General features: G+C 44.3%; 99 protein-coding genes and 1 tRNA gene (2 of these 100 only partly in view). 36 read left to right on the plus strand and 64 right to left on the minus strand.

The window, feature by feature from the left end:
- The 3 genes in view from F7R58_RS08325 to F7R58_RS08335 are tightly spaced (at most 9 nt apart) and all read right to left on the minus strand, a layout consistent with a single transcriptional unit that may run on beyond the window.
- Positions 1 to 2,735: the 5' portion of an efflux RND transporter permease subunit gene (locus tag F7R58_RS08325; protein WP_158064470.1), read on the minus strand. The gene continues 412 nt to the left of window position 1, outside the view; the window shows 2,735 of its 3,147 coding nt (coding positions 1-2,735); the start codon lies at positions 2,733 to 2,735; its stop codon lies off the left edge, out of view.
- 9 nt (positions 2,736 to 2,744) lie between these two features.
- The gene (locus F7R58_RS08330; protein ID WP_158064471.1) at positions 2,745 to 3,974 is read right to left on the minus strand and encodes an efflux RND transporter periplasmic adaptor subunit; all 1,230 of its coding nucleotides are present in this window, start codon (positions 3,972 to 3,974) and stop codon (positions 2,745 to 2,747) included.
- Between the two features lies 1 nt (position 3,975).
- The gene (locus F7R58_RS08335; RefSeq protein WP_158064472.1) at positions 3,976 to 4,419 is read right to left on the minus strand and encodes a transcriptional regulator; all 444 of its coding nucleotides are present in this window, start codon (positions 4,417 to 4,419) and stop codon (positions 3,976 to 3,978) included.
- Positions 4,420 to 4,845: 426 nt separating this feature from the next.
- Here F7R58_RS08335 and F7R58_RS08340 point away from each other — a divergent pair.
- From F7R58_RS08340 to F7R58_RS08365, 6 genes are all read left to right on the plus strand, one after another.
- Positions 4,846 to 4,930: transfer RNA gene (locus F7R58_RS08340), tRNA-Ser, on the plus strand.
- Between the two features lie 428 nt (positions 4,931 to 5,358).
- Positions 5,359 to 6,138, plus strand: coding sequence for an ADP-ribosylglycohydrolase family protein (locus tag F7R58_RS08345; protein ID WP_229723797.1), 780 nt, complete (start codon positions 5,359 to 5,361; stop codon positions 6,136 to 6,138).
- Between the two features lie 38 nt (positions 6,139 to 6,176).
- Entirely contained in the window at positions 6,177 to 7,316 is a 1,140-nt protein-coding gene (locus F7R58_RS08350; protein ID WP_158064473.1) for a hypothetical protein, read from the plus strand.
- 295 nt (positions 7,317 to 7,611) lie between these two features.
- On the plus strand, positions 7,612 to 8,124 hold the full coding sequence (locus tag F7R58_RS08355) for a hypothetical protein (protein ID WP_158064474.1): 513 nt from the start codon (positions 7,612 to 7,614) through the stop codon (positions 8,122 to 8,124).
- Positions 8,125 to 8,182: 58 nt separating this feature from the next.
- On the plus strand, positions 8,183 to 8,398 hold the full coding sequence (locus F7R58_RS08360; protein ID WP_158064475.1) for a hypothetical protein: 216 nt from the start codon (positions 8,183 to 8,185) through the stop codon (positions 8,396 to 8,398).
- Between the two features lie 58 nt (positions 8,399 to 8,456).
- Positions 8,457 to 8,969, plus strand: a complete 513-nt coding sequence (locus tag F7R58_RS08365; protein WP_158064476.1) for a GNAT family N-acetyltransferase — start codon at positions 8,457 to 8,459, stop codon at positions 8,967 to 8,969.
- Here the strand turns inward: F7R58_RS08365 and F7R58_RS08370 are convergent, their stop codons facing one another.
- The 6 genes from F7R58_RS08370 to F7R58_RS08395 all read right to left on the minus strand — a co-directional run bounded on the left by F7R58_RS08370 (position 8,970) and on the right by F7R58_RS08395 (position 16,559).
- Positions 8,970 to 9,557 carry a DUF2911 domain-containing protein gene (locus tag F7R58_RS08370; RefSeq protein WP_158064477.1) on the minus strand — a complete coding sequence of 196 codons (588 nt, stop codon included), beginning with the start codon at positions 9,555 to 9,557 and terminating at the stop codon, positions 8,970 to 8,972.
- 274 nt (positions 9,558 to 9,831) lie between these two features.
- Positions 9,832 to 10,431, minus strand: a complete 600-nt coding sequence (locus F7R58_RS08375) for a hypothetical protein (RefSeq protein WP_158064478.1) — start codon at positions 10,429 to 10,431, stop codon at positions 9,832 to 9,834.
- A 371-nt stretch (positions 10,432 to 10,802) separates the two neighbouring features.
- Complete coding sequence (gene carB, locus F7R58_RS08380) at positions 10,803 to 13,985, minus strand: carbamoyl-phosphate synthase large subunit (protein WP_158064479.1); 3,183 nt, start codon at positions 13,983 to 13,985, stop codon at positions 10,803 to 10,805.
- 82 nt (positions 13,986 to 14,067) lie between these two features.
- Positions 14,068 to 14,427 (minus strand): four helix bundle protein, encoded by a 360-nt coding sequence (locus F7R58_RS08385; RefSeq protein WP_158064480.1) that lies wholly within the window; start codon positions 14,425 to 14,427, stop codon positions 14,068 to 14,070.
- The gene (locus F7R58_RS08390; protein WP_158064481.1) at positions 14,420 to 15,526 is read right to left on the minus strand and encodes a carbamoyl phosphate synthase small subunit; all 1,107 of its coding nucleotides are present in this window, start codon (positions 15,524 to 15,526) and stop codon (positions 14,420 to 14,422) included. The genes F7R58_RS08385 and F7R58_RS08390 overlap by 8 nt, the downstream gene beginning before the upstream one ends.
- 142 nt (positions 15,527 to 15,668) lie before the next feature.
- A complete protein-coding gene (locus F7R58_RS08395; RefSeq protein ID WP_158064482.1) occupies positions 15,669 to 16,559 on the minus strand; it encodes an aspartate carbamoyltransferase catalytic subunit in 891 nt (296 codons plus the stop codon).
- Between the two features lie 444 nt (positions 16,560 to 17,003).
- Between F7R58_RS08395 and acs the strand changes: the two genes are divergently transcribed.
- The gene (acs, locus tag F7R58_RS08400) at positions 17,004 to 18,911 is read left to right on the plus strand and encodes an acetate--CoA ligase (RefSeq protein WP_158064483.1); all 1,908 of its coding nucleotides are present in this window, start codon (positions 17,004 to 17,006) and stop codon (positions 18,909 to 18,911) included.
- Between the two features lie 234 nt (positions 18,912 to 19,145).
- Entirely contained in the window at positions 19,146 to 20,327 is a 1,182-nt protein-coding gene (locus F7R58_RS08405) for a DUF4349 domain-containing protein (RefSeq protein WP_158064484.1), read from the plus strand.
- An 89-nt stretch (positions 20,328 to 20,416) separates the two neighbouring features.
- On the opposite strand, the gene F7R58_RS08410 is transcribed toward F7R58_RS08405, so the two are convergent.
- The 4 genes from F7R58_RS08410 to F7R58_RS08425 form a co-directional block, all read right to left on the minus strand.
- On the minus strand, positions 20,417 to 20,794 hold the full coding sequence (locus F7R58_RS08410; RefSeq protein ID WP_158064485.1) for a hypothetical protein: 378 nt from the start codon (positions 20,792 to 20,794) through the stop codon (positions 20,417 to 20,419).
- Positions 20,795 to 20,877: 83 nt separating this feature from the next.
- Positions 20,878 to 21,114, minus strand: coding sequence for a hypothetical protein (locus tag F7R58_RS08415; RefSeq protein ID WP_158064486.1), 237 nt, complete (start codon positions 21,112 to 21,114; stop codon positions 20,878 to 20,880).
- 46 nt (positions 21,115 to 21,160) lie between these two features.
- Positions 21,161 to 21,562: a hypothetical protein gene (locus F7R58_RS08420; protein WP_187695223.1), complete on the minus strand. Its 402-nt coding sequence runs from the start codon at positions 21,560 to 21,562 to the stop codon at positions 21,161 to 21,163.
- A gap of 43 nt (positions 21,563 to 21,605) precedes the next feature.
- On the minus strand, positions 21,606 to 22,748 hold the full coding sequence (locus F7R58_RS08425) for an acyl-CoA dehydrogenase (RefSeq protein WP_158064487.1): 1,143 nt from the start codon (positions 22,746 to 22,748) through the stop codon (positions 21,606 to 21,608).
- Between the two features lie 130 nt (positions 22,749 to 22,878).
- On the opposite strand from F7R58_RS08425, the gene F7R58_RS08430 reads away from it, so the two are divergent.
- A complete protein-coding gene (locus F7R58_RS08430; protein WP_158064488.1) occupies positions 22,879 to 24,663 on the plus strand; it encodes an AMP-dependent synthetase/ligase in 1,785 nt (594 codons plus the stop codon).
- 346 nt (positions 24,664 to 25,009) lie between these two features.
- Here F7R58_RS08430 and F7R58_RS08435 read toward each other — a convergent pair whose 3' ends face one another.
- Entirely contained in the window at positions 25,010 to 25,789 is a 780-nt protein-coding gene (locus tag F7R58_RS08435) for a zinc ribbon domain-containing protein (protein WP_158064489.1), read from the minus strand.
- Positions 25,790 to 25,792: 3 nt separating this feature from the next.
- The gene (locus F7R58_RS08440) at positions 25,793 to 26,890 is read right to left on the minus strand and encodes a Nif3-like dinuclear metal center hexameric protein (RefSeq protein ID WP_158064490.1); all 1,098 of its coding nucleotides are present in this window, start codon (positions 26,888 to 26,890) and stop codon (positions 25,793 to 25,795) included.
- A gap of 48 nt (positions 26,891 to 26,938) precedes the next feature.
- Here F7R58_RS08440 and F7R58_RS08445 point away from each other — a divergent pair, with 48 nt between their 5' ends.
- Positions 26,939 to 27,811 (plus strand): ion transporter, encoded by an 873-nt coding sequence (locus F7R58_RS08445; protein ID WP_158064491.1) that lies wholly within the window; start codon positions 26,939 to 26,941, stop codon positions 27,809 to 27,811.
- A gap of 666 nt (positions 27,812 to 28,477) precedes the next feature.
- Here the strand turns inward: F7R58_RS08445 and F7R58_RS08450 are convergent.
- The 8 genes from F7R58_RS08450 to F7R58_RS08485 all read right to left on the minus strand — a co-directional run bounded on the left by F7R58_RS08450 (position 28,478) and on the right by F7R58_RS08485 (position 47,348).
- The gene (locus F7R58_RS08450) at positions 28,478 to 31,192 is read right to left on the minus strand and encodes a GEVED domain-containing protein (protein ID WP_158064492.1); all 2,715 of its coding nucleotides are present in this window, start codon (positions 31,190 to 31,192) and stop codon (positions 28,478 to 28,480) included.
- A 363-nt stretch (positions 31,193 to 31,555) separates the two neighbouring features.
- Positions 31,556 to 34,216, minus strand: coding sequence for a T9SS type A sorting domain-containing protein (locus F7R58_RS08455; RefSeq protein ID WP_158064493.1), 2,661 nt, complete (start codon positions 34,214 to 34,216; stop codon positions 31,556 to 31,558).
- A 192-nt stretch (positions 34,217 to 34,408) separates the two neighbouring features.
- The gene (locus F7R58_RS08460) at positions 34,409 to 37,879 is read right to left on the minus strand and encodes a fibronectin type III domain-containing protein (RefSeq protein ID WP_158064494.1); all 3,471 of its coding nucleotides are present in this window, start codon (positions 37,877 to 37,879) and stop codon (positions 34,409 to 34,411) included.
- Between the two features lie 201 nt (positions 37,880 to 38,080).
- Positions 38,081 to 40,957: a fibronectin type III domain-containing protein gene (locus F7R58_RS08465; protein ID WP_158064495.1), complete on the minus strand. Its 2,877-nt coding sequence runs from the start codon at positions 40,955 to 40,957 to the stop codon at positions 38,081 to 38,083.
- Between the two features lie 214 nt (positions 40,958 to 41,171).
- Positions 41,172 to 44,327 carry an efflux RND transporter permease subunit gene (locus F7R58_RS08470; RefSeq protein WP_158064496.1) on the minus strand — a complete coding sequence of 1,052 codons (3,156 nt, stop codon included), beginning with the start codon at positions 44,325 to 44,327 and terminating at the stop codon, positions 41,172 to 41,174.
- 21 nt (positions 44,328 to 44,348) lie between these two features.
- Entirely contained in the window at positions 44,349 to 45,404 is a 1,056-nt protein-coding gene (locus F7R58_RS08475; protein ID WP_158064497.1) for an efflux RND transporter periplasmic adaptor subunit, read from the minus strand.
- A gap of 7 nt (positions 45,405 to 45,411) precedes the next feature.
- Complete coding sequence (locus F7R58_RS08480) at positions 45,412 to 46,749, minus strand: TolC family protein (RefSeq protein WP_158064498.1); 1,338 nt, start codon at positions 46,747 to 46,749, stop codon at positions 45,412 to 45,414.
- Positions 46,749 to 47,348: a TetR/AcrR family transcriptional regulator gene (locus F7R58_RS08485; protein WP_158064499.1), complete on the minus strand. Its 600-nt coding sequence runs from the start codon at positions 47,346 to 47,348 to the stop codon at positions 46,749 to 46,751. The genes F7R58_RS08480 and F7R58_RS08485 overlap by 1 nt, the downstream gene beginning before the upstream one ends.
- 403 nt (positions 47,349 to 47,751) lie before the next feature.
- Here F7R58_RS08485 and F7R58_RS08490 point away from each other — a divergent pair, with 403 nt between their 5' ends.
- The 6 genes from F7R58_RS08490 (at position 47,752) to F7R58_RS08515 (ending at position 53,415) form a co-directional block, all read left to right on the plus strand.
- On the plus strand, positions 47,752 to 48,411 hold the full coding sequence (locus F7R58_RS08490; protein ID WP_158064500.1) for a hypothetical protein: 660 nt from the start codon (positions 47,752 to 47,754) through the stop codon (positions 48,409 to 48,411).
- Positions 48,412 to 48,976: 565 nt separating this feature from the next.
- Positions 48,977 to 49,378, plus strand: a complete 402-nt coding sequence (locus tag F7R58_RS08495; protein ID WP_158064501.1) for a hypothetical protein — start codon at positions 48,977 to 48,979, stop codon at positions 49,376 to 49,378.
- Between the two features lie 10 nt (positions 49,379 to 49,388).
- Positions 49,389 to 50,105, plus strand: coding sequence for a curli-like amyloid fiber formation chaperone CsgH (gene csgH, locus F7R58_RS08500; RefSeq protein ID WP_158064502.1), 717 nt, complete (start codon positions 49,389 to 49,391; stop codon positions 50,103 to 50,105).
- A gap of 6 nt (positions 50,106 to 50,111) precedes the next feature.
- Entirely contained in the window at positions 50,112 to 50,522 is a 411-nt protein-coding gene (locus tag F7R58_RS08505) for a curli production assembly/transport component CsgF (protein ID WP_158064503.1), read from the plus strand.
- A gap of 17 nt (positions 50,523 to 50,539) precedes the next feature.
- Positions 50,540 to 51,910, plus strand: a complete 1,371-nt coding sequence (locus tag F7R58_RS08510; RefSeq protein WP_158064504.1) for a CsgG/HfaB family protein — start codon at positions 50,540 to 50,542, stop codon at positions 51,908 to 51,910.
- Between the two features lie 5 nt (positions 51,911 to 51,915).
- The gene (locus F7R58_RS08515; protein ID WP_158064505.1) at positions 51,916 to 53,415 is read left to right on the plus strand and encodes a carboxypeptidase regulatory-like domain-containing protein; all 1,500 of its coding nucleotides are present in this window, start codon (positions 51,916 to 51,918) and stop codon (positions 53,413 to 53,415) included.
- Positions 53,416 to 53,526: 111 nt separating this feature from the next.
- Here F7R58_RS08515 and F7R58_RS08520 read toward each other — a convergent pair whose 3' ends face one another.
- Together F7R58_RS08520 and dnaE are read right to left on the minus strand one after the other, a co-directional pair.
- On the minus strand, positions 53,527 to 54,183 hold the full coding sequence (locus F7R58_RS08520) for a response regulator transcription factor (protein ID WP_158064506.1): 657 nt from the start codon (positions 54,181 to 54,183) through the stop codon (positions 53,527 to 53,529).
- 132 nt (positions 54,184 to 54,315) lie between these two features.
- Entirely contained in the window at positions 54,316 to 58,947 is a 4,632-nt protein-coding gene (gene dnaE / locus F7R58_RS08525) for a DNA polymerase III subunit alpha (RefSeq protein WP_158064507.1), read from the minus strand.
- 440 nt (positions 58,948 to 59,387) lie between these two features.
- On the opposite strand from dnaE, the gene F7R58_RS08530 reads away from it, so the two are divergent.
- From F7R58_RS08530 to F7R58_RS08550, 5 genes are all read left to right on the plus strand, one after another.
- Positions 59,388 to 61,460: a S8 family peptidase gene (locus tag F7R58_RS08530; RefSeq protein WP_158064508.1), complete on the plus strand. Its 2,073-nt coding sequence runs from the start codon at positions 59,388 to 59,390 to the stop codon at positions 61,458 to 61,460.
- Between the two features lie 258 nt (positions 61,461 to 61,718).
- Positions 61,719 to 63,056 carry an Nramp family divalent metal transporter gene (locus F7R58_RS08535; RefSeq protein WP_158064509.1) on the plus strand — a complete coding sequence of 446 codons (1,338 nt, stop codon included), beginning with the start codon at positions 61,719 to 61,721 and terminating at the stop codon, positions 63,054 to 63,056.
- A 125-nt stretch (positions 63,057 to 63,181) separates the two neighbouring features.
- Positions 63,182 to 63,721: a nucleotide exchange factor GrpE gene (locus tag F7R58_RS08540; protein ID WP_158064510.1), complete on the plus strand. Its 540-nt coding sequence runs from the start codon at positions 63,182 to 63,184 to the stop codon at positions 63,719 to 63,721.
- 72 nt (positions 63,722 to 63,793) lie between these two features.
- Positions 63,794 to 64,915 (plus strand): molecular chaperone DnaJ, encoded by a 1,122-nt coding sequence (gene dnaJ / locus F7R58_RS08545; RefSeq protein WP_158064511.1) that lies wholly within the window; start codon positions 63,794 to 63,796, stop codon positions 64,913 to 64,915.
- An 81-nt stretch (positions 64,916 to 64,996) separates the two neighbouring features.
- Positions 64,997 to 65,860: an alpha/beta hydrolase gene (locus tag F7R58_RS08550; RefSeq protein ID WP_158064512.1), complete on the plus strand. Its 864-nt coding sequence runs from the start codon at positions 64,997 to 64,999 to the stop codon at positions 65,858 to 65,860.
- 27 nt (positions 65,861 to 65,887) lie between these two features.
- Here the strand turns inward: F7R58_RS08550 and F7R58_RS08555 are convergent, their stop codons facing one another.
- From F7R58_RS08555 to F7R58_RS08565, 3 genes are all read right to left on the minus strand, one after another.
- Positions 65,888 to 66,580, minus strand: coding sequence for a DedA family protein (locus tag F7R58_RS08555; RefSeq protein ID WP_158064513.1), 693 nt, complete (start codon positions 66,578 to 66,580; stop codon positions 65,888 to 65,890).
- A 64-nt stretch (positions 66,581 to 66,644) separates the two neighbouring features.
- Positions 66,645 to 67,757: a peptide chain release factor 2 gene (prfB, locus tag F7R58_RS08560; RefSeq protein ID WP_158064514.1), complete on the minus strand. Its 1,113-nt coding sequence runs from the start codon at positions 67,755 to 67,757 to the stop codon at positions 66,645 to 66,647.
- 118 nt (positions 67,758 to 67,875) lie between these two features.
- Entirely contained in the window at positions 67,876 to 69,231 is a 1,356-nt protein-coding gene (locus F7R58_RS08565) for an ATP-binding protein (RefSeq protein WP_158064515.1), read from the minus strand.
- Positions 69,232 to 69,569: 338 nt separating this feature from the next.
- Between F7R58_RS08565 and alaS the strand changes: the two genes are divergently transcribed.
- Positions 69,570 to 72,227: an alanine--tRNA ligase gene (gene alaS, locus F7R58_RS08570; RefSeq protein ID WP_158064516.1), complete on the plus strand. Its 2,658-nt coding sequence runs from the start codon at positions 69,570 to 69,572 to the stop codon at positions 72,225 to 72,227.
- 52 nt (positions 72,228 to 72,279) lie between these two features.
- On the opposite strand, the gene F7R58_RS08575 is transcribed toward alaS, so the two are convergent.
- Positions 72,280 to 72,879, minus strand: a complete 600-nt coding sequence (locus F7R58_RS08575; RefSeq protein WP_158064517.1) for a DUF5715 family protein — start codon at positions 72,877 to 72,879, stop codon at positions 72,280 to 72,282.
- A gap of 91 nt (positions 72,880 to 72,970) precedes the next feature.
- On the opposite strand from F7R58_RS08575, the gene F7R58_RS08580 reads away from it, so the two are divergent.
- Entirely contained in the window at positions 72,971 to 75,403 is a 2,433-nt protein-coding gene (locus F7R58_RS08580) for a DUF5686 family protein (protein WP_158064518.1), read from the plus strand.
- A gap of 43 nt (positions 75,404 to 75,446) precedes the next feature.
- Positions 75,447 to 75,683 carry a hypothetical protein gene (locus tag F7R58_RS08585; protein WP_158064519.1) on the plus strand — a complete coding sequence of 79 codons (237 nt, stop codon included), beginning with the start codon at positions 75,447 to 75,449 and terminating at the stop codon, positions 75,681 to 75,683.
- Here the strand turns inward: F7R58_RS08585 and folP are convergent.
- A complete protein-coding gene (gene folP / locus F7R58_RS08590) occupies positions 75,680 to 76,525 on the minus strand; it encodes a dihydropteroate synthase (RefSeq protein WP_229723798.1) in 846 nt (281 codons plus the stop codon). The two genes, F7R58_RS08585 and folP, sit on opposite strands and share 4 nt — an antisense overlap.
- Before the next feature lie 77 nt (positions 76,526 to 76,602).
- Between folP and F7R58_RS08595 the strand changes: the two genes are divergently transcribed.
- Genes F7R58_RS08595 through tpiA form a run of 4 tightly spaced genes read left to right on the plus strand, consistent with a single transcriptional unit; the run spans position 76,603 to position 79,438 of the window.
- The gene (locus F7R58_RS08595) at positions 76,603 to 77,169 is read left to right on the plus strand and encodes a DUF1599 domain-containing protein (protein WP_158064520.1); all 567 of its coding nucleotides are present in this window, start codon (positions 76,603 to 76,605) and stop codon (positions 77,167 to 77,169) included.
- An 11-nt stretch (positions 77,170 to 77,180) separates the two neighbouring features.
- Entirely contained in the window at positions 77,181 to 78,275 is a 1,095-nt protein-coding gene (locus tag F7R58_RS08600; RefSeq protein WP_158064521.1) for a BT_3928 family protein, read from the plus strand.
- A gap of 36 nt (positions 78,276 to 78,311) precedes the next feature.
- Positions 78,312 to 78,659, plus strand: a complete 348-nt coding sequence (locus F7R58_RS08605) for a TerB family tellurite resistance protein (RefSeq protein ID WP_158064522.1) — start codon at positions 78,312 to 78,314, stop codon at positions 78,657 to 78,659.
- Between the two features lie 17 nt (positions 78,660 to 78,676).
- A complete protein-coding gene (gene tpiA, locus F7R58_RS08610; RefSeq protein ID WP_158064523.1) occupies positions 78,677 to 79,438 on the plus strand; it encodes a triose-phosphate isomerase in 762 nt (253 codons plus the stop codon).
- A gap of 69 nt (positions 79,439 to 79,507) precedes the next feature.
- On the opposite strand, the gene clpP is transcribed toward tpiA, so the two are convergent.
- Together clpP and dnaG are read right to left on the minus strand one after the other, a co-directional pair.
- The gene (gene clpP / locus F7R58_RS08615) at positions 79,508 to 80,191 is read right to left on the minus strand and encodes an ATP-dependent Clp endopeptidase proteolytic subunit ClpP (RefSeq protein ID WP_158064524.1); all 684 of its coding nucleotides are present in this window, start codon (positions 80,189 to 80,191) and stop codon (positions 79,508 to 79,510) included.
- A gap of 92 nt (positions 80,192 to 80,283) precedes the next feature.
- Positions 80,284 to 82,200 carry a DNA primase gene (dnaG, locus tag F7R58_RS08620; RefSeq protein ID WP_158064525.1) on the minus strand — a complete coding sequence of 639 codons (1,917 nt, stop codon included), beginning with the start codon at positions 82,198 to 82,200 and terminating at the stop codon, positions 80,284 to 80,286.
- 91 nt (positions 82,201 to 82,291) lie between these two features.
- Here dnaG and tsaE point away from each other — a divergent pair, with 91 nt between their 5' ends.
- Genes tsaE through F7R58_RS08635 form a run of 3 tightly spaced genes read left to right on the plus strand, consistent with a single transcriptional unit; the run spans position 82,292 to position 84,324 of the window.
- On the plus strand, positions 82,292 to 82,699 hold the full coding sequence (tsaE, locus tag F7R58_RS08625) for a tRNA (adenosine(37)-N6)-threonylcarbamoyltransferase complex ATPase subunit type 1 TsaE (RefSeq protein ID WP_158064526.1): 408 nt from the start codon (positions 82,292 to 82,294) through the stop codon (positions 82,697 to 82,699).
- A 57-nt stretch (positions 82,700 to 82,756) separates the two neighbouring features.
- Entirely contained in the window at positions 82,757 to 83,950 is a 1,194-nt protein-coding gene (locus F7R58_RS08630) for an alanine dehydrogenase (protein ID WP_158064527.1), read from the plus strand.
- 2 nt (positions 83,951 to 83,952) lie between these two features.
- Entirely contained in the window at positions 83,953 to 84,324 is a 372-nt protein-coding gene (locus tag F7R58_RS08635) for a DUF4258 domain-containing protein (protein ID WP_158064528.1), read from the plus strand.
- Positions 84,325 to 84,393: 69 nt separating this feature from the next.
- Here F7R58_RS08635 and F7R58_RS08640 read toward each other — a convergent pair whose 3' ends face one another.
- The 9 genes from F7R58_RS08640 to F7R58_RS08675 all read right to left on the minus strand — a co-directional run bounded on the left by F7R58_RS08640 (position 84,394) and on the right by F7R58_RS08675 (position 92,734).
- On the minus strand, positions 84,394 to 85,812 hold the full coding sequence (locus tag F7R58_RS08640) for an L-serine ammonia-lyase (protein WP_158064529.1): 1,419 nt from the start codon (positions 85,810 to 85,812) through the stop codon (positions 84,394 to 84,396).
- A gap of 148 nt (positions 85,813 to 85,960) precedes the next feature.
- Positions 85,961 to 86,653 carry an alpha/beta hydrolase gene (locus F7R58_RS08645; protein ID WP_158064530.1) on the minus strand — a complete coding sequence of 231 codons (693 nt, stop codon included), beginning with the start codon at positions 86,651 to 86,653 and terminating at the stop codon, positions 85,961 to 85,963.
- A gap of 56 nt (positions 86,654 to 86,709) precedes the next feature.
- Entirely contained in the window at positions 86,710 to 87,303 is a 594-nt protein-coding gene (locus F7R58_RS08650; protein ID WP_158064531.1) for a YceI family protein, read from the minus strand.
- 148 nt (positions 87,304 to 87,451) lie between these two features.
- Positions 87,452 to 88,465, minus strand: a complete 1,014-nt coding sequence (locus tag F7R58_RS08655) for a glucokinase (protein WP_229723799.1) — start codon at positions 88,463 to 88,465, stop codon at positions 87,452 to 87,454.
- 134 nt (positions 88,466 to 88,599) lie between these two features.
- Positions 88,600 to 89,187: a hypothetical protein gene (locus F7R58_RS08660; RefSeq protein WP_158064533.1), complete on the minus strand. Its 588-nt coding sequence runs from the start codon at positions 89,185 to 89,187 to the stop codon at positions 88,600 to 88,602.
- A gap of 180 nt (positions 89,188 to 89,367) precedes the next feature.
- A complete protein-coding gene (locus tag F7R58_RS08665; RefSeq protein WP_158064534.1) occupies positions 89,368 to 91,044 on the minus strand; it encodes a formate--tetrahydrofolate ligase in 1,677 nt (558 codons plus the stop codon).
- A gap of 100 nt (positions 91,045 to 91,144) precedes the next feature.
- Entirely contained in the window at positions 91,145 to 92,062 is a 918-nt protein-coding gene (locus F7R58_RS08670; RefSeq protein ID WP_158064535.1) for a hypothetical protein, read from the minus strand.
- 154 nt (positions 92,063 to 92,216) lie between these two features.
- A complete protein-coding gene (locus F7R58_RS13085) occupies positions 92,217 to 92,339 on the minus strand; it encodes a hypothetical protein (protein ID WP_262714085.1) in 123 nt (40 codons plus the stop codon).
- 59 nt (positions 92,340 to 92,398) lie between these two features.
- A complete protein-coding gene (locus F7R58_RS08675; protein ID WP_158064536.1) occupies positions 92,399 to 92,734 on the minus strand; it encodes a HopJ type III effector protein in 336 nt (111 codons plus the stop codon).
- Between the two features lie 149 nt (positions 92,735 to 92,883).
- On the opposite strand from F7R58_RS08675, the gene F7R58_RS08680 reads away from it, so the two are divergent.
- On the plus strand, positions 92,884 to 93,774 hold the full coding sequence (locus tag F7R58_RS08680) for an SEFIR domain-containing protein (RefSeq protein WP_158064537.1): 891 nt from the start codon (positions 92,884 to 92,886) through the stop codon (positions 93,772 to 93,774).
- Between the two features lie 75 nt (positions 93,775 to 93,849).
- Here the strand turns inward: F7R58_RS08680 and F7R58_RS08685 are convergent, their stop codons facing one another.
- The 23 genes from F7R58_RS08685 to F7R58_RS08795 form a co-directional block, all read right to left on the minus strand.
- On the minus strand, positions 93,850 to 94,488 hold the full coding sequence (locus F7R58_RS08685) for a thymidylate synthase (protein ID WP_158064538.1): 639 nt from the start codon (positions 94,486 to 94,488) through the stop codon (positions 93,850 to 93,852).
- 161 nt (positions 94,489 to 94,649) lie between these two features.
- Positions 94,650 to 95,090 carry a M15 family metallopeptidase gene (locus F7R58_RS08690; protein WP_158064539.1) on the minus strand — a complete coding sequence of 147 codons (441 nt, stop codon included), beginning with the start codon at positions 95,088 to 95,090 and terminating at the stop codon, positions 94,650 to 94,652.
- Entirely contained in the window at positions 95,087 to 95,698 is a 612-nt protein-coding gene (locus F7R58_RS08695) for a hypothetical protein (RefSeq protein WP_158064540.1), read from the minus strand. Before F7R58_RS08695 ends, F7R58_RS08690 begins: the two co-directional genes overlap by 4 nt.
- A gap of 12 nt (positions 95,699 to 95,710) precedes the next feature.
- Entirely contained in the window at positions 95,711 to 97,894 is a 2,184-nt protein-coding gene (locus F7R58_RS08700; protein WP_158064541.1) for a hypothetical protein, read from the minus strand.
- A gap of 2 nt (positions 97,895 to 97,896) precedes the next feature.
- A complete protein-coding gene (locus F7R58_RS08705) occupies positions 97,897 to 98,916 on the minus strand; it encodes a hypothetical protein (RefSeq protein WP_158064542.1) in 1,020 nt (339 codons plus the stop codon).
- A gap of 1 nt (position 98,917) precedes the next feature.
- Positions 98,918 to 99,766: a hypothetical protein gene (locus F7R58_RS08710; RefSeq protein WP_158064543.1), complete on the minus strand. Its 849-nt coding sequence runs from the start codon at positions 99,764 to 99,766 to the stop codon at positions 98,918 to 98,920.
- A gap of 1 nt (position 99,767) precedes the next feature.
- The gene (locus F7R58_RS08715) at positions 99,768 to 100,592 is read right to left on the minus strand and encodes a hypothetical protein (protein WP_158064544.1); all 825 of its coding nucleotides are present in this window, start codon (positions 100,590 to 100,592) and stop codon (positions 99,768 to 99,770) included.
- A gap of 2 nt (positions 100,593 to 100,594) precedes the next feature.
- On the minus strand, positions 100,595 to 101,074 hold the full coding sequence (locus F7R58_RS08720) for a hypothetical protein (protein ID WP_158064545.1): 480 nt from the start codon (positions 101,072 to 101,074) through the stop codon (positions 100,595 to 100,597).
- On the minus strand, positions 101,074 to 101,985 hold the full coding sequence (locus F7R58_RS08725) for a hypothetical protein (RefSeq protein ID WP_158064546.1): 912 nt from the start codon (positions 101,983 to 101,985) through the stop codon (positions 101,074 to 101,076). Before F7R58_RS08725 ends, F7R58_RS08720 begins: the two co-directional genes overlap by 1 nt.
- Positions 101,986 to 102,249 carry a hypothetical protein gene (locus tag F7R58_RS08730; RefSeq protein WP_158064547.1) on the minus strand — a complete coding sequence of 88 codons (264 nt, stop codon included), beginning with the start codon at positions 102,247 to 102,249 and terminating at the stop codon, positions 101,986 to 101,988.
- A complete protein-coding gene (locus tag F7R58_RS08735; RefSeq protein ID WP_158064548.1) occupies positions 102,242 to 102,574 on the minus strand; it encodes a hypothetical protein in 333 nt (110 codons plus the stop codon). Before F7R58_RS08735 ends, F7R58_RS08730 begins: the two co-directional genes overlap by 8 nt.
- A complete protein-coding gene (locus F7R58_RS08740) occupies positions 102,574 to 102,789 on the minus strand; it encodes a hypothetical protein (protein WP_158064549.1) in 216 nt (71 codons plus the stop codon). Before F7R58_RS08740 ends, F7R58_RS08735 begins: the two co-directional genes overlap by 1 nt.
- Positions 102,786 to 103,289 carry a hypothetical protein gene (locus F7R58_RS08745; protein WP_158064550.1) on the minus strand — a complete coding sequence of 168 codons (504 nt, stop codon included), beginning with the start codon at positions 103,287 to 103,289 and terminating at the stop codon, positions 102,786 to 102,788. Before F7R58_RS08745 ends, F7R58_RS08740 begins: the two co-directional genes overlap by 4 nt.
- On the minus strand, positions 103,289 to 104,260 hold the full coding sequence (locus tag F7R58_RS08750) for a hypothetical protein (protein ID WP_158064551.1): 972 nt from the start codon (positions 104,258 to 104,260) through the stop codon (positions 103,289 to 103,291). The genes F7R58_RS08745 and F7R58_RS08750 overlap by 1 nt, the downstream gene beginning before the upstream one ends.
- A 4-nt stretch (positions 104,261 to 104,264) precedes the next feature.
- A complete protein-coding gene (locus tag F7R58_RS08755) occupies positions 104,265 to 104,978 on the minus strand; it encodes a DUF6046 domain-containing protein (protein WP_158064552.1) in 714 nt (237 codons plus the stop codon).
- Entirely contained in the window at positions 104,978 to 106,930 is a 1,953-nt protein-coding gene (locus F7R58_RS08760; RefSeq protein ID WP_158064553.1) for a phage tail tape measure protein, read from the minus strand. The genes F7R58_RS08755 and F7R58_RS08760 overlap by 1 nt, the downstream gene beginning before the upstream one ends.
- A gap of 164 nt (positions 106,931 to 107,094) precedes the next feature.
- Positions 107,095 to 107,391, minus strand: coding sequence for a hypothetical protein (locus F7R58_RS08765; protein ID WP_158064554.1), 297 nt, complete (start codon positions 107,389 to 107,391; stop codon positions 107,095 to 107,097).
- A 53-nt stretch (positions 107,392 to 107,444) separates the two neighbouring features.
- Complete coding sequence (locus F7R58_RS08770) at positions 107,445 to 107,861, minus strand: hypothetical protein (protein WP_158064555.1); 417 nt, start codon at positions 107,859 to 107,861, stop codon at positions 107,445 to 107,447.
- Positions 107,862 to 107,870: 9 nt separating this feature from the next.
- Complete coding sequence (locus tag F7R58_RS08775) at positions 107,871 to 109,073, minus strand: DUF2586 family protein (RefSeq protein WP_158064556.1); 1,203 nt, start codon at positions 109,071 to 109,073, stop codon at positions 107,871 to 107,873.
- The gene (locus F7R58_RS08780) at positions 109,073 to 109,435 is read right to left on the minus strand and encodes a hypothetical protein (protein ID WP_158064557.1); all 363 of its coding nucleotides are present in this window, start codon (positions 109,433 to 109,435) and stop codon (positions 109,073 to 109,075) included. Before F7R58_RS08780 ends, F7R58_RS08775 begins: the two co-directional genes overlap by 1 nt.
- Positions 109,428 to 109,769 carry a hypothetical protein gene (locus F7R58_RS08785; RefSeq protein WP_158064558.1) on the minus strand — a complete coding sequence of 114 codons (342 nt, stop codon included), beginning with the start codon at positions 109,767 to 109,769 and terminating at the stop codon, positions 109,428 to 109,430. The genes F7R58_RS08780 and F7R58_RS08785 overlap by 8 nt, the downstream gene beginning before the upstream one ends.
- Positions 109,770 to 109,778: 9 nt before the next feature.
- Positions 109,779 to 110,693 (minus strand): hypothetical protein, encoded by a 915-nt coding sequence (locus F7R58_RS08790; protein ID WP_158064559.1) that lies wholly within the window; start codon positions 110,691 to 110,693, stop codon positions 109,779 to 109,781.
- A gap of 92 nt (positions 110,694 to 110,785) precedes the next feature.
- The gene (locus tag F7R58_RS08795) at positions 110,786 to 111,736 is read right to left on the minus strand and encodes a hypothetical protein (protein WP_158064560.1); all 951 of its coding nucleotides are present in this window, start codon (positions 111,734 to 111,736) and stop codon (positions 110,786 to 110,788) included.
- Between the two features lie 48 nt (positions 111,737 to 111,784).
- On the opposite strand from F7R58_RS08795, the gene F7R58_RS08800 reads away from it, so the two are divergent.
- The 4 genes in view from F7R58_RS08800 to F7R58_RS08815 are tightly spaced (at most 16 nt apart) and all read left to right on the plus strand, a layout consistent with a single transcriptional unit that may run on beyond the window.
- Positions 111,785 to 112,444, plus strand: coding sequence for a hypothetical protein (locus tag F7R58_RS08800; protein WP_158064561.1), 660 nt, complete (start codon positions 111,785 to 111,787; stop codon positions 112,442 to 112,444).
- The gene (locus F7R58_RS08805; RefSeq protein WP_158064562.1) at positions 112,444 to 113,976 is read left to right on the plus strand and encodes a hypothetical protein; all 1,533 of its coding nucleotides are present in this window, start codon (positions 112,444 to 112,446) and stop codon (positions 113,974 to 113,976) included. The genes F7R58_RS08800 and F7R58_RS08805 overlap by 1 nt, the downstream gene beginning before the upstream one ends.
- 16 nt (positions 113,977 to 113,992) lie before the next feature.
- Positions 113,993 to 114,436: a phage protein Gp36 family protein gene (locus tag F7R58_RS08810; RefSeq protein ID WP_158064563.1), complete on the plus strand. Its 444-nt coding sequence runs from the start codon at positions 113,993 to 113,995 to the stop codon at positions 114,434 to 114,436.
- Positions 114,437 to 114,442: 6 nt separating this feature from the next.
- A protein-coding gene (locus tag F7R58_RS08815) for a DUF935 family protein (protein WP_158064564.1) crosses the window boundary here: on the plus strand, positions 114,443 to 115,343 show its 5' portion. 341 nt of this gene lie beyond the right edge of the window; the window shows 901 of its 1,242 coding nt (coding positions 1-901); it begins with the start codon at positions 114,443 to 114,445; its stop codon lies beyond the right edge, outside the window.

Here is a 115,343-nt window from a genome sequence, read left to right on the forward strand (position 1 = left end):
CCGATTACACCCAGCGGCAGCGAGAGAATCACCGCAAACGGAAGTATATAACTCTCGTACTGCGCCGCAAGGATGAAGTACACGAAGATAAAACTCAGCAGGAAGATAATATAGGTTTGCGATCCGGCGTTCATTTCCTCCTTGGTAAGACCGGTGAATTCCACATCATAATCACCCGGAAGGTTGGCAGCTGTTTCCTGTACAGCCTTAATGGCATCACCTGTCGAAAATCCGGGGTTGGTGGATCCGCTGATACTCACCGAGGTAAAAAGGTTATAGCGTTCAATGGACTGCGGCCCGAAAGAACGTTCCAGCGTCAGGAACTGGGAAATAGGCGCCATGGCTCCTGAATTGGTCTTCACATAGAGTCCATTCAGGCTTTCCGGAGATTTCCTGTTGTCCGGCAGGGCCTGTATCATTACCCGGAACTGTTTTCCGTATTTGGTAAAGTCGGAGGAATAGATCCCGCCAATATAACCCTGCATCGTACTCAAGATATTGTTTACCGAAACTCCACTTTCCTTGGCACGCGGTACGTTGATGACCATTTCGTACTGAGGATAATTCGTATTGAAACTAGTAGATGCAAACTGAATTTCAGGTCGCTGCATCAGCGAACCTATAAATTCCTGGGTTACACTGTTGAGCTCGGTAAGTTCACCGCCTGATTTATCCAGCAGAACTGCCGAGAAACCGTCACTCTGCCCGAAACCTGGAACACTTGGCGGCGAAAAGAATACAATTTTCGCGTCCGGGTACTTTCCCGTGAGACCAAACAGTTTTTTGGTGATGGTTTCCACATCCTGACCGTCTTCCTTTCCTCTTTCATCAAATGGTTTCAGTCTTACGAAAGCCTGACCCACATTGGAACCCTGACCCGACATAAATCCACGGCTGGCAGTAAAGGTGACATTCTGTACCCCCGGAATCTTACGGGCTTCTTCCTGAAGGTCTTTCAGCACATTATAGGTTCGTTCCATGGATGAGCCCGGCGGCAGCTGAACATCGGTAAAGATAATCCCACGGTCTTCCTTCGGAATAAATCCTGTAGGCATGGTGGAATTGGCCCACCAGAAGGTTAAGGCACCCGCCGCAAAAATCAGCAGGGTAATCCACTTGTGCCGTAGCAGGTAAACAAACGAACGACCGTATTTATTAGTGACCGCACGGAAACCGATATTGAATTTGGCGAAGAATTTCTGGCCGAAATTCATCTCTGAATACGCTTTATGATGATGAGCAGACGGTTTCAGGAAAAGAGAACAAAGGACGGGACTTAAGGTAAGGGCATTCACCGCAGAGATCAGGATCGCAATGATCAGCGTAATACCGAACTGCTGATAGAAAACCCCCGTGGGTCCCTGCAGGAAGGTCACCGGAATAAATACCGCCGCCATAACAAGGGTAATAGAGATAATGGCCCCTGTGATTTCGTCCATGGCAGAGACCGTCGCTTTCTTGGCATCCGTAAAGCCCTGTTCCAGCTTGGCATGTACAGCTTCTACCACCACAATGGCATCATCTACCACAATACCAATTGCCAGAACAAGCGCGAAAAGAGTAAGCAGGTTCAGGGAATAACCAAGCAAATTCAGAAAAAATAATGTACCGATAATGGATACTGGTACCGCAATGGCGGGAATCAGCGTGGAACGGAAATCCTGAAGGAACAGGAACACCACCAGGAACACCAGGACGAACGCTTCGATTAAAGTTACAATCACTTTACTGATGGAGGCTTCCAGGAAGTCATTGGTATCAAAGTTAATGCTGTAGCCTATTCCCTCAGGAAGGGTCTTTTCGGTTTCTTCCAGTAAAGCTTTAATATCTTTGATGATATTCTGCGCGTTGGAACCCGGTGTCTGGAAAATACCCATACTTACCGAACGGCGCCCGTTATTTTCACCGATACCCCCGTAGGACAAAGCATCGAGTTTAATATCGGCCACATCTTTCAGCCGCAGATATTCACCGTTGCCAAGCGCGCGTACCACAATATTTTCATATTCTTCCACCTCGTCATGCTTTCCCTTGTATGTAATTACATACTGAAAGGAACTTCCGCTGTTCTCACCCAACTGTCCGGCTGCCGCTTCGCGCGACTGTTCGCTGATGACTTCCGAAACTTCGGAAGGCTCCAGACCATAAGCCGCCATTTTCGCGGGATCCAGCCAGATCCTCATGGAATAGGTTTTTCCGCCAAAAGCGGAAGCATCACCAACTCCATTCACCCTTTTAATGGCCGGAATAATGTTGATGTTCATATAGTTCTGAAGCCAAACTTCATCAAGATCCGGATTCGACGTATAAAAGGAAAGGAACATCAGGGCACTCGTCTGCTGCTTATTTACCTGAACTCCGGACCGCGTCACCTCCGAGGGCAGCAAAGGAAGCGCACGCTGAACCTGGTTTTGCACGTTCACCGCGGCGATATCGGGGTTAATTCCCTGCTTAAAAAACACCTGGATAGAAGCTGAACCGTTATTACCGGCCGAGGACGAAATATAATCCATGCCTTCCACCCCGTTCACCTGCTCTTCTATCGGAATAATCACACTGTTCATCACCGTTTGCGCATTGGCACCCGTGTAATTGGCCGAAATCCGGACCGTAGGCGGCGCGATATCCGGATACTGAGTCACCGGCAGGGCCACCAGACCCAGGATACCCAGGATGACGATCAGAATCGATATAACCGTTGAAAGTACCGGTCTGTTTATAAATTTTTTAATCATACCAGTTGCTTAGAATATGGGCTTTATCGCATTTACAATATCATCAAACTTCACCGGCGTAGGCTTTACAGGTGTTCCCGATTTAAGACCGCCTGTGCCTTCTGCCACCACGGTCTCGCCTTTTTTGGCACCGCTTTTAATGATCACCATATTTCCGGCGCGGTCGGTCACATCGATGACAGCGGATTTCGCTGTATCCTTTTCCACCTTATAAACATACACCAGACCCTGCTGCTCATAAGTGGCGCTTTCAGGAACCACCAATACACCGTCATACATACGCGGAACACGTATGGTACCGCTGTTGCCATTGCTCAGCAGTTTATCCGGGTTAGGCAGCGATACACGGAACTGTATGCTTCCGGTGGACGGATCAATGGCTCCGGTTACGGCTTCAATGCGACCTTTTTCTTTATAGACGTCGCCATTGGCAAGTACCAGCTCCACCATGGGCATGTTTTTGAGTTTTTCCGCCAGCGTTGACCCATAGGAATTCTTAAGAAAATCAAGATATTCCCTTTCGTTCATGGAGAAATAAGCATAGAGGCCGCTTGTATCCGACACGGTGGAGATGGGCATGGGATCGGAAGGCCCCACCAGGCTTCCGTTCCTCATATTGATTTTCCCCAGTACACCCGAGATGGGTGAACGGATCACGGAATAGTTAATATTTTCCCTCACGCCCTGATAGGTAGCCTGCGCCTGCGAAACACCCGCGCCTGCCTGCTGTTTAGCAGCAACAGCCTGCTGAAGCTGGGCTTGTGCCCTGGCCAGATTGGCCTGCGCGGTCTGCAGCTGTACGGAACTGATAATATTCTTCTCCACCAGCGGACGAAGCTTGTCCACCTCTACTTTTGCGGCGTTTACACCTGCCTGTGCAGCTGTCACACTCGCCTCAGCGGCGGCAACATTGGAACGCGCCGCGCCGATTCCGGCATTAGCAGCCGCGGCAGTCTGACTTAAGGAATAGGTCTCGAGGCGGAAGAGGGGCTGACCCTTGGTCACATATTGACCTTCATCCACCAGAACCTGGGTGATGTATCCCTGGATCTTGGCCCTGACCTCATTGTTCACCCTACCCTGTATAGAGGCCGGATATTCCGAATAGGCGGTTACATTACGCGTCTCTACCTGCACGGTGTTAACGGCCTTGGGTCCCTGTGGCGGTTTGTCGTCGGTTTTCTTGCACGCAGTCACAGCCAGAGCGGCCAGACTGAAAAGTATAATCTTATTCTGCATCTTATAGTTTGCTTAGTGAATTCTTGATATTGTTGATGTTGGTAGTCATCAGTTCCTTGTACACCCTGTATTTTTCGTCGGTCTCGCCGCGGAACTCCTGAATACTGTCCAGGATTTCAAGCTCCTTACTCAGGCGCTCAATAATCTGGGTGTAGCGCATTTTCAGGAAGTTGTCGTTCACCACAAAATAGCGCTTTCTTTCGTTGATTTTATTGAAATCCTGAATAAGCTGCATCGTGAGGAGGATACTGATATTGGAGGACACCGAACTTTTGCTGGCACAGAAAATTTCAACGAACTCATCAAAACTGATTCCCTTCTTTTCGAAGTCGAAAAGCAGGTAGGCATAAATCTTGGCCGCAAGAGGCGGAAGATGAAAGGTTTCGCTGTAAAAGGTGACCAGATCCTGAAAAATATGCTGGTCAATCTTCAGTGTTTTAGGCATCAGCTCGGGCTTATCCCACAAAATTACTAAATGGTTCGGTAAAAAACGAACTAAATGAAGGGTATAGATGAAATCAGTTGCAAGGTGAGTTGTGAATGTTGAATTATGAATTTTAAGGTCTTGAGGGTTTGAGTATTTGAGTAATTGAGTATTTGAATAATTGAGTATTTGAGTATTTGAGTATTTGGTTGCTGGCTAATTTAATTATCTGTCGCAAGGAATAGTAAAGCACTCCTCCACTCCAAACCACCAACTTCCAGTCACCAATCACCAACCACCAATCACCAGCCACCAACCACCATCCTCGACCTTAGCCTTGGCCTTAGCCTCAACCTCACTCTTAGCCTCAAAAAAATACCGGAAATATTTTGCAGGTTATAGGAAGAAGTCTATATTTGCACCACTGAAAACAGAAGACCAAAAACTGGAGAAATGGCAGAGTGGTCGATTGCGGCAGTCTTGAAAACTGTTGACTGTAACAGGTCCGGGGGTTCGAATCCCTCTTTCTCCGCAAAGAAAAACCGAAACGCAAGTTTCGGTTTTTTTTATTTTTGGGCAATGTCAAAATTTGATCATAATGATATATTGAATTTTTTTATCATCCGTACAAAGCGACGCTTCCGCCGAACCATTCAATGCAAAGATCCAAAATTTCAGAATCCAGTTACGAGGAGTAAAAGGCAAGTCTTTCTTCATCTAAATACTCACCACGCTTTCTGCCTAATTCCCCCGTTTTGTTCCAGATCCTATAAAACCCTTTCTTGATCATTTTCTTAAGTCACAACTAACTGTATCTACTTCTCCCCCGTTGGTATGCCGATGTTAACCTGACGGGTGCAGAGTCAATATACGGCAACTAAGTACTGATCAGTTTCCTGCAACCTTGCAGAAAAACGCGCACAGAAAATTTGTAATTAAGTTTGTATTCACAAAACACAAATGATGAAAAACAGCATTTTAGGCGCTATCGCAGGAGACATTATCGGGTCGGTGTATGAGTTCAATAATCACCGCTCCAAAGATTTTCCGCTATTTAATGACAGAGCTAAATTTACGGATGACTCAGTGATGACTCTTGCGGTCGCCGATGCACTGACTAACGGCCGGGACATGGCTGCCACATTAAAGGACTACGGCCGCAAATACCCCAACCGCGGATATGGCGGCAGGTTCTACCATTGGCTCGTCTCCCCGAAAAATGAGGCTTACAACAGTTTCGGAAATGGTTCGGCTATGCGTGCCAGTGCAGCAGGATTTATGGCGGGTTCCGTAACGCAGGCAAGCCTCCTGGGACGTATGTCTGCTGAAGTGACCCACAATCATCCGGAAGGCATAAAGGGCGCGAAGGCAGTTTCAGTTGCTGTATTTATGGCTAAAGCCGGCCACTCCAAAGAGGAGATACGTAATGTGGTTACTGAACTTTATGATTATGACCTGAATTTCACCTGCGATCATATCCGTTACAGTTATAAGTTTAATGAGACGTGCCAGGAGACGGTTCCTCAGGCACTGGTAGCATTTCTGGACTCCGTCAGTTATGAAGACACCATACGGAACGCGATCTCAATTGGTGGGGACAGTGATACGATAGCCTGTATTGCCGGCGGCATCGCATCTGCATACTACGGTGGCGTACCTTCACAGATCCGGCATTATGCATTATCCAAACTCACTCCCGAACTTGTACATAAGGTGATTGAATTCGAAAATTTCAGATGATTGTATGGGGACGTTTAAGTATCTTTCGGGTACTAAACATGCCCGAAGTGAATATTCATCTTATATCTTCACCCGACGTACACCCCGATTTAATGCTTGCGCTAAAGGATTTGCTCCACGACAGCGGGTCCTTTTTCCAAATTCATCTGCCGCGCCTGCGTTGGCAGTATGGCGATTTAATGAGCATTAACCAACACCGGTTCCATGGCGGATTTCGGTTCCGGATCGAATCCGAATATCAACTTGAGCAGTACGATCCAGCGCGCGGATATCCGCTCAGCTGGCGGGAACTCTTTTATCTCTGCGAAAAGAGCCGTACCAATCTGAAACTTCCAAAGGACGATTTTATCATCGTTGTCACCAACCGACGCAACTCACTCAACTGGTTCAGTGCATTTTCTGCAGATGGAGAACGGAATGCCTTTGTGCAGGCCTCGGATTGGGATGTCTTCCTGGACAGTTCGCCGGAATATCCGGTTGCTTATGAGATTGTAGCTAATGTACTGCGAATTCTTATGAAGTTTGATCTTCACCTCCCGGTGGAGCAAAACTTCCACCTTACCGCTTTAGGATGCGTGAACGACTTCTGTGCAAACAAGAACGATATCCTCCTGAAACTGCGAACGGCCGACATTTGTCCGGAATGCATTGCACGGCTGACCGCAAATGGTGTTCCTGAGAAGTTGATTTCCGATGTGCTGAATTTCTTCGAAAAAATTAGGATGCAGATGAAGTTTTCACAGGGTTTTCTCGGTGCTGTTCAGCCTAAAGCAGTTCACATTTCTGGCAAAGGAAAAATCAGTATTGGAGGCGCAGATTTGAAACTGACTCCGCTGGAGGCTACCTTATTCATATTTTTCCTTCAGCATCCAGCTGGACTCAGAATTGCTGAACTTTCAGACCATGAGGAAGAACTTTTCTCCATTTATCAACGTCTGAAATCCAATGCCGATCCCAAGAACATCCGCGACCTCGTTACCAAAATTGACGGCACATACAGCTATAATAAGTCGCGATTGTCCAAAAAAATAAAACTTTTGCTGGGAGAGCCACTCGCGCAGCACTACCTTATAAGCGGTAATCCCGGTGAAACTTATAAAATTCCACTGAACAGAAACCTTGTTACCTCCGATTTTACGTCAAACAGCACCCCAAAGCCGGGATTTAAGTTTTGGTAAAAATGAAATAATAAGTTATAAGTACCTGTTGTGAGGGCTAATATTCACCAGGTTTAAAGATTTCTATTAAGATTATTTTGTCAAAATCCTGTATGGCCTTGCTTACAAAATGTCGCCAGCGTCAGCCGTAAAGTCTCATACCCAAAAACGTGCACACTGCGGTCCCATAGATTAAAATTCGTTTCCCAACTTTTTTAGCCTTATAATTAGCTACTGCCCTGAAGCACTTTTTCTGTTGTGATGAAGCAGCGAGGCTTTTATTCGGACGAAACAAAAATTAAATATTGAATATAAAATGTCTAAAAAAGATCTGATAAAAAGATTAAAATGGTATTATCCAATGGAAATGATTCACGCATTTATCACATTTCCAATTATGGTGGTCTGGCTGATTTTTAACAAACCGCTTCAGGAGATCGTGTTCATTCTCTATGGACTGGCGCTCTGCATTTTCATCCTGTATCAGGGCCAACATTACTGGAAGCTGAAACTTTATACGCTCACGGGTAGGTCATTTGACAGAACTAAGAATCTGACTTTCTTCCGAAAGTCAAAAAAGATTAATCTTGTGATGATTGCTCTGGTGCCGCTGGTATTGATGCTACAACTGTATCTTAATGACTGGTCATATAACGGTAATTTAATCTGGTGGGCTGTTCTCGCGAATGTATTCGGCATGCTGGAGCATATTAATTATTATCACACGCAACTGATGGTAGATAACACGTCAGATATTAATTACCTTATCAGAAACAGAAAGTTAAAAACGGCGAGTTTGGCCAAAGACCTGTTGGAGAACGAAATATAAGATATCGTTTTTCATCCTGCGGTTAATTTCCGTAATTTAGTCCTTAAAAATAGAACTTATGAAAAATCCGGTACCTGTTTTTGAAAGTGAATCAGAAAAAGAAATCATAACGGTGAAAGCGCTGCTGGAAGATGCCGGTATAGCCGTTACCGATTCAGGTGCAGATCATCCAAAGGAAGATAATGGCCTTGCTAGCCTTTTCGTAGATCTTCCTGACGAAGCCAGGGCGTTTAAAATCATCGATGCCTGGCTTCAGGAAAATGAAAGCGAATAAATAATCATCATCGCCTCTTTCCTTTTTTATTTGTTTCTTTTTACTTTTTACTTTTATATTGGCTCTTACTCCCACCCTCCGAAAAGCAAATCCAGACGATGTTCCAATAATCTGGGACATCCTGAGCGGCGCTATACAACTGCGAAAAGAACAGGGCTCGGCGCAGTGGCAGGACGGCTATCCTAACCTGCAAACCGTAGAAAACGATATTGCGCAGGACCAGGGTTATGTTTATGATTCCGGCGACGAACTCATTGGATATCTAGCCATTATTCTAAACACTGAACCGGCCTACGATGAAATTGAGGGCCAGTGGCATAGCGATGGTGATTTCTATGTAGTTCACCGCCTGGCGGTAGCCCGTGAGACGGCCGGAACCGGCGTGGCAACTTCCATTCTGAAAGAGGTTGAGCATCTTGCGCTTAAAAACAAAATTTTCAGCATACGCGCCGATACCAATTATGATAACGCAGCCATGCTGAAAATCTTTAATAATCTGGATTACGTGTACTGTGGCGAAGTGTACTTCCGCGGCAGCGCACGCAAAGCTTTTGAGAAATTATTGCGATAACTATTTCTCACGCTCAATCGTATTGATTTCGCGCAGTTTTTCCACTATCCGTGAAACCGCCTCAGGCTTGGCCACCTTCACCGGAACCGTCACCTTGGTCATGTCCCATTTTATCACCATATCCAGCGCATGATCATCAACAGGGTTAAGTTCAATCTCAAACCATTCCTGCTTTTCAGTCATTTTCTGAACCGGCACGGATACCTCCGATACATTCAGTTTTTCATCGTATTCATAGGCGCCCCACTGTTGGGCATCTTTATTTAAAATGATTTTCCATTCCTTGTCGGTTGGGTTTATAAACAGACCGTAGGTTCCGGCAGGTACGGTTTTTCCGCCAAAATTTACAGCCTGTGCGAAAGTTACCTTGGTAGCACCGTTGGCACCGGCTCGCCATACCTTTCCGTAAGGCACAAGTTCGCCTAAAACTTTACGTCCTCTAACGCCGGGCCTGCCATAATCCACTGTAATTTTTGATGTTGAAAACTGCTGCTCAACTGTCTGTCTCGGACTTTTTGCCGGTAGGCTGTACTGCGCCGCCGCCGAAAGGGAGACCACAAGAAATGCGCTTACTAATAGTTTCTTCATGATATATTTTTTTTAAAGATAGAAAATTTCGCAGGAAAGGAGAAGTACATTCAGCCGGAGCTTTTTTCTACAACTTTGCCAAAGTTCCAAACTTTGGCAAAGTTATTCACAGATCAGTCTATCAATCCACTTGGCAATTTTTCAACCCTATCCTCATCCGCACTAATTTTTACAGCCCGTTCAGAAGTATTGGCCACAACCGGTGGCTGAATTGGCCAGGAAGATAGATTCTGCGATGCACGCAACTTTGCCAAAGTTCCGAACTTTGGCAAAGCTATATTTCGTAATTATTTTCGAAACGATGGAGATATTTAAAATTGTCAACTGTTTCAAATAATGTCAGAACTTCATCTGTCTGCACTGCTGTCTTTGAGTCTGAGACGATTCTCCTGTAGGACGAAAATCGATACTCTTCAATGTTTTCACCAATATTGACAGGATTTCTGTGAATATATACTATAGCTTTTCGAAGGTAATCCTCAGAAGTGATACGCTTTCTTTTGAAAGGCCTTTCGAATATACTACCGTGCCGATTGTGGTACTTGTTAAAAGCCTGCGTGTAACTACTGATCAGCTTAGCAAGCTGTTTACTTGCCATTGACTTCTCTGCATGGAGACCCTGCTCAACTTTGCCAAAGTTTGGAACTTTGGCAAAGTTGTCTTCAAGCCCTTCCTTTATCCTTATCATCAAATGAAAATGGTTGGGCATGAGGCAATAAGCATAGAGCTCAGCTACGGGTAAAAGATATAATGACACTTTCCGGAGAAAGAAAAGCCTGTTATCATCATTTAAAAATACCTTTTCACCATTAATGCCGCGATTGAATATATGATAGAAGAATCCAGGTTCCAGATTGTCTGATCTAATGTCCATGTCTTCCTTTCAATTAGAGTCAACTTTGCCAAAGTTTGAAACTTTGGCAAAGTTATTTTGGTTAATAAGCTTGGTAACTGATATAGTGGTCAGCGACCTTAAAATTAACATTTACCCGGGAATTAAAGTTAAATACACTGACTTATGATTATCAGCTAATGTTTCAACTAAAAATTTGGTAACAAAAAGGTACGATAAATATTTAACCAATCTACAAACATTAAAAGCGTCAGGCAACACCTGAATTATAATTATACAAACAAGTATTGTAAGAGAATTTTAATCAGTTTTCTCTAGCTCATTATTTTGCCAACATTTCAACCAAAAAACGCGCCCTCCCGGACGCGTCTTCACTTATAAAAAATTGGATTTTACATCTTCTCCATCTTAAAACTCATGCTTTCAATAACCTTCAGAATAGCCTCAACGGTATCCATGGAGGTCAGACACGGCACACCGTTCTCCACCGAGGTGCGGCGGATCTGGAAGCCGTCGCGCTCCGACTGCTTGCCTTTAGTCATGGTGTTTACAATGTACTGAACCTTGCCGGTCTGGATCAGGTCAATAAGGTTAATCTCAGGATTTTCCTCGATCTTGTAACCGATCTTGGCACGGACGCCGCGCTCTTCAAAGTAGTTGGCTGTTCCTTCGGTGGCCCAGATCTTAAAGCCGATTTCCTGGAACCGTCGGGCCACTTCGCAGGCTTCTTCTTTATGCTTATCTGCAACGGTGAAAAGAATCGCGCCGTGCAGCGGCATCTTGCGGCCGGAACCGATAAGGCCTTTGTAAAGAGCTTTTTCCAGCGTGGTGTCCTTGCCCATCACTTCACCAGTGGATTTCATCTCAGGTCCCAGGGAAATGTCCACCTTGGTCAGTTTGGAGAAGGAGAATACCGGAACTTTTACATAAACACCGTCCTTCACCGGTGCCAGACCGGATTCAAATCCTAAATCCTTCAGTTTCTGACCCAGGATCACCTTGGTAGCCAGATTGGCCATTGGGATTTCTGTAATCTTTGAAAGGAAAGGTACCGTTCTACTCGACCTTGGGTTTACCTCAATCACGAACACTTCGCCATCGGCCAGAACAAACTGGATATTCATCAGACCTATGACGTTAAGACCGCGCGCCAGTCTTTCGGTATAATCCACCAGCGTGTCAATCTGCTGCTCGGTGATATTCTGCGGCGGGTACACCGCGATGGAGTCACCGGAGTGAACACCAGCCCTCTCAATATGTTCCATAATCCCCGGAATAACTACCGTTTCACCATCGGAAATGGCATCTACTTCAACTTCCTTACCGGTAAGGTAACGGTCGATGAGAATCGGATGCTCAGAGTTTTCTTTAACGGCGTTGGTCATGTAATAGTCCAGTTCCTTTTCATCGTATACGATTTCCATGGCGCGGCCACCCAGTACATAACTTGGTCTTACCAAAACCGGGAAACCTATTTCGTTGGCAATCACGAGTGCTTCCTCTTTTGTGAAGCAGGTCTTACCCATAGGTTGCGGAATGCCGAGTTCCTGCAGGGCCGCTTCAAATTTGTTACGGTTTTCGGCGCGGTCCAGGTCTTCAAGCGTAGTGCCGAGAATCTGAACACCGTGTGCCGCTAACTTATCGGCCAGGTTGATGGCGGTCTGTCCGCCAAACTGTACCACAACGCCTTCAGGTTTTTCCAGTTCGATGATGTTCATCACATCTTCTTCGGTAAGCGGTTCAAAGTAAAGTTTGTCGCTAATGGAGAAATCTGTGGATACGGTTTCCGGATTATTATTGATAATGATGGCCTCGTAACCCATTTCCTTGATTGCCCAAACGGAATGCACGGTCGCGTAATCAAACTCCACACCCTGCCCGATACGGATAGGACCAGAACCCAGGACAATTACTTTCTTCCGGTCGGAAGGAATGCTTTCATTCTCTTCTTCATAGGTACCGTAAAAGTAAGGGGTGGCACTTTCAAACTCAGCGGCACAGGTGTCCACCATTTTGTATACCGGCATTACGGCGTTGTCGCGTCTGAAATCGAAGACAGTTTTCTGGTGGGATTCCCAAAGGTGCGCAATGTGTAGGTCCGAGAAGCCTGATTTCTTGGCTTCAAGCAGCACATCTTTATTAAATTTATTCTCTGTGATGGTTTTTTCGAAGTCAATGAGTTTCTTGATCTTCCAGATAAAGAACTTGTCGATCTTGCTCCACTCCACAATCTGTTCCCAGTCGTAACCTCTTCTTAAGGCATCACCGATGATGAAAAGACGCTCGTCATCACAAACGCGGATCCTTCTTTCAATTTCCTCGTCAGTCAGCGCTTCTGCCTGCTTGGATTTGAGGCCAATATGTCTCAGACCTGTTTCCAGTGAACGGATGGCTTTCTGCAGGGATTCCTCAAAGTTCCTGCCGATGGCCATTACCTCACCCGTGGCTTTCATTTGAGTGGAGAGACGGCGGTCGGCCGTTTCAAATTTATCGAACGGAAATCTTGGGAACTTGGTTACTACATAATCTAAAGCCGGCTCGAAACAAGCGTAGGTTTTTCCTGTAACGGGATTCATGATCTCATCCAGGGTAAGTCCTACGGCAATCTTGGCTGCGATCTTGGCAATCGGATAACCGGTAGCCTTACTCGCCAGGGCTGATGAACGCGACACACGAGGGTTCACCTCAATGATATAATAGTCGAATGAATGCGGATCCAAAGCCAGCTGTACGTTACAGCCGCCTTCAATGCCCAGCGCACGGATGATCTTCAGGGAGGAATTCCGGAGCATCTGGTACTCACGGTCCGAAAGCGTCTGCGAAGGTGCTACAACAATGGAATCTCCGGTGTGAACACCTACCGGATCTATGTTCTCCATATTACAGACCACGATGGCGTTATCATTTTTGTCGCGCATCACTTCGTATTCAATTTCCTTGAAACCCGCGATAGATTTTTCAATCAGACACTGGGTTACAGGTGAATATTTAAGTCCAAAACCGGCGATTTCCTTAAGTTCATCGTCATTGTGTGCTATACCACCACCGGTTCCGCCCATGGTAAAGGCAGGCCTCACGATCACAGGATAACCGATATTATGCGCAAATTCCAGAGCACCGCGCACAGTATTTACAATGTCTGATTCCGGCACCGGCTCGTTCAGTTCTCGCATAAGCTCGCGGAAAAGGTCACGGTCTTCGGCCTGATTGATTGCTGAAAGTTTGGTACCCAGGACTTCCACTTTACATTCTTCCAGGATGCCGGATTTCTCCAGTTCCACCGCCATGTTCAGACCAGTCTGACCGCCCAGTGTAGGCAGCAGCGCGTCCGGTCTTTCCTTTCGGATAATGTGGCTCACAAAAGGCAGTGAGATAGGCTCAATATAGACTTTGTCGGCAATTTCAACATCCGTCATAATGGTTGCGGGGTTGGAATTGATCAGGATGACTTTATAGCCTTCTTCCCTGAGGGCCAGACAGGCCTGGGTTCCGGCATAATCAAACTCGGCCGCCTGCCCTATTATTATGGGGCCGGAGCCGATAACGAGGATCGTTTTAATATCGTTTCTTTTCATTTCTTTTTAGATTCAAGATTTCAGATGTTAGATGTCAGATGTCAGATTCAAGAGCTAAGAGCCAAGAACCAAGAGCCAAGATTCAAGACTTTAATTGAAGGTTATTTTTGAAGGAATAAATCATTTTTTGAATTGCTGATAAATCTTCCAAAAGTTCATTTGCTGTTTCTACGTTGAGTAATTCGAGTTCTTTGGCCAAAATGATTTGGGTCTGGAGCTCAAAGGCAGAGCCTAATGAAATTGAGAGGAAATGATTGAACTCCCTGTTGCTGTTTCTACCCGAGCCTTCCGCAATATTTGAAGGGATTGAGATGGCAGCACGTTTCATTTGAGAAATCAAACCAAATCTTTCATCTGATGAAATATTCTGGGAGATTAAATAAATCTTTTTTGCAAAGCCAATAGACTTTTGCCAAAAAACCAATTTCTCAAAATTATGCATAATCTTGATTCCTGGTTCTTGGCTCTTGGTTCTTAAAGACATGCATCAACTCAAGGAACTCATCAAACAGATAATTGGCATCTTCCGGGCCGGGGCTGGCTTCGGGGTGGTACTGTACCGAGAAGCAGGGGTGGATCTTGTGTTTCAAACCTTCGTTGGTTCTGTCATTCAGGGCGATGTGGGTTTCTTCCAAATCAGTATTTTTCAGGGATTCCTGATCTACAGCGTAGCCGTGGTTCTGGGAGGTAATGGCCACTTTGTTTTTCTGAAGGTCCAGTACAGGGTGGTTTCCGCCGCGGTGACCGAATTTCAGTTTGAAGGTTTTGGCACCACAGGCCAGCGCAATAAGCTGATGACCCAGACAAATCCCGAAAATCGGCACTTTACCCAGCAGTCCGTTGATCAGTTCTGAAGCACCTTTCACATCTTCCGGGTCGCCGGGACCGTTGGAAAGCATGACCCCGTCCGGGTTCATAAGCAGGATTTCTTCGGCAGTTACGTCCTGGGACACTACGGTTACATCGCAGTCACGCTGCGTAAGTTCGCGCAGGATGCCCAACTTTGAACCGAAGTCTACCAGTACCACTTTCAATCCGCGGCCGGGACTTGCGTAGGCGGTCTTGGTAGAAACGCTGGCCACCTGATCTGTTGGGAAAGTGGTGTTTTTAAGGCTTTCAATTACCGTCTGGTCATCGGCATCAGCGCTCACAATCTTACCTTTAAGCACCCCTTTGCTTCTTAGGATGCGGGTAAGACGTCGCGTATCGATACCACTGATTCCCGACAGGTTTTTCTTAGCAAAAAGCTCGTCCAGGGTAAGCTGGTTACGGAAGTTGGACGGAAGGTCACAAAGTTCCTTTACGATGAGACCTTTGATGGCTGGCTCTATACTTTCGTAGTCGTCGCGGTTGATACCGTAGTTTCCGATAAGCGGATAGGTCATACATACGATCTGGCCGCAGTAGGACGGATCGGAAATCAGTTCCTGATAGCCGGTCATTCCGGTGTTGAAGACTACCTCGCCGGCCGTTTCCAGGTCAGCCCCGAAACCGGTTCCGTGAAACACCTCCCCTGATTCTAATATCAATTTCTTTTTCATTTTTATTTAGATGTGAGATTTCAGACTTCAGATTTCAGACTGAAAAACTCTTATTACTGCTTATTTTAAACCTTCATATCAGACTGCTGACATCCGACATCTCAAAACTGACATCTGAAATCTGAGATCTGAAATCTGATTTCTATTTAAACTTAAACCCTTTCTCTTCCAACGCTTCCTTCAGGATGGCCATGCGCGCATACACGCCGTTTTCCATTTGTTTGAAAATCCGCGAACGCTCACTTTCCACAAGTTCATCGGCGATTTCAACTCCGCGGTTGATAGGCGCAGGATGCATGATGATGGCACCCTCGTTCATGGTTTTTACACGTTCAGTGGTAAGGCCGAATTTCCTGTGGTAGGATTCCAGGGAGATCTTCATCTTCTCGCCGTGTCTTTCGTGCTGTATGCGCAGCAGCATCAGGACATCCACTTCTTTTACAAGATCATCTATAGACAGGTAGGTTCCGTTGATGATGGTTCCCTCGTCAAACCACTTCTCGGGTCCGGAGAAATAAACTTTGGCACCGAGTTTACGCAGCGCCTCAGCATTTGAGTTGGCCACGCGGCTGTGTTTTACATCGCCCACGATACCTACTTTCAGACCTTTGAACTTTCCGAACTCCTGGTGGATGGTCATCAGGTCCAGGATGGTTTGCGTAGGATGATTCCCGCTTCCGTCGCCACCGTTTATAACCGTCAGCTTCACATTTTTCAGCTCTTCGTAATACTTGTCTTTCCCATGGCGGATCACAGCCAGGTTAACACCCAGACTTTCCAAAGTTCGTACCGTATCGTACAGGGATTCGCCTTTGTTCACGGAACTGGAGGTTACATCAAAAGGTACCACATGCAGTCCCAGCCTGCGCTGCGCGATATCAAAACTCGTTTTTGTACGGGTACTGTCTTCAAAAAATAGATTGGAGACATAAATCTCATCCACCGCCTTCAGTGTTTTGCCGGCAGCAAATTCTTCCGCGGTTTTCAGTAAAGAATTGATCTTTTCTACCGTTAAGTCTGTGGTTGTAAGCATGGTTTTGTAAGTTAAGGTCAAAAAAAAACGAAGCCCAAAGGACTTCGTTAAATAAAATAAATATGGTAGTTACCGGCATCGCTGCCTTTGTGTAAATCGTCTAATGGAAATATTCTTTTCATTAGCTGCAAAGATAGGAATATTTTTAGGAACTGCAAATTCATCAGGTAAAATGACCAATAATCGATTCGGCGGTTCAAACAGAATTTTCTGTGCCTGTATTAAATCCTTAAAAATGTAACCTGACTGTAATAAAGTTGAGAAGAAAACCGGCTCACTTTGATATTTATACTAAATTTAGGCTCCTGAATTTTCTAAGCATGCCACACCGTTACCAGCCCTGATTGCAGCGGAAATCCCGCAGTCCCGTCTGAAGGACGGGACGAGGAATTGCAGCGGAAAGCAGGAAAAAGCTCCTAAAAATTAATCAATATAAAGGCGAACATGAAAAATTATTTTATAGATGACCTACCGGACTACTTTAAACAGTATAAAAAATCAATTAAAAACCCAAAGAAATTCTGGGACAAAATAGCGGATGAGAACTTTGTGTGGTACCAGCGCTGGAATAAGGTGGTGGAATATGACATGAATGAAGCCAAAATAAAATGGTTTAAAAATGCCAAACTCAACATCACCAAAAACTGCATAGACCGGCACCTGAACAGCCGCGGCGACAAGACCGCCATTATTTGGGAGCCCAACGACCCCGCCGAGGCCGCACAGCATATCTCTTATGCCGAACTGAGGGAAAGGGTGTGCAAAATGGCCAATGTGCTGCGCGACCAGGGAATAGAAAAGGGCGACCGGGTATGTATCTATCTGCCTATGATTCCCGAACTGGCAGTTACGATGCTGGCCTGCGCCAGACTTGGAGCCGTGCATTCGGTGATTTTTGCAGGTTTTTCAGCGTCGGCGGTATCTTCGCGGGTGAATGACTGTGAAGCCAAAATGATTATCTGCTCAGACGGAAGCTACCGCGGCAGTAAAGCCATTGACCTGAAAGGTATCATAGATGAAGCCGCTGAAAGCTGCCCAACGGTTGAAAAAGTCCTTGTTGTAAAACGCACCGGCGGAGAAGTTAATATGAAGGAAGGCCGCGACCTTTGGCTGGAACCCCTCTATGAAAAGGCGCCGTCAGATTTTATTTCGGTAATTATGGATGCTGAAGACCCGCTGTTCATCCTATATACTTCTGGCTCAACCGGCAAACCGAAAGGCATGCTGCACACCACGGCGGGTTACATGGTTTATACGGCATATACCTTTAAAAATGTATTCAATTACCGGGAAAATGATGTGTACTGGTGTACTGCGGACATTGGCTGGATTACAGGACATTCCTACATCCTTTACGGTCCACTTGCAAACGGTGCTACGACGGTAATTTTTGAAGGCGTACCAACGTATCCGGAACCGGACCGTTTCTGGGAAGTAATTGAAAAACACAAAGTTACCCAGTTTTATACGGCTCCAACTGCGATACGTTCTTTGGCCAAGGAATCCTACGAATGGGTGGAGAAGCACGACCTTTCCAGCCTGCGCATTATCGGGTCCGTGGGCGAACCCATCAACGACGAAGCCTGGCACTGGTACAACGACCATGTGGGCAAGAAGAAGTGCCCTATTGTAGATACCTGGTGGCAAACAGAGACCGGTGGTATTATGATTTCGCCGATACCATTTGTAACGCCTACCAAACCCACTTACGCCACGCTTCCACTTCCGGGAATTCAGCCCGTCCTGATGGATGACAAACGCAATGAAATTACCGGAAATCAGGTGGACGGTAACCTTTGTATCCGTTTTCCGTGGCCGGGAATTGCCAGAACGATTTGGGGTGACCATCAGCGGTACAAAGAAACCTATTTTACCGCTTTTCCGGGGAAATACTTCACCGGAGACGGCGCCCTGCGGGATGAGGTAGGCTACTACAGGATTACGGGACGTGTAGACGATGTCATTATCGTGTCCGGACACAACCTTGGCACAGCACCCATTGAAGACAGCATTAACCAGCATCCGGCGGTGGCCGAATCGGCGATTGTGGGTTATCCGCACGATATTAAAGGCAGCGCGCTTTACGGCTATGTCATATTAAAAGATGTGGGCGAGAGCCGTGACCGCGACAACCTGAGAAAGGAAATCAATCAGGTTATCAGTGATACCGTAGGACCGATTGCGAAGCTGGACAAGATCCAGTTTGTAAGCGCTTTACCAAAAACACGTTCGGGCAAAATTATGCGGAGGATTTTAAGGAAAATTGCGGAGGGTGACTTTGCGAATTTTGGAGACACTTCTACCCTTCTGAACCCCGAGATTGTGGAGGAGATTAAGGAGGAGAGGATTTAGTGAATGGTGGTTGGTGGTTGGTGATTGATGGATGGTTTTGGTAATTTATCAATATGCTGATTTGTAGAAAGCAACTGACGTTGTTGTATTTGATATTTTAATACGTTTCAGTCTAAAAGACGCAGAACCTGAAAGTAAGCAAGATGGTCTAAGTTAAACTGTGTAAATATGATATTTACTTAGTACTTAACTTAGGAATACATTTTGATTGACCGCATCCGTTATCTGTTATAAATGAAAAACTTACTATATGCACTCGCTTTGGGAACAGCGGTGATTTCCTGCTCCAAATCGGAGATGCAGCAAACCAGTGATACAATAAAAAGTGCCGACAGCCTCTTTACGCGTGCCAATGACGGCGTGCGAACGCTGGATTCCATTTCGAAAATCGTGAGAGATACGGCAAAATTTAACAAAATTGTCGTTCCGGAAATAGAAAAAACCAAGGAAAGTGTGGGCAAAGTGATTCAGGAGAATGCGAAAAGCCTGGACTCGCTGAACGCCGTGCTTAAAAATGCCAGAAGGGATATCCAGAAGGGTTCGGAAGTTCTTAAGACTGTGGATTCTGCCGGCAGAGTTCTGAAAGAGACCTCAAGCCCTATTGATGTTCTTTCCACCATTTCCAAAACCATTGACAAGGTCTCAAAATCGGCAAGACAAAGTACACAACCTGAAAAGAATGAGGATAAGGCTGAGGGAAAATCTGTCATTCCGGACGATAATACGGCAGAGCCGCCGGTGGCTGCACCAGCACCCGTTATTTCAAATCCCGTAACCAAAAACGGTGTGATGGAGGTTACAGTGTACGACCTCAGCAATTCACGCGACGACCTGGCGCTGGCGTTAAGGAGGTTTGATGGCAATATTGTTTCGGAAAAATATGAAGATATCAACGGTGACCGGAAGCAGGTGATCCGCATTCAGATTCCGACTCAATATTTTGACGAAGCCGCCACCCACTTACCTGAAAGGCTGGGTACACTAACCACCCGAAGCGTAGAAAGCACCGGCACAGATTACGACCCGAACCGTATATCCAGCCTGGAGTTTATTCTTAGAGAAAAAAAGCAGGAGGGCATGAGTGATATCCTGACGGAAACCGGACCGGAGAGTTCCGCGGAGAAAAGTGAGGAAAGCGCGTCGGGTGCATTTATGAAAGGATTTGATGTATTAGGCAAAGTCCTGCTAGCACTGTTGCCTTTTTGGCCCGTGGCCGTAATCGGAGCCATAATCTGGTATTTTATGCGTGGCCGAAACCGGAATAAAAAATTCGAGGAAACCGCTTCACCTTACGTGGAAGAAGTCCCGCAGGAGGAATTTATTGAAACTCATCCGGAAAAGAAGGTTGAAGAAGTTAATCCACCGGCGGAAGATCAAAACGGTAAAGATCCTTATGAGAAGTACCGCCCCAAATAATATTTGTCAATATAATTAAAGTATACAACTCACTAACAAAAATCCCCTGAGCTATTGCTCAGGGGATTTCTGCAAAAAAAGAAGAAAAATTAATTTCCATAATGTGATTTTACTGCTTCCAGAAGCTGCTGCTCACCCATTTGCTGTGACGTCTGAAGTGTAATATCCAGGTCTTTAAATTCGGGTGTGGCCAGAAGATGGCTTTTAAGTTCTTCCTGAATTGTTCCGGGTCCTGTAATCAAAACTTTTTCTGTGTTTACAAGCAATTCCGCTATTTCCTTGAAATACTTGCGCTTATTGGTTTGCTCAGCGTTATTGCCGGTATGCTCATTTGAGTTTCCGTGCTGAATTTCATGCTTCACGGGATTGCAGAGAAAAAATTCAGACGCGGATTGCGCATCATGATTTTTGGCTACAATTGCTTTTTCGGTATCGATCCACAGACCGGCTAATCTTTGATTGTTCATCTTTTAATTGTTTATTTAAGAGGGATGAACAACAATAATGCAAAGCTTCTGTTAAGGTCTGTTAAAGTTAACCAATCTTATAATCAGATTGTGCCAATTGATTTTAAGTAATAAACGGATAATGTAGCTACGAAAAGGACACAGAAAATAATCAAAGTAACCTTTTGCTTACGGTACCAGGCCAGGGTGATCAGCCCGCCGATTCCAAGAACCAGTAAGCCAACTTTAAGCACCGGTTCATCCAGGAATACAGACACAGTAATGGCAATCAAAGACAGAAGCCGTATTACGCCTTCACGTTTTAAAAAGTATTCTTTCATCGTTATCATTTAAAAAAATCCCTCCGATATCTCGGAGGGACTGCTGTTATTTCATGTTGACAATCCTGTCCACCACGTATCTGGTATTACCACGCCATGGAATGGCTCCGTTGTACTCCTTATAATGAAGGTCGAAATGTTTTCCGCTGTTTTCCTCGAGTTGTTTAAAAACTTTGGGATCATCTACAGAAAATTCAAACTCATAACTGGTAAGCGCTCCGGTCCGGCCTTTACCAAAACCTTCCTGTATAATCTTACCCTCATAAGTTTTGAAGACATAACCTTTCTTCACCACATAGTTCAGGTAACCGGATTTCACTCCTTCTCCAAATACAAAATAGTATTTATACCAGATGAATACACCTCCGAAAAGGAACAGTACAAGCAGTACCCAGAAAAGGATCTTTCCGTAGCTGCCTTTTTTTTCTTCAAACTGATACTCGGCCATTTTTGTGGTTATAAATTTATTTTCAGGACTGACTTTTAATCAGTTATTTCTTTGCAATGCTTCTGGAGATCACGATACGCTGGATTTCAGAAGTTCCTTCGTAAATCTGAGTAATCTTGGCATCACGCATCATACGCTCTACATGATATTCTTTCACGTAACCGTATCCACCATGGATCTGCACGGCTTCAATGGTGGTATCCATTGCCACCTGAGAGGCATACAGCTTGGCCATTGCACCGCTTTCGCCGATATCCATTCCCTGGTCTTTTTCCGAGGCGGCTTTCAGGCACAGCATTCTGGCGGCAGTGATCTGCGTAGCCATATCAGCAAGTTTAAAGGCAATAGCCTGGTGGTTAATGATCTCTGTACCGAAGGCTTTTCTCTCCTTAGCATATTTCAGTGCCAGTTCATACGCACCGGAAGCAATTCCCAGAGCCTGGGAGGCAATACCGATACGGCCGCCGTTCAGTACACCCATTGCAAAGTTGAATCCAAATCCATCCTCACCGATTCTGTTTTCCTTTGGAACTTTAACATCGGTAAAAAGAAGGGAGTGCGTATCACTGCCGCGAATTCCGAGTTTATCTTCCTTAGGACCTATTTCGAAACCTTCCCAACCTTTTTCTACGATAAAGGCGTTAATTCCCTTATGCTTTTTCTCAGGATCGGTTTGTGCGATAACGATATAATAAGTGGCATTACCACCGTTTGTAATCCAGTTCTTGGTTCCGTTCAGGACATAATGATCACCCATATCTACCGCGGTAGTTTTCTGGGAAGTGGCATCCGACCCGGCTTCGGGCTCTGAAAGGGCAAAGGCACCGATCACTTCGCCACTGGCAAGCGGTTGCAGATACTTCATTTTCTGCTCCTCGTTGCAGTATTTTTCCAGACCGGCACATACCAGAGAGTTATTTACGGACATTACTACAGCTGCAGAAGCATCCACTTTTGCAATCTCCTCCATGGCCAAAACGTAGGAAATACTGTCCATCCCTGCTCCGCCGTATTTTGGGTCCACCATCATGCCAAGAAAACCGAGTTCCCCCATTTTCTTAACCTGTTCGTGCGGAAATTTCTGAGCATTATCCCTTTCGATAACACCAGGCAGCAGTTCAGCCTGTGCAAAATCTCTGGCTGCCTGCTGTATCATTAAATGCTCTTCTGATAAATTAAAGTTCATAATACATTTTTGTTTGCGTGCAAATTTACGGTTTTTTGCTGCAAAACGGAAATTTGTTTCGTGTTGTTAATTTCACGGAAAATAGCTACATTTACCCATAGGATTGAATTTTTAACAAAAAAAACACCGTATGTCTATAAGAAGATTATTTGATATTGCGCACCATGCCCTGAAGAATTTCCCGAAGGAGAATATGTTTGTCACTAAATATGATGGTGAATGGAAAAAGACCTCCTCTCAGGAATATATCAACCTGGGCAACCGCATTTCGCGCGGGTTACTTAAGCTCGGTATTAAACCCGGCGACAAGATTGCGCTTATCACCACAGCCTCACGTACGGAATGGGCCGTTATGGACCTCGGGATCTCTCAAATCGGCGCCATCAGCGTGCCTGTTTATCCTACTATTTCGGCGGAGGACTATGTATACATTTTTAACGATGCGGAAGTAAAATACTGCTTTGTATCAGACCGCGACCTGCTGACTAAGGTGAAGACAGCCAAGCCCGGTGTCCCGTCACTGCAGGGTATCTTCACCTTCGACAGTATTGAAGGTGCGGCTAACTGGCAGGAAGTGCTGGACCTGGGCAGCGACGAAGCAAACCAAAGTGAGGTAACTGACCTGTCCGCAACAATAAATCCCGAAGACCTGGCCACGATAATTTACACCTCCGGTACGACCGGAAAACCAAAAGGTGTAATGCTTACTCACCTGAATATTGTGTCCAATGTGCTGGCCTCCGACAAAAGGATTCCGCGCGACAGAAAACTGGATTACCATGATGCACGCGTGCTGAGTTTCCTGCCCATCTGCCATATTTTCGAAAGGATGCTTTTCTACCTTTTCCAGTACAATGGTTTCAGCATCTACTTCGCGGAGAGCATTGAAAAGATGGGCGACAATATCAAAGAGGTGAAACCTCATTATATGAGTGTGGTACCGCGACTTATTGAGAAGGTCTATGACAGGATTTATGACAAAGGAACCAGTGCAGGCGGACTTAAATCAAAAATATTCCTTTGGGCTCTGGGCGTTAACAAAAATAAGAAAGGCATCGGAAAACCCTCCGGTCTTAAGGAAATCATTGCGGACAAACTTGTATTTTCCAAATGGAGAGAAGGTTTGGGCGGTAACATCATTACACTGGTTTCGGGTTCGGCGGCACTTTCGGAAAGGCTCAACAAAATGTTCCAGAATGCCGGAATCCCTATTCTGGAAGGATACGGACTGACAGAAACTTCGCCTGTAATTTCGGTGAATTCATTTGAAAGAATGAAAATCGGAACCGTAGGATATGTGCTGGACAATCTGGAAGTAAAGATTCAGGAAGATGGTGAAATTACCGTAAAGGGACCTTCCGTTTTCAAAGGTTATTTTAAGAACGAAGAGATGACCCGTGAAGCTTTTACGGAAGACGGCTTTTTCCGTACCGGCGACATCGGACATATAGACAGTGAAGGTTTCCTGAAAATCACGGACCGTAAAAAGGAAATGTTCAAGACATCCGGCGGTAAGTATATCGCACCGCAGGTTATTGAAAACCAGGCCAAGGCTTCTAAATTCATAGAACAGATTATGGTGGTGGGCGATGGCGAAAAAATGCCCTGCGCTTTTGTTCAGCCGGATTTTAATTTTGCCAGACACTGGGCCGAGCGTCATAAGCTGGATATTGGCTCCACCCCGGAAGAGATTGCACAAAGCCGCGAACTTAAAGAACGGATCGGTAAGGAAATAGACTACCTGAACACCAAGTTGGGAAGCTGGGAGCAGATTAAGCGCTTTGAGCTTACTCCTGAAGTCTGGTCCATAGATGACGGCCTGCTTACACCCACTTTAAAACTTAAACGAAAAGCCATCAGGGAACGTTTCTTAACCTTGTACAACAGGATGTACGGACATGAGGGCGATAAATAACTGAACGGGAATAAAATGGAAAATCCGGCTCCACATTCATGGGGCCGGATTTTTTTACCTCTGATCCTATATGAACATCTCCTTGCGCAATGCAGAATATCTATATCTCATTAGATTTCGCATCGCCTCGATAACTCAACTGCTTGGTAGAACAATAAGAGCACAGATCCTTATAATACGAATGTTTACAGTCGCAGAGCCCCGGCGAAGCTTTTCGCTAAAATATGAAGGCGAAACGGGAAATGATGACATTGCTAATGCAGGCAAATCACCCTCCTAAAAAGCTATCGAACAAAAAAATCCGACTCAGTACTGAATCGGATTTTATATATTTCGTAAAGTAACCTTAAAACTTGATGATCTCCTTCATCTTTTCGTTTTCTTCATTTACCATTTCGTCGTCAATCAGGATTTTCCCGGAATGCTCGTCTATGATAATTTTCTTACGCTGTGCAATCTCCATCTGCTTCTGTGGCGGAACGGTGAAGAACGATCCCTTCGGAGCACCTCTTTCCAGACCTACTACCGCAAGACCAGTGGTCGAATTGGAACGGATCCTGTTATATGAAGCCAGCAGACGCTCATCAATCTTCTTGGAAAACTCGGCAGATTTTTCAACCAGGAAATCCTCCTCTTTCTGGGTTTCGGCTACTAGGTTCTCAAGCTCTTCCTTCTTGAATTTCAGGTGGTTCTTCAACTGCTCAATTTTAGCATTCAGCTCATCCAGAGTTTCATTTTTGTGGGAGATCTTGGCCTCAAACTCATTTATTCTTTTTTCCGCCAGCTGGATTTCCAATTCCTGAAATTCGATTTCCTTATCCAGAGATTCAAATTCCTTATTGTTGCGTACGTTGTCCTGCTGCGATTTGTATTTTTCTATCAGGGAATTGGCATGGTTAATCACTTCCCTCTTGGTATTGATCTCGTCGTTCTGCTCCTTAATCTCAGCCTGAAATTTCTCTGCTCTTTTTTCCAAGCCTTCAATCTCAATTTCCAGATCCTCCACTTCAATTGGAAGCTCGCCTCTGGTATTGCGAATATCGTCTAATCTGGAATCAATAATCTGCAGGTCATACAGCGCCCTTAATTTTTCTTCAACAGAAATTTCTACGTTTTTCTTAGCCATATATTATAAAAAGTAATTAACAGGATTGGTATTCCCGGTTGATTTTGAGACTGCAAATTTAGGAAATTTTTCCGACAAAATCTCAAATAATTGTTGAGTTACAAACTGTTCCGATTCATAATGGCCGATATCACAGATCATCATTTTATCCTCGGCCTTAAAGAAATCGTGGTACTTCACATCGCCGGTTAGGTAAGCGTCACACCCCGCGGCTATCGCAGCATCAATTCCTGAAGCACCACTGCCACCCAGCACTCCTACCCTTCTGATGGCTTGTGGAAGCTGAGCGCTGTGACGGATTACTTCCAGGCTGAATTTTTCTTTCACCAGTTTCAGGAAATCGGCCGGAGCCAAAGGTTCAGGAAGATCGCCGTAGCGCCCCAGTCCGGAATAGGGATTCTCATTATCCAGCCGGATAATATTATAGGCCACCTCTTCATAAGGATGCGCCTCTTTCATCGCCCTCAGGATCCGGTTCTGTTTATAAGCTTCAAAAACGACTGCAACTTTTTCCTCGTCTGCCTTACTGCGCTCGCCCTGCTTCCCTGAGTAAGGGTCCGAACCTGCTAAAGGCCGGAAGGTACCTGTACCGCCATGACTGAAACTGCACTGGTCATAGAAACCGATACCGCCGGCACCCGCTGAAAAAAGGGCCTCGCGAAGAGCCTCTGCATCGTCTGCCGGAACCATGACTTCCAGCGTTTTGAGGTTTTCTCTTTTGGGCATCAGTATCTTTTGATCCGAAAGTCCGAGTCGTTCGCAAATCCCGAAGTTCACCCCGTAATAATCATTGTCAAATGCAGTATGAATGGCATAGATGGCAATTTTACTTTCGACAGCCTTCAGAACTGCCCGCTCAACATAGTTTTTGCCGGTCAGAGATTTCAGTCCTGAAAAAATAATGGGGTGAAAGGTCACAATCAGGTTGGCAGAGCAGGCAACAGCTTCATCCACCACCTTTTCCAGCGCGTCATGACATACCAGAATGCCGGTAATTTCACGTTCCGGGTTACCGCAGAGCAGTCCCACATTATCAAAGTCTTCTGCCTGCTTCATTGAAAATGTATTTTCAATTTCAAAAACCACCTCCTTTAAGTTCATTTCATTAAGTTTGTAACGAAAATAAGGAATAATTGCAAACAGAACCCTATGGAGCCGCATCACGCCATTGAAAAGGAGCACGATTTCATCCCGGAAAGAAAAAAGTGGAAGCGGCAGCTGTTCAGGATCATCTATCGCGCAGATACGCCTTTGGGTAAGATGTTTGACATTTGCCTGCTGATCCTGATTTTCCTGAGCACCTTCATCGTTATGTTGGAGAGTGTGCCTTCCTTTGACCTTCAGTTTCATACGCTCTTCATTGTTCTGGAGTGGACCATCTCGCTTTTTTTCACCGCAGAGTACATTTTAAGGATCATTACCATCCGCAACAAACGTAAATACATCTTCAGTTTCTTCGGAATCATAGACCTGCTGGCCATTCTGCCTTTTTTCCTGAGTCTTTTACTGCCCGTAACCAAGTTTTTCCTGATTATCCGAATGCTGCGCATCCTGCGTATTTTCAGGATTCTTAACCTGCTCGATTTTATGAATGACGGCTATCTGATTGTACGTGCTTTAAAGAACAGCTCCCGTAAAATCTACATCTTCCTGCTCTTCCTGATGATATTTTCCGTAATTGTGGGTTCCATGATGTATATGGTGGAAGGTCATAAAGAAGGTTTTGAAAGTATTCCGCAGAGCATTTACTGGGCGGTAGTAACGGTGACCACTGTAGGTTACGGCGATGTTTCGCCCACTACCCCACTTGGAAAACTGTTTTCCATACTTCTTATGTTGGCCGGTTATTCCATCATTGCTGTACCTACGGGAATTGTAACTGCTGAAATGCGCAACAAGAGGCAGAATTTTGAAAAAGTGTGCAGCAGATGCATGAACGATGATATAGATGATGATGCCAACTACTGCAAGCGCTGCGGCGAAAAGACCACCATTCCTGAAAGGTATCTGGGCAATCAATAAAACCAAATACTGCCCTGCGCACTTTAGGACTATTTACCAATTATGCTTTTTAGCGTTCGTTCGCCCATTGAAATACACTATTAAAAGCAGATCCGTTTGTACCTGTATGAAACAGGAAACAGCCCCGTTAACGAGGCTGCTGTTTGTATATTTCATCTGAATTTTACTTCTTAATCACTTTTCGGGAATACTGGGTACCATCCTGTAGGGTAAGTACCGCCACATAATTTCCGTTAATCAGTCATCTGACATTAACTTCGGTCATTTTTCTCCCACCTTCAAACAGTATCACTCCAACCGTCATTGATTAGGATTCCACCATAATAACATCAGCTTTTGTGCTGATAGTGGCAAGATCTGCCTTTGGATCCGGACTGATTTGATTGCGTACATGCGCATTAGCAACATCGTTTACACCCATACTGCAGTTTGGATTAGCATCAAGTGTGGCGATCACTTCCCGCAGTGCTGATTCACATTTGGAGAATAACTGCCGGTTATAGAAATATAATAAAGGTCATTTCGAGTGGTGTTAGCAGATGCTGCGGTTAGGACACCTGTATTTATTGCTAAATGCCTGCAATACACAAAGGGAAAGCAAAAATAACTATCGGCTCATCCATTAAAAAAAAGCGGCCAGAATTGGCCGCTTACATTTATGAATTTCTACTTTTTAATTGCTTTCACTGACTTTGAAGAACCGTCTTTAAAGTCAAGCTTCAAAATATACAGTCCCGATTTCAGCTCAGACAAATTAACTTGTCTTCCCGGATTACTGATTGATTTTACCAATCTTCCGGACATATCAATAACAGAAACAGATTTCAGGTCCTTGGCATCGGCAATGTTAACAACATCGGTAAATGGGTTTGGATAAACCCTCACTTCACTGCTCTGAGCTGCGATTTCTGAAGTTGAAAGTGCACCGGTCGTTACCGCAAAATTATCAACATGGAAATCATAGTCTTCAGCATCATCCACTGTACCGTCGGTACCAAAAATAGCGAACTTCACCTGCGCGGTAGCCTGTGCTGCCGGAACGGTATAAGTAAAGGTATTGGAGGTGTTGCTGATATTGTCCATATAAGTAAACTCTTCAATAATGGACCAAGTAGCACCGTTATCAGTAGATATTAGGACATTCACCACATCATCGGAACCCATCGCAATCGGATCTGAACCGTAATATTCTGTAACGCCATAATTGAAGGTCATCGTATGCGTACCTGCACCAGACAAATCAAAAGTTGGGCTGATAAGCCATCCGGCACGGTCAAAATAATAAAGGTTTAATGCTGCACCACCTGTGCCTCCGTTACCCAACAGGAAGGCTTCAGATCTCCAGTTATAGCTTACAGTTGCACCAGGTGCAGGTCCCGAAGCCGGGGAACCACCGGCCGCAATTAACCAGCAGTTACCGGGTACTGTATTAAAGTTATTGGTATAGTTAGGCTGGATAGCAGCGCAAGCTGTAGTGAAAGTTCTCACTGTACAGGACTGCGAAAGTACAGTACCGTTAGTTGCATTCACCGTATAATAATATGTGGTGCTGTTTGCAAGTGCTGTAGGTAGTGTATAGGAAGTTACATTGCCAACATTAACGGCATTCAGGACATCGGTCCCGCCGGAAGTGGTTCCCATGGTGATAATATAGGAGGTTGCACCCGGCATTGCATTCCACGTGATTGTTGGCGTGATAGAGACTCCGCTGAGGGCGTTGGCCGGTGCAGTGACCACAGGACAGAAAGACACGGTGGTAAATGAAGGTCCCGCCGCCCAAAGACTCTGAGCACTGGACGAACATTTTGATCTCACCCAAACATAATACGTGGTTGACGGCAATAAACCGGTTAACTGGTATGCAGGTGTCGTAAGACCAGTGGCTGTTGGCACTGTAGCTGCTGTAGGAGCAGTGTTGGTTGCACTGTAATAAAAGTCATACCCGTTTGCCGGCACCGGAGTGGTTGCATTCCATACGAAATCAGCGGTGAAACTGGTAACGTTAGATACAGCTACACCCGTAGGTTGTACACAGGTTGGCGTTTCCATCACACGTACCTCGTCCAGGAGAAGGTCATCATAAAAATAACCGTTTCCTGCAGCATCTTTATCGACGGTGAATCTAATACGGATGGTAGCTCCCGAATATGCCGTTCCAAGTGGAATTCCCTCTAGTCTCCAGTTACTTGAATTGGTATCAGCTGTAAAAATCTGGTTCCAGGTGGTTCCGTCGCTGGTTACGTGTACCGTAAGCTTGTTATTATCATAAGGTGGCAGTGTTCCTGTAGCTGACGTAAGGTGATTCTTATACCATTCAAACTGTATATAAGGATTGGTAAGTCCTGTCAAATTGATTTGAGGAGAGATGAGCTGAACCTGATGTTCTCCCAGGTACGGTGAACTTGCATCAACCCAGGCAAATGTACCTCCTGTCCTACCGTTATTCACCGGGCTTGCACCATACTCAGGGTTCCCCGCAAACTTCCAGAAAGCATTGGTACTGGTGGAAGTGGTAGTCGGATTGATATTTGTCCAGCAGTTAGGCAATGTACCCGAACTGAATGCTTCGTAAAACGGAGCTGCAAATGCGACACATGACGTTACTGCAGAACCTGCCGCCACCCATATACTCTTATCTGCTGCTGAACAGTTGGAGCGGATCCACACATAATAGGTTGTGGCTGGGGAAAGAGACGGAATCAGGCCGGGTGATGACGGCACATTTAATATTGGTGAGGTAGTCGCTGTAGGAGCAACATTCGTTGTATTGTAATAAATGTCATATCCCAGAGCCGGAGCAGTTGGAGGAGCCGTGAACGATACCTGCAGTGAAGATGAAGATACAGTTGTTGTGCTTGCCGCTGTTGGAATTGTACAGCTAGGCGGGGATGTTACAGCCAGTGTATAGTCATGAGCTTCACCATAACCATCTGTGTTACATGGTATCGGTGCAGTATTCCAACGGTCGGCTAAGCGCATTCTGTAAGTACCCACCGGGGTTCCCGCAGGAACTGTAATTGTGGAAGCCGTCTGTAATCCGGACCCACTTGATCCTGAACCTATCAGTTCAGAAGCAGGATCAAAGGTCCCGTCATTGTTAAAATCTGCCCAGATACTTACATACTGACCGCTGTAACCATGATCCACCGTAAAATTGTAAGGTAGTGAGGCCTGCAGAGTGACGGTCTGGGTAGCACTGAAATCTCCATAAGCGGCATTGGAACAACCCGTGTTAAGATGACTGAATCCAGCGGAGGGGATGGAGAAACTGCTAATTTGATCTCCGTCCGCACATCCACTTGCAAATTCGGGCACACAGTAGGTTTGCGCCGATGCTCCGAGCCCGAGGGACAAAAAGCATGATAGTAGTACTTTCTTCATAATTTATGATTTATAAGGTTATGGCTAATTTATAAAATTTTAATATATTATAGATAAAAAAAAGCACATTAAATCAAAAGGTAATTAAACAGTCAGCATAATTGTTGCGAAATAGATTTACACAGGACAAAATCAAGTTATTTGAAGATAGACACCGTTCATCTAATCTTCAAAAAAAATCAGGAGGTAAATTAGAACTGCTGACAACGTTCTCGCAGCATTCTCACATCACCATCATTAACCCCTATTATAATATAAGGCTTTCAGTGCAGTCATGTTAATGTGATTGCCTGAAGGATAGAGGTATAAAAAAACTGTCCCACCGGTTGGTGAGACAGCCTTTTCTATTGATTAGATAACTGCTTACTTTTTAATCGCTTTCACAGTTTTGGAAGTTCCATTTTTATAATCCAGTTTCAGGATATAAAGTCCGGCTTTCAGTTCACTCAGATTGATCTGTCTTCCAGGATTGGCTATTGTTTTCACCATTCTTCCGGACATATCAACTACAGTTAATGATTTCAGATCCTTCGCATCCGATATATTAACGATATCAGTAAACGGATTCGGATACACAGAAGCTTTATCTGTTTCAGCTACCACATTTGAAGTACCCAACGTACCTGAGGTAGAAATTGTATAAGTACCAAACTGTGTTGCGGAGTATCCGGTTAGCAGGACATAATAAGTAGTTCCCGCTGTAGCATTAAACGTCACAGTCGGAGCATTGTTAATACCAGGACAACCAGCGTCAGCATACCCCACACCTGATGTATTAGCCACACAGGTTAAAGTGCTGCAATCACCGGTATAAACTCTCATATAAGCATCAAACTGTGTCCCGCATGCACTGATGGTAATAGGACCGGATACCTGTGAAGTAACCGTATACCAAACACCGTTATAACTAGCTGTTGATCCAGTACTTCCGCAAGTAGAGGTAGGCAGCGTGTCGGCCGTTGCCAGCGCATTAGTACCTGTCACACTTCCGTTTGGAGCAATCGCAATAGCGGTGCTGCAGGAATCATTTGCCGGCACTTCAGGCGTCGTTACACAAATAGTAAAATTAGAAGTGGTAGCTGCTGTACTTGTTGAAGAAAAAACTCTGACATAATAGGTTTGTCCTACGGTCAATGTAGTAAGCAGGACATTGGAATTTCCGTAATTCCCGGCAAAGCAGGCTACGGCTGTCAAGCTTCCGCATGAACCGGAATAAACCTGCGTAGTGGTAGCGTTATCGGAGTAAATTACATTTACCAAATGTGTTGTGGATGTAGCAGTGAATGAATACCAAACATCATCATTTATACCCGTAGCTGAACATGTAGGTGTTGTACCTGTACTTGCACTGGCACTGGCGGTACTACCAGACACCGGATTTGCACACACACCTGTTGAACTCGGTGTAAGTACAACCGCTGCGGAGCAGTCATCATTGGCCGGCACCGGTGGCTGTGTCCCTACACAGATATCAAACGAGGCCCTTGTGGTTGCAGATGTAGAATTGGTCCACACCCGAACATAATAGGTAGTACCAGCTGTCAGTCCTGTAGCATTTAACGTATTTGGATCACTGCAGACTACCTGTACAAGGGAACCACAGGCACCACTATAAATAGCCATTGCCATATCGGTGCTGCCTGAAACGTTGGATAATGTAATTCTGTGCGCCGTACCGGTGGCTGTAAATTTAAACCAAACATCATCATTGGTCCCTGTAGCAACACATGACGGTGCAGTTTCAGTAGAAGCAGTTGCGTTGACTGTTGTACCCGAAGCAAACGATCCACATAAATAATCGGGATTTACCGTAAGGGTAACTGCACCAGCACAGTCATCGTTTGCCGGTGGAGGTGGCGGACTGGTTACACAGATATCAAAAGAGGCTGCTGCTGTTTGTGTGCCTGAATATGTATATACCCTGATATAATAGGTATTTCCAACAGTGAGGCCCGTCACAGTACCCGTGTTAGGATCAGAACAGAGTAAACTGGTTGTTGAACCGCAGGCTCCGCTCAGTACCTGAAAATACATATCAGTTGTGGAAGGATTACCCACCGAGACAACGTTTGAAAGGGTAACAATGTGGGTAGTGCCCGTAGCTACAAACGAATACCAAACATCATCATTTGGTGTACCGCCGCAAGCGCCTGCCGGCATTGATTCCGTGGCTCCCAGTGTAGTACCGCTTACGGGCGTTGCACATGTTGCACCGGTATTAGCGGTAAGCATAACCGCATTCGCACAATCATCATTGGCAGGTGCCGCAGGTGCTGCAGGACTTGTAAATGACCAGATTACAGCATCGCAACCCAACGCATCGGCACCTCCATTAGTAGGCACAATATACCAGTAGTACTGCGTATTATATTGAGTAAGACTGGCTGTATAGGTTGTGGCCGGTGCGGTAACTGTTGAAACCAAAGTTGTGGGCGGATTGGTGGTCCCCAGGTATACCTTGTATCCGGTTGGCGGTACACCTGAGGCAGGAGCGGTCCAGCTTAACGTAGGGGTTAGCGTTGTGACAGTACTTCCATTGGCCGGCCCCGTAAGCGTTCCGCAGTTTGGCGGCGGTGGCCCCTGAGTGATATCAAGTGTGAAACTACCGCAGTCTGGAGTGGGCCAGGTATCAACGATGATATAGTACGTACCGTTTGTTGGAATGTTAATTACACCGGAACCGGAACTTGCAGAACTTGTGGTCACATTTCCTACGCTGTTAGCTGGTGTAGGTGCACATGCCGAGTGAACAGAAGCAATTTTCCATGTTGCGGAACCCCCCAAAGCCAAATTCAAAGTTGTAGGAGCATTCGTGATATTAATGGAATATACAAAATCCTCGCCTGCACCATAGTTAGCGTTGGCGTAGCTTCCCGCAGGAAAATCGTTCACTTTTCCACATGTGGTTTGAGCACCACTTGAAAAAGGAATTGCGGTAATCGGAATTGCCGTAGCACAGTCGTTCTGTGCTTTAGCGAATGTGCCCACTATTGACAGAAGACACATCAGTAAAATTTTCTTCATAATAAATTGTTTTTAAAATTAGCGTAAATGTACATCATTTTTACCAACATAAAACATTTTAATGCAATTTGTGTATTTCATTACGTAAAACAATGTATTAAAACCTTTTTATTAAAAAGTAAACAATTGTTCAAATTACAGTGCACAAAAAAGGCAGCCGTAAAGCTGCCCTCCAAAAAATTATTTAAGTTACTACTTTTTAACAGCTTTCACTGTTTTTGCAGTTCCGTCTTTATAATCCAGTTTCAGGATATACAGACCGGATTTCAGCTCAGACAGGTTAATCTGCCTGCCCGGGTTGGCGATGGTCTTCACCAGTCTTCCGGACATATCGATAACTGATACTGATTTCAGGTCTTTCACGTCAGAAATATTCACCAGATCCGTAAACGGATTAGGATAAACTTTTATATCATCAGCCTGGCTAATCACTTCAGTTGTGGCAAGATTTGGGTTCTGTATAACAGCTACCTCATCCAGCAGAAGGTCATCATAGAAATATCCATTTCCGGCAACATCTTTATCCACAGTAAAACGGACCTGAATTGTACTACCTACAAAAGATGATGGAATTGCGATTCCAACTGTCCGCCATACACTGGAGTTCGTGTCATCAGCAAATACTTCCGTCCAGGTTGTTCCATCGGAAGAAATATGTACAAGAAGCTTGTTATTATCATACGCCGGTACAGTAGTGCCTGTAGCAGATGTAAGATGGTTCTTATACCATTCAAACTGAAGATATGGTGCCGTTAGTCCAGCAAGGTTAATTTGAGGAGTTATAAGCTGTACTGTATGCTCACCTGTATAAGGTGTACTGGCATCTACCCATGCGAATGTTCCTGCAGGTTTCACACTGTTTACGATGGAAGCACCATATTCAGGAGCTCCCGAAAATTTCCAGAACGCGCTGGTACTCGTTGAGGTCGTTGTAGGGTTTACATTGGACCAACAGTTAGGAACGGCACCGGAACTGAAAGATTCAGTAAAAGGTGCAGTAAACGGTGCACACAAGGTTGTGAATGAGATTCCACCCGACCATACACTAAAATCCGAACCAGAACATTTGGACCTTATCCAAATGTAATATACAGTACTTGGAGCCAGACCGCTAACCGTTGCGCTAGTTGTAGTACTAGCTACCGAATTGGATGCATCCAGAATGGTAGCTGCTGTTGGAGCGGTATTCACAGTGCTGTAATAGACTTCGTAACCGTTTGCTGGCGGAGTTACAGAAGCAGTCCACGAAACCTGTGCGGTATTAGAAGTTTCATTAGATACCGTGAAGTTGCTTGGCGCAATGCATCCTGTTGGAGCGACTACGACAAGAGTAAAATCTACATAACTACCATTTGCAGGTGTACCACAGGCACCGATTGTAGATGCTGTAGCGGCGGCCACACGTACTCTGTAAGTACCTAAGGGAGTTGTAGAGGGAATAGTTAAAGCACCGACAGCTGTAGCAACTGAACCAGTTCCCAACACTTTTTCTCCGGCATCTTCAAAATCCAGGTCATTATTCCAGTCTACCCAAATATAATAATAGGTACTTGATGTTGTAGAGGCATCAATCGAATAATTGATAGTTCCGGAAGGATATGTAGAGAAGGTATTTGCAGACTGATCTACATACGGGGTGTATGATGATGCAGAGTAATTTAGGTTGGTCATCCCACCTGTTGTAGTTATTGTTTCTACATAACGTGTTGTGGTGGTACCTGTTGCAGGAATACAGTATCCGGTATAACCACTCACCACCGTATTAGTCCAAGTACTTACATCGGATCCCGCACAATTGGACCTCACCCAGAAATAATAGGTTGTATTGGCATTCAGTGCTGGCACTGTGGCAGATAGCCCACTCACTGTTAATGAGTTGTTAACATCAAGTACAGTTGAAGCTGTAGGTGCCACATTGCTGGTGCTGTAATAAACTGTATAATTTTGCGGGCTGGTAACAACTGGAGCGACCCAAGCCAGCGAGACAGAATTTGCTGTGAAGCCGGTAACAGCCAGATTATCAGGCCTGTCACATGCAGGAGTCACCTCCACAAAGATGTCGTCAATACGAATTGAGGTACCAGAGCCGGTCTGCCCGGGATGCCTGAAAGCCAGATACTGGTTGGTACCGGCTGGAATATATACCGCATATTCATCCCAAGCACTACTTGTTGGTCCCAAATTGATAGGAGAACCAATCGCCGTAAATGTGCTTGGATCATTTGGATCCGAAAGTGTTCCCACTTCCATAAAATAATTGGCACCACCTGCACTGGCCATAAAGCGAACCCTGTTAAGGCCGTTCATAAGATTGGAAGTAGGCGGCGAAACCAACATACCACCTCCTGTGGTGTTTGTAGAGTAGATGTAATAGCTGTTTGGAGCACTGAAGTTTGCAGTGGAGTAAACGTAGCCATATCCTGGCCATCCGGCAGGTTCCAGGTATTTCCAGCAGTTTGGTGCATTGTTATTGGTAGTTGTACCTACCGGTGTAGAATCAAAATTTTCAGAATATGGAACTGTAAAGGAATTACACAACGTACTGAAACTACCTGCAGAAACCCATGCAGTAGTGTCGGAACTGCTGCATCTGGATCTAATCCAAACAAAATACTGAGTGGCAGTAGCAAGACCCGTAATTGCAGCTGACGGTGCTCCAGCAGGTACAATTACAGAATTTGATGCGTCAAGAACTGTTGATGATGTAGGTGCCGTATTTGTTGTGCTGTAATAAACCTCATAACCCGCTGCCGGAGCAACACCAGGTGCGGTCCAGCTTAAGCCTGTGGAGTTCACAGTAGTTGCATTGTATGTAAACGGTGCCAGCGGCAGGAAGCATGTAGGAGGTAACCAGTTGTAGGTTAAACCGTCTGACGGCATTCCGGGAGGATCGTTAAGTGTATTAAAAGCCTGTGTACTGCTGTTTGCTGTTCCATCCGTAGAATTTACAAATTTTATGCTTGTAGAATTTGTACGGTTAATATAGTCCGCGTTGGAAGCGCCCCTCAAGCCAATCTGTAAGGTTCCGCTGATTGATGATGTTCCGCCAACGATGTACCCACCGTTTGAATACACAAAACTGATCTCATTACTAGATTCTTTAAGCCTTACCTGAAATGACAATGTGTACACACTGGTAGTAGAAGTACTTTGTGTAGGACGGAAGTTCTTCCATTGAAAAACCATTTCCCTGTTTGGTGCAGTACCCACAGTTTGCCAACGCATTTCACCTGTTTGTCCTGCAATATCAAAGACAGAACTAATATTTCGGCTAAAAGGAGAAGCGGCACCGTCGTATGCTATGGTACCTGAAACAGGAGTCGCGGTTGAGGCATCCGGCGGCGTGGCGCCAAAGGTTATAAAGCCATTTGCAGACATATTAATGTTTGTAACCGGACTTCCGTTATACATGAATGTGAAAGACGGAACCACGGCAAAGACTCCCGTGTCCAAACTTGTGGCAGCAGTATTGCCTGTAGCAGTAGCCAGCACAGTGCCACCTGTAATTTCGGTGTATGTACTTGTAGTTTGCGAAAACGTGTACGTGCTTACCTGTGCCGTGAGCCCGTTTCCGAGAATTGCACACAAAAGCAAGAAAGCCCAGGTGTGTAAAGCCAGTAGCCGCTTAGGAACCCTGACTTTCATCGTGTAATTTTTTTTCATTAATTATAATTTAATATTCGGGCACTAAGTTATACATTCTATTATTATTTTATGATAATAATTGTTATAATGTTATGAGATAGCAGAACACAGTACCGAAACGATAATCATCTTTAAATGAGATGTAGTACGTAAAGAATTATTTGACATACAAAAAGCGACCTCCACCGGAGGCCGCTTAAAATCAAGTGTTATAAGAGGTTACTTTTTAATTGCTTTCATTGACTTGGAAGTCGCGTCTTTGTAATCCAATTTAAGAATATACATTCCTGATCTCAACTCTCTCAGATTAATCTGCGCACCCGGATTATCAATTGTCCTCAACACTCTTCCGGACATATCCAGTACTGTAACAGATTTTACACTTCGGAAATCTGAAAAATTAACTACATCCGTAAATGGATTAGGATATATCAGCGGTTCTTTGGTGTTTCCTGCCTCTGAGGTTCCCATTGTACAGTTAGGGTCTACAGTAACGGTTACCACCGATCTGGCACTTTCGCAACCAGTGGAATAATTCCAGTTGTAGATATAATACCAATAGTTAGGACCGGAGGTGAAGTTGTTTCCGGTAACATTGATAGCCGGCGATGTAAAAGGATAATTAGCACCTGAGGTATTTCGCTGAAGATTGATGCCGACACCCTGCCCGATTCTGTAGCCGGTGCCCACAGGTAGCAGGTAGTTAAGAGTTACAGTTTGTGGTGTCACCCCATCATTCACCGCAACTGTATACGGAACTGAAACCAATGTTGTACCACTGCTGTCCCTGATCTCTATAGAAGAGGCGGTACCGATGGCTACAGTAGACGCCGGATAAACATCGACAGAATTTAAAGTTACAGGTGTAAGTACATCAAAAATCTGGTAATAGGTACCAATTGCATAATTAGAGGCACTAATGGTCCCAAGTGATGATGGACTTGCCGGACCCACATTCCCTGTAGTTCCTGATCCTGAAGATACATAGAAATCAGTGGTTACATTCAGTGGTCCTGTAGTAAATGTAGCTCCCGTAGCTAAAGGAGTTGTATCTGTAGCATTTGCATACCAGTTAATCTGTGCACCGGCATCTGCTGTCGCAGTAATCGTAGCAGTTCCGCCTACACATACAGGCACCGGATTTACTGTTGTTGCAGATATAACCGGTGGCTGACAAAGAGTAACCATTGTTACCGCGGTGGGTGTCCAGACACTTTTGTCCGAAGCCGAGCACACCGACCTTACCCATACATAATATACTGTTGATGGATTAAGTCCGGAAAGGGTTGCGGTTGTGCCAACCACAGAGAGTGAGTTGGTACCGTCCAGTACGGTACCGGCTACAGGAGGCGTCGGATCTGTGCTGTAATAGATTTCATATCCGGTAGCCGGTGTGGAGGGAGCCACCCAACTAACAGTTCCTCCGGAACCGGTTACACTTCCTGCAGTTACAGAAAGGGCAGTTGGTTCAAAGCAGGTGGGAGCATTCTCAACCGTAATATTATCCATATAGATGCCACGGTAAGTACCGCCCAGGCCATGTCTGAATACCAAATACTGATGCGTGCCGGCAGGAATCATCACCGTATATTCCTGATGCGAATTCGTTAACGGAATTGTAGTCAAAAGTGAAAGGCTGCCCAGATTGGTAGGGCTGTCCAGGGTCCCAACTTCAAGGATAGAGGTGCTGCCGCTTCCTCTGGCTGAAAATTTCACCCACTTTGTTCCGTCAGACAGGTTTAATGTCTGAGGTGAAATCAACAGAATATTACCGGTAGTGTCCGAGCTGTTATACATATAAAAGCTGTGCGGCGCGGAAACTGAGTTGCTCGTTGAGACATATCCATAAGCCGCAGATCCTGATTCTTCGTAATACGTCCAGCACACAGGAGCGGTATTATTGGTACTGCTGCCTGACGGTGCCGTGTCGAAATCCTGCGTATAAGGCGCATTTACAGGTACACATTCCGTAGCTAAAGTAATTCCGGCTGACCAGTTTCCGAAATCCGATGAAGAACATTTACCCCGTATCCAGATATAATACTGAGTTCCGGAGCTTAGCCCGGAAAGCGTAGCTGAAAGGGCCGAACTTGACACAGATAAAGAGTTTGTTCCGTCCAGTACTGTTGAGGAATCCGGTGCAATGCCGGTAGTGTTGTAATAAATATCGTAACCTAAAGCAGGAACCTGAGCAGGCGCCGTCCAGTTTACCACTGCTGTACCCAAGGTTACAGATCCGGGTGTAAATGAAACCGGCGAAAAGCAAGTGGGCGGTGTCCATGTGTACGTAAGACCATCCGCAGGCATTCCCGGTGGGACATTTACGGTACTGAAAGACTGATCCAGACCGTTTGAGGTACCTGCTTCAGAATTGATGAATAAAGTTCCGGTTGGATTATAACGGTTATTAAAATCGGAGTTTGTAGCACCCCGCAGACCAATCTGATTGACGGATGATGAATATGAGGTGGAACCTATTAAATATGATCCGCTGGTATACACAGTGGAAATAATATTCGTAGTCTCCTGTAGCCTTATCTGGAAAGAGAACGCATACACACTGGTCGTTGATGTGGTATTGGTCGGTCTGAAATCTGTCCATTGAATCACCACCTCCCTGTTTGGAGCAGTGCCTACTGTTTCCCAACGAATGTTTCCGGTGCGTCCTGCAATATCATAGAAAGAGGTTAAATCACGTGCAAAGGCCGCAATGGCGCCCTCGTAAGCGATAGATGATGAGATAGGTGCAGATAAAGTTGCACTTGGTGCAGTGGCGCCAAAGGTCACAAAGCCGTTCGAGGAGACATTTAACTCCGTGTAGCTTTGCTGGTTAAAATTAAAAGCGAAAGGAAGAGTTACAGAATAAACCTGACTGTTAAGATTGGTTGCTGATGTATTTCCTGTTGCTGTCCCTAATACTGTTCCTCCCGTAATCGGGGTAAACGTTCCTATATTCTGGGAGAATACATAGGCACTTACCTGTGCCTTTAATTCCGTCCCGATTGCTGCCGAAAGCAGTAACACACTCAAACCAGCCAGCATACTGCGTATGCTAACCCTCAAAAGACTTGTTTTTTCCCTGTAATTTTTACTCATAAGATATAATTATTTGGTAGACAATAAATATAGTATTTTCAAATTAAAGCGATCGAAGAAGGGACAACAAGGCATCAGCAGGGCCTTTAACTGGTGATTCAGCAAAATTTCTGGAGGTGCATTTTATGCATAAAATAGCATCTGGAAGTCTGTTTAAAAAAAACACCCCTGAAAAAAGGTTATTTCAGGGGTGCTTCTGATGGAGCTACTAACTTTAAAATTCCAGTTCGTTTTCCGGATGGATATGGTCATAATCTGCAACCATTTCCTCCTCATAGTTGGTCTTTTCCTTTTTGCTGAATCTGTTTTCAAGCCTTACCATAATAAGGTAGACAACCGGAACAATAATCAGTGTCAGGAACAGCGACGAGATAAGTCCACCTATAATTACGATAGCCAGACCGTTGTTCATCTCCGCTGCGGCGCCTGAAGCGAGGGCGATAGGTAACATACCGAATACCATCGCTATCGTGGTCATCAGGATAGGTCTTAAACGGGCATGGTTGGCCTGGATTAGCGCATTTTCTATAGTCTCACCTTTATCTACCCTGTGATTGGCAAAATCAACAAGCAGGATGGCATTCTTGGCCACCAGACCGATCAGCATGATGATACCCAGTATCGTAAAAATGTTCAAACTCTGGTTGGTGAGCGCCAGCGCCCATAGTGCACCGATAAATGACAGCGGAATGGAGAAGAGTACAATGAACGGTTTCAGGAAGTCGTCGTAAAGCACCACCATAATCATATATACCAACATAATGGCGGCCAGCAGCGCGATACCCAAAGTTCCGAAACCTTCGCTCTGGTTTTCCATATTTCCGCCCCATACCCAGTTCACACCGGCAGGTTTCTTTATTTCAGCCATCTTGGTTTCCCATTCGGCAGCTACTGTACCGGTGGTCTTACCGACAGTCTGCGCCTGTACAGTAACCGATGGCGATCTGTCGTACCTTTCCAGCAAGGCAGGTCCCGAAGTAAAGTTAATATCGGCAAACTGCGACAGCTGTATTCTCATACCCTGCTGGTTCACGAAGTTGATGTTGCGGACATCATCAATACTTGTCCTGTTGGCTTCATCAAGGATGATATTGATATCATACTCGTTATTACCGGTTCGGAATTTATTATCGGTATTACCGCTGAAAGCCGTTCTAAGGGTCTGACCAACGGAGGCCACATTCAGGCCGAGAGAAGTCATCTTGTCGCGGTCTACTGTCACTGAAATTTCAGGGTTACCTTCTTCCACACTCAGTTTAATTTCAGAAGCACCGTCTATGGTTCTCAGCTGCGCTTCGGCAGTCTTTGCGTAAGCCATTGCATCTTCAAGCGTCGTGCCGGTTACCGTCATCTGCAGCGGAGCCTGTTCCGCACCCATAAATCCGACCGGAACCGTAGTTACTTTCGCTCCTACCAGAACTTTCTCCAGATCGCGTTTCAGTTTGGCCGCATATACTTTAGTATCGTCTTCCCTTTCATCTTTCGGAACAAGCTCTACACTGATTTCGGATTTGTAATTGGTGGACTGCATAGCACCCATACCGCCACTAACGGATCCTACAGAGGTGATCATCTTCACAATCTCCGGCTTTTTGGCCAGGTGCTTTTCGGCAGCCTGGGTAATGAAGTTGGTTTCTTCCAGGGAAGTATCTTTTGGCATCTCAATCTGAACCAGGAATTCTCCTTTATCGGTACCCGGGAAAAAGTCGGAGCCAATATAACCCATAACGGCCAATGCGATTGCACTGATGAAGAGCACAATGGTAATGGCAAAGGTTTTCAGTTTGTTCACCAAACTCCACTTCAATATGCCCTCAATCTTATGGGTAAACCAGGTAAGTCCCTCCTCAAATTTATATATAATCTTTCCGAAGAAAGAAGTATTGCTTATCACCTCCAGTTTCCCGTAGCGCGAGAACAACCATGGAACCACCGTAAAGGACACCAACAGTGAGAGCATGGTAGCAATAATTACCGTGACGCAGAACTGCGAGATAATGTCGGATACGAGACCCGTACTCATCGCAATAGGCAGGAATACCACCACAATTACCAATGTAATAGCGGTAACCGTAAATCCGATTTCCTTGGCACCGTCGTAGGAAGCACGTACCTTATTCTTACCCATTTCCATGTGGCGGTGGATATTCTCAATAACAACAATCGCATCATCCACAAGAATACCTACCACCAGTGAAAGACCCAGCAAACTCATAAGGTTAAGACTGTAACCAAGGATAAACATTCCTATGAAAGTCGCGATAAGCGAGGTCGGAATGGCTACCATTACAATAAGTGCATTTCGGAAACTGTGCAGGAAGAACATCATAACAAAAGCCACAAGCGCAATCGCGATAAGTAAATCTTTAATTACAGCGTTCGCAGCGGCCAGGGTGAAGGTTGAAGTATCACTGGCAACCGTGATCTTAATATTGTTCCCTTTGTACTGCTCTTCAATCTCGGCAATTTTTTCCTGAACCAGACGGCTTACTTCCACAGCATTGGCATCTGTCTGCTTCTGCACCTGGAGCATCATTGTATTTTCCTGGTTGATCCTCGCTAATTTATCGGCCACCTTTTGCGTGTCCTGAACTTCAGCGATATCCGACAGTCGGATATTCTGTCCGTTTTTGGAAGAGATCGTCAGGTTTCTCAATTCTTCAACCGAACTGATCTTTCCCGCAAGACGGATCAGTGTACTGTTTTCACGTGTCTTCAGACTTCCGGTAGGGAAATCGAGGTTCGACATGGTAATGATCTGCTGAACTTCGGGAATGGTGAGGCCATAGCCTTCCATTTTAGACTGATTCAGGTTGATTCTGATCTCCCTTTCCTGACCACCCACAATATCAACCTTGGACACGCCCGGGATTCTGGAGAATACAGGTTGAATTCTCTGGTCTATCAGGTCGTAAAGCTCATTTTCGGTAAGGTTACCGGTAACTCCCATCCTTACGATCGGCATATCCGAAAGTGAGAATTGGGTAAGAGACGGCTCGTCTATATCTTCAGGCAAATCGGACCGGATGGCATTGATCTTCCGCTGTGCCTCATTCAGGGCAAAATCCACATCGGCATCATTGTTAAACTGAACAATTACCACGGATAAACTCTCATAGGATTTGGACTGAATCTTTTTCACTCCTTCCAGGGCAGATACGGCATCTTCTATTTTCCGTGAGACCGTATTTTCCACCTCGGAGGGCGACGCACCCGGATAAACCGTTGCTACAGTTACTACCTTAACTTCAAATTTAGGGATCAGCTCATAATTCAGCTGGGAATAGCTGAATAGGCCCCCTATGACCAGTAATGCAAGCATTACAATGACCAAACTGGGTCGTTTAATCGATACTTCTGCTAACTTCATCTATATATATGCTTAGTCGATTTATTTCAGTTTACGGATGGGCGTTTTGTCCGTCAGGTTGATCTGGCCACTCGTAACCACCTCATCGCCGGCCTTCAGACCACTGATCACCTCTACACGGTCGCCATAATTTACACCGCTCTGGATCTTGGTCAGATAGGCTACGTTATTGCGTACCACAAATACGGTATTATCACTCACACTGCCCACAAACGCCTCCCGCGGAATGGTAAGCACACTGCCGCTGCCGCTTCGGCTGAAGACTGCGGTTCCGTACATACCGGCTTTAAGTTTGTTAAATGAATTGGGAACTGTAATTTCCACAGGAAACTTGAGTGCGCCCGAAGCAGCGGGTGCGATGAAGGTAATCCGGCCATCCAGCGCGCCTTCAATTACATCGGGCTGAACTTTCACGCTGTTACCTACAGATAGCTGGCTAACCAATGACTGGTCTACATCGACCTTAAGTTTAACGGAAGAGATATCCACCACCTCAACAATAGGCGTACCCGGGTTAAGCACAGTTCCCACTTCTACAAACTTTTGGTTTACGATGCCGCTTACCTTAGAAATGACGTTGGTATCGCCGGACTGTAAGTTGGCTGACTGAAGCTGGGTTCTGGCATTTTTAACCTGCAATCTGGCCTGATCCAGCTGAAGTGCTGTAACACCACCTGTCTTGTAAGCCTGCTCATAACGGTTTAAGGCCATCACTGCGTTATCCAGATTGGCTTTTGCACCGGAAACGTTCACATTTACTTTCTCACCTGCCAAACGGCCGATGCTTTGTCCTGCACGTACATAACTTCCCTCTCTAACATTGAGTGAGATCAGCTGTCCACCCATTTCCGCGGAAATCTGCGCCTGTCTGTTGGGCAGGAATGTACCGTTCACCATAAATTCACCGCTAATCTCCTCTTGCTTTACGAGAGTGGTACGAACAGCCACATTGGTATTCTTTTCCGCTACCACCGCTACCTTTTCCTCATTCTTCTTCTTGTTGTTCTGAAGGATAAAGTAAAACGCGACAGCGATACCCAGTATGGCCAGTATGCTGATGATTGTATTCTTTTTCATAGTTTATTTAATTATTATCAGTTAATGTTTTCAGTTTTCCCTGAGACTTAAGCAGGTCGATTTCCGCAAGTTTATAATCAAGCTTTGCTTTTGTTAAATTATTTTTCGCTTCGGTAAGGTCGCGTTCCGCATCAAGAATATCATTCAAAGTAGCCAAACCATGCTGGTAATTGCTTCTGGTATTGGAAAGAACCTGCTCTGCCAAAACCACATTTTGCTCCTGCATGGAAATCATTGTCATGTTGTTTTCCAGTTCCGTAACGGCATTTTTATGTTGAAGGTCCAGACCCAGCTGCGTCTCCCTTAAATCTGCGCGGGCTTTCTCTATCTCGATCATACTAAGTTCTACACGTGATTTTGTAGCGAAACCGTTAAATATCGGCACCCGAACATTTAACCCTATGGATGCCATATCGGACCAAAATACACCGTTTTCCTTACCGTTCCACCACGGCATTTTTTCACCCTGACCCAAAAAACCATAGTTAGCAGAAAGTGCTACCGACGGGTAGTATTCTGCTTCAGTTGCTTTTTTCTGCCACTCCAGCAGTTCTATCTGCTTGTTCACTAACTGTATTTCAGTACGGTCGGCGAAGTTGGCGCTGCGGTCAGGCAGCAACGAGGGTTCAAAAGTCTGCTCCGGAAGTTCAATTTCCTGATCCATGGGCATTCCAATCATAAACTTGAGTGCATTTTCAGCAAGGTCTACGGTATTCTCAAGTTGCTGCACTCCTGAACTTACATTATTGCGGGCCACAACTACCCTATCGTAATCAATCTTTCTGGCCAGTCCTGCATCATATAAACCTTTGATCACTTTAATGGTCTGGTTGGTAATCTCCAGATTGCTGTTGGCATTGGTAAGCATCTGCTCAGCCTGGTAAACCTGAAAGTAAGCATTGGCAACGTTCTCAATAATCTGCTCCTCGGTCAGACGTGCATTGATCAGATAAAATTCTTTAGTTGACCTTGCCGCCTTCAGACCCACAAAAACCGATTGGTTAAAAAGGTTCTGGGTAAGCTGCACCATATTGCTGGAAGTCCACTTCTGGCCAAAGGCAACTTTCACCTGCTGTCCTGGTGCACCAAAGATCTCTCCAGGAAGGACGGATTCCTGCAAGAGAGGATTATAACTGGTGGAACTGTTAAAGCTGATGTTGGGGTAAGCATTGGATTTCACTTCAGCAATCTGCGCGTCACCTTTGCGGATATCCAAACGTGCTTTCTCGGCCTCAGCCTTATGCTCCAAAGCATAAGTGATAGCCTCCGGCAGCGTAAGCAGCCTGGCGTCCTGAGCATTAAGCAGTCCGGCGGAAAGTATAAAGCCCAAAATTAATTTCTTCATTATTTTATATTGTTATATTTTATTAACTGTTGTTTCCCTAATTCGGTAGTGATTGCATTCATATAAAAGTTGAGTGCTACATTACTGTATTCTGCACGGTCCGTCTTCGAGGTGTCGAGAAATGGTGAACTGTCATAAGACATCACCATCTGAAAATAAATACTGGCATAAAGCGCAGCATCGAAATCCGTGCGGTAATAGCCCTGCTCGCGGCCGCGTTCTATATTCTGAACAAGCACTTCCGTGAACCTTTCAGAAAAGTTCATCATATGTTTGTTAAAGATGGCCGGATAATATTTAAGCAGCTGCCGAATAAGAACTGAATTATTGGACCGGGCAGCTTTTTCTATCTCCTCATCGCGGCAATACATACGGTCCACGGCATTCTCTATCTGCTTATCCATTTTATTGAGTTTCTCAATTACTTCAGTGAGTTTATACTCCAGCACATCTTCCAGTAAAGCCTCCTTGGTTGTATACTTCTGGTACAGTGTCTTTTTAGACATCCCGAATTCACGCGCTATATCATCCATTGTAAGGGTCTTGGCACCATTCTCAATGAACAATTCCGCTACCTTTTCCAAAAAACTTTCATCCATACTTTGATTTTGACGCAGCAAAGATACTTATTTGGAAACTAATAAACCAAATAGGTTTCCACGTTTATTTACGATAATAATGATAGATTTTGTTGATAGAAATCGATTTATTCTGCGCGCGCAAACTTTTTACTTCATAAAAAAAGCTGTGAGTAACAGAAAGCTTTGCAGGTTTTGAAATTTACGTTATAAAAACCCTTCAGAGAGCTGCACACTTAAGTGCTTCATAATGTAACAACTGTGAAATCATCTAGTTAAAAATTGACTAATGGATTTAGGGGAATTAACCCAATATACCTAACCGCTTTCACTGATATTTCGGAAATACTGATTTACAGGGATTTGCAGTGTCTTAAGCGAGACTACATTTGTAACACAAACTAACCAAATAAATTTTTTAAACATGAAAAAATTAGTTACAGGTGCAGTGGCACTACTGGCAGTAGGTTTTACTTACGCACAATCAAATGTTGATTATTCCAGACAGTATGGAAATGGAAACATCTCCAATCTAATGCAGGAAGGACTTCAAAACAACAACGATTTACTTCAGGACGGCACTACCAACATCGCTGGCATTGCACAGGACGGCACGTACAACCGCAGCATCGCTGTGAGTCAAGGTACCAGCAACATTCTGGAGATTGATCAGGAGGGAAATGACAACAGCAACGATGCATGGCAGATTGGTGTAGGAAACTACGCCAAAGTTAACCAGAAGCAGGCAATAGGTGGTCAGATCGCGTGGACCAGACAAAATGGTACCGACAACGAAGTTGAGTTGTACCAATGGGACACTTCTAACAGAGCATACATGACTCAAAGTGGTGACAGAAACTATGCTGGTGCACAACAGTATACTGTTGGTAACGTAACAACTGGCGAACAGTTTGGTAATGATAACAGCTTGATTAACTGGCAAACCGGAAATGCAAATCAGAGTTTCCACCGTCAGGATGGTACCTTTAACGAGGCAACGCTTGATCAGATGGGAACCAATCAGATGCACACCGGTTTCCAGAACGGAAGCGGAAATATGATGACTGTGACTCAAATGGACTAGTCCCGCCTATAAAATTGCGAATCCGTCTCAAATTGGGACGGATTTTTTTTGCTCATTTTCAATGAACACCTGTTTTCTTGCCAAGTGAAACCTAAGTATTAGATGCAGATGGCACATTTCATTGGAATGGACTTCATAATGATAAACAGTACAGCAAAAAATAAATGGATGTCCTCTTTTAAATTGATGTAAAAAGGTTATTTATCCCAACATCTAACTGTTTTTGGGGAGATTTAGGAAGTCCCTTCTAAGGGGGATTTGCGATATATGATCAGCGGCTAAATTTGTGTATACAATAACCCTTAAACCTTTGAAAACATGAAAAGAACAACACACAGTACATTGGCACAGCCAGTCCTGAAGTCAGCCGGTACAAAACTGTCCCAGCAATCAAAGAGGCAGCAGTTTTATGAGTCCAATTCTGGAACTCATTGCACGAAAATGAAAAGTTGGTTCAATGCCACAGTTTCATCTAATCGGATTCACTTTGAAAATACAGGCACAACAATCGCCTAGGTACACACTGACAGATTTACGGGCGTCCATCACCCAAATATTTACCACCATGAAAAGAGCAATAACTTTCATTTTGTTTCTCCTGAGTTTCAATTACTGTTTCTCGCAGGAAGTTCCAATGTTTGAAATCAACAGTGATAATGTATTAGACTATTACAGCCAGATCTCAAAATCCAATCTCCAGCGTTCTTCCGTATCAGTAGCTGCACAAATCGGGAATAACAATTTAATTGATGTCTGGGATAATGCCGCGGCCAGTATTACTATCACTCAGTTAGGAGATAATAATACAACTCTTTATCAAAACTACAACGGTTACCCTGCAACCGCAGAGATTGCCATCAGGGGCTCGAACAACCTTGTACATGTAGAAGGAAGCAACAGCATCTCAGATGGAATGAAAATGAATATAAACGCCAATGATATGACGATTCTAATGAGAAATAATTAAACCCTTGAAAATGAAAACTCTCATCACAATTCTGACTGTTCTTTTCTGTTGTATAGGTCTTGAAGCACAGGAAACCGCAGCAGTTACGGGAAAAATTATTTCAGAGAACAATGAAGGTCAGGTGAAAATCAAAGCCGCTGCAATCAGCAATTCGCAAACCTTTGCGGATATGAATTTTATACTGATCACGCTTAAAAAAGGTAAATCCGGTACATCTTCCAATAAACAGAGCGGTAAATTTTCGCTTAAACCCAATGAAACTCGTATTCTGTCGGAGACGTACGTAAATCTTGCTGAAAAAGACGGGCTAAAGGTTTATCTGTTTCTGAAAGACGAAGAGTCGGACCGCACCATTGCTAAAGACAGTCTTGAAATTAATCCGCAACAGTTTACGGCTGCCGTTACTTATATCCCGGAAAAAGATCTGGAGTTGGCCGGTCTTACTATTGACGAAACAAAAACGCGGATGGGACAAATGTTTTATGAAATATTTTTTAAAAAGTACAACCAGATACCAGAGAAATATGATGGTACTGTAATCATCACAGAATTGCCGTCTTTCGGACGCAACAGCAGAATTACAGTAACAGTAGATGACCGGATTATATACAGTTTCCTGTCCAAACCGGATGAGGAGGCTGTGGAGGCCGAAGCACTAACCGCACTGAATTACCTGGCAGATTTCACAGCAAATCAAAATCTGAGAGACCGCGAATTTAAATACTGACCAATCATGAAAAAAATACTTTATCTAATCCTCATCTTTTGTGCCTTAGCAACTACACAGGCACAGCAGTTTGTATATAAACCAATCAATCCGGCCTTTGGAGGTGAAACGTTTAATTACCAATGGCTGCAAAGTTCGGCCAGTGCACAAAATCAGTTTGACAATAGTTCCGGCAGCCGGGGGCTTTCCTCACTGAACTCTCTAAGCAGTTTTACAGACAACCTGAACAGACAGCTTCTGAACGAAATATCAAGAAAACTAATGGGTGACCAATTTGGTGAGGGCGATTTAAAGCCCGGAACTTATGTTTTTGGCTCCATGTACCTTGAAGTTGTACAGACAGGCCAGGGACTTCTTATTAACATCCTGAATACCAGCACAGGGGAACAGTCTGAAATCCTTATCCCCGGCAGCTAAACAAAACTTGAAAACCCATGAAAACATATCATCAAATAAAGCAGGCATCGCTATGCCTAGTTTCCCTCTTTCTTGTGGGCTGCACCTTATTCAGCATACCTACGGAAAGGGAAAAGTCAACGATGGGAGAAATAACTCGATATACCCCCGAAATCCGCAACCTGCCTGCACCGAAGGACAGAATTGTAGTAGGAGTATATAAATTCCGTGACCAAACCGGCCAGTATAAGGCTGCCGAAAACGGCGCAAGCTGGAGTACTGCAGTTCCTCAGGGAACCACCACTATCTTATTGAAAGCGCTGGAGGACAGCCGCTGGTTCAAGCCAATTGAAAGGGAAAATATTGGAAATTTACTGAATGAACGTCAGATTATCCGCAGTACCCGCAAAGAATATTCAGGTAAAGAGGATGATGGCCCCAGTTTGCCTCCCCTGTTGTTTGCCGGAATCATCCTGGAAGGTGGTGTAGTCTCTTACGATACAAATGTAATGACGGGCGGTGTGGGTGCCAGATACTTTGGCCTGGGCGCCAGCGCACAGTACAGACAGGACAGGATAACCGTTTATCTGCGCGCAGTATCAACATCTACCGGCGAGATTGTTAAAACGGTTTACACCTCCAAAACTATCCTTTCTACAAGTGTAAACGGCAACTTTTTCAGATTTATCGATACAGAGAGATTACTTGAATCAGATATTGGCTTTACCCAAAACGAACCCGTACATCTTGCTGTTACAGAGGCCATTGAAAAAGCAGTAATGTCACTAATTGTAGAAGGAGTACAGGACAAGCTGTGGGATAATAAACTTAAAGACCCCAATGATTTCAATGCTGTGATCGCTGCATATAACAGTGAAAAAAAGGTAAATGCTGAACGCTTTGCCGAGGGAAGCGCACATGCCATACAGCGACCCAGAAATGCAATTTTTGGATATGGCGAAGCCTATCAGCTTAAGGGAGATTACACGGGATCCAGGACCACTTTCGGAGGAAAAATCGGTTATAAGCGTTTTCTGACTGACCACCTGAACGCTGAGCTGAACGGTGGGGTTGTCACCATGGAAAATACCGGAATTCTGAAAAGGTCGGGTATCACCTCAGAGTTTAACCTGGAATATCTGATGATGCCGAGATATAAGTTCTCACCTTTCATCTACGCGGGGGCAGGTATGATGATGCTACCGGATGATGTACGCTACAAAGCCCAGCTTGGAGGAGGTTTGGAATATCTGATGAGCCGAAGTTTGGCGGTGAGGTTGATGACTCAGTATGACCTCGGGTTTACGGACGACTGGGACGCAATGGCTCAGGGGTCCCGAAACGATCACGGTGTACGTGTGGGCGTAGGCTTAAATCTATACTTCGGCAACAAAAAAATTAAAAAATAAGAATCATGAAAAATATCATTATACATACATTTTTTGCATTCCTGCTGGTCTTCGGATTAACTTCATGCAGCGAGGATCTTATAGACAAAGTACAGTCCGGTTCAATTAAGGGAACCGTAATAAAGAAAGGCACCAATCAGCCGCTTAAAAATGTGAAAATAAGCACGAGTCCGTCCACTGAAACGGTTTTCACAAAAGACGACGGTTCTTTCCTCATAGAAAATGTGCCGATTGGGGATTATTCTGTACGTGCAGAGATGTCGGGCTATTTGGCCAGCCTGCAAGGCGTAAATATGAAGAACGATCAGCAAACCGTTTCTGTTGTATTTGAAATGAGTGACGACACCAGCAGTAATTCACCGCCTACAATACCACAATTAATAAGCCCAATAGATAACGCGGTGGATCAACCCCTCGCGGTAGATCTTTCCTGGACCAGCACGGACCCTGATTCCACAGATGTATTAAAATATAAGCTTACTGTGAAGAACGACTTCGACCAGAATATCATTGAAATAAATGATCTTACTGCTAAACACTATTACCTGGAAAACCTGAAATATGGAGTTACTTATTACTGGCAGGTACAGGTAAGTGACGGTGTAAATCCACCGGCAAACAGTACAGTATTCCGTTTCAAGACAAGCGCAATGCCGAACAACCGCTTCCATTACGTTAAGAAGAACATGAATGGGAACTATTACATCGTTTCGTCCAATGATACCAATGTAAACTTCAACCTGACTCCTACAACACTAAGCAGCTTCCGTCCCCGTCTGAACCAGAATGCCGGTTTGGTAGCATTCCTCCGGAATGTGGGAGGAAATGTGCACCTCTTCACCGCGCAACCGGACGGCTCAGATGTTTTTCAGGTAACAACAGTTCCTGTGGCTGGCTTCAATAATAGCGAACTGGATTTCGCCTGGAAAAGCAACGTCCAGGAATTCATTTACCCAAACTTCAATAATCTATACCGGATAAACAAAGACGGTAGTGGCCTGCAACTCATCTATACTACCCCGGATGGCAGTTTTATTACAGAATGTGACTGGAGTCATGACGGCAGCAAGATTGCCATAAAGACCAACGACGCACACGGTTACAATGTTAAAATTTATGTGATAGATATGGCAGGCAATACTTTACACACTGTGCTTCAAAATGTATCCGGAGCTGCCGGTGGCCTGAATTTCTCGGTAGACGGAAATCAGTTACTCTACACGTACGACATTTCCGGCCATCAGGAGCCAAGTTACCGCCAGTTGGACAACCGAATCTTCGTATATAATCTGCAGAATGATACGCGCAAGGACTGGTCAGCTGTAACATCAAAAGCGAGCGGTACAAATGACCTGGATCCCAGATTCTCGCCAAATAATGCCGAAATCATCTTTACCAACACATCCAACGATAATATATCCCCCAGGAATATCTACAAAATCAACCTGCAGGATAATACACGAACAGCTTTATTCCCGAACGCAGAAATGCCGGATTGGGAGTGATGTTTTCAAGGGGAGTTGAGGAAGAAATTCCTCAACTTTTTTTTATTTAAAAAAGGCAGAAGATCTAAATTCTTCTGCCTTTTTTTATAGGTTATTGTACGGTAATCAAACTTAATTTACCAGACTGTTTTCAAGGGCATATTTTACAAGTTGGGAAGAACTGTTAATATTGAATTTCAACAGGATGTTTCTGCGGTGTGACTCTACTGTATGGGTACTGATAAAAAGTTTTTCCGCAATTGCCTTGGTCCGCAGTCCGTCACAGATCAGGTTCAGTACATCCATTTCACGTGCAGTGAGTTCTGAATTGCGCGGACCTGTCTTTTCCTTTTCATCGTCAACACTGCAGATGAAGTTAACAAGAGCTTCCTTCGAGTCATTACTGATGTACACATTACCATCAATAATCTGTGCCAAAGCTTTATGGAACTCTTCATAATCGGTGTCTTTTCCAAGATATCCTTTAACCCCCCTGTCAAAGAATCTCTTCACCATTTTCATCTCTGATTTCACAGAAATGACGATAATCTTTAAATCCGAATTAATTGCCAGCACCTTTTCTACTACATCCAGCGCTTCATGCATATTCATACTGTTCAGATACAGCAGAAGAATTTGCGAATTGTCCGTAACAAGATCCCGAACTTCACTTAAAGAACTGGTTTTTAGAATTTCATACTGATTATGAAAGCCATGTTCCCGTAGCGAATTGACCATGAAACTCAGGCAGAGTCCATGCTCACTGTAAATAATTGTTTCTTTTTTCATGCTTGTGTTGTTTTTACTAAATTACTAATAATTACAACACTAACCTAATATATTTACTAATTTTTAGCTGCAAAACATAAGTATCATCAATATTTTACGTAGATCGACGTAGGATGACGTTTTGCAGTATTTTTAATTTAGGTAAATTTCATAGCGCTGCATCTCATTAAATACTCCAATGAGGTCTCCGCTGATATTTACCTGAGTCTGCAGACTGAGTAGCTCAATATGACTTTGGTCTTCCGGATTCTTTACATAAAAACCAAGTTTCTGGTTTCCGGCCCAGCGTGTCAGTGTTTCCCGGAGGAAAATCACATCATCGCGGCGAAGGTCATTGATATCAAGTACTACGGTCATACTTTTGGCAAACTGTTCAAATGCTTCCTTCAGCTCACTCACATCTGTAACGTTTACAAAAACACGGCCGTCACGGGAAATCGTAAACTTAATTTTAAAAATAAGGAAACGCTGCACGTCAATTTTATCACGAAGCCGCAGATAATCGCGGTCTCCAAGCCTAAAGGAATAGCTGCCTGAATAATCTTCCAGTGTGATGAAGGCGATTTTCTCTCCACTGTTCCGACCGTCCCGTACTGTATATTCAGTAACCAGTCCGGCTACCATATATTCTTTGGAATTGGTGTTAAATTTCTGCTTTTCCCGGTAATCCTGAATTTCTTCGAACAGTCGGATTTGTTCTGGACCAAAATTCCGGTCGCGAAAGGCATCGATTTCGTCCAGATTCAGAAAATTAAAGCTTCCTCTGGCCTCAACGTTCCTTTGCTCGTCCTCCAGCACTCCTTCGTCCTCATCCATGATAAGATCCAACAGGTCTTCGTTTTCCTCCTCGTCCTTTTCCACAGGAACAATTACAGGATCCAGAGCCACAATTTCATCCTCCGGTCTCCCTTCCAGAATACTGTTCCTGCCAAGCGCTCCCTGAATAAAACTGTACTGATATTTAAATTCGTCCAAAGGATGAGCCGACAGATAAAACCCGATGATTTCCTTCTCCTTGTTGAGCAGATACATATTGGGCCATTCCGGTGCCGGGTTAATCTTAGGCGGCTCGATGCGGACCTCCTCAGCAAAATCAGCAAACAGTGAATTCTCAATTTCATTCCGACTTTCCTGAAAACTCTGCCCGTAACGTAGCAAACGTTCCAGGTTGGTTTTTCCGTTATTGTCAATATCAAAATACTGTGCTCTGTGATAGTTGTCTACTTCATCAAAAGCACCGGCCATAACCAGACTTTCCGCCACCCTTTTATTGATCTGTGAAGAAGGTATACGCTGGAAAAAATCGTAGACATCGCTGTAAGATCTTTCTTTCCTCGTTTGCACTATGGCTTCACTGGGTCCCTCGCCAATACCTTTAATGGCTCCCAGTCCAAAACGGATCTGACCCTTGTCATTCACAGAGAATTCATATTGTGATTCGTTTACATCGGGTCCCAACACATCAACGCCCATATTTTTGCAGTCTTCCATAAACATGGTGATCTGCTTGGTATTGTTCAGGTTATTCGTCATCACACTGGACATATATTCCGCCGGATAATTGGCTTTAAGAAAAGCTGTTTGGTAAGCGATCAGGGCATAACATGTTGAGTGTGATTTATTGAAAGCATACTCAGCAAAGGCTTCCCAGTCCTTCCAGATTTTATTGAGGCGATCTACGTCCAGATTGTTTTTTTCGCCCCCTTCCAAAAACTTGGGATACATCTTATCCAGCGTTGCACGGTCCTTTTTACCCATCGCTTTTCTAAGGGTATCGGCCTCGCCTTTTGTAAAATTAGCCAGCTTTTGTGAAAGCAGCATCACCTGCTCTTGATAAACAGTAATACCGTAGGTTTCCTTCAGATACTCTTCCGTTTCAGGTAAATCATATACAATTTCTTCGGAACCATGTTTCCGGTTAATGAAATTAGGTATGTATTTTATAGGTCCCGGCCGGTAAAGGGCGTTCATGGCGATAAGATCAGCAAACTTGGTGGGCTTCAGTTCACGCATGTATTTCTGCATTCCCGGACTTTCATACTGAAAAATACCAACGGTTCTCCCTTCCTTAAAGAGCTGATAGGTTTTCAGGTCATCCAGCGGTATCTCGTCAGGATTAATCTCAATACCGTGTCTTTCCCTGATCAGTTTAATGGCATGCTTGATGATGGTTAAAGTCCGGAGACCAAGAAAGTCCATCTTAAGCAGTCCGGCATTCTCCGCAACAGAGTTATCAAACTGAGATACCAGGATATCCGCATCCTTTGAAGCAATTGTGATAGGTACAAGATTGGAAATGTCTTCCGGTGTAATGATCACCCCGCAGGCATGAATCCCGGTATTCCGGATGCAGCCTTCCATTTTCTGAGCTGCCGCAAGCACCTCGTAGCGGCTGTCTTCAGGATTGGCCAGGATGTCTTTCATCTCCTGCGCCAGAACTTTATCTTCATCGCCGAGTTTCTCAAATTTGGCAAAAGCTTTAGCAATATTCATCCCGGGTGTTGATGGTACCAGCTTGGCAATATTGTTGGTTTCCGGAATCGACAGATCCAGCACGCGGCCGGCGTCCTTTATGGCCGACTTTCCACCCAATACGGAATAAGTAATAATCTGTGCTACGTTTGTTTTGCCGTATTTTTCAACCACCCACTTTATGATCCTGTCCCTGCCTTCATCGTCAAAATCGATATCAATGTCGGGCATTGAGATCCTCTCAGGATTAAGAAAACGCTCAAAAAGCAGGTCGTACGCAATTGGATCCACATTCGTAATGCCGGTACAGTAGGCTACTGCAGATCCAGCGGCAGATCCTCGACCTGGCCCTACCCAAACGCCCATTTTCCTGGCTTCGTTACAGAAATCCTGCACAATCAGGAAATATCCGGGATAACCGGTCTTGGCAATGACTTCAAGTTCAAAATCCAGCCGTTCACGGATCTCATCAGTAATCACCTCATAACGCCTTGCGGCACCCTCGTAGGTAAGGTGCCTCAGGTAGGCATTCTCACCTCGTTTCCCTCCATCTACGAGATCTTCTTTACTTAAAAATTCCCCGGGAATATCAAATTCAGGCAACAGCACATCCCGTTTTAATGTGTACGCCGAAAATTTAGCAAAGAACTCAGAATATGCAGCGAATGCATCCGGGTACTGGATGAAGGTACGCCTTAATTCCTCGGGTCCTTTAATATAAAATTCTCTTGTGGGTAAACCACGTCTTTTCCCAAAACCGCGGCCAACGGGTGAGCTTAATTTTTCGCCATCCTTAATGCAGTAAAGAATATCCTGGATGTGGGCATCGTCTTTATCTGTATAGAAAGTTTCGTTTTGCGCCAGTATTTTAACTTCATACTTATCCGCAAACTGCAGCAGGATTTCATTAAGGTGCTCTTCTTCATCAACTCCGTGGTTTTGAATCTGAACATAGAAATCATCACCAAAGGTTTCCTTCCACCAGCGGAATATCTCCTCCCCTTTTGTTTCTCCAAATTCAAGGACCGTATTTGGTACATCGCCCGCTATTCCCGCCGTAAGAGCGATAAGATTGTCTTTATATTCAGCAATCATCGACCTGGAAATCCGGGGAACCCCGAAGTAAAAACCGTTTACATACCCCAAACTTGATAATTTGGCGAGGTTACGGTAGCCGTCAAAGTTTTTTGCAAGCAAAACCACGTGCGTCCTGCGGTCCGGATCGTCTTTGGTGAACTGTTTCTGCTCAGGCCGGTCTGAAATATAAAATTCACAACCGATTATGGGTAAAAGCGGAGTCTTTCGGGGTTCAGACAATTTCATTTCCTGCCCACCTGCCGCTTCTTTCTGTTTTAAATACTCATCATAATTCTTTCTGATGGAATCATTGGCTTTTTCAACTTCCGAAACAAATTTAAAGGCGCCCATCATATTGCCCAGGTCCACCAGACCTACTGCCGGAAAATCATTTTCCAGCGCCTTGCGTACCAAATCGGAAATTGTGCTTGTAGCCTGAAGTGAAGAGTAGATACTGTGATTGTGAAAGTGAAAGTAATCGCCCAATTCAATTTCATCAGACTCACCAAAATCAACGGTTTTCTTTTTCTTAAATGCGGCTACCTGCCTTCTTACGACAATTGGGAAGGGCGCAAAAGGCAACGGATGGCCGGCAATAAATTCCTTGAGTTCCGTTTCTGAAATTCGGAGCAGTTCGGCAGGGATCAATCCGATGCGCATCATCTCAAAGAAAACCTGTGCGGTCGCATTTACATCGGCGGCGGCGTTGTGCGCCTCGTCAAATTTGGTTCCGCAAAGTTTCTCGTACAGTTCCTCAAGTTTGGGCGACTTAAAGCGTCCGTTTTTGCCACCTCCCAACTGACAGTAAGGGGTACCAAGCTCCATTGTATCGGCTGCGGGTATCTCCTGCAAAGTGTTTGGAATACCAAGCCGGAAAAACTCTGCACCCACAATTTTATAGTCAAAATCAATATTGTGTCCCGCCACGACCTGTGCCTTCTCTAAAACCTGCTGAAATTCCGCCAAAACCTCACTGAGATCACGACCAAATTCATGTGCCATCTGGGTGGAGATACCATGGATTCTGGCCGCATTATAAGGAATATCGTATCCGTCAGGCTTTATGATATAATCCTGATTTTCAATCAGATTACCGTCACGGTCATGGAGCTGCCAGGCAATCTGTACCATCCTGGGCCAGTTTTGCGAATCGGAAAGCGGAGCATTAAAATTTTGAGGTAAACCGGTGGTTTCAGTATCGAATATTAAGAACATTATTCAGGGGAAATTTCGGTAAAATTAGCGCAAAATTTCTTCAAAAAAAACTTGACGACCTTATGTATTTGAGAATAAAATAATCGTGATTAGGATCACCCCTCTTCACTTCGTGCATAAACAACTTTAAGTATAAATACTATGATTAAACTAAGTTGATAAAGTTGTTAATCCGATTACAACAGCACTCGCCAGTATTTAACTTTTTAGGCAAATTTTCATCAAAATGTTTAGATTTAAAAGCCACTACCGGCCATTTTTTGCAGTAATGTTTAGCCACTGCAGTTATGAGGTTTAAGTCGGAAAGTGATCACAGTGTCGGCAAAACTTTTTCATTTTTACTAACATTTTAATGTGTAATGCATATATCATGTTAAGTTGTTAATAATTATTATATTTGTCATCTTAATAATGTACCATTTAATCTAATAGATAATCAAATGAATAAAGCAGTAATATTTTTACTGGGTTTGGGTATGACATCCGCGGTGAGTGCCCAAAAGCAGGATAGATTAGCACAAAAATTGGAGCGAGACCGTATTGAAAATCAGCAAAAAATTGAGAATTATATTTCAAAACAGGGTCGTGAGAACTTCACTGAAACTGAAATTGCCGAAATGAAAGCTACGGTTGCGGGATTCATAGACGGCAGACCTTACTTTTGGCAGACAGATGATTTGGCAGCCAACAGAAGTGCAAATCTTGTTAACCTGCAAAACGGATCATATACAGGCCTGAACGGTTTGCCAATTGACGGGGAGGGGCAGAATATTATGGTAATGGATGGCGGACGTGTCTATGATAGACATGTTGACTTCGGTGCATCTTCCACCGGTGTACCTCCAGCGGTTCCAAGAGTTTTTGATATGGAGGGCGGAACCGTTGGGTATAATTTTCACGCAACCAATGTTGCCGGAATTATTGCTTCGGAAGGTATTGCCAATTCAAATGATATCGGTGTGATCAAGAAAGCGAAGATCAACAGTTATTCATTTAATACTACAGCACAAGGAACAAACTATCAGAAACTAGCCTCATCACCGAACGCAAATATTTCCAATCACTCTTACGGAATTGTTAGAGGATGGAGACAAGAAGGTGCTAATTGGTACTGGGAAGGTGACTACAATTTAACTCCTACAGATACTTGGTCTGGTGCCTATGTGAGTAATGATGCGACATATGATGCTATAGTTTATGATAATCCTAATCAGATAGTTATTAAATCATCAGGTAATTACTTCGGAGACGGACCCAGCGGTTCATATGTGAATGCATTTAAGAACGTAAATGGAAGTTGGGTTCCCTTCACACCTTCCGATGTTATTCCTGCTAACAACTGCAGCGATGGATACAACTGTATTGGCTGGGGCTCATTAGCCAAAAACCTTATTATTGTAGGTGCTACAAACCGACTGGCAACCTTGGGACAACTTTATACGCAACCGTCTGATGTAATTAAAGCCGGTTTCAGCAGTGCAGGACCTCGAAAAGATGGAGCTATAAAACCAGATATTGCTGCTACGGGGGTTTCAATGGTAATGCCTACATACACCAGTTCAACAAATTACACTGCCGTTAGTACAAGCCAGGGTACCTCCTACTCGGCACCGGTCATCAGCGGTATTGCAGGTGCCCTAACCCATGTAAAGAGAAACCTTTCTGGTAATGCTTCGTTTATGTTTAAAGCTGATGAGATGAAGGCGCTTCTAATGCATACAACTAATGAGGCAGGACCAAACCCGGGCCCCGATGTGTGGTTCGGATGGGGTTTTGCAGATGCTTCGCAAGGCGCACAGGTGCTTATCGACAATGCAGCTAATAAAAACATTTTCAGCAGAAACGTACTGACATCAGGAACCCCAAATAACAGAGTTGTTGTAGGGCAGGCAGGTTCTCCTTTGAAGGCGACTATTTCGTGGATAGATCCTGAAGGAGTTCCTTTTACTAACAGTAATGATATGTGGCAGAACCGCACACCGAGGTTGATTAATGATTTTGATCTCAGGATTATTGATATGGTTACCAATGAGGTTACTTATCCCTGGAAGATTGACGCATTGAATCCGATGGCGGCAGCTACAAAAGGAGATAATGTTGTTGACAATATTGAACAGGTTCTTTTGGAAAATCCGGTAGCCGGCAGACAATACAGAGTAGAAGTGAGCAATAAAGGGACTCTGAAAGATGACTCCGGTGCGCCTATGCCACAGTTTTATGCACTTGTCGTAACTGGATACGATTTTAATGCGACCAACCAGCTTAGCGTTAAAGATATAGACCCTAAGGAAGGTATAGCTGTATATCCAACAGTCACTTCGGATTATGTTACAGTGGTGAACCCTCTAAAAATGGGTCGTATCACAATGCATGATATGAGCGGTAAAATGGTGCTTAATGTGAAGGCAAAAGATACGCAGATGATTGACATGACATCAATGCCTAAAGGTGTTTACTTGATTAATATAGAAACCGAGCATGGCAACGTGACAAAGAAGGTGATTAGAAAATAAGAGATAAATTTTTAGTGTCACCCTATTACTTAGGCGGTGACATACTAAAATTAACCGAAGCATTATTTTATGCTTCGGTTTTTTGTTGCATTTAATTTAAAACATAATATTTTAAGTTTGTTAAACAGACCATCTTCCAGTGTTTTATAATAGAAGATAAAGAAAAGATTATACTCAATATTTCAACTAAATAAATTTTTAATACCTGCCGTAAGAACAATTTACCTATTTTTGTTAGTCTAATCTAACTTTCGATCTATGTTTTTTAAATCTGGCGCTAACGCATGGCGGCGTGAACGCTCTGCCGACTCGCTGCCCGAGGTATTTTCAAGCATTCACATACCCAAAGATGCCGGATTCTGGCGAAAACTTATGGCTTTCACCGGCCCAGGCATGATGGTGGCCGTGGGATATATGGATCCGGGTAACTGGGCAACGGATATTGCCGGCGGCGCAAAGTTCGGATACACCCTTTTGTCTGTCATTCTAATATCCAATATTTTTGCAATCATCCTCCAACATCTTTCCCTGAAACTGGGTATTGTAGCCGAAAGGGATTTGGCCCAGGCATGCAGGGACCATTTCAGTCCTAAAGTGAACTTTATACTCTGGATGCTTTGCGAGATTGCAATTGCGGCCTGCGACCTTGCGGAGGTGATCGGCTCTGCCATTGCGCTGAATCTGCTGTTTGGTATACCCCTGACATGGGGTGTAGTAATAACAGTCATTGATGTATTCCTTATTTTATTCCTGCAGGCAAAAGGTTTCCGCGTCATCGAAAGTATTGTGGCCGGCCTCATTTTCGTGATCTTAGTATGCTTCGCCTATGAAATTATCCTTAGCAAGCCGGACATCTTCCCCATCCTGAGCGGACTGGTTCCGCAAAAAGAGGTCATAACAAATCCTTCCATGCTGTACATTGCTATTGGAATTTTGGGTGCCACAGTAATGCCTCACAATCTTTACCTGCACAGCAGTATAGTACAGACCAGAAATTACGAGCGCACCACCGCAGGAAAGAAGGAAGCTATAAAATTTGCTACCATAGACAGTACAGTCGCATTACTTTTGGCTTTCTTCATAAACGCAGCGATCCTGATTGTTGCAGCGGCTACCTTTCATACAACAGGAAACCGTGATGTTGCCGACATCCATGACGCACATAAAATGCTGGCACCGATTCTCGGAACAACCCTCGCAAGTATTTTCTTCGCTGTAGCACTCTTGGCTTCAGGACAGAACTCTACATTAACAGGAACTTTGGCAGGTCAGATCGTGATGGAAGGCTTCCTCAACATCCGCCTGAAACCCTGGTTGCGCAGGCTTGTTACCCGGCTCATAGCAGTGATCCCCGCCTTAATAGTGACCATCATATATGGTGAACAGGGAACTACAGATCTCCTCCTTTTAAGCCAGGTCATCCTGTCCATGCAACTGAGCTTTGCCGTGGTGCCCCTCGTAATGTTCACAGGTTCCAAACTTAAAATGGGTCAGTTTGCAAATAAACTTTGGCTCAAGATACTTATTTGGGTGATCGCCATAATCATCATATCGCTTAATCTTTATCTTCTTTATGAAACCTTTTTCATCAACTGACTTTATTGAGACTAATTGCCGGGACGCTACCGGTTTATATTTGAATTTTGGGAAAGTGTGCCGAATTGTCCTTAAACCTGCTTTGGCAATATCTTTGTGAAAGCGATGGTATAAATTATAAAAATATGTCGGAAAACGAAGATATTCAGCAGGAAATGCATAATGAAACGGAAGAGCAGACTGCTGAAAACACGGAGCAGAATACGGAAAATGTGACAGCGGAAAAAGGTGCGGAGGAACTTTTGGCAGAAGAGAAAGAACGTTATATCCGTCTTTTCGCAGAATTTGAAAATTACAAGAAGAGGACCGCAAAGGAGAAATTGGAATATTTCCAGTTTGCCAATCAGGAAATGATGATTTCAATGCTGGGTATTCTTGATGATTTTGAGCGTGCGCTTAAAGAAATCAGTAAATCCGGTTCAGAAGATCAGCTTCAGGGTGTTGAACTTATTTATCAGAAATTCCAGCACAGACTTGGCGAAAAAGGTCTTAAACCGATGACTGTTCAGGCAGGAGACGATTTCAATGTTGATTTTCATGAAGCCATTACCCAAATCCCAGCACCCAATGAGGCGCTTAAAGGTAAAATTGTAGACGTGATTGAAACAGGTTACACCCTGCATGACAAGGTAATACGTTTTGCCAAAGTGGTAACCGGAAACTAATATAATCAAACGGTCACGACGGTCCGGTAAGTATGCGGATGGTCCTCTGACTGAAGAAACAAATAACAGAACATGTCTAAACGAGATTACTACGAAGTACTTGGCATATCCAAAGGTGCTTCGGCTGATGAGATAAAGAAAGCCTACCGCAAGATGGCATTGAAATACCATCCCGATAAGAATCCGGGTGATAAAGATGCGGAAGAAAAGTTTAAAGAGGCGGCGGAAGCTTATGAAGTTCTGAGCGACGACAATAAAAAAGCCCGTTACGATCAGTACGGACACGCCGGAATGGGCGGAGCAGGTGGTTTTGGCGGCGGCTTCGGTGGTGGCGGAATGAATATGGAAGATATTTTCAGCCAGTTTGGAGATATTTTCGGCGGCCACTTCGGCGGAGGCGGTTTTGGCGGCGGTGCGCAGCGCCAGCAATTAAAAGGCAGTAATCTGCGGGTACGTATTAAACTTAATCTTGAAGAGATGGTGAACGGTACCCAGAAGACCATCAAGGTAAAGAAAATGAAACTGGCACCGGGTGCAACGAGCAAAACATGCAGCACCTGTAACGGCAGCGGGGTTCAGGTAAAGGTCATGAACACAATGTTCGGCCAGATGCAGACCCAGACCCACTGCGGTACCTGCCAGGGAATCGGAAAAGTGGCCGATAAAATTCCGGCGGGTGCCAATTCTCAGGGTCTTATTAAAGATGACGAGGAAGTTACAATCAATATTCCGGCGGGTGCCCGCGAGGGAATACAGCTTAACGTGAGGGGAAAAGGGAATGATGCACCATTTGGCGGAACTCCCGGCGACCTTCTGGTTGTTGTAGAAGAGGAAACCGATTCCGCCATCAAACGTGAGGGCGACAATCTTCATCAGGAACTGTATATATCATTTGCCGAAGCGGCACTTGGTACACAAAAAGAAATCCCAACTGTTGGTGGTAAAGTTAAGATTAAGGTGGATGCCGGAACCCAGTCCGGAAAAATCCTGCGTCTGAGCGGCAAAGGTCTGCCAAGCATAGACAGTTACGGAAAAGGCGACATGTTTGTACATGTTAATGTATGGACACCTCAAAACCTGTCTGCAGAACAGCGCGAATTTTTTGAAAGTCAGCTGAAACGCGGAGAAATGATAGCCGAACCGTCAGGTAAGGAAAAAACCTTTTTCGATAAGGTTAGAGATCTGTTCAACTGAAGAAAAATTAGAGAGGCCATCCGGTCTCTTTAATTTTTTTTATAGCGCTTTTATTAAGTTTGTATCTGAAACGGTTCGCTGATGAAAACCTACAGATTTAAATTAGGATGGAGTCTGCTTGCGTTAACTGCCCTTTTTTCATGCAATAACAGGCACAGGGTTTGGGTAGGAAACTACAGCGAGCAAAAAATCTTCAACCTGCCGTACGGCAGTCACAAAAAACAGGTCATGGACATCTTTCTGCCGGCTAAATACGCGCCGGACAGTCCCACTGTAATGATTGTCCATGGAGGCGCCTGGAAGTATGGCCGCAAGGAGCATATGATTATGATACAGAAATACCTGCATCATCACAAGATTCCTACCGTCAATATTGATTACCGGCATGCCTCCGGAAAGCGCAGGATAACATACAGAGAACAGTTGGAAGATATCGCCCTGGCTCAGAAAAAATTTAACAGTATTGCTCCAAAGGCGAAATTAAAACCGGATAATTATATTATTCTGGGCGAAAGTGCCGGAGCGCATCTCGCACTTTTATACGGTTACCGAAATCCGGAAAAAACAAAGAAAATCATCAGCCTCAGTGGCCCTACAGATTTCTTTACTTCACAGTATACCTCTACTATGCACAGTTGGTACAGTGCTCCAACAGTAGGAACAATGGTGGGCACTAAGTTCAGCCGGAAAAATATATCAGACCGTTTTAAGGAAGCCAGTCCCGTGAGTCAGGTGTCCAATGTGCCTACACTGCTGTTTCAGGGAGATTCAGATTTTCTTGTGAACCGGCGTCAGGCAATTTCACTTGATTCTGTTTTGGAGGAAAAAGGAGTTCCTCACCAACTGATTTATATGAAGAATACAGGTCATACTCCCCGCTTTTTCAGTAAATATAAACGAGACAGCATAATACTGCCCGCCATTCTGGACTGGATAAAAAAATGACCTCGCAAAATGCGGGGTCATTAACTTTTATTCAGGATTCTGCGGATCAAAGTCCGGATCTTTATGCTTATTAAAGAAAAATTTCATCACCAGCGGTAAGGTTGTAATAAGCACAATAACTAGAATGATGAGTTCCAGATGTGCCTTCAGGTCAATATCGAACTGCTCAATGAACAGCCTGTCCAGGTAATGTCCAGCGAAGATCAGGGAAAAGGACCAAAGGATGGCGCCCACGATATTATCAAAAAGAAATTTCCTTTTATCCATATCTACTATTCCCGCCACAATAGGTGTGAAGGTCCGGACAATCGGGAGAAACCTCGCCATAATTACAGCCAGAGCGCCATGCTGCTCAAAGAAGTCATGCGCCTGCTTCAGGTATTTCTTCTTGAAAAAGAAACTGTCCTCACGTTTGTAAAGAGAAGGCCCGGTTTTGCGGCCAAACCAAAAACCTACCTGATTACCAATTATTGCAGCTATTGCAATGCATGATGCGAGTATCGTAGTATCCAGCAGGTCATTTCCCGTGGATCCAATACTTTCATGAACGATTTCAACTGCATAAATTCCGGAAACAAACAGCAAACTGTCTCCCGGAAGGAAGAAACCTACAAAGAGACCTGTTTCGGCAAAGACAATGAATAAAACGAGCCAGAAACCGCCCATTTTTATATAAAATTCGGGATTTAAAAGATCCCGCCAGCTCTCAAAATGTTCCATATTCGCAAAGATAAGAAACAGCAGGTTTTTCAGGGATTTCCGCGCTGTTAAAGTTTCCCAAAACTTAGAAGGTCATATCGTCTTCAGAAACTGAAGTACCGTCCGCCATTAGAAAGGCTTTCAGGAAAGGAGTTATATTACCGTTCATTACACCGTCTACATCCGAGGTTTCATAGCCGGAGCGTACATCCTTAACCAGTTTGTACGGATGCATCACATAATTCCGGATCTGGCTGCCCCACTCGATCTTCATTTTACCAGCTTCAATTTCATTACGTGCCTTCATTCTCTCTTCCAGTTCCATTTCGTAGAGGCGGGAACGGAGGAGCTGCATGGCCTTTTCTTTATTTTGAAGTTGTGAACGGCTTTCAGAATTCTCGATGATGATTCCTGTAGGTGCGTGCCTAAGCCGGACCGCCGTCTCCACCTTGTTCACATTTTGGCCGCCGGCACCACTGGAACGCATGGTCTCAAAGGAAATATCCGCCGGATTGATATTGATCTCAATGGTATCATCTACCAAAGGATAAACATATACCGAGACAAAACTGGTATGGCGTTTTGCGTTGGAATCAAATGGGGAGATACGCACGAGACGGTGCACACCGTTCTCACCACGCAGATAGCCGAAGGCGAACTCGCCGTCAATTTCGAGTGTCACCGTTTTCACACCGGCCACATCGCCCTCCTGAAAATTAAGTTCACGAAGTTTATAACCCTGCTTCTCTGCCCACATGGTGTACATACGCATCAGCATAGACGCCCAGTCGCAGCTTTCGGTACCACCCGCGCCGGCTGTAATCTGGAGTACCGCCGATAATTCATCACCTTCGTTGGACAGCATATTCCTGAATTCCAGGTCTTCAATTTTCTCCATCAGTGCCGGATATGCTTCATCCAGTTCCTTCTCCGAGTCTGGATCTTCTTTGGCAAAATCTGCCAGCACCAGCAGGTCCTCAAAACCGTTAAAAATCTCTTCATAGTCCGTTACCCATTTCTTGCGGGAACGGAGCTGTTTCATGAATACTTCGGCCTCCTTTGGGTTGTCCCAGAATTCCGGTGAAACGGTCTTTTCCTCATCATTGGCAATTTCAATCTTCTTTTTTTCGATCTGCAGATATTTGTACAGGTCTTCAATCCGGGACTTCAGAGGTTTCAGTTGTTCTTGTGTAATCACAGGGGAAATTTAGGTTTGCAAATTTAAGGTTTATTAGGCAATTCATTAACTAATTATTATCTATGTGCAAGGCTGATGTTCATATTACGGCACAGCAGATTAAATAGTAAAAATAAATCTACGTTTCTTTGTTTTGATCACTGTTGTGACTAAACCCTATGGTCTTCCTTGGCTTTTCCACAATCTTATAACTGTTGAGTTCCATGATGAGTTCCCGCACACGGTTGGGGAAATCATCAAAATTATTATTCGAAACATCCAGAATAAACCTGTCGATGCTATCCAGATATTCGTCCGTGAGTTTTACACGCGCGTCGCGCAGGGCACCATTCAGGAGTTTAGCATCCAGTTTGATGTTTTCATTGCTGTTTTTAAGGTACTGATTGCGAATCCTGATCTTCAGGCTTTGTGTAAAGTCTACGATCATGGTGTTACTGAAAACCTTCATCTGCGCAGCAATCTCGTTCCAGAAGGGCCTGTGGTCCGCGTTGTTATGCCGGAGAATCTTAAGCAACAGCGAATTCTCAGGTAACTTATCGATCATATGATACAGGATCATTTCCGATCTTTCTCGTGCATTGGGCGGGAATACCGGAATAAGCACATCAAACCTTCCGGGCGCCATTACTTCTTTATCAATGGGCGCAAGCGTATTTGCAGAGCCTATCATCAGTAAATCTTCTTCTTCAAAACGGCTTACAGAATGCAGGACGATTTCCTTGGTTGCCTCGTCGCAGGAATTTACCGAACTGTCTTCGCTTCGAGGTCTCATTATCCTGTCAAAATCATCCATAAAAAGAAGTACCTTTTCGTCCTTCATCATCTGGATCAGAAAATCGTTAAAACTGGTTTTATGCCCGTCTACAAATGAAGTTCCCAGGTAATGTTTTTTAACTTCGGTAAATTTATAACCGATAATTTCGGCGATTTTGTTTGCCCAGAAAATCTTGCCGCTTCCCGGCGGTCCGTACAATATGATTCCCGCCGGTTTATGGATTCCCCAGTTCAGGATCTGTTCCTGATTGATAAATGGATCCAGACTTCTGGATATATAAAAAAACAAATCCCTGTATCCTATGAAATCCCGTTCCTTTAAATTCGTCTTCTTACCGAAATAATCATAGACAAACTGATAGTTTCCGCCCAGCTTATTATCGATTCCGAAACTTGAAACCGAGGATTTGAAAATTCCGTTGTCATACAGTACGGGTTTTTCTTTTTTAATAAATTCTTCTACCTTCTCTTCCGGCTGGTTGATGGTCTGAGCGATATCACTGACCGATTTGGCATGATCCAAGTCGGCCTGATACCGTTTGAGAAAATCTGCGTTTTCCCGGGCAAAACGTTCAAAATCAGGCTTCACTTCCATTTGGGTGGACATGCACTCGGAAAGCTCTAGGTCAAAATCCTGTATAAATTTCATAAAGCTTTCGGTGGTAATGCCAAGGTCTTTGGCGAGTTGGTTAAGTTTCATAGAATAGTCAAATTTTTCATCCGCTTAAGCACAGGCGCTTACGGATTAAGTTATAATCAGGACCTTGTTTAAAGCAATTATTATTCCCCTTACCTGATTTACATCCAGCTGATGATGCCGAAAACCGGCCCGCCTCTGGCCGTTATCTCAGAACTTATCTTCATTTTTTGAGGTTTAATCGGAAAATTTATAAGACAACAGAAAGGATGACGCAAATTTTGAATTAGGTTTCATCTGTTTTTAAATACATAATAACCGACATATCTAATATCTTCCTTAAATTTGCCATCTTATAAAAATGCCATGAAGCCCGTGGCTTTCAGCATAAATTCTAAACTATGACTTCACAACAGATCCGCCAGCAGTTCTTAGATTTCTTTAATGCCAAAGGCCACCTTATCGTACCTTCAGCACCCATCGTCCTGAAAGACGATCCTACCTTAATGTTCTCCAACTCGGGTATGACCCAGTTCAAGGATTACTTCCTGGGCTATAAGGAACCTAAGGCTCCTCGAATTGCCGACACCCAAAAATGTCTGCGTGTTTCCGGTAAACACAATGACCTGGATGATGTTGGTCGTGACACCTACCACCATACGATGTTCGAGATGCTGGGTAACTGGTCTTTCGGTGATTATTTCAAGAAAGAAGCTATTGACTATGCCTGGGAACTGCTTACAGAGGTGTATAAAATTCCTAAAGAAAACCTGTACGTCACCATTTTTGAGGGCGACGCCACCGAAAATCTGGACCGCGACCAGGATGCCTACAATTTCTGGAAAGCTCATATTCACGAAAGCCGCATCATCAACGGAAATAAAAAGGACAACTTTTGGGAAATGGGCGAAAGCGGTCCCTGCGGTCCATGCTCCGAAATCCACGTCGATCTAAGAAGTGAAGAGGAAAAAGCTGCAGTTAACGCCCTCGATCTAGTAAACAACGACCATCCTCAGGTGGTGGAGATCTGGAACCTGGTATTCATGGAATTTAACCGCAAAGCTGATGGCAGTCTGGAAAAATTACCGGCTCAGCACGTGGACACCGGAATGGGTTTCGAAAGGCTTTGCATGGCATTACAGGGCAAAAAATCCAACTACGATACCGACGTTTTCACTCCGCTTATCACTAAAGTAGAAGAAGTTTCAGGAAAAAAATACACCGGCATCCTGGAAGATGAAAAGGACATTGCCATACGCGTACTTGTTGATCACATCCGTGCAGTTTCCTTTGCAATTGCTGATGGACAGCTGCCTTCTAATGGCGGAGCAGGCTACGTGATCCGCAGAATATTAAGACGGGCAATCTCATATTCCTATCGTTTTTTAGGCATGAAAGAGCCCTTCCTGTATCAGCTTGTTGCGGTGCTGAAAAACGAGATGGGTACATTTTTTCCGGAAATGCAGAAACAGGAAAAACTGGTGACCGAAGTAATCCGTGAAGAGGAAACTTCTTTTCTTAAGACCATTGAACACGGACTTAAGCGAATAGACCTCATCATTGCTGAGACACTCAGCAGAAATGAAAAAACGCTTCCCGGCGCGGAGGTATTTGAACTTTACGACACGTATGGCTTCCCGGCCGACCTTTCGCGCATCATCGCTGAAGAAAAAGGCCTCACTGTGGATGAACCCGGCTTTGATGAGGAAATGGCCAAACAGAAACAGCGCTCGCGTAAATCGTCAGCTCAGAAAGTACACGACTGGGTGATTCTGGAAGAAAAACAGGAAACCTTCGTAGGCTATGACCTTACTGAAACCGAAACATACATCACCCGCTACCGTAAAGTTGAAAACAAGGACGGCGAATTTTACCAGATTGTCCTGGCAAAATCGCCATTTTATCCTGAAGGTGGTGGCCAGGTAGGCGACAAAGGAATCCTGATACCCAGCTATACTGAAGGATTCGACATTTCAAATCCGAGCCTTACGATGGTAAATAACTGCGCTGACATTATAGAAGTACTCGAGACAAAAAAGGAAAATAATCTCATTGTTTCATTGATCAAAGATTTGCCAAAAGACGCCGGGGCGGTATTTTATGCCAGGGTTAATACTTCCGAAAGAAAGAACACCCAGGCCAACCACTCCGTAACCCACCTTCTGCACGAGGCCTTGCGCGAGGTTTTGGGTACACATGTGGAACAGAAAGGCTCTTTTGTTGGTCCGGACTATCTTCGTTTCGATTTTTCCCACTTCTCCAAAATGAGTGAAGAGGAAATCACACTTGTGGAAGAGAAAGTGAACGCCAAAATTAAGGAGAATATCAGCCTGGAAGAATTCCGCGACATTCCCATCGCTGAAGCTATGGAAAAAGGAGCAATGGCTCTTTTTGGCGAAAAATATGGCGACAGTGTACGCATGATTCAGTTTGGGACCTCCAGGGAACTTTGCGGCGGTACGCATGTGCGCAACACCAGTGAGATCGGTCATTTTAAGATACAGAGCGAAAGTTCTACCGCTGCCGGCATCAGGAGAATTGAAGCCATTTCCGGCGACAGGTCGGCGGAATATTTCCGTAACCTGGAAACTCAGGTGAAGCAGATATCCGCTTTGCTGAAAACCAAAGACCTGACGAAAGCGGTAGAGAAGTTGCTGGAGGAAAATGCTGGTTTAAAATCTGAAGCCGAAAACTATAAAAAGGAAAAAGCCAAGGGTGAAACAGCAAACTGGAAGAACGATTTTAAGGACGCCGGTGATAAGAAACTGCTCGTGAAAAAGGTTTCTCTGGAGGCTGCCACTGTGAAAGACATTGTATTCCAGCTTAAAAAAGACGTTGCAGATGCCGTAATTGTAATCATCTCCGATGCGGGTGAAAAACCAATGATCACCGTGGGAGTTTCGCAGGGTCTGGAAGGAAAATACCACGCAGGAAACATCGTGAAAGATTTGGCCAGGGAAATCCAGGGCGGCGGCGGCGGAAACCCCGGTTTTGCTACTGCGGGGGGCAAGGACATCACTGGTCTGCACCGTGCCTACGAAAAAGCTTTGGCACTATAAGATATAAGAACAGCAAAATTCCCGGTAACTGCCGGGAATTTTCAATTTGACTTTAGGCTCGTACAGTGACATGATAGCAGCTTTGCTGCTTTTCCTTAATGAAGTAAATTTTGCCAGATTTCTCAAAATCCCTGAGTACATTTTCCAGTATTCTGTCCAACCTGCTGTTTACTGCCAGGCGGTCGTTGAAACGTACATAAGAAATATCGAAAGAATTGCCGTAATTATGTGAACTCAGGCCCACACTCGCATTAGGATTCACCTTTCTTAGCCGGCACTGGTCCTCCAGCGTACGGGTCATGGAGGTGAGGGTAAGCGTGCTTCCGTTACTGCTTGCGCTGAATTTTTTAGCAATTTCACGGAGGGTTGCTTTGGCTTCCGGAACCAAGACGGGCTTGCTGTGACTCAAACTTTGGATCCTGTATCCTTTTCCAAGAGATTTCACAGGACTTAATTTTCCGTTTTGCCGGTATTTGGTAAGTGTTTTGGTATCTTTCAGAACCTTCATATTAAATTTCCTGGATGCCTGCAGATGCTTTTCATAAACCGGATGTATTTTTGCCGACAAAAGCGCGTTGAGATCATAACATTTCTGTGCCTGCAAGCCCTTGCTGAAACAGGCAAGCAGTAGCACCGGGAGGATTTTTTTCATAACAGGTATTAAAAATACTCATAACGGATTTTTGCGGAATTTGTTATTTTTTTTAATCCTTAAACTTGTAACCGAAAACGAACAATATCAGATGAAGAATTATTTACTTTTAATCCTGTGTTTACTTCCCTGCTTAAGCCTGGCACAATCTAAAATCATTATTACAGAAACCGGCACCGGTACTCCGGTAAGCCGGGCCGCAGTTTCATGTAATGGCCAAATCCTGGGATACACAAATGCTGAAGGCGAACTTAGCTTCCGCACCAAATGCCGCCAGGTAGATATTTCAGCCCCGGGCTACGACCGGGACAATGCGGTAGTGGATAAGGTGATGCAGGCGGCACTGTCCAAAACCGATCCCAATACCAAATCAATTGAAGAGGTAGTGATCACCGATAAAAGTGATCCCAGGGCCCTGGCCATCTTAAAGCTGGTTAACGAGCGTTATGCCGACAACATGCCTACCAGCCTGGACTCCTACAGCTATAAGTCCTATGAAAAAATCTCAGTTGATATAGACGAAGACAGCCTGCAGTACTACAATCAGTCACTGAACAGTATGATGAAGATGATGGACCGTTTCTCCATGACAAAACAGCAGCCGGAGGACACTGCGGTAACTGTAAAGGAAGTATTTGCCAACAGTAAACTTTTCCTTTGGGAACGTGCCCAGGAATTTCTTTACAGCAAAAAATATGGCGAGAAGATTAACGTGCTGGATAACCGAATTGCCGGACTTAATGAGCCACTTTATGAAATGATGGCCATCCAAAGTAACCGCAGCAGGATGCCGAAGGAAATCCGGGAAGAAAACCGTAATCTGTACAGATACTTCCTTACCGACTCCATAGATATTGAAGGCCGTAAGAACTACGTAATCAGTTTTCGGGAGGTGACCTACCGCCAGGCCGTTCAGCGCCGCAAATTCAATGGCTACCTTTATGTAGACGCGGCTACTTATGGCCTCAAAAAGATTGAAAGTAACAGCAAAATAAAAAGTGACGGCACCATTACCAGCATTTGGAAACTCATTTATGGAAAATGGTTCCTGCAGTCGGAAAACCTGAAAATGAAACTCACGACGATGAACATGGAGCCCGATGCCAAAGACAGGAAGAAAGCCGGTAATCAGGATTCAGAAAAAGATAAGACTCCGGACAACTTCCGGACCTATGGTTTTGTAACCTCTACCTATTTTGACCATAAGTCACCCACTGAAGACCGTGCCTCTGATTTCCGGGGTTATACCTTTTCTGTTAAGAATTCAGACGGCAGCCTGCTTCAAAAGTACCGGCAGGAGCCTCTTTCATCACGGGAACAGAATACTTATGTTGTAATAGACAGCCTGGGCCAGAAATACAATATAGACCGCCGTGCCGGTCAGCTGGCAGCACTTACCCGCGGGAAATTCCGGTACCGGCAGGTTGATTTTGACCTGGGAAGACTCATAGGATACAATTTATACGAAGGAATCAGGCTGGGAGCAGCGGCAAAGCTGAATGAGAAATTCAATCCCTATTTTTCACCGGACGCTTATATTGCGTATGGTTTTAAAGACCGCGGAATCAAATATGGAGTTGGCATAGATTTCAACACCTCGTTGGAAAGGACTTCAGTGCTCCGCGCAGAATACTATAATGATGTTATGGCCGCGGGCCGTTTCAGCGAAAATTTCTGGGATTTCCGGATGAAACTTAACAATGCGGGCATTGCGATTAACAACGACCGTTTCTATCTTTTTGAAGGCGCCAAACTGTCCTATGATTATGACCTCACCAATTCAGTAAGTATGAAACTTGCCCTAAGGCGGCAATCCGAGGAATCTGCTTTTCCCTACAGCTATCGGGATCTTGGCAATGAATTCCAGAATTCCTCCGCACTGGTTTCACTCAAGTTTTCGCCTTTCTCCAAAAACATCATGACACCACAGGGTAAATTTACCACAGAAAAAAAGTATCCTGAATTTTTCTTCAACTATGAACAGGCATTTCAGGCTGCAGGCGGCGATTTCTCCTACGGAAAACTGGATATGCTTTTCAACCATAATTTTAAGAACCGCTGGGGGGTCACAGGAATTCGGATTTACGGCGGAATACTACTGGGCGACGCTCCAATATGGCACCATTTTACTATGAACGGGTTAGCGGGCAGCAGTAATTTCAAATTTAACCTCACCTCTTATCTTGGCTTTTCTACGATGAAAGGCGGACAGTATTTTAATGATAAATTTATTGGTCAGTACTTCACCCACCGCATTCCGTGGTATTTTAAAAGTATCGGGCAGAATTCCTCCAGTTTTGATATTATCCACCGAAGTGTCATCGGAAATATGAAGGATCCGCAATTTCATCAGTTTGAATTTCAGAAACTGGATCATCTTTATCAGGAGGTTGGCTTGGAATGGAACAATTTCCTGTCCAGCTATTTCAATCTGGGACTTTTCTACAGGGTAGGTTACTACAACACGTCCAAATTTTCAGATAATTTTGCAGTCCAACTCAAGTTCAAACTTCTTGGTTTCTAGTTCAGCGATTGGACAGATATCCTGAAATAGCTATTTTTGCACAATGAAGACTGTACATATCAAAGCTTCCGGTTTTTTTGAAATGCTGAAGCTGCGCGATACTCCAATGTGGCTAATTTTTTCCCAAATGGTTGATGGTGAAGAAAAAGAACTTATTTTTCTGGATGATGAGGAAAAAGTACTTTTCAGCTATATCCTTCCCGACAGTATGGAAAAACTGACTGCTGACCGCGAGAAATTTGCGCAGGAATACGCCGATAAACTATCAGGGCTCAATTAGTGATTCTGCCACTGCTCCAGCGTCTCTTTGGTAGCCGCCACATCATGGACGCGGAGGATATTGGCGCCCTTTTCCATTACTTTCCGGTGCAGCTGCTGAGTTTCGGCAGTCACGTCGTTTGGTCCCTTACCAAGATGTGTGTAAATAAATGATTTTCTGGATATTCCTATAAGAACCGGGAATTTTCCGAGGCCGATAAACTGGGTTTCGTCAAGTAATGTGTATTGGTCCTCAACTGTCTTACCGAAACCGAAACCGGGATCAAGTATGATATCCTTAACACCCCTGGTCAGAAGTTCAGCGGCTTTATCCAGCAAAAACCGGTTCACGCTGCAGGTAATGTCGTCATACTTTATCTTTTGATGCATACCTTCGTAATCAGCATTTACATGCATCAGTACATACGGAAGGCCGGTTTCCACCACAGCATCTATCATCTTACCGTCAAACTGTCCGGCAGAGATATCATTAACAATATCAATACCTTCATCAAATCCAAACTTCACGGTCTCGGAATAGAAGGTATCCAGGGAAATCAGCACTTCCGGGAATTCAGATTTGATAAGCGCGATAATTTTGCCCAGCCGGCGTATTTCTTCGTGTGCGGTCAGGTACTCCGCATTAGGTCTGGTGGACTGTGGTCCTATATCAATGATTGATGCGCCCGCCACCATCATTTTTTCCGCATGGATCAGTGCTGATTTCTCACTGTTGAACTTTCCGCCATCCGAAAATGAGTCCGGTGTCATATTGAGGATTCCCATAATCAGCGGGCGGGACAGGTCAATAAGTTTACCCCGGCAGTTCAGGCTGTGCGGTATGGCTGGAAGTACAGTATTCATAGCGCAAAAGTAAAAAACTAAATGCGCAATTCAGCCAGCTGAAAGCAATTTTGTATCTTTGAGGAGTTTAGAAAAAAATGGTAAAAACCTCACAACAGTTCAGTTCCGTTATCCAATCCTGCAGAAGTCTTTTCATTAAGAAACTTGGTGATTATGGGCCTTCATTCCGCGTGCTCAGGACACCTTCACTAACGGACCAGATTTACATCAAGGTAAAAAACCTCCGGAACTTCCAAACCAGCGGACTTTCCAAAGTAGGTGAAACTCAGGAGGAAAATTTTGTTGCCATTGTAAATTATGCCGTGATCGGACTGATCCAACTGGAAAAAGGGGCCACAGACACCCTGGACGAAGAGGCTGCTGAAATACTTGCACTCTATGATCACTTCACTGATCGTGCCCTTCAGCTGATGGAGAAAAAAAACCATGACTATGGCGAGGCCTGGCGGGAGATGCGGATCTCCTCCATTACTGACCTTATTTACCAGAAAGTGCTGCGCACTAAACAGATTGAGGATAACGGCGGACAAACCCTGGTCTCGGAAGGTCTTGATGCCAATTACTACGATATGCTGAACTACGCTGTATTCGCCCTAATCAGACTGGAGGAGCAGACGGGCGGTGCAGAGTCCAAAACACGATAAACGGTCATAAAATGAAATACTTAAAGCACATTTTACGCGTCATAGTTGCCCTGATTTTCCTGATCTCAGGCTTTGTGAAGGCGGTGGATGTTGTTGGATTCTCTTTTAAACTGGAAGAGTATTTTTCGCCTGCAGTTTTTAACATGCCCTTCATGGAGAAGCAGGCTTTGCCGCTTGCTGTTATCGTTGTCGTGCTGGAACTTGTATTGGGTTTTATGCTTCTGCTGAAGACACGGCTTAAATTTACACTCACAGCACTGATCGCTCTCTGCGTATTTTTTGGTTTTCTGACATTTTATTCTGCCTATTTCAATGTGGTTACCGATTGCGGATGCTTTGGCGAGGCCCTTAAGATGCTGCCCTGGCAAAGTTTCTGGAAGGATATCGCCCTGCTTGCAGCCTTGCTGGCACTTTGGTTCCTGTACCGAAATGAGCTGAACGAATCCGAACATACTGGTTTACCGAAAAAAATCATGTTTACTGTAGCAGCTCTGGCAATGATTTTCATCATCTATTGGGGTATTGCGCACGAACCACTGGTAGACTTCCGTGACTACAGTATTGGCACCGACCTGAACGAAGAGAAAAGGAAGATAGATGAAGATCCGTCCGTTTACAAAACATATTACACCCTGCTGAACACCCAAACTTCAGAAATCAAGGAGGTTGATGACGGTCAGTACATTTCCGACCGCAGATATTGGGAGCCGGGCTCGACGTGGAAAATTCAGGAAGATAAAACCCAGTCTAAACTGGTGAAGGAAGGTTATTCATCAGAAATAGCAAAGTTCCGGATTGAAGACGTAAACGGGAATGACCTTACGGCACGGGTTTTGGAAGCTCCGCGGGCAATACTGATTTTTTCCTATCATCCGGGACAGGCTGATCCGGACATTATCGCAAAGGCAGAGTCAAAAGCCAACGAACAGGCGGGAACCTTGATCCTGGGCGTATCAACCGCGCAGACAACATTTAAGAGGATTCCAAACGCACTGATGGACGGTACAGCGATCAAGACCATTGCGCGAAGCAATCCATCGGTACTGATTCTTAACAGAGGAAAAATTACAGATAAGAAATCGGCCCGGGACTATGTTAAAGATTAATCTGAACAGTAAAAAAATAAACGAAATATGTATAAAATGCAAAAGTCAAATAAATCAATAGCCGGCTATCACCTGCTGATGATACTGTCTGCAGTAGATAATGAATTCTCTCCGGAAGAAGGCCTGAAAATTCAGGAGTACCTGGCAGAGGAATTTCCTTTCCGTATGAACCTTGATGATGAACTGGACATTATAGCCTCTTTAAGACCTGAAGAATGGAAAGGGCATTTTGAATTTCACGCAAAATGTTTCCTGGATGATTCCACACCTGAAGAGCGGGAGAACTTCAAGGAATTTGCAAAGTCTCTGATAAAGGCTGATGATGCAGTAAGTGAAAAGGAGCACCAGTTCTACAGTCTCCTGAAAACCCATTGGAATTCTTAAGAAAAATAAAACCGACCATGAGAAAAAACATTGTTGCAGGTAACTGGAAAATGAACAAAAATGTAATTGAAGCACAGCAGCTTATGTTTCAGTTACTGGAGTATAAAAAAAATAACGCTGCCAACTGCGAGGTTTGGATTGCTCCCCCATCCCTGTATCTTATGATGGCCAGAGACCTGTATGAGAACAACGAAATCGGTGTATTTGCACAGGACATGAGTGAACATGAGAGCGGCGCCTACACAGGTGAAATTTCAGCAGGCATGCTGGAGTCCATCGAGGCTACAGGTACTTTGGTAGGACATTCGGAACGCAGACAGTACCATGGCGAAACAGATGCAGCCTGCAATAAGAAGGTTAAAAGAGCCTTGGATATGGGTCTAACGCCAATTTACTGTAATGGAGAAACACTGGACCAAAGGAAAGCAGGACAGCATCTGGAGGTCGTGAAAAACCAAACCGAAGAGGCACTGTTCACTCTTAGCGCTGAAGAGATTAAGAAAGTAGTGATCGCCTACGAACCTGTGTGGGCCATCGGTACAGGTGAAACAGCTAGCCCGGAGCAGGCTCAGGAAATGCATGCCCACATCAGAAGCCTCATTGCCGCAAAATACGGTCAGGAGGTTGCTGATGAAATATCCATTCTTTATGGTGGATCAGTAAAACCGGATAACGCCAAGGAAATCTTCTCCCAACCCGATATAGACGGTGGACTGATCGGAGGTGCGGCATTGAAAATGGACGATTTCGCCAAAATAATAGAGGGATTCAATTCCTAACCGCCCTTTAAATCACAATAAAAAATCCGTTTCAATCACTGAAACGGATTTTTTTCAATCTGAGATAATTTATACCTCTGATTTTCTCATCAATACCTCATCTACCATACCGAAATCTTTAGCTTCAGTACTCGTCATCCAGTAATCACGGTCCGAGGCTTTTTCCACCCATTCGTACGTCTGCCCGGAATGCTCGGAGATAATGTCGTACAGTTCTTTCTTAAGTTTCAGCATTTCACGAAGGTTAATCTCCATATCGGAAGCAACTCCCTGTGCACCGCCACTTGGCTGGTGAATCATCACTCTTGAATGCTTTAGGGCAGATCTCTTACCCTTCTCACCCGCTACAAGAAGTACGGCTCCCATACTTGCAGCCATTCCGGTACAGATAGTGGCTACATCCGGTTTGATGATCTGCATGGTGTCATAAATACCCAGACCGGCGTAAACACTGCCGCCGGGAGAGTTGATGTAGATCTGTATGTCTTTGGATGCATCCGAGCTTTCCAGGAAAAGAAGCTGAGCCGTCACGATGTTCGCCACCTGGTCGTCTATGCCGGTACCCAGAAAAATAATCCTGTCCATCATCAGTCGGGAGAAAACGTCCATCTGAGCTACGTTCAGACGTCTTTCTTCCATAATGTACGGCGTAAGGTTGGTAGGACCAAACATGCCCATATACTGATCGGTTGCCAAACCACTGTTGCCTAAATGTTTCACAGAGAAATCCCTGAAATCTTTTTTAATGTCCATATTCAATTTTTGTTTTGTTAAAGTGCTGCGGCACGAAGGCCGCGGTACAGGATTTTTCAAAAATCATACCCTGTATAAATATAGCCAAACTGTCACAATATCCGGTACAGTTCCACATCCATTTCCTTGCGGAGCTCGTTCAGTTTTACAATTTTCATATAATCTTCCGTATGGTCGCCTCCGTCAGACAATGAATCCTTGATTTCCCGTATCAGGTGTACCACATATTCCCTCTTATGCCTTATCATAACATCTTTTACCAGTTTGGGTACCACCTCTTCTTCCTGGCTGAAATAAATGTTGTGCTTACTCCAGTCGCTGTTCTCGTACGGTTCGAAAAGTGCATCGGCCACATGACCTGTAAGTTCCTCATCCATCAGACCAAAGAAAAATTTACCGGACCGCAGCTCATTTTGGGAGATACCCTCGGCAATCTCCTGTACAATTTTCCGGTTGATCTCCGACTGAATTTCATAGCCGTCCTCAGAAAGATGGTCCATCACCTCTTCAATGACGGTAATTTCGTACTTTTCACCGGCTTCCGTGCTTCGCTGCAGCACCTGATCGCCATATTTAAGCATAAGTTCAACCAGTTTTTCTTCCAAAATCAGCAGGGGATTGACATTGGCAGCCTGCTCCGGCACCAACTCCATTCTGGGTTCAGCTTTGGCAGGTTCAGCTTTGAACTGCGGCTGACTTACCTGCTTCTGAAGACCCAGTTCATTGAACAGGCTTTGCTCACTCAAACCAAACTTAGCGGAAATTTCCTTCAGGTAAACTTCCTGCTTCAGTGCGTTGGTAACAAATGATACAGACTTTACAATATCACGAATCGCCTCGGCTTTCTTTATTGGATCCGTTCCAGCATCCTTGAGCAGTATATCCGATTTGAAAGCAATGAAATCATTGGCTTCTTTCCGAATGAATTCCTCCACATATTCCTGAGGATGTTTACGGGCAAAACTGTCCGGATCATCCCCATCCGGAAACAGAAGAACGCGGATGTTCATTCCCTCGGCAAGCAGCAGGTCAATACTCCGGAAGCTGGCTTTTATGCCGGCTGCATCTCCGTCAAATAAAATCGTAACGTTTTCGGTAAGCCTTTTTATCAGTTTGATCTGTGCGGTCGTTAGCGCAGTTCCCGAGCTTGATACCACGTTCTCAATCCCAGCCTGGTGCATGGCAATTACGTCCATATAACCTTCCACAAGAAGACAGAGATTCTGCCTGGAAATAGCCTGCTTACTGTGATTGAGGCCGTAAAGCACTGCTGATTTATGATATATCTCTGTTTCCGGCGAATTTAGGTACTTGGCGGTTTTTACATTGCTTTTCAGAAGTCTGGCGCCAAACCCCAGAACCCTGCCCGAAAAGCTGTGGATAGGAAAAATCACGCGTTCGCGGAAACGGTCTAGGCCGGCAGGAGAATTTTCGGGGAATATCGATAGGCCGGAACTTTCAAGTATTTTTTTTGAATATCCTTTCTGAAGTGCGTATTCGGTGAACGCGTTTTTTTGCGCGGGCGAATACCCCAGCTGGAATTTCTTTACAATAGATTCCCGAAGTTCACGTTCCCGGAAATAGCTCAAACCAACATTTCTGCCCTCCTCCGTATCATAAAGCTGTTCCTGAAAAAAAGAATTGGCTACCTCATGAATTTTATACAGAAGGTCCCTTTCGGTTTGCGCCGCTTTCTGTTCTTCGGTTTGTTCCTGTACAGTTTCCTCAATCTCAATTCCATACTTTTTGGCGGCGTGCCGCAGCGCTTCCGGATAAGTGAAATTCTCAATTTCCATCAGGAAGGAGATGGCGGTACCTCCTTTCCCGGAGGAGAAATCCTTCCAGATCTGTTTGCTGGGCGACACCACAAAACTGGGCGATTTTTCGTCGTGAAAGGGGCTCAGACCTTTGAAATTTGAACCGGCCCGTTTCAACTGCACATACTCACCAATAATTTCCTCCACCCGGATGGTGGAGAATATTTTATCGATGGTTTGCTTGGAAATCATTCGGTAAAAATAGCAAATAACTTTGTAAAACGGGACTAAATCAATAAACCACATCCCTCAAAATCCTTACTTTTGAACCTAAATATTTGGTATGGAATGGACCGTGAATAATTTGGAGGAATGGCAGCAGGTCGCTGAAAAAGTTTCACAGTTGCTGGAGCACAATATCCTTCTGCTGAAAGGAAATTTGGGTGCCGGCAAAACTACTTTTACAAAATTTCTGCTTAAGACACTGGGTAGCACAGATGAAGTTTCATCGCCCACCTACGCAATCGTAAATGAGTATACTGCTCCTCAAGGCAGTATTTTCCACTTTGACCTTTACCGAATGAAATCGGTTGATGAAGTGTATGATATTGGTATGGATGAATATCTGGACCGTGCCTGGCTCTGTATTGTGGAGTGGCCGGAAATTTATGCTTCGGAATTTAACGGTTTACCCTACCATGAGATGCTAATTGAAAATAGCGATACGGGCAGGAAGGTAATTTTTAAATAAGGCCTATCTTTGCAGTGGGATTATGTTGCAAAATAACCTTTAAACAAGCAAATTAGAATGAGCAGCGGAAACATTTTTACTCCCTTCAGGGAGGAGGAACTGATGCCTGTGGAGGAGAAACTGGAAGTAAAGAAAAGGGAGGCCAAATTCACAATAGGCGTACCCAGGGAGACTTCACTTAATGAGCGGCGAACGACGCTTACGCCCGATGCGGTTCAGGTACTTGTAAATCACGGGCACGAGATCATCATTGAGTCCGACAGTGGAAAAGGCTCATTTTTTACTGATGCTCAGTATGCGGAAGCCGGTGCACGAATTACGCACAATGCCTCCGAAGCCTTCGGTCAGGACCTTGTACTGAAGATAAACCCGCCCGGAGAGGACGAGATTGATATGCTGAAGCCCAATGCACATCTGATTTCGGCTTTGCAGATCAATCTGCGTTCGCCGGAATACTTCCGCAAACTCGCCGAAAAGAAAATTAATGCCATTGCTTTTGAATTTATTTCAGATGAATATAAGCAGTTACCCTTAGTCCGGCTTATTGGTGAAATAGCCGGAACCGCCTCCATTCTTTACAGTTCAGAACTCCTGGCACTGTCCAACGGAAATATGCTGGGAGGAATTACCGGCGTACGTCCCACCGAAGTGGTGGTCATTGGAGCCGGCATTGTAGGCGAATTCGCCGTCAAAGCCGCCCTGGGACTTGGTGCAAGTGTCAAGGTTTTCGATAATTCACTGTCCAAACTGCGCCGCCTTCATATGATGATTGATGGGCGTGTGCCCACTTCCATCATTGATCCGAAAGAACTTTCAAAAAGTGTCAGGCGTGCAGATGTTGTTATTGGCGCGCTGCCACGTACCTGCATGCAGCCGGTGGTCACTGAGGAAATGGTATTACAGATGAAGAAAGGCAGTGTGATTATAGACGTCACCGTGGATTACGGAAAGGTAGTGGAAACTACCGAGATCACTACCCTGGCGGATCCCTACCTTATAAAACACGGCGTGATTCACTGCGGACTGCCCAACCTTACATCCCGGATTCCGCGTACAACGAGTAAGGCCATCTCCAATTTTTTCCTGAGTTACCTGCTGAGCTATGATAAGGAAGGAGGAATTGAGAACATGTTCATCCATAAAAATGAAATGAAACAAAGTCTCTATATGTACCGCGGCCGGCATACTAAAAAGGTGATTTGCGACCTTTTCGGTCTTCCCTATCATGATATCAACTTATTAATGTTTTAAACTTGAGAAAACTTAAATTCTTCCTGATTGGTCTGGTACCCGGACTTATTGTCGTATTTTTTATTTTGAACCAGAAAGGTGTGAGCTGTAGTGGCTACCTACCCAACAGCCGTGTGATTGCAGAAACGCTTTCCAAAGATTTTTCATATACCGACACCTTCCGTCAGCAAATGGTCGCTCAGGGCATCACTGAACAGTTCCTCAAAGACAGCCTTATTACAGCCGGACATATAGACTTCGACAGAAGCAAAGCACAGCAAAAACCTTGTCCACAATATCTGTTGGTGTATCCGGAAAAGAATCCCCGCTACGAAGTTCAGTTTGAAAAATGTAAGGATTCCGCAGTTTTTTCAGATCTTAAAAAGCTTAGATAGAATCATTTTATCAACATCAAAAGAAAAGCAGACCGTAAACCGGTCTGCTTTTATATTGGATAGCTCTTACTAACACTCTGCCACATTCACAGCAATTGCCAATCCGCCCTCGGACGTTTCCTTAAACCTGTCGTTCATGCTTTGAGCAGTTTCCCACATACTCTGAATTACCTCATCCAGGGTAACCCGGGCTTTGGAAGGATCCGACTCGATTGCAATATTTGCTGCTGTAATGGCCTTTATGGCGCCCATTGAATTTCTCTCTATACACGGAATCTGTACCAGGCCGGCAACAGGATCACAGGTTAAACCCAGATGATGTTCCATGGCAATCTCCGCAGCCATAAGCACCTGTTCCGGTGTACCTCCCATGATTTCAGTGAGGCCGGCCGCCGCCATCGCCGATGATACGCCTACCTCTGCCTGACAGCCTCCCATCGCGGCAGATATGGTAGCATTCTTTTTAAAGAGAGTTCCAATTTCACCCGCCACCAGGATAAACCTTATGATATCTTCTTCGGTATTATGCTTGGTGAAAGCCTGGGAATACATCAGAACAGCCGGAATAACGCCACTGGCGCCGTTGGTAGGTGCGGTAATGATACGTCCAAAGCCGGCATTTTCCTCATTTACAGCCAGAGCAAAACAGGAGACCCATTTATTGATCGTCGTAAAGCTGCCGTCAGCACTTTTTACATAATCCAACCATTCCTCCTGACTGTTATACTGCAGACCGTCCAACAGCTTACGGTTAAGAGCCGCGGCACGTCGGGAAACCTTCAGACCGCCGGGAAGTACTCCTTCCCTGTTCACTCCCTTATAGATGCATTCGCATATCTGATCCCAGATATACAGGGCATTATCCGCTGTTTCCTCACGGTTTCGCCACGATTCTTCATTTAATAGAACGAGGTCTGAAACCCGGCTAAGACCAAGTTTCTGAATATTTTTCAGGACATCCGCGCCGCTGTGGCATGGATACAGTGTCCGGATGCAGCTCTTTTCCATGGAGTTCTCATTGCGGGTCGCTATAAAACCTCCCCCAACAGAATAATAGTCCTGTACGAGTTCGGATCCGTCGGCAAATACGGCCCGGAAAATCATTCCGTTGGGATGAAAATCAAGAGATTTTTTCATATTCAGGATCAGATGCCTGCCGTACACAAAAGGAACCGGTTTTTCACCACCCAGATGGAGCAGCTCTTCAGTACGGATCCTGTCGATCTTTTCGGTGATGGAAGTGGTGTCAATTTTCTGATAATCTTCACCGGAAAGGCCCAGCATGCCGGCGATGTCCGTACCATGGCCGATACCCGTCTTCGCCAGGGAGCCAAAGAACTCAACAAAAACCTCAACCACATCGGTCAGGCTGTAATCAATACGGATTTGTTTAAGGAAATTTTCAGCCGCGTTCCACGGTCCCATGGTGTGCGAGCTGGAGGGACCGATACCCACTTTAATAATCTCAAAAACTGATATTGACTGCATTCAGGTAATATTAATATGCAAATATACTTGTATTAAACCATACTATAGGATGGATTATGAAACATATAACCGAAATGATATAAATATACGAATCACGATCATCCTAATTTTACACTATACTGCAAACTAAAGCATAACACCTTTTTAATCATTTGTGTTTTTGCTCATTTTCCTCCGAAAATGAGCTTTTTTCTGCAAAAATCTTAGCAAGTATCTGCGAAACTTCCTTATGTCTGGTAGCAGGAAACAAATGCGTCCCACCGCGAATGACGTAATCAGGCTTTGAATTTTTCAATGGGAAAACGATGTCCTTGTCTCCCAGAATCTGCACAACATCAGGGTTCTCAGGTGCCTGCCATTCCACAATTTTTGCCACACACCATTTCAGATAGTAAGCGTCCCTTACTGTAAAATACTGAAGGATGCGGGGATTTTTTCTGTCGAACAGTTTCCGGAAATATGAATACAGTTTTATGGTTCCACCGTTGTAAAAACGCCTTGGTAAATTTTGCGGTATTCGGCTCAGTTTGCCAAAGCGGATCAGTCCGGATTTTTCGTCAGATGATTTTATGCTTCCCAGTATCACCACCCGCTTTGCAGGTTTCAGCCTGTTTATCTCCTGAACAAGGATTCCCCCGAAACTGTAACCCAGCAGGTAGAACGGCTCCGACACGTCCACCCCGGCGGCCATCCTCTGTACATAACTTTCAAAAGACTCATCCTCCTCCGGTATCAGCCAGTCCAGAAAGACAATTTCCAGATGATCCGGAAACCGAAGGAGCTGCAGTACTTTAAAATCTGCGCCCAGGCCGCTTACAATATATAGTTTGCTACGTTCCATCCTTAAATAAAAAAGGAGCAGAAAATTCTGCTCCGGTATCTTAGATTTATGACTTCTTAATTGGCCGTCAGCTTAATCTGAACATCAATCTGATCTTTAATAAGATAGTCGCGGATTGAAGATTTATAAAAAGCTTTATAATCCTGGCGGTTAAGTGAAAACTTAGCCGACTCAAACTCTACAAAACGGTCATTTGTACGGATCTTGGCCGGGAATGATATGGTTTTGCGTGTTCCCTTCAGCGTCAGATTGCCGTAAACCAAATAGTTATACTCGGTATTTTTGGAAGGAAGAATCTTTGTAATGATGAATTTAGCGGTTGGATGTTTTTTTACATCAAAGAAATCGGAACTTTTCAGGTGATTGGTAAGCTTCTCCTGATCTTCACCCGTTAAGTCTGTATTTGCAAGACTTCTCATGTCCAGAACAAACTCACCGCCAGTAAGTAATTTGTCTTCAAAAATAAATTTTCCGCTTTTCAGTTTCACAAAACCTGAATGCGTGGTAGCCTCAGATTTAACCACCTTGTAACCCCACCACCGGATATCGGAGGTCTGAACTTTGGAAATCTGTACACCTTTTGATTTTCTTTTTTGTGCCAGTACAAGAACGCTGAATAACATTAACGTCAGTAAAAATAATTTTCTCATTCTTTCTTTTTTATCAATAAACAAATATAACAATTCTGCTTTATAATCATAAGTTTTTTAAAATTTGCCGTGTCAGATAACTGTCCACAATTAAAAAAACTTCAACCATTTGATTGAAGTTTATTCATTATGTTAAATAATGATTAGTTTATTCTTTGGAAAAAGCAGCATAATAGGCACCGCCGGTAAGCACCATTTTTTCACTTAGGATCATATAGATCGGTATGTCTTTCAGCACCCGCTCCATCTTGTCGCTGATCATAAATTTCTGGTAAAGGCGGTCTTTGTCAATATAATCCTTAAACAGCAATGGAAGTTCGCCTCCAATCAGCAGGCCACCGGTAGCTTTAAGTTTAAGCACGAGACTGTTGGCCTCGCGGGCGAGGAATTCCAGGTAGGTATTCAGTGCAATTCTTGAAATCTGCTCATTATCTTCCACGGCCGATTCATAAAGTACCGTTGCAAAATCCCTGTCACTTCGTAGCCGCTCCAGTAGTTTTTCAGATTGAGGATGTCTTTTTTCATCCCGTAAAAATCGGTAGATATTGAAGAGTCCGTTTTTGCTGAGGACATTCTCCCAGCTGACTATTCCGTAAATCTTGTTCAGGAACTGATAAAATTCGACCTCAACATTGGTTCTTGGCGAAAATTCTGAATGACCACCCTCTGTTGCAAAAGGCCTCAAACATTCACCGTCATAAAAGAGTCCCGCCTCACCGAGACCGCTTCCCGGTGCCAGGATGGCCACATTTCCGGTGGTGAGTACGTCTGATTTAAAGATTTTCATCAGGCATGAAGGCGAAAGATCAGCCAACCCATATGCGGTGGCCTCCAGGTCATTTATAAGGAAAACATCACGTATTCCTGTCCTTTCCCGGATTTCGTCGTGATCAAGAATCCACGGGAGCCTGGCAGATATACCCTGATTATTAATTACAGGTCCCGGCACTCCCACAGCCAGCCGCTCAATATCTGAAAGTTCATTTTCCTGCAGAAAGCGATTAACGATTTCTGAAAATGAATTAAATTCTATTGTTGCATAGGTGTTTTCAGCCGTCAGAACAGCTTTCTCACCCTCGGTGCGGTACAGCGCAACCACGGTTTCTTTTTCACGCACATCGGCGGAGAGGATACTGATTCCCTGATTATTGCTGCTCTTCATACCCGGCAGGTATAAAGGAAAATTTGCGCTTGCGACCATAAGTTTGCAATTTGATCAAAGATAAAAATGTTTTAAAGAAATAAAAAACCTTTTCAACATAAATTGAAAAGGCTTGATTATTAGGCAACTGCCAATTACTGTCCTAACGGAATGTTGTAAGAAACTCCCAGACCTAAAGAACCTGCACTGAAGTCCTGGCCTGCAAGATTTCCTGTGTTCCCGGTGAAAACTTTCTGATACTGTAGGGAGAAGTTCCAGTCGTTATTATGATAACCAATCTCAGGCTTGATATAGAACCCGCCATCCGGACGCTGGGTATTGGTGATATCATTGGATGCTACCTCATTATCGCCTACGATGAAACCGTAACCAAGGTCAGTACCAAAATAGAAACCGGTATCTTTAGGATAAATTCTGATAAGACCTGCTACAGGCACTACACCGAAATCGTTGTTGGAATATCCGGCATTTTCACGACCGAAATAATGTGTGTAACCTGTGGCAACACCTAATCCAAAGCCAGGAGTTACAAGGTTTTGGTAAGCCACATCCAGACCTAAAGCTGCGGAAGCATTTTCCTGGGGAACTGCAATACCAACATTGGCTCCAATCTTAATCATATTCTTCATTCCCGGATTGTCATATTTCTCTGTCTCCTGAGCAAATGTAAGTCCTGAGGCCATAATACCTAATCCCAATAGGGCTTTCGTGATCGTCTTCATAATTCTAAATTTTAATGTTGTTGACTTATTAATGTTGTCCGGTATCTTGTAAAAAGCATGCCAAAGTGCCGAATGATACGCTGCCAGCCATAATAATAGGAGTTCATCAATTTGAAAATCAATTCATTAAATCTTTAAAACATTTAAACAGTTATTTAAATGTATATGTATCTGAAGGTTCTAACTTAGCCCGCTGATATTTCCAAACTCATCGATATCCATAGCTTCGGAGGCGGGAACATTCGGTAAGCCCGGCATACGCATCATATCACCCAATATGGGAATGATAAATCCCGCGCCTGCAGCGAATTCAAATTCACGGACATTGATTTTAAATCCTGTTGGCCGGCCAATCTTCCGTTCGTTATCCGACAGTGATTTTTGAGTTTTGGCCATACAGACAGGCAGATTATCCAAGCCAAGGTCGCAAATCACTTTAAGGTCGTTTTTTGCTTTCGCCGAATATTCCACACCATCCGCACCGTAGATCTCGCGTGCTATGCGGTCTATTTTATCTTCAACCTTTTCATCTGCACTATAAAGCGGGCGGAAATCATTGCTGTAGTTTTCGGCCGCATTCACCACCTCCTGTGCCAGCTCAGTCATTCCTGCGCCACCCTGATTGAATTCGTAAGCAACGATCGCCTTTACGCCCATTTTAGCGCATTCGTCCTGAATAAATTGTATTTCGTCTGCTGAATCGGTCGCAAAATGGTTGATGGCCACCACGGGTTTCAGCTGAAGTTTGGTGTAATTCTCAATATGTTTCTTGAGGTTCGCAATTCCTAACTGCACGGCCGAGAGATCCGGATTCTCATAAAAACCTTTCTTCGCTCCGCCATGATACCGCAGGGCACGCACAGTTGTCACGATCACCATGGCTGCAGGCTTAATTCCTGCCGAACGGCATTTGATATGGAGAAACTTCTCAGCACCAAGGTCAGCGCCGAAACCGGCTTCAGTCACAGTGTATTCTGCAAGCGACATGGCGGTTTTTGTAGCGATTATGGTATTGGTTCCCTGAGCTATATTGGCAAAGGGGCCGCCGTGCAGGATGGCAGGATTTCCTTCCAGCGTCTGCACCAGATTAGGCTTGATTGCGTCACGCAGAAGGATGGCCATAGCCGCTTCAGCTTTAAGGTCCCTGGCGTAAACAGGTTTTTTGTCAAAAGTATAGCCTATGAAAATATTTCCGAGTCGGTTTTTCAGGTCCGCGAAATTTTCGCTCATACACAGAATAGCCATTACCTCGGAAGCCGGTGTAATATTGAATCCGTCTTCGCGCGGGACTCCACTGGATGTGCCACCCAAACCTACAATGATATTACGGAGCGCACGGTCGTTCATATCCATAACCCGCTTCCAGACAATAGTACGCGGGTCGATATTGAGAGAGAACTTTTTATTCTGTATATTATTGTCGATAAGTGCGGCCAGCAGATTATTGGCTTTTTCAATAGCCGAAAAATCACCTGTAAAATGCAGGTTAATATCTACCATGGGGATTACCTGGGCATATCCACCTCCGGCTGCCCCACCCTTCATTCCGAAGACAGGACCTAAAGAAGGTTCACGAAGCACCGCAACAGTCTTTTTTCCGATTCTGTTCAGGCCATCGCACAAACCTACGGAAACAGTGGTTTTTCCCTCACCGGCAGGCGTCGGATTAATAGCTGAAACCAGGATAAGTTTGGAGTTATGAACTTTTTCCCCATCAATATAAGACAGTGGTATTTTTGCTTTGTATTTTCCGTAATACTCCAGGTCATCTTCTGCAATTCCAATTTTCGCAGCGATTTCTCTGATGTGCCGGATGTCTGCATTCTGGGCAATTTCTAAATCTGTAGGGAAGCTCATGGTTATAGGTTTAGGTTGTCAAACAAATTTAACCAAAATAACTTCAACATCCGAAGGCAGTACCTACAGATTTATATCATAGAATTGGGACTAAAACCCTTCAGGCAAAGATGTACTCGTCCGGCCGGAGGAAGTAACGTGCATTTTCAACCAGCGCTGCTTCCCTGTCCCTGCGGGTAAGCAAGCCTTTCATCTTGGGGTCTCCCGCCCAAAGTCGCTTCATGGCCCGTATTTCAGCGGCAATCTTGGACAGGTTTTTTACTTTTACCCAGGCGGCAATTTTCTTCATCTCTGTACGGCGCGGACCTTCCAGGCTGGCACCGCGGTTATAGACCAGGGAAAGCAGGGCACCCTGAGCATCGGGAGGCAGAAGTTCCACACCGGGATAAGCTTTCGCCGTCGACCGGGCATAAACAGGAACAGAGGTGGCATAGAAGACCTGCAGGGCATCTTCATAAGGAATTTCGACGGATTTTACGGTGGAGGTAAGTGCAGCACGGGCCCTTTCGCCCTGCAAACCTACTGCTGGTTTAAGTTTGCTAAATTTTGCATCACCCAGCAGTGCCCGCCAGTCTTTTTCGAACTGTGCCGCAGTACTGTAACCCATGTCATATCCAATACCAATTGTCACTCCGCTGGCTCCGTGCGGCCAAATTGGAAATCTATACTTGGAATTGTACATGGATTTTGAGGAAATTTCACTCTCAAGAACCAGCTGGAGTGAATTTTTGGATATAACCATACTCGCACCTTTGGGCAGAGGGGGAACTTTTTCGTCCAGGAATAGTTCAATCCGTGTGGTGGTATTCACCCCGAAGATCCCGTCGACATCCCGACCAGTAAAGCCCAGACCTTTTTGGATGTTTTTCTTTTTGTCATGCAGAGTCAGGTCTGAGACCAAAAGTCCAAGCACTTTTTCCAGCGCGTTGCAGGTTTCAAGGTCATAAATTCCGGTAAGGCTGACAGCCAGTTTTTTCTGGATTGCCTTAATTCTGGTTTCTAAAGGATTTTGAGGCATGGCTATAGATTTTAGAAAGTTTAGACAAAGAGCTTTTCCAGATAAAATTAAGTAATCATTGTACAAAGTTAATAAGGTAAATCACCCAAAATATCTTCATAAAAAAAACCGGACTGCTATATAGTCCGGTTGGTCTTTTAAATGCGAAGGTGTGTTATCTGGCCGCAGCTTTCTGCGCGCTCTTTCTGGATTGTCTGGCTTCATATTTTTTCATGAAATAACCAATGGCCAATGGTGCCACCCACATCAGGATTCTTCTTAACAGTACAGGATTCATAATAATTATTTTTTTTATGATATACCCTTTTCAAGAATTACGCCAAACATTTCTGCAGATTACTCCTTTTCCGTCAGCGCCTTGCCCTCGAAAGCAATTCCGTGCCAGCCATATTGCATAAAGTTGCGAATGTTCTGGTGGTCGCTGCCCTCAGGATTTTTCAGCACATCCGTCCTGTAGAAATCGCCGAACAGCGCCAGCGTATCCTCTTCGTTAAGTCCCTTCAGCTTTGCAAAACTGAACACCTTACACGAGCCGTTATTTTCGCCCGCTTCATTCACTATATTGCCGTTGGTGAGGCTGGTTGGCACGAAAGCGTAATGTTCATCAATGTAGGCGATGACGTCTTTAAAGGCGATGGTTTCTGGGGAGGTTTTGAGGTGTTGTAGAAGCATTTTATTTAATTACTTTATGTATTGAAATATCAAAATTATTTTTATAAATCCCAAAAAGACATTCGCAATAATTTTGGTGGATTTCTACTATATACTATTACTGAAACTTACTTATATTTGATTAAAATCTAAAAACACAAAGCGAGATTATGGAAAATTTTCTAACAAAACTTTACGACACCAATCAAAAATTAAGTATGCTGCTTCTAGAAGCTAAAGATATTGCTGAAGCAAATGAAGAATTTGAGTTAACAAATTATATTGAAAAAGAATTAGAAGGATACAAAGTTGATGATGTATTTCCTGAATACAGAAAAATAAAAGGTCAAATAGTTGGTGATATTAAAGATGTATATGGAAATCTCGTTCATAAAGAGTACAACTTAGATTTTACCGTTCTTTCTAATAGTTTAGGATTTGATTTGGACGATGCCTATGTTCCGGATGGTATTTCGTTCGTCGAAGCATCACTAAGTGGTTTATCGGGGAAAAACGCTATCAAGCCAATGCCAAAAGAGTTGGTTAAGATGCTGGATGAAACCTTTCACTTTAATAATCCACATTTACATATAGTTGGAGCATTTCACAAAATCCCTATAGCCACCTTAGAATACATATTAGTAAAAGTTAGACATAATTTAATAAAAGAGTTCCAAAGAATTAATCGAAAAATAGAAAAACCAGAAACTGACACGCAGATTCAAGAAATTTCTGAAACGCCGACAGAAAAAAAAAGAAGCATATTCATTACTTATGCTTGGGAAGACGAGGAATATAACTCGCAAATTATATCTTTTGTTAATTTCCTAAGAGAAAATGGTTTTGATGCGTCGATGGACAAGAAAAAAAGTCAAGAAGAAGCTTCTATGAATTTCAATCAAATGATGGTTGAAGGCATTCAAAACAGCAGCAAAGTTATTGTTATCCTATCAGAAAAATATAAACAGAAGGCGGACAAATTTGAAGGTGGTGTTGCAACAGAATTAAAAATCATTTTAGATATAATCGCCAAATCGAAAAGTAAAGATTTTCAAAACTAAATGTAAAGAAAAAACACATTTCCATTTTCAAACACAAAGTTAGGCCTTTCAATTGAAAGGCCTTTTAAATAGGATTTAATTTACATTTAAAGCAAATTTCACAGGTTCACCTGCGAGCAACTTGATGGTGCCTTCCCGGTTATTTTCATACACATGCACATTACCCAGGAACAGTGTAATGCTTTTCAATGGCACATTGATTTGACGGCTGATTAAATACAGATGGTATATGTCTGCCGGTAGGCCCAGATTAGCATCTGAACTTCGCTGATATGCCGAAACTGCAAGTTTTCCCTGATCGATCTGAAACTGGATTAATGACAAACATGGCTGCTGGTTGCTTTCGGTATCATTCCTTCCCAAGAACAGAACATAATTTTTACTGTTGCGTTTTTCTTTATTAATCTTTTTAATCAAATCCGGCAGCTGTTCAAAGTATGTAGGATAACTATTAACCAATATCGGCCCACAATAGTCCCACCACGTAATTCCAGCATCCCTATATCGCTCCGTTAGCCGTTCGCCGGACTGGAATAAATCCAGTTCAGTTTTAAGCTTATTTCGGGCTATTCCGTGGCCCTCAAAGATTTCAAGCAAATCACCGGGCTTCAGTGTTAACTGCTCATTTAGCAGGTATGTGATACTTCCTTTTTTGTTTTCCTGTACTTTTCCTTTGGAAAGGATCTTGTCTAAAATTTTGTGGTACTTATTCATTTAGGTTTTAAATTAGTTTTATATTTGTTGCTCTCACATCTTTACATAAAAAAGCACGAAGCATCAGAAGACTTTAGTCCTCCGTAGCTTCGTGCTAATGTTTAAAAGATGTGAGAGTTTTTTAAAAGCGGAGGACGTTTTTTATTCCTCCTTACCGGTTATTACCCCAGTTGAAAATGTGGTGGATCATACGGTGACTTCCAGTCGCCGCCCCACGTAATCCGAATACCTAATTTCTTTGCTGTAGCCTTTATGTGATCAGCTATCAGCTTTAGATTCTTAATGGTGTCTTTGTGATGCACTTGCACCTGACCTGAAAAGAACGGATATAAGTCCACAGCCTGACCCAAACCATCTTTCTTACCATCTGCCTCATCCTGATGATTTGAAAGCCTTTTAACCCCGTCTACGTTCGTCACCTTAATGCCAGGCCTTGTCCGGCCCTGCGCATAAAGTGATTTTTGCCTTTCGGTGTCTCTTAAGCCCTCGGTAATGGTGAAGTCCACTGGACTGTCTGTAATTGCGGCTTTCATTACTTTCACTAAATTGGGATGCACGCCTTCAAGATTGTCCAGGCTTCTTTTGCTTAATTTGTATTTCATGGTTTAAAGTATGTTTTGATTAGAAACTTTGCTGTTACATAACCAATTATGGAAAGAAGCCCGCACCACACATAGGACATAATGCTGTTGCGTTCGGTTTCAGCGTCTTTCTTTAGTGCTTGTTGGAGCGCTGATAGCTGTTTAGAATAATTGGTTTCACTATTAGCGGCAAACTGGGATTTAAGAGCTCTATTTTCGGACGTAAGTGATTCAATACGGGATTTCAGCGAACTGTTTTCTTTTTCGAGTTCAGCTGAAGAACTATAATCTAAATCAGTGTTGTCATTAACCGGCACTTCCGTTTGATTTCCCTGTGCATCGGTAAACTTCAGAAAGCGTATTTCACCCCCATCAGTACATTTACCGTTGTTTTTTAACGAAAGATTCTGAGCGAAAATCGCTGCACTCCTGTTTGTTATTTGATCTATAGTCTGAACTGTAGAATCTTTCTTTGAAGTTGTGGCCATAACTTCCGTTACGGATGAAGTAGCACTGGAACCGGTTTCCTTTTGTTGGATTTCAGTCTTTGTTTTCTCCCTGTTTTTTTGCCTTTTAGTCGCGCAGGACGCAACCATCAGGCACATTAAAATGATCAATAGATTCTTCATGGTTATGTTTGTTTAAAATGTAAATTTTGTGTGCATGCTGGCATCGTAGAAGTAATAATTACCCGCATTTACGACGTACAGGGTTACTTTCTCTTTAGGTTCAATTACGTAGGCATCTAAATCCTCAATTTTAACCAGGCATTGGCCACCTGTGTCGTTTATAAGCACAATACGCTGACCGTCCTGTAAATTGTACAGATCAAAATGACCGGATGAAATCATTAGGTGTACAAGCTTATGAGGGGTATCCGTGCCTATGAATGAACTTCCGGATATGTCAGCAAAGAAGTCCTGCATTCTCAAAGTGCCACCGTCGTTAACCACGTCTACAGTTGCAGAAGCAATATTTCCATTGCTTAACAGCACTTTGTCCCGGCTGTTGTGAGCGGTGTGTACAAAACCCTGTGTTGCAGCAATGGCACCATGAACCAGAGCCTTGTAAATACTGGTGTTGTATCCACCTATGCCAACGTTTCCAGTGTATTTTCCGACTGTAATTCCATTAGCCGAATAACCGCCGTCTGCACTGCCGTAATGATAATAGTCGCCCAGAACCCCTACAACCAAATAATCCGTACTGTAATCAAAGAGGCCAGATTCAGAACCGTACGCGCCGTCTCCGATACCTAAGCCATTGCCTGTATTGTAATCGAATGCCTGACCATTGTTGCGGATACTGTCTGCAACGATGGCGTTCCAATCGGATACGTGACCGCCTGTAATGCCGTCCAGAACTGTTTTGTTGGCGTGGGTGTGTGCTAAGCCGGATAACTCTGATAGCACACCTTGTAGGCCTGTTATATCGCTTATGTTGTGGGTGTGATTTTGCAGCTGCCAAAGGTTAACCGCATGTCCTGACAATGTACCATTTGGAACAACAGGACTACTGTCAAAATTCTTGGTGTCATAAATGGTCTGGACACTGTTAAGGCCGACAAATAAATTAAGTGCTTCAGATTTTGTGTAGTAGTTTCCGAAATTTATAGTTGGCTTATTCTTAATAAAATTAAGTGCTAAGGGGTTCGTCTGATTCCAGTCAGATACGAAGTTCTCAGGCGCGGGTGACCAATCACTTACTATATCTGATATTTCTAACTGAAAGTTCGTAGCTATGATTTCTCCACTATCAATATTTTGAACATATGCCACAAAAAAGGAGAATGAAGCAATATCTTCGTTTAAGGTTTTAAATGTCTTAGATAATCTTTCGTTCCTGTCTGCCGTGTCAGTAACCTGAATAGTAACATACTGAGTTACACCATCAGTATACAATATTGCCAACTCAAAAAAGAACCTATGATTCACATTAGGGTTAGTTCCCCATACTACATCTTTGGAATAATAATCACATGATAAAGTCAGTGATTTATTTCTTACTTTGGTTTTAGGGAAATCACTGGATACGGCGAAGTAAACTACATTAGTGGTCGTTACAACCTCTTGGGAATTCAAAATATAGTTTCTACCACCTACTTTAATGTTATTTATTTTGCTGAGTACAAAATCATCACGTCTAAAATCAGCAGGCTGCTTTTGATGCTCCTTTATAAGTCCTGTTACATTAATGTCAAATTGTATATTCCAGTTTTCCCATTCGTAAATTGCTGAAGGAAAACTATCATCCATCATAACATCGGTGATAGATACTTTCGGATAAGATGTCTTAACATCAATGTTTATGTAATATAGACCATTTCCATCCTTTAAGAATTCCACTTTGTTTATTCTCGTAGAATCTCCAGCAATCCAAGTTATTTCGGGAAAATGATACCCGTCGTTATACCTGTAATTACTAATAAAAAACTCGAAGTATTCTTTGCCTATATTTCCATTATAGTAACTCCAAATTTTAACCTTGAAGCCTCCCATCCCATGATAAGGCACTTTCAACAGAATACTGTTTCTGTCAAATGGTACATAGCTGCTTGCTACTACCACTCCATAATTAGGATTAAAAATAGACTGATGGGATTTAACACTATTTGCTATTAGACTTCTTGACGCTAAATCAAGATTTTTAGTTGCTCCAACATATGGAACCACCCCGATATCACCGGCAATCTCCGCCGCTGTTCTTTTGGAAAGCTTCTTAGTAACGGGGTCCCATACCACTACGGACCCCGCGTTGCTACCCATGGTTTTCACGATTATTTCACCTTCTACAGCGATTGAGTTATTAAAATATTCCGGCGCCATTATTAATCTATTCTTGCAGTAATTGTGATTCTGTATTCATTCACGCTCAGTGGGGCGTAAACGTCCACTTTTACAGTGTTAGCCGTTGGGGTTTTGGTTGCACAGTGTATTTTAGTATTGTCGGTATTCCTGAAAACCACAGCGTCCAGATTCATGGTTCCGAAGTTGTGCGTGAACGTAAAACTTGTAGAACTGCCATCGCCAAAGTTGAAGGTGCTGGAACGAACCTTTGCGTCCAGAACTGCCTTTGTTGATTTGGGTGTCATTGCTTTTTCTGCGTTGGTACCGGCAATTGCTTCCGCATTGGTTGCGAGCTGTAAAATACCTTTCACCAGTTCCGTTGCAGCTACAATGTCCTCAATGTTTTTGTTTACTACTTGATAGTTTGCCGGGCTATTCGATGCATTATCAATTTTCGCAATGATCATATCACCAGCTGAAACTGCATCAGCACCCACAAAACCCGGCTGAGATACCACCCAGGTCATACCTTGCTTTATTGTTGCTGAAGATACTGGCAGCGGTGCCGTCATTGCTCCCTGTGTAGCAGCGGGAATGTAATTGGTAGCCTGCCAAACGAGTGCACCTGTAAGCCCCTGCGAAATATAGCTTTCCACATAATCTTTTATCTTATTGGAAGACCAGGTGAAAGTGCCGGACTGTATGGCATCATTCAAAAAGATGCTTACAATATCGGCGTTGGTAAGCATTCTGGAACCTACAGCCGTTGGGTGTCCTGAATCGTTAAAAGAAAGTTGGGAAAGGATTTCCAGACCAGAAGTCTTGGCCACTGAAAACGGATTAGTCGCAAGCGGAAAATTTGGGTGCGTATAAATGTGACCTAAATTGATCCACTGGCTGCCGTTCCAGTGCTGTATTGTATCATTCACGTCTACCAACCAACCGGCAGGAACGCCAACAGTTGAAGGAAAATCTGTAAATTTCTGTAGCCTGAACCTTCTGGCTTCTCCAAAGTAATGTTCAACGTGACCGTTCAGGTCAATAATCGGATAATCTGACATTTTAAATGTTTATTTTGGTTATTAGCACGTGTGCCGGATTTTGTAAGTCTTCTAAAAAATTAATTTGTACATGCGTATTGGTCACGTAATCTTCACACAGCATACTTTTGCCGGTCACGCTGTCCCGGACCTGCACGATCAGTTTATTGGTTCCGAAAGCATGTGCAAACTGTGACGATCCATTAATTGTTTTCACCATGTCATTGTCTACATCTTTGAGATCCTGCACCGTCTGAGCAATAATTACATTGAAAGCCTGCTGAGTTTCCGGATTGCCCAGTTCCGGATATTCATCCCTCAGACTGATTTTATCATCAGTGGTATTACCCATGATAATTTCTTCCAGATCATCAATCTGCTGCCGGTTTTCCTTAATGTAGTTTACGATCTCCTGAAGTTCGTCCAGGTTAAGATCGTTTGACATCAGGGCCTGCCTAATTTCCTGAATCATATTACCCCACTCGGTGTAGGCCTGGTTCACAGTGGCAAAGAATGCGGTGATTTGTTCCTTATCATACACATTGCCGTCATCAGCTTCCGGATCGCTGTCAATAGTGGCCATGTAGGTAATTCCCAGTTTATCCTTCCAACGCAGCGCATGTTCTGCAGTTATGTTTTCTGCATCCCTCTTGGCCAAAACATTAGCGTGCGCATCAGCATCATTAATATGCAAATTCAATGTTTGCGAGGAGGCAAGCCCCTGGAACATATTAGCTAATCCCTCTACTTTACTAATGGGAATAGTATCATCCCTGTGAAAAAAGCTTGAAAATGTGGCCTGAAACTGGGCCTGTGTCGGAAAGTCGCCGGTCTCAAACCAGGAGAATATCGTATTTAAAGGTGTGCTCATGTTAAGGTAAATCAGGTTCTATGAAATTCACAATACGGCCGGGGTTCAGTACGTCCATAGGGGTACCGCTTCCCATATTTGCAGTGGTTTTATTTCGGCGGGTAAACTTGTTATTACCCCCATCGAAACCGCCGCCCATCCAGTCCGGTGTGCCGGGTTCTACATCTTCATAGGAAAGTCCTACAGCCGGTAGATTAACCTTTGCAATCGTTTTGGTTTTGGTACCGATCGTATTGCCCAGGTTGGCAAAAGTGGTGTCGTTAGGATCACGGCCAAAGATGGTTTTACCACGCAGATCAATGCATTCTTTCCAACCTGTCGGTATATCGGCTGCCGGCTTTCTCCAGGGCCATACAATGCCGCCGTTAATGATTGGGGCCGTCTTTATTGCCAGAAGGTTTATTTGTTCCTGTAAAGCGGCAATTTGCGCCTGTGTGGCATAGTCCTGCATTTCCTTCAGGGTCTTCAGCCGTGTAAAATCGGCCCAATTATACAGGTTAGGAGCAACTGAGTTACCGAAGCGCACCGTCCGGATTTCAATCAGCGTTTTGCTGGTTTGATCCTGGAACACTTTAGGCACTTCCTGAGTGTTTATAAAAACCGTTGCAGTGGCCAAACCACCTTCAAAGTAGTACAGTTTGCCGTCAATGGCCACAATGCCGGGGCTGACATTGGAACCGTTCACTACGCACCCGGATAGGATGGTAAGATGTCCGGCCAGATCGCCCAGAACTTCAAATATTCCGTATGCCTCTTCAATCAGGGCCATCAGGTCATTTGTAAGCGGCATACCGCCAGTTTGCAGGAATTTAAAAGAAAGCTTCATGGTTAAATTATCACTATTTCGTAACGCTTTGAAGGCAGGATATAAAAATCAATTTCAGCGCGTAACTGGTAAAGGTTAATATTGGTATTTGGTATTTCAACAATAAAGTCAAACTCACTGGTCAGCTCTGCCTCAGTTCGCAGATAGAGGGGATTATCACTTAACCACTGGGTCTTTGTATAGGCTGCATCGTCTTCAGCCTCTGTGTACAGATAAACCCCTTCATACTGCACCGCGTTCACAATCCGGATTCTGCGTTCTATAGGATCAAAAGCGTTGTTTAACCTTTGCTGAACCGAAAACTTTTGGTAATTGTGGTTCATCCGGATCAGGTTCTGTTTCCTGTTTCGCAAAAAGTTTATGTAAAGTTCTGCCAGGGGTTCACAGAACGCAAACAGAAGTGCTGTAAATAGATTCCCGCGCAAAAACGGTGGTGTGAGCAGTAGTGCGTATTTCCGGACGTCAAATTGATATATATTCATCACAGTATGTATTCTAATCCGGTCCAGTCTTCCTGTTGGGTAACGTCATCAATTAGGGTAAATCGGCCACTTTTAGGGATACTGCTAATCTGTACGGGCTGTAGAAGACCGTAACCCACACCTGGTTCGATCCATTTGGTTGAAACCTGTAGATTTTGCAAATCCTTCACACCTTCAGCAGCCATAACAGCCGCTTCAAGTTTCTGCACGGACAATTCACCATTAAATGGAAGGTTCTTCAGGAACTTGTGTATTGCTTCTTTCACAGGTTCGGCACCTGTCAGTATGCTCATGCCGTTGGATAGCAAAACCAATGGATCATAAACTATTCGGAAATTGATCTTCAGGATATCCGGTTTATAATTTACAATCACAATATGATCACCGGCCGCCTGCGTTTCTTCAATGTATTCAGCGAACGCAGTCATCTGGTCATTTGTGAATATGTCATCACCATTTTCGGGTGCGATTTTCATACTTATTTTGGACGCACCGTCTACTTTAGTTACAGCTGCGTACTTTATAATTTTAGAGGCCTGTACCTGATCAGGTGTTGCGGTAATCCATTGATTGCTTCCGGGTTCAAAATAGTCCGGGCGGAACTGATCTGTTTCATCCACTAAATCAAAACCGTATTGAAACCTCAAAGCCAGGTTACGGTACCATCTGAGTCCGGGAACTTTTTGTTGACTGATCATTTCGGCTGTTTCAGCCTTATGCACGTCAAATATGCTTTCCAGCGTCCATACAATACGCGCAATTACGTCGAAAAACACAGATTCAAACGAGACAATGGAAAACTGATCATTGAAATCCTGCGCAGGATCTAATGCATATAATTGCTGCACAGAACTGTTGGCCACAAAAGCGGCACTGATACTGTTTTTAATTTCTGTTACTGTTCTGGCCATTTAGCTTATTTTAAATGTGGATCCAATACTCATAAATCCGATTCCCTTTTGTTGTGAACCTGGGTGCAATGTACTCCTCAATGCCGTTGCCGGTCTGTTATTTCTCAGCGCAATACCGTCGGTAACTTTTACTAAAGTGTTGACCTGAAGGTCTTCTGTAAGCGATCTGTTGTTTAACAATGCCGCGCTTATAATCTCTTCAAAGGATCCGGTTTGCTGAGCCACAACATCCAAAAAGCTTTGCCCCTGCTGCGCTCTATTCATATTCTGCATTTATTGAAAATGTTTCCAGGTTATATAATTCCAGATGCCTGACATTAAGCCCATCCTGTGCAAAGTGCTGCTTTATCGCGTGGCGGTACTTTAATAGATCTTCATCCAGCAGCGCGGAACGCAAACCGACACCCAAACCGAAATCAAACTTATAATCACCCGGTTCGGCAATCAGCAGGCAAGCCATATTCTGCTCTATAGTAGGTCCAACTACAAATCCGCTCATGATCTTACCGGCTGCATCCTTCTGCACCCTTATTTCAAGATCGTACACATCACCGCCCCGGTACTGGATTCCTGTTGCTTTACTTTTCATTACTCCAACTTACCGTTAAAGGATCCTTGCACGGGGCCATTCGGTGCACTGAGACCGTTGATGTATTTGATAGTGGCATTCTTTAGCCAATTTTCAATAACATCCACAAGACGGTTCGCAAACTCTTCAGTCGAATTATTTTCACGCGTCAGCATTTCTTCCAGAATCAATTTTATTTCTGCTTTTGCTGCTGCTTTCGTACTGCTTAAACTCATTTTAAAATCGTTTTAAATTCGGTTTCAAACTGCATCACCTTTGCGAGTGTATCCGGCAGCGGGGTGCCTGATGGTCCGGCTGGCGTAAACACTTTCAATGTCTTCAGAATATCTGTCAGCTGTTCAAAAAGCGTTTTAAGACTTGTGGTCTCATTCTTCACCTTTACTTTGCCACTGGCACTGTCAATCTCTACCTGTAGCCCATTTTCATTGAAAATGATTCTTTCGGCAACATCACATTTTATTACGGTCAGGTTTCCTATGGTTCCGTCAGTGCTCAGCATCAGAACCCGGCTTCCAACTTTCGGGACAATTAGTAAATTATCTTTTCCGTCCACGGTCACTCTGAGCCGTATATCTGATATCTCGAAACCGTCAATTGATACCGAACAGGTATCACCATTTACAGCTTTTACAATACCATCAATCGGAAGGTTTGGCCTTGCAGCCACAATCTTTCGTAAATTATCTTTCAGCTGCGCAATCTTATCTGCACTCATTATTTGCTCAATTTTATTCCGGGTGTTACGGTTCTTACACCACCGGCCTCACTGAAAGACGTTATGACACTTTCACAATAGTACCGGCCATCCTTGTAAGGATAATCATCATCATATATTCCTATTGTGTAACTGGGTTCCACATACGGGATGAGCCAGGCATTAAAAGAACCTTCATATCCGGGAGCCATTTTGTTTTTATATTCCGTGTTTGCGATTATCTTAATCGCAGCAGCTGACATTCTGCCCATCTTTCTGGTAATCTTTTCGCCGCCTGTGGTTCCTACAGTGGTACTGATGGTTTTGCCATCCAGTCCCACGCTTTCCACTGTTACTTCTACTTTTCTGTCTTCAGCAGATTTGTATTCCAGCGAACTGGTTTCAATATTGTGCTGCATGCTATAATCCGCTTCACCTCCTTTTCTGGTATAAGCCGGATGAATGTGCAGTTCTTTGTTCCGCATATCAAAATAGATATCAGCACCCGTTTCCTCCTGAAGCTTTGCCAACACATCAAAGCCGGTAGCCTGGTAAATGGTGAACTTATCATACGGAATGTCGTAATCACAAACTACCTTATAACTTTTGTCAATCTGATCTACCAGATACTGCGCAATCTGCTTTACTGTAGCTGGTTTGAATTCTTTATTTGGAACGCCTTTTCTGAAGAGGAATAAACCATCTTCACAGTGGATCTGTATTGCGCTGTCATTGGTGGTAATCTCCTTTACAAACCCTATAAATTCAGTTTCCAGATCTGCATCATAACCCAGCCGGATGTTTACCTGGTCACCACGGCCGATAGATTGCTGAACATTCAGAACCTTGTTCATATCCGCCTCAGGCAGAATAATTGTTGCGTAATCCGCCAGGTTCTTCACACTTTTTTCTATTGTGCATTCAGCAAGAATGCCCAGGCCCCAGGTTCCGGACTTGTTTTTAAAAGTAATATTCCAGTTTAGTTGATACATGGCTTTAAACTTCAGGTGCACCACCTACAGGCATTCCAACTTCCAGAACTCCTGTTTTTCTTTTATAGATTAGGTTGTAAGGAAAATCACTTACTGCCTTTATTTCGTAGGCCTGTACATTCTCACCTTTTGTAAAAGGAAAGGACACGGATTCGATTACGATGTGATTGATGTTCAAGATTTGTAGCGGCTCACATAGAACCTTTATTTTGGCAGGAGTTAACAACAGATCCCGCAACTTGTCCATATCAGTTCTTGGATAGGTCTCACTTGATTGTCCCTGCATTTTGTTACCGTAAAAAGCACCTGTAATTGTAATATTGTAGTCATCTGTTGACCATCTTTCTTTTATGGAACCAATCAAACCTGCTCCCTTCTTTGCGATGTCTCTTTTGATAATTCGGTTTGAAGCTTCAATGTTGATCATTGGTTCCCATGGCAGCGTCCACAATGTTTGCTCATCCTGGGAATAGAAAGACAACGGAAAAAACTGCCGTCCTTTTGGTATTGCAGCATCATTCTGCCACAGGTCAAAACCCGCGGAATAATTTTCAGAATCACCCACACGCTGTGCCGCACTGTTGACAGGCAGGAATTTCACTGGAGGCAATACATGTTTAGAGAGCTCATTTTGAACTGCTTCAAAGCGTGGGATTTGTTTTATTACTTTACTTCCCATAAGGGATGCGAGTAGTATATTTTCGTTTGTTAATTCCATTATGCACCTGCTGTTATGGCCGAAGCCGTTAATCTTAGAACCTGATCCAGTACTGATTCCCCTGCCTTATCAGCAGCAGATCCGGGGGTTCCGTTATAGTTTTGTATACCTATCAGATCGTTTATGTGTAAAGTGATATAATTATGCTTTTGACCTCCTGTAGCGATTGCTTCATTGTTTTTCCTGCCTTTGGCTTTAGTCTCATCTGCCTTTCCGGCACCACCTGCGTAACCGCCTCCGGAATCTACACCAGGTATACCCACAGGGGCTACAATACCACTGTTTACGTCGGCAGCGCTTGCCTTGTCACGCTTTTTATTGTAAGCTAAATGAGCTGCATCCGCGGCCTTCATTGCGCCCGTCCAGCCGTCTTTAATGTGGTTGATTGCTGCACTTCCGGATCCGGCACCACTCAGGTCAAACATGGCTTTTTTGCCGGTTTCCCAGGCTTTCTTCCAGTTTCCGGAAAAGAAGGACACCAGTGCGGATCCAATGCCTGAAATACCGGACAGCATTTCCTTCATTCGGTTCACCACATAATCCTTTATGCCACTTCCAAAGAGCTTCAGGGCTTCCCAACCTTTAAAGATTACTTTCCGGAAGCCCTCAAATTTATTCCAGCAAACGACCGTTATTGCAACAAGCGCCGCGACCCCTGCAATCACAATTCCAATAGGATTAGCTGTAAGTGCAGCGTTCCAAAGCCATTGTGCTTTTGTTACTATGCCGGTCCATACCGCAGACATTTTTTGTGTATTGGTAAGGAAGGAAAGCGCAGATCCTGCACCGCTGAAAATTGGAGCCAGGTTCGCGACATCCCGTGCGGTATCTCCAATAACTGAAGCGTATCCCATCCATCCGTTTGTGGCGTTGAAAAGTGTAATCTTCAGATCATCTACAGAAGCTTTTAGCCTGGCATTTTTTTCCGCTGGACTTTCCATAACGATTGCAGCCTGGTCATACGCTTCAGTGGTTCCTTTAACTGCTTTGGTTAGTCGGTCCATTTCACCGGTTTGGCTGATAAGAGCCATGGCCGCGTTGCTGTTTTCCTTGCCAAACATAGCGGACATTAAAGCAGAATCCTTCAGCAGCGGTTTCAGATGGTTCAGTCTTTCGGAAAGGGTAAGTGATGGATCATTGAGTTTATCAATATTAATTCCCATCGATTTGAATTCCTCCTGAACCTTTTGCGGTAAAAAACGCCCCTGTCCAAGTGTGGCCAGTACGTTTCTTAGAGCAACACCGCCCTCACTTCCTTTTTTTCCGGCTTTATCCAGAACCTGAATAGCCGCGTTGGTTTCCTCAAAGGCTACATTCGCACCTTTGGCAGCCATACCGGACTGTTCCAGGGCCTGTTTGATCTGTGGAAGTTCGGCAGATCCTTCACCGGCAGCAGCAGCCATCACATTCATCATGGCGGCCATTATCTTTGAAGCTTTGGTAGGATCTTCGAGCGATATGCCGTACTGGTTCATCGCGGTGGTCAGAACCTCTGTAGCTGCGGTGGTGTTGCCACCCATGAGTTTGGAAGTGTATGAAACCGTTTCACCCATGCTTTTCAGTGCGGTTGGCACTTTGGCAATTTCCGGTGAAAGCTGACCCAGGATCAACTTGTAAGATTCCACACCCTGAGCTGCGGAACCGCCGAAAGTCTTTGAAGCATTCCTGGCATAACCCTCAATTTCCTTTAATTTTTCACCTGCAACGCCTGTCATGGCCTGTAGGTCGTACATGGAAGTACTGAGTTCCATGCCTGGACCGTTCAGTGAATTAATTCCATCGGCTACACGGTTCACATTATCAATAACTGCATTCAGCTTAATTGCAGACAATTGTTTATTGATGGACTGCACCATGTTTGTGGTTGACTTCTGAATATCATTTACAGATGCCAGGACTTTGTTCTGTCCCTGCATCTGAACGATGATATTATATAGTAAGTCGTTAGTCATGGTTTAGTTTCCGGTCTCTAATTTTCGTATGTATTTAAGTTCGGCGACCTTTGCCGCCCATTCGCGATCGTTTAACAGGTTCGGGTCTGGTATATGGAAATAATAGGTAAGCTGCGCGTTCTGGACACGAAGCCAGTCCCTATCTGGATCCACTTCTGCCTGTTCTACAAAAAAACCAGTTCAGCTTCCTGTATGTTGATCAGTTTGGTAAGCTGTCCGGATACAGACATAAAGAGCCCTGTATCGGTTTTAATTTCTTCGTCTCCGCCTAACCAACACTGATCTAAAATGATTTCATTAAAAGCCATCGGATCTTTTGCGCCGGCTTGTGAAGCGTAGCTGATGGTCTGGCGCGTAGGTTTTTTTACGTATCCTATTTTGTCAGCAACTTTAAGTGCAGCAACAGATCCGTGCTCAGCTTTCCAGGCGTCGATTTGTTCTTGAGTAATTTTTTTTGACATTGTTGTGAGTGTTAAAAAAAAACAGGCGGCTGTTCACCGCCTGTCAGGTATTGTTAAATTTGGTTTCGTATGTTCAGTGCAATGAAGGGAATCGTTACTTCAGCGAACTTATCGCCCTGGTTAAATTCCTTTGCCGCTTCTGTGAACCGTAGCGATTCAATTCGGTCGGTAATCATTGCGTCCCCGTTTGCAGGGTTTCCGTAGCAGCAAAGTGCATCCAGCGATAGGCTGAGAACAGAACCTTTTCCGGCTTTTACCAATGCTTCGTACTCAGACTGCAGCATTTTAATTTCGCCTTCGTAGGCCATGTTTCCGGATTGAATAGCCACTGGGTTTCGGCCTTTCGCATAGATTGCTTCGCGTTCGATCTTTTCAGAGTATTTCAACCCCCGGAACCGGGTTAGGTCTCTACCACCGAGAATCAGGGTAAGATCTGCCCATTCGTATTCTCTGTCGTTTATTTGTGCCATATTTCAGAATTAAGAATTAAGTTCAAAACCCAGCAGCACATCAATCCAGCGGTTGTATCCGAAAGGACGGATCCTAACTACAACATCCAGTCTGGAACTGGTAACGATGTTCTGCGTTGGATTTACAAAACACTTTACACCTGTGTCATTAGGATCGTTTACATCTCTACTGAGGTCATCACCCATATTGGTTGAGATCTTACGTTCAACCGCAGATTCAACAGTTTTAGCATAAGTGGCCATAATGCTTCCGTCATTGTTTGCCGGAACTTCATCCAGTAAGAAATCAAGCAGGGCATCATAAGAAAAGCGGAAAGCTTCATTAATGATTCTGCGTCTGCTCAGGTAGTGATAATCATCATCCGGATCACACGCCAGGGGATCATCCATTACGAAATATCCGGCGCGGCTCTGGTGGGTTGTGAAGGTGATGAAACCTTTATCATACAATGCTTCACAGTCGTAATTTTCAACCGGTGTATCGTTGATGAAAAGTTGCGGTGCGGCCAAAGCTCCGTTAATAACCTTTCCTGCATTTACTTTGGCAGGATAAGCTGCAAGACGTCCGGCCAGTACACCTACCGCAGCCCCTTTGCTCATGGTCAATCCTGATGCAGTCTCAGTATCACCGATAAGAATACCCACTGCACTGTGATTAAGGGTACTTAGATCCGTAAGTTCGGTTTTTACGCCACTGAAGGCATAACCTTCCAGGATCGTGAAATAGGGAGCATACTTACGTGCGGTATAGTCTTCAAACAATGTCTGAGCTTTTCCGGCTGCAAGCAAAACATCTGCATCCATTCCGGCAGTGATTACAGGCGCGGCGGTTGCATCGTTTACGGTGAATAACCCGCGGATCTTTCCGTTCGCTGCATTAAGAAGGTTTTCAACTGGTGCAATACCTGCAACCGGTGTAAACCAATCGGAAACTTTGGCTGTTTTCGGCATTCCGTATATCCACAGTTCAGTACCGGATCCGGCTTCATCATAAAACTCAGCCAGCGCTTTGTACAGCCGGTGGTTATCAATGCTGTCTACCAGTTTGAGATCAGCAACATCTTTCATGCTTTTAACCTGGTATGCTGTTTCAAGCTGAAAACCGCCTACCACAGACACAGCAGATGCCACAAGACCGAAACAACCCGTATCCAATGGCGTCACCGCTCCGATGACGCCATTAGTAAATGAGATAGATATTTGGGGTTTCATTAGGCTTCAGTATTTGTGTTTGCACCTGCACCGCCTTCCTGTCCCGGATCTACATTATCTTCCAATTCTGCAATTCGCTTTTCCAGCGCGGCAACAACCGTTTTGCGCGGTTCGTCACTGACTTCAGCCTCCAGGTACTCCTGTGCAGTCTGAAGATCCATTGTGGGTATTTTAGCAGTAATTTCTTTTGCTGATTCCCTTTGAACTTCCAAGGACTGATCGCGAAACACTGTGGTAACGCGAGTATCTTTGAGCGTACGCCCGTGGTTTTTGGCCAGGTCTTCTTTATAGAACTTTTGTCCGTCGGACGTCTCAAAGTATTCCTGCAGTTCGGGATTATCTTTAAAAATGTCTTTACTCATGAGTAAGTATTTTTCCGTTTAATTGTTTGTATTTCTTCAGCTCCTCAATAAGAGCTCTGTTCTCATCTGCCAACTGGTTAAACCTAATTTCCAATGAATTCAGATCCGTTATGGCCTGTTTGTACAGTTGATTCATTGTGTTAGCTTCATCAGTTGCAGCCCTCCATCTGTTGGCAATATCTTCAAGCTGTTCCCGGTAGAACTTTACGGCCTTTTCAACATTTTCAAGCTCAGAGCTCTGTACGTCTGCGAGGTTTTTCCGTCTGGCCGCAAACCAGGAAGCCAATGAAGTGATGATGCCTACTAAAGCCGTAATTACTACCTCTATATTCACAACAATGAATTAGATGATTGCGCCGATCATTTCATTTTTCGCAGGCATTGCGATGAAATAATGACGGTAGTTTAAAAGGTTGGTCTGCGTGGTTGGCGATGCGTCCGACTTGCTGAAATACTGTTTTGTTAAGCCCGTTTTCTTTACCACGTTGTCTTTGTGGAATGCCACAGATGCAACAAGATCAGTAGTAGGCTCACCCACTGCACCGAAAGCATTTTTAACACCGGCTGCCGAATATTTCGGGTTAGCTACATAGGAGAAAATCTCAAATCCTGCGATTTTCTTTGCTACTGTACCGCTGTTGATGTCGGCCAAAAGATTACCAAATCGGTTTCTGTCAAGCAACAGAATGTTTTCGTGGTCAGTAGACAATACTAAACGCCTGCCTTCTACCGGAACTTCCTGCTTGTCGAATTTATCCTTCAGGGCAACAATTTTGTTAAAAAGAATGTCTGCCTTTTCGGTACCGGATTCAGTACCTGCGAAAGTCATTTTAATGACAGGCGTTTTGGCGGTATCTGCTGCCGGTGCCTGAGCGTGGATCGCTTTTCTGTACTTTGTACTGTTGATCTGCGTTACGTGCCCCTTTGTAGCGGAATCAATACGCGGATACGATGCACCCATAATTTGGTCATCCGAAAGGGACGTGGCCTTGGTCTGGTATTTATCCAGTTTAATGATCACTTCAGTATCACTAAACTCCTGTACCTCGATTGGGTAAGTACTGTTATTCAAAAGGACTTCAGGCTGAAAAGTTTCAACCGGGATATGAATCAAATTGGCTTCGCCGGCTGTACCGGAACCCATTTCGATGACGTCTGTATCAAGCTCTGCGATTCCGTCTAACCAAGGAGCCACGTTTTGGGTGGTCAATAGCTGAATTACGCGGGCGCTCCACATTTCTGGAAAATTTGCTGGCATTATTTTGTGGTTTTAATGGTTATTAGTTTTGTAAAAAACCAGCCTCCTTCAGAATAAAGAAGGCTGGAAAAAAGTAAAAATGAAAGAAAGAATTATGAAAAGAGTGCTTTGTAAGCGTCTGGGTTTGCGTTCTTGAATTCCAACTGAGCATGCAGGTTGAGCTTTTCAAAATCATCCATTGTTTTCACATCAGATGACTGTACTGCGGCAACCTGAGCGCCTAATTTGTTCTTTGCCGGCATATCGGTTACAGTGGATTTGTACAGATCCGGGAATTCAGCGTGAAGCTTGATGTAATCCGCTTCTTTAGTAGCATCAATTTTACCGGCAGCGATATCGGCTTTAACCGTATCCGCGGAAAGTTTCGCTTTCTTATCGTTTTCCAGATCCTGAAAGCCTTTAATTTTCACGTTGGCTGCATCCAGTTCCGATTTCAGATTGATGATTTTTTGGTTTACCAAAGCTTCATCATGTTCAAGGGTGTTATCCGGCAAACCTAAGGCGGCCACTGCGGATAGATTAAGGGTGATTTTTTTCATGGAGTTATTGAGATTAAATTTTGACAGATCAGAGGCCATTAACAGAATTTCACTTACGTCCTGTGCATGCAATTCCTTTTTACTGTCTTCTGTAGCAGCATAAAGTTTAATTGCGTTGGCGTTGTTCGGAATTGGTACTATGGAAGCTTCGAGAACTTCAGATTTTACCAGGTCATAAGTGTCATCCGGCGCAATTACAAAATTGCTCATGGAATAAGGGTTAAGACCTAAACTGGATCCCTTGATGAACCCTTGAGCGACTTTGCGTCCTATTTCCTTTGCATTCGGATCCGCATCATCAAACACAGCTTCAGCAGTAAGCAGATGGCCTTCAATCTGTATATTTTCCCAACGTCCAATTACAGACAGGTTGCTGTTGGAATGATTGTCCAGGATAACAGGATTCGCCCGGAAGCGTTCCAGGTCAAGGCCCGAATTGGAAACCCGGAAGCCAAACTGGTTTATTTTTGTTTCATCGTTAAGCGTGAACTTGTGTCTTGACATCTTTTTCTGTCCGTTTTAGGGTACAAACATCCGCCGCTTAAATGTGTTTTGAAAATTGTTGTACAGTTTCTGTACACAGTTGTAAAGCAGCTGTACAACAGTGCCCAGAAACTGTACACATTCTTTCTATCTGACGGCCATAATGGCAATTTTGTCCCTGAAACTAACTTAACCATGGGACTCAAAAAGACCGAACAGAAGGAGTACGCCAAATTCCTTTATACCGAAAAGAACCTTACGCAAAAGGAGATTGCGGAAAAGGTAGGCGTTACCGAAAAAACGCTGAAAACCTGGATTGATGCTAATGACGGCGAATGGAAGAAATTAAAAAAGTCTTTAATGACGACCAAGGCTCAGCAGATCACCATGCTTTACGATCAGCTTGCCAGGCTCAATGAGGAAATTGAAACCCGGCCGATTGTAACCAAGTCAATGACTGTTCCTGTAAAAGTTGACAAAGAAGGCAATCCACTTACTAAGGCACCTGCTTACGATCCGGTGGTTCTTTCCAATTATCCAACCTCCAAGGAAACGGATTCCATTGCCAAAATCACCAATGCCATCCACAAGCTGGAAGGCGAAACCTCCATTGGTGAAACGGTACAGATTGCTATGACTTTCTGCGAGTACGTGCGGGATATTGATTTTCCGTTATCCCAAACCATCAGTGAATACTTTGACATGTTCATCCGCCAAATGCTTAAATAATGGCAAAGCAGGCAGATAAACAATCTTTTCAGAAATGGGAAAGCTTCCGCAACAATATTGCGAAAAGCACACCCGTGGATATACACGAAAGTGAGGTCCAGAAAAAGAAAAGAATCGCAGCCCTGGAAGCGGATCCTGAAAAATGGTTTGCGTGGTATTTCCCTTCTTACTACACCGCGGAACCTGCACCTTTTCACAAAAAAGCAACTAAGAGAATAGTAGATAATCCTGAATGGCTTGAAGTGCGTTCCTGGTCCCGTGAGCTTGCAAAGTCAGCGCGCACCATGATGGAAGCGCTTTACCTTTCCTTCACTAAAAAGAAGAAAGTTTGGCTGATGATCAGTAACACTGAAGACAACGCCAAACGACTGCTTTTGCCATATAAAAACATCCTGGAATCAAACAACAGGATCATTAATGATTACGGGGTACAGAAAAATATTGGAAAGTGGGAAGATCATGAGTTTACCACGAAATCCGGATTTTCATTCCGCGCACTGGGTGCCGGCCAATCACCCAGAGGAACCAGGAACGATGCTGCACGTCCGGACGCGATAATCATTGACGACTTTGATACCGACGAAAAATGCCGGAATAAAGACCGGGTGAAAGCAGACACCGACTGGATCCAGGAAGCGGTAATTCCCACGCGTTCGGTTTCGGTTCCGTTACTCGTGATCATTAACGGTAACATCATTCATAAGTACTGTACCATCACCATCATGGGTGAGCTCGCAGACTGTTGGGATATCGTGAATTTGACAGATAAAGCCGGAAAACCAACGTGGGCCAAAAATACGCCTGAGATGATCCGGGCGATGTTCTACAATTCCAAAGGCAAAAGGAAGATCTCCAAAAAAGCCGAACAGAAAGAGTATTACAACAACCCCGCTGCTGAAGGTGACACGTTCAAACAGATGGTTTACGGCAAATGTCCGCCGCTGAAGAAATGCGAAAAAGTGGTGACTTACGTGGATCCTTCACCTTCCAACAACAAGGAGAAAAACAGTTCATCAAAAGCGGTTGTAATTGTTGGACTGTATGAGGGCAAATATTACATCTACAAAGTTTGGCTGGGCAAGGCAACAAACGCTGAAATGGTTAACTGGATCGGACAGGCGTACAATTATCTGGACAGGAACGGCATTGACGCGAAAAAGATGTTTATCGAAAATAACAGCCTTCAGGATCCGCATTATCAGCAAGTAGTAAAACCGCTTCTGGAAAAATACAGGAAGGAACATGGGATAAAACTTCCGGTTAGGGAGGACAAACGCAAAAAGGCCGACAAGTTCGAGCGACTGGAAAACATGGCCGACGACAATGAAGACGGAAACATCATTTTCAATGAAAAGGAAAAGGAAAATCCAATGATGGTACAGATGGAAGATGAATGGTTGGGAGTTTCCAAAGACTCCAAAGAAATGGACGGACCGGATGCCGTGGAGGGCGGTAAAACTATGATTGACACCCGTGTGGTTAAAGATGATCTGGCGTACGCATCCGGACAGGTAGAAAGCCGCCGATATTAACAAAATTCAAAAAACTATGTTCCTAACAACTGCCGATTTAGGCACCACCATTTACAGTTACCAAATAGAACAGATCACAGAAGGTGATGAGAATATACCGCTTCAGGCAATGGCATCAGCTGAAGAGGAGGTAAGAAGCTATTTAACGGCTATAGAATGGAGCGACGGCCGGCCGCGGTTGGATGTACCCGCAATTCTGCGTGCTTCAGGGAATGACAGGAACGCCTTACTGGTACGCATGACGGCAACCATCGCTAAATTCTACATTATTGAGCTGTGCAACGCCGATATGATCTACGAAACTGCCAAAGAAAGATATGACCGTGCTGTTACCTGGCTGCGCCAGTTGTCCAGGGGCGAAATAAAACTTTCAACACTTCCCGAAACTCCGGAAACGGATGACACCACCGGAACTGAACCTTTCATCTACGGATCACGCGAAAAATTTAATCACGAATAACACACTATGGCCAGAAACCGAAATAACAGAAATCACAATAACCGGAACCAGCTCGCTGCGAAAACTACGGCAAAAAGCACAGGTAACAAACTTTTTCCCCAACTGGTTGAAAAAACCGTTACTCAAACGCGGCAGGACATTGCGAAATGGAAGGCGGCACTAAATGGCTTTAATAATACAGACAGCCCTTCTGTTTATCTTTTATATAATCTTTACGACAGTATACTGGATGATGCGCTGCTGACCTCTCAGATTGAAAACAGAATTCAGGACACTTTAGGTTCATCTTTCAACCTGAGCAAAAAGGGCGGTGACATTGATGAAGAACTTACCACCACGTTTCAGAACTCAGAGCTTTTCAATGATCTTATTACACATATAATCAATTCCAGGTTCTACGGACATTCTTTGGTTGAACTGGATTGGAAACAGGACGGCTTAAACGAACCACAGTTAAAAGCGGATCTGATTCCGCGCCAAAACGTTCTGAGCAAAAAGGGTGTGATGTTGTTTGACTATAACGAAGACAAAGGCATCAAATACCGTGAAGTTCCCGAATTTGGCACATGGGTTCTGGAATTCGGTAAACCTGGTGAAAAAGGGCTCTTAAACAAAGCGGTACCGCATACATTATTCAAAAGATTTGCACAGTCGTGCTGGTCCGAGCTGTGCGAGATCTACGGCATTCCGCCGCGCGTGTATAAGACAGATGCATCCGACCCCGCCGCTGTTGCACGTGGTAAAAAGATGATGCAGGACATGGGTTCTGCTGCCTGGTTCATTATTGATACAGAAGAATCTTTTGAGTGGGCAAAAGGAGTGAATACCAACGGTGACGTGTATGGCAATTTATTGAACTTCTGCGATAATCAAAATTCCCTTTTAATTTCGGGTGCCGTCGTAGGTC

The sequence above is a fragment of the Chryseobacterium sp. genome, assembly GCF_008831505.1.
Classification (GTDB): domain Bacteria; phylum Bacteroidota; class Bacteroidia; order Flavobacteriales; family Weeksellaceae; genus Marnyiella.

What these genes read in the sequence shown, in the direction of transcription:
- F7R58_RS08425 (WP_158064487.1), bottom strand. Translation starts at nt 22,748, where the DNA reads ATGAACTTTAATTTATCAGAAGAGCATTTAATGATACAGCAGGCAGCC.
- F7R58_RS08455 (WP_158064493.1), bottom strand. Translation starts at nt 34,216, where the DNA reads ATGAAGAAAATTTTACTGATGTGTCTTCTGTCAATAGTGGGCACATTC.
- F7R58_RS08665 (WP_158064534.1), bottom strand. Translation starts at nt 91,044, where the DNA reads ATGAGCTTCCCTACAGATTTAGAAATTGCCCAGAATGCAGACATCCGG.
- F7R58_RS08335 (WP_158064472.1), bottom strand. Translation starts at nt 4,419, where the DNA reads ATGCCTAAAACACTGAAGATTGACCAGCATATTTTTCAGGATCTGGTC.
- F7R58_RS08640 (WP_158064529.1), bottom strand. Translation starts at nt 85,812, where the DNA reads ATGCAGTCAATATCAGTTTTTGAGATTATTAAAGTGGGTATCGGTCCC.
- F7R58_RS08540 (WP_158064510.1), top strand. Translation starts at nt 63,182, where the DNA reads ATGTCGGAAAACGAAGATATTCAGCAGGAAATGCATAATGAAACGGAA.
- F7R58_RS08385 (WP_158064480.1), bottom strand. Translation starts at nt 14,427, where the DNA reads ATGCATAATTTTGAGAAATTGGTTTTTTGGCAAAAGTCTATTGGCTTT.
- F7R58_RS08740 (WP_158064549.1), bottom strand. Translation starts at nt 102,789, where the DNA reads ATGAGTTTAAGCAGTACGAAAGCAGCAGCAAAAGCAGAAATAAAATTG.
- F7R58_RS08405 (WP_158064484.1), top strand. Translation starts at nt 19,146, where the DNA reads ATGAAAAACTTACTATATGCACTCGCTTTGGGAACAGCGGTGATTTCC.
- F7R58_RS08520 (WP_158064506.1), bottom strand. Translation starts at nt 54,183, where the DNA reads ATGAAAAAAGAAACAATTATTTACAGTGAGCATGGACTCTGCCTGAGT.
- F7R58_RS08535 (WP_158064509.1), top strand. Translation starts at nt 61,719, where the DNA reads ATGTTTTTTAAATCTGGCGCTAACGCATGGCGGCGTGAACGCTCTGCC.
- F7R58_RS08530 (WP_158064508.1), top strand. Translation starts at nt 59,388, where the DNA reads ATGAATAAAGCAGTAATATTTTTACTGGGTTTGGGTATGACATCCGCG.
- F7R58_RS08775 (WP_158064556.1), bottom strand. Translation starts at nt 109,073, where the DNA reads ATGAAACCCCAAATATCTATCTCATTTACTAATGGCGTCATCGGAGCG.
- F7R58_RS08595 (WP_158064520.1), top strand. Translation starts at nt 76,603, where the DNA reads ATGGTAAAAACCTCACAACAGTTCAGTTCCGTTATCCAATCCTGCAGA.
- F7R58_RS08575 (WP_158064517.1), bottom strand. Translation starts at nt 72,879, where the DNA reads ATGAAAAAAATCCTCCCGGTGCTACTGCTTGCCTGTTTCAGCAAGGGC.
- F7R58_RS08650 (WP_158064531.1), bottom strand. Translation starts at nt 87,303, where the DNA reads ATGAGAAAATTATTTTTACTGACGTTAATGTTATTCAGCGTTCTTGTA.
- F7R58_RS08555 (WP_158064513.1), bottom strand. Translation starts at nt 66,580, where the DNA reads ATGGAACATTTTGAGAGCTGGCGGGATCTTTTAAATCCCGAATTTTAT.
- F7R58_RS08705 (WP_158064542.1), bottom strand. Translation starts at nt 98,916, where the DNA reads ATGTCAGATTATCCGATTATTGACCTGAACGGTCACGTTGAACATTAC.
- F7R58_RS08750 (WP_158064551.1), bottom strand. Translation starts at nt 104,260, where the DNA reads ATGTATCAACTAAACTGGAATATTACTTTTAAAAACAAGTCCGGAACC.
- F7R58_RS08695 (WP_158064540.1), bottom strand. Translation starts at nt 95,698, where the DNA reads ATGAAGAATCTATTGATCATTTTAATGTGCCTGATGGTTGCGTCCTGC.
- F7R58_RS08715 (WP_158064544.1), bottom strand. Translation starts at nt 100,592, where the DNA reads ATGAAGCTTTCTTTTAAATTCCTGCAAACTGGCGGTATGCCGCTTACA.
- F7R58_RS08745 (WP_158064550.1), bottom strand. Translation starts at nt 103,289, where the DNA reads ATGAGTGCAGATAAGATTGCGCAGCTGAAAGATAATTTACGAAAGATT.
- F7R58_RS08770 (WP_158064555.1), bottom strand. Translation starts at nt 107,861, where the DNA reads ATGGCACAAATAAACGACAGAGAATACGAATGGGCAGATCTTACCCTG.
- F7R58_RS08360 (WP_158064475.1), top strand. Translation starts at nt 8,183, where the DNA reads ATGAAAAATCCGGTACCTGTTTTTGAAAGTGAATCAGAAAAAGAAATC.
- carB (WP_158064479.1), bottom strand. Translation starts at nt 13,985, where the DNA reads ATGAAAAGAAACGATATTAAAACGATCCTCGTTATCGGCTCCGGCCCC.
- F7R58_RS08730 (WP_158064547.1), bottom strand. Translation starts at nt 102,249, where the DNA reads ATGAATAGAGCGCAGCAGGGGCAAAGCTTTTTGGATGTTGTGGCTCAG.
- alaS (WP_158064516.1), top strand. Translation starts at nt 69,570, where the DNA reads ATGACTTCACAACAGATCCGCCAGCAGTTCTTAGATTTCTTTAATGCC.
- F7R58_RS08660 (WP_158064533.1), bottom strand. Translation starts at nt 89,187, where the DNA reads ATGAAGACGATCACGAAAGCCCTATTGGGATTAGGTATTATGGCCTCA.
- F7R58_RS08630 (WP_158064527.1), top strand. Translation starts at nt 82,757, where the DNA reads ATGAGCAGCGGAAACATTTTTACTCCCTTCAGGGAGGAGGAACTGATG.
- F7R58_RS08810 (WP_158064563.1), top strand. Translation starts at nt 113,993, where the DNA reads ATGTTCCTAACAACTGCCGATTTAGGCACCACCATTTACAGTTACCAA.
- F7R58_RS08435 (WP_158064489.1), bottom strand. Translation starts at nt 25,789, where the DNA reads ATGGCTAAGAAAAACGTAGAAATTTCTGTTGAAGAAAAATTAAGGGCG.
- F7R58_RS08475 (WP_158064497.1), bottom strand. Translation starts at nt 45,404, where the DNA reads ATGAAAAAGAATACAATCATCAGCATACTGGCCATACTGGGTATCGCT.
- F7R58_RS08395 (WP_158064482.1), bottom strand. Translation starts at nt 16,559, where the DNA reads ATGCTTACAACCACAGACTTAACGGTAGAAAAGATCAATTCTTTACTG.
- F7R58_RS08485 (WP_158064499.1), bottom strand. Translation starts at nt 47,348, where the DNA reads ATGGATGAAAGTTTTTTGGAAAAGGTAGCGGAATTGTTCATTGAGAAT.
- F7R58_RS13085 (WP_262714085.1), bottom strand. Translation starts at nt 92,339, where the DNA reads ATGAATCCTGTACTGTTAAGAAGAATCCTGATGTGGGTGGCACCATTG.
- F7R58_RS08480 (WP_158064498.1), bottom strand. Translation starts at nt 46,749, where the DNA reads ATGAAGAAATTAATTTTGGGCTTTATACTTTCCGCCGGACTGCTTAAT.
- F7R58_RS08670 (WP_158064535.1), bottom strand. Translation starts at nt 92,062, where the DNA reads ATGCCTCAAAATCCTTTAGAAACCAGAATTAAGGCAATCCAGAAAAAA.
- F7R58_RS08605 (WP_158064522.1), top strand. Translation starts at nt 78,312, where the DNA reads ATGCAAAAGTCAAATAAATCAATAGCCGGCTATCACCTGCTGATGATA.
- folP (WP_229723798.1), bottom strand. Translation starts at nt 76,525, where the DNA reads ATGAATACTGTACTTCCAGCCATACCGCACAGCCTGAACTGCCGGGGT.
- F7R58_RS08710 (WP_158064543.1), bottom strand. Translation starts at nt 99,766, where the DNA reads ATGAGCACACCTTTAAATACGATATTCTCCTGGTTTGAGACCGGCGAC.
- F7R58_RS08420 (WP_187695223.1), bottom strand. Translation starts at nt 21,562, where the DNA reads ATGGCCGAGTATCAGTTTGAAGAAAAAAAAGGCAGCTACGGAAAGATC.
- acs (WP_158064483.1), top strand. Translation starts at nt 17,004, where the DNA reads ATGAAAAATTATTTTATAGATGACCTACCGGACTACTTTAAACAGTAT.
- F7R58_RS08690 (WP_158064539.1), bottom strand. Translation starts at nt 95,090, where the DNA reads ATGAAATACAAATTAAGCAAAAGAAGCCTGGACAATCTTGAAGGCGTG.
- F7R58_RS08655 (WP_229723799.1), bottom strand. Translation starts at nt 88,465, where the DNA reads ATGAAGAGCAGCAATAATCAGGGAATCAGTATCCTCTCCGCCGATGTG.
- F7R58_RS08720 (WP_158064545.1), bottom strand. Translation starts at nt 101,074, where the DNA reads ATGAATATATATCAATTTGACGTCCGGAAATACGCACTACTGCTCACA.
- F7R58_RS08505 (WP_158064503.1), top strand. Translation starts at nt 50,112, where the DNA reads ATGAAAAAAATACTTTATCTAATCCTCATCTTTTGTGCCTTAGCAACT.
- F7R58_RS08790 (WP_158064559.1), bottom strand. Translation starts at nt 110,693, where the DNA reads ATGCCAGCAAATTTTCCAGAAATGTGGAGCGCCCGCGTAATTCAGCTA.
- F7R58_RS08565 (WP_158064515.1), bottom strand. Translation starts at nt 69,231, where the DNA reads ATGAAACTTAACCAACTCGCCAAAGACCTTGGCATTACCACCGAAAGC.
- F7R58_RS08680 (WP_158064537.1), top strand. Translation starts at nt 92,884, where the DNA reads ATGGAAAATTTTCTAACAAAACTTTACGACACCAATCAAAAATTAAGT.
- F7R58_RS08450 (WP_158064492.1), bottom strand. Translation starts at nt 31,192, where the DNA reads ATGAAGAAAGTACTACTATCATGCTTTTTGTCCCTCGGGCTCGGAGCA.
- F7R58_RS08805 (WP_158064562.1), top strand. Translation starts at nt 112,444, where the DNA reads ATGGCAAAGCAGGCAGATAAACAATCTTTTCAGAAATGGGAAAGCTTC.
- F7R58_RS08780 (WP_158064557.1), bottom strand. Translation starts at nt 109,435, where the DNA reads ATGAGTAAAGACATTTTTAAAGATAATCCCGAACTGCAGGAATACTTT.
- F7R58_RS08550 (WP_158064512.1), top strand. Translation starts at nt 64,997, where the DNA reads ATGAAAACCTACAGATTTAAATTAGGATGGAGTCTGCTTGCGTTAACT.
- F7R58_RS08760 (WP_158064553.1), bottom strand. Translation starts at nt 106,930, where the DNA reads ATGACTAACGACTTACTATATAATATCATCGTTCAGATGCAGGGACAG.
- F7R58_RS08585 (WP_158064519.1), top strand. Translation starts at nt 75,447, where the DNA reads ATGAAGACTGTACATATCAAAGCTTCCGGTTTTTTTGAAATGCTGAAG.
- F7R58_RS08390 (WP_158064481.1), bottom strand. Translation starts at nt 15,526, where the DNA reads ATGAAAAAGAAATTGATATTAGAATCAGGGGAGGTGTTTCACGGAACC.
- F7R58_RS08465 (WP_158064495.1), bottom strand. Translation starts at nt 40,957, where the DNA reads ATGAGTAAAAATTACAGGGAAAAAACAAGTCTTTTGAGGGTTAGCATA.
- F7R58_RS08460 (WP_158064494.1), bottom strand. Translation starts at nt 37,879, where the DNA reads ATGAAAAAAAATTACACGATGAAAGTCAGGGTTCCTAAGCGGCTACTG.
- tsaE (WP_158064526.1), top strand. Translation starts at nt 82,292, where the DNA reads ATGGAATGGACCGTGAATAATTTGGAGGAATGGCAGCAGGTCGCTGAA.
- dnaG (WP_158064525.1), bottom strand. Translation starts at nt 82,200, where the DNA reads ATGATTTCCAAGCAAACCATCGATAAAATATTCTCCACCATCCGGGTG.
- F7R58_RS08700 (WP_158064541.1), bottom strand. Translation starts at nt 97,894, where the DNA reads ATGGCGCCGGAATATTTTAATAACTCAATCGCTGTAGAAGGTGAAATA.
- F7R58_RS08355 (WP_158064474.1), top strand. Translation starts at nt 7,612, where the DNA reads ATGTCTAAAAAAGATCTGATAAAAAGATTAAAATGGTATTATCCAATG.
- clpP (WP_158064524.1), bottom strand. Translation starts at nt 80,191, where the DNA reads ATGGACATTAAAAAAGATTTCAGGGATTTCTCTGTGAAACATTTAGGC.
- dnaJ (WP_158064511.1), top strand. Translation starts at nt 63,794, where the DNA reads ATGTCTAAACGAGATTACTACGAAGTACTTGGCATATCCAAAGGTGCT.
- F7R58_RS08415 (WP_158064486.1), bottom strand. Translation starts at nt 21,114, where the DNA reads ATGAAAGAATACTTTTTAAAACGTGAAGGCGTAATACGGCTTCTGTCT.
- F7R58_RS08580 (WP_158064518.1), top strand. Translation starts at nt 72,971, where the DNA reads ATGAAGAATTATTTACTTTTAATCCTGTGTTTACTTCCCTGCTTAAGC.
- F7R58_RS08675 (WP_158064536.1), bottom strand. Translation starts at nt 92,734, where the DNA reads ATGCTTCTACAACACCTCAAAACCTCCCCAGAAACCATCGCCTTTAAA.
- F7R58_RS08765 (WP_158064554.1), bottom strand. Translation starts at nt 107,391, where the DNA reads ATGTCAAAAAAAATTACTCAAGAACAAATCGACGCCTGGAAAGCTGAG.
- F7R58_RS08370 (WP_158064477.1), bottom strand. Translation starts at nt 9,557, where the DNA reads ATGAAGAAACTATTAGTAAGCGCATTTCTTGTGGTCTCCCTTTCGGCG.
- F7R58_RS08470 (WP_158064496.1), bottom strand. Translation starts at nt 44,327, where the DNA reads ATGAAGTTAGCAGAAGTATCGATTAAACGACCCAGTTTGGTCATTGTA.
- F7R58_RS08410 (WP_158064485.1), bottom strand. Translation starts at nt 20,794, where the DNA reads ATGAACAATCAAAGATTAGCCGGTCTGTGGATCGATACCGAAAAAGCA.
- F7R58_RS08330 (WP_158064471.1), bottom strand. Translation starts at nt 3,974, where the DNA reads ATGCAGAATAAGATTATACTTTTCAGTCTGGCCGCTCTGGCTGTGACT.
- csgH (WP_158064502.1), top strand. Translation starts at nt 49,389, where the DNA reads ATGAAAACTCTCATCACAATTCTGACTGTTCTTTTCTGTTGTATAGGT.
- F7R58_RS08725 (WP_158064546.1), bottom strand. Translation starts at nt 101,985, where the DNA reads ATGGCCAGAACAGTAACAGAAATTAAAAACAGTATCAGTGCCGCTTTT.
- F7R58_RS08510 (WP_158064504.1), top strand. Translation starts at nt 50,540, where the DNA reads ATGAAAACATATCATCAAATAAAGCAGGCATCGCTATGCCTAGTTTCC.
- F7R58_RS08735 (WP_158064548.1), bottom strand. Translation starts at nt 102,574, where the DNA reads ATGAAAAGTAAAGCAACAGGAATCCAGTACCGGGGCGGTGATGTGTAC.
- F7R58_RS08685 (WP_158064538.1), bottom strand. Translation starts at nt 94,488, where the DNA reads ATGAATAAGTACCACAAAATTTTAGACAAGATCCTTTCCAAAGGAAAA.
- dnaE (WP_158064507.1), bottom strand. Translation starts at nt 58,947, where the DNA reads ATGTTCTTAATATTCGATACTGAAACCACCGGTTTACCTCAAAATTTT.
- F7R58_RS08600 (WP_158064521.1), top strand. Translation starts at nt 77,181, where the DNA reads ATGAAATACTTAAAGCACATTTTACGCGTCATAGTTGCCCTGATTTTC.
- F7R58_RS08440 (WP_158064490.1), bottom strand. Translation starts at nt 26,890, where the DNA reads ATGAACTTAAAGGAGGTGGTTTTTGAAATTGAAAATACATTTTCAATG.
- F7R58_RS08430 (WP_158064488.1), top strand. Translation starts at nt 22,879, where the DNA reads ATGTCTATAAGAAGATTATTTGATATTGCGCACCATGCCCTGAAGAAT.
- F7R58_RS08345 (WP_229723797.1), top strand. Translation starts at nt 5,359, where the DNA reads ATGATGAAAAACAGCATTTTAGGCGCTATCGCAGGAGACATTATCGGG.
- F7R58_RS08755 (WP_158064552.1), bottom strand. Translation starts at nt 104,978, where the DNA reads ATGGAATTAACAAACGAAAATATACTACTCGCATCCCTTATGGGAAGT.
- F7R58_RS08645 (WP_158064530.1), bottom strand. Translation starts at nt 86,653, where the DNA reads ATGGAACGTAGCAAACTATATATTGTAAGCGGCCTGGGCGCAGATTTT.
- F7R58_RS08375 (WP_158064478.1), bottom strand. Translation starts at nt 10,431, where the DNA reads ATGGACATTAGATCAGACAATCTGGAACCTGGATTCTTCTATCATATA.
- F7R58_RS08490 (WP_158064500.1), top strand. Translation starts at nt 47,752, where the DNA reads ATGAAAAAATTAGTTACAGGTGCAGTGGCACTACTGGCAGTAGGTTTT.
- tpiA (WP_158064523.1), top strand. Translation starts at nt 78,677, where the DNA reads ATGAGAAAAAACATTGTTGCAGGTAACTGGAAAATGAACAAAAATGTA.
- F7R58_RS08795 (WP_158064560.1), bottom strand. Translation starts at nt 111,736, where the DNA reads ATGTCAAGACACAAGTTCACGCTTAACGATGAAACAAAAATAAACCAG.
- F7R58_RS08495 (WP_158064501.1), top strand. Translation starts at nt 48,977, where the DNA reads ATGAAAAGAGCAATAACTTTCATTTTGTTTCTCCTGAGTTTCAATTAC.
- F7R58_RS08515 (WP_158064505.1), top strand. Translation starts at nt 51,916, where the DNA reads ATGAAAAATATCATTATACATACATTTTTTGCATTCCTGCTGGTCTTC.
- F7R58_RS08445 (WP_158064491.1), top strand. Translation starts at nt 26,939, where the DNA reads ATGGAGCCGCATCACGCCATTGAAAAGGAGCACGATTTCATCCCGGAA.
- F7R58_RS08350 (WP_158064473.1), top strand. Translation starts at nt 6,177, where the DNA reads ATGCCCGAAGTGAATATTCATCTTATATCTTCACCCGACGTACACCCC.